The sequence below is a fragment of the Bacillus sp. ABR genome, assembly GCF_056172715.1.
This window is the reverse complement of record NZ_JAOYSL010000001.1, coordinates 1-115,343: the sequence shown is the minus strand read 5'-3', so window position 1 is coordinate 115,343 and position 115,343 is coordinate 1. Positions and strand designations below refer to the sequence as shown.

General features: G+C 40.6%; 104 protein-coding genes, 4 tRNA genes and 1 other annotated feature (1 of these 109 running past the window's edge). Of the genes, 30 read left to right on the top strand and 78 right to left on the bottom strand.

The features are described 5' to 3' along the window. The 11 genes from OIT90_RS00540 to OIT90_RS00490 form a co-directional block, all read right to left on the bottom strand. Window positions 1–702 carry the 5' portion of an MFS transporter gene (locus OIT90_RS00540; RefSeq protein ID WP_106025397.1) on the bottom strand. The gene continues 492 nt to the left of window position 1, outside the view, so only the first 702 of its 1,194 coding nucleotides appear in the window; it begins with the start codon at window positions 700–702; its stop codon lies beyond the left edge, outside the window. A 306-nt stretch (window positions 703–1,008) separates the two neighbouring features. After that, window positions 1,009–2,484, bottom strand: coding sequence for a glycoside hydrolase family 1 protein (locus tag OIT90_RS00535; RefSeq protein ID WP_058838379.1), 1,476 nt, complete (start codon window positions 2,482–2,484; stop codon window positions 1,009–1,011). An 18-nt stretch (window positions 2,485–2,502) separates the two neighbouring features. Beyond that, window positions 2,503–3,345, bottom strand: a complete 843-nt coding sequence (gene licT, locus OIT90_RS00530; protein ID WP_059377348.1) for a BglG family transcription antiterminator LicT — start codon at window positions 3,343–3,345, stop codon at window positions 2,503–2,505. 35 nt (window positions 3,346–3,380) lie between these two features. Then, the gene (locus OIT90_RS00525) at window positions 3,381–5,258 is read right to left on the bottom strand and encodes a beta-glucoside-specific PTS transporter subunit IIABC (protein ID WP_099663849.1); all 1,878 of its coding nucleotides are present in this window, start codon (window positions 5,256–5,258) and stop codon (window positions 3,381–3,383) included. A gap of 410 nt (window positions 5,259–5,668) precedes the next feature. After that, on the bottom strand, window positions 5,669–5,752 hold the full coding sequence (locus tag OIT90_RS00520) for a YxiF family protein (protein ID WP_435890429.1): 84 nt from the start codon (window positions 5,750–5,752) through the stop codon (window positions 5,669–5,671). Between the two features lie 459 nt (window positions 5,753–6,211). Then, entirely contained in the window at window positions 6,212–6,877 is a 666-nt protein-coding gene (locus OIT90_RS00515; protein WP_144493798.1) for a hypothetical protein, read from the bottom strand. A 10-nt stretch (window positions 6,878–6,887) separates the two neighbouring features. Then, on the bottom strand, window positions 6,888–7,427 hold the full coding sequence (locus OIT90_RS00510; RefSeq protein ID WP_064498924.1) for a DUF2247 family protein: 540 nt from the start codon (window positions 7,425–7,427) through the stop codon (window positions 6,888–6,890). A 12-nt stretch (window positions 7,428–7,439) separates the two neighbouring features. After that, window positions 7,440–8,996 carry a ribonuclease YeeF family protein gene (locus OIT90_RS00505; RefSeq protein WP_106025393.1) on the bottom strand — a complete coding sequence of 519 codons (1,557 nt, stop codon included), beginning with the start codon at window positions 8,994–8,996 and terminating at the stop codon, window positions 7,440–7,442. A 203-nt stretch (window positions 8,997–9,199) separates the two neighbouring features. Further along, window positions 9,200–10,438 carry a TerD family protein gene (locus OIT90_RS00500; RefSeq protein ID WP_474892149.1) on the bottom strand — a complete coding sequence of 413 codons (1,239 nt, stop codon included), beginning with the start codon at window positions 10,436–10,438 and terminating at the stop codon, window positions 9,200–9,202. Window positions 10,439–10,806: 368 nt separating this feature from the next. Continuing rightward, on the bottom strand, window positions 10,807–12,246 hold the full coding sequence (gene bglA, locus OIT90_RS00495) for a 6-phospho-beta-glucosidase BglA (RefSeq protein ID WP_474892319.1): 1,440 nt from the start codon (window positions 12,244–12,246) through the stop codon (window positions 10,807–10,809). Between the two features lie 9 nt (window positions 12,247–12,255). Then, the gene (locus OIT90_RS00490) at window positions 12,256–14,154 is read right to left on the bottom strand and encodes a beta-glucoside-specific PTS transporter subunit IIABC (RefSeq protein WP_474892148.1); all 1,899 of its coding nucleotides are present in this window, start codon (window positions 14,152–14,154) and stop codon (window positions 12,256–12,258) included. 155 nt (window positions 14,155–14,309) lie between these two features. Here OIT90_RS00490 and OIT90_RS00485 point away from each other — a divergent pair, with 155 nt between their 5' ends. Next, window positions 14,310–15,020 carry a GntR family transcriptional regulator gene (locus tag OIT90_RS00485; RefSeq protein WP_039182781.1) on the top strand — a complete coding sequence of 237 codons (711 nt, stop codon included), beginning with the start codon at window positions 14,310–14,312 and terminating at the stop codon, window positions 15,018–15,020. A gap of 45 nt (window positions 15,021–15,065) precedes the next feature. Here OIT90_RS00485 and OIT90_RS00480 read toward each other — a convergent pair whose 3' ends face one another. After that, window positions 15,066–15,599 (bottom strand): Imm64 family immunity protein, encoded by a 534-nt coding sequence (locus OIT90_RS00480; protein WP_474892318.1) that lies wholly within the window; start codon window positions 15,597–15,599, stop codon window positions 15,066–15,068. A gap of 230 nt (window positions 15,600–15,829) precedes the next feature. On the opposite strand from OIT90_RS00480, the gene OIT90_RS00475 reads away from it, so the two are divergent. Beyond that, window positions 15,830–16,726, top strand: coding sequence for a PhzF family phenazine biosynthesis protein (locus OIT90_RS00475; protein WP_474892147.1), 897 nt, complete (start codon window positions 15,830–15,832; stop codon window positions 16,724–16,726). Window positions 16,727–16,765: 39 nt separating this feature from the next. On the opposite strand, the gene OIT90_RS00470 is transcribed toward OIT90_RS00475, so the two are convergent. The 18 genes from OIT90_RS00470 to OIT90_RS00385 all read right to left on the bottom strand — a co-directional run bounded on the left by OIT90_RS00470 (window position 16,766) and on the right by OIT90_RS00385 (window position 36,079). Then, window positions 16,766–17,641 carry a LysR family transcriptional regulator gene (locus OIT90_RS00470; protein ID WP_474892146.1) on the bottom strand — a complete coding sequence of 292 codons (876 nt, stop codon included), beginning with the start codon at window positions 17,639–17,641 and terminating at the stop codon, window positions 16,766–16,768. An 8-nt stretch (window positions 17,642–17,649) separates the two neighbouring features. Further along, on the bottom strand, window positions 17,650–18,156 hold the full coding sequence (locus OIT90_RS00465) for an LURP-one-related/scramblase family protein (RefSeq protein ID WP_144493786.1): 507 nt from the start codon (window positions 18,154–18,156) through the stop codon (window positions 17,650–17,652). 102 nt (window positions 18,157–18,258) lie between these two features. Beyond that, window positions 18,259–18,600: a darcynin family protein gene (locus OIT90_RS00460; protein WP_144493785.1), complete on the bottom strand. Its 342-nt coding sequence runs from the start codon at window positions 18,598–18,600 to the stop codon at window positions 18,259–18,261. Window positions 18,601–18,671: 71 nt separating this feature from the next. Continuing rightward, the gene (locus OIT90_RS00455) at window positions 18,672–19,262 is read right to left on the bottom strand and encodes a Crp/Fnr family transcriptional regulator (RefSeq protein ID WP_474892145.1); all 591 of its coding nucleotides are present in this window, start codon (window positions 19,260–19,262) and stop codon (window positions 18,672–18,674) included. A 149-nt stretch (window positions 19,263–19,411) separates the two neighbouring features. Next, window positions 19,412–20,260, bottom strand: coding sequence for an MBL fold metallo-hydrolase (locus OIT90_RS00450; RefSeq protein WP_474892144.1), 849 nt, complete (start codon window positions 20,258–20,260; stop codon window positions 19,412–19,414). A 66-nt stretch (window positions 20,261–20,326) separates the two neighbouring features. Next, window positions 20,327–21,493 (bottom strand): MFS transporter, encoded by a 1,167-nt coding sequence (locus OIT90_RS00445; RefSeq protein ID WP_106025386.1) that lies wholly within the window; start codon window positions 21,491–21,493, stop codon window positions 20,327–20,329. A 137-nt stretch (window positions 21,494–21,630) separates the two neighbouring features. Further along, on the bottom strand, window positions 21,631–21,933 hold the full coding sequence (locus tag OIT90_RS00440) for an ArsR/SmtB family transcription factor (RefSeq protein ID WP_039182804.1): 303 nt from the start codon (window positions 21,931–21,933) through the stop codon (window positions 21,631–21,633). Window positions 21,934–22,419: 486 nt separating this feature from the next. Continuing rightward, window positions 22,420–22,728 (bottom strand): MBL fold metallo-hydrolase, encoded by a 309-nt coding sequence (locus tag OIT90_RS00435; protein ID WP_474892143.1) that lies wholly within the window; start codon window positions 22,726–22,728, stop codon window positions 22,420–22,422. Window positions 22,729–22,797: 69 nt separating this feature from the next. After that, entirely contained in the window at window positions 22,798–24,627 is a 1,830-nt protein-coding gene (locus OIT90_RS00430; RefSeq protein WP_474892142.1) for a hypothetical protein, read from the bottom strand. Window positions 24,628–24,811: 184 nt separating this feature from the next. Further along, a complete protein-coding gene (locus OIT90_RS00425) occupies window positions 24,812–26,695 on the bottom strand; it encodes a 3'-5' exonuclease (protein ID WP_474892141.1) in 1,884 nt (627 codons plus the stop codon). A 353-nt stretch (window positions 26,696–27,048) separates the two neighbouring features. After that, window positions 27,049–28,782, bottom strand: coding sequence for a KAP family P-loop NTPase fold protein (locus OIT90_RS00420; RefSeq protein WP_474892140.1), 1,734 nt, complete (start codon window positions 28,780–28,782; stop codon window positions 27,049–27,051). A gap of 318 nt (window positions 28,783–29,100) precedes the next feature. Beyond that, window positions 29,101–31,044 (bottom strand): hypothetical protein, encoded by a 1,944-nt coding sequence (locus OIT90_RS00415; protein WP_474892139.1) that lies wholly within the window; start codon window positions 31,042–31,044, stop codon window positions 29,101–29,103. A gap of 154 nt (window positions 31,045–31,198) precedes the next feature. Continuing rightward, on the bottom strand, window positions 31,199–31,678 hold the full coding sequence (gene rlmH, locus OIT90_RS00410) for a 23S rRNA (pseudouridine(1915)-N(3))-methyltransferase RlmH (RefSeq protein ID WP_474892138.1): 480 nt from the start codon (window positions 31,676–31,678) through the stop codon (window positions 31,199–31,201). Between the two features lie 80 nt (window positions 31,679–31,758). Then, window positions 31,759–31,929, bottom strand: coding sequence for a CxxH/CxxC protein (locus tag OIT90_RS00405; protein ID WP_008360116.1), 171 nt, complete (start codon window positions 31,927–31,929; stop codon window positions 31,759–31,761). A gap of 161 nt (window positions 31,930–32,090) precedes the next feature. Continuing rightward, the gene (locus tag OIT90_RS00400; RefSeq protein WP_059375755.1) at window positions 32,091–32,921 is read right to left on the bottom strand and encodes an energy-coupling factor transporter transmembrane component T family protein; all 831 of its coding nucleotides are present in this window, start codon (window positions 32,919–32,921) and stop codon (window positions 32,091–32,093) included. Then, complete coding sequence (locus OIT90_RS00395; protein ID WP_372555829.1) at window positions 32,912–34,627, bottom strand: ABC transporter ATP-binding protein; 1,716 nt, start codon at window positions 34,625–34,627, stop codon at window positions 32,912–32,914. Before OIT90_RS00395 ends, OIT90_RS00400 begins: the two co-directional genes overlap by 10 nt. A gap of 19 nt (window positions 34,628–34,646) precedes the next feature. After that, window positions 34,647–35,204: an ECF-type riboflavin transporter substrate-binding protein gene (locus OIT90_RS00390; protein WP_024424020.1), complete on the bottom strand. Its 558-nt coding sequence runs from the start codon at window positions 35,202–35,204 to the stop codon at window positions 34,647–34,649. A gap of 14 nt (window positions 35,205–35,218) precedes the next feature. Next, window positions 35,219–36,079: an SAM hydrolase/SAM-dependent halogenase family protein gene (locus tag OIT90_RS00385; protein ID WP_024427616.1), complete on the bottom strand. Its 861-nt coding sequence runs from the start codon at window positions 36,077–36,079 to the stop codon at window positions 35,219–35,221. A 111-nt stretch (window positions 36,080–36,190) separates the two neighbouring features. Continuing rightward, window positions 36,191–36,461 (bottom strand) — a binding site (T-box leader). Window positions 36,462–36,653: 192 nt separating this feature from the next. On the opposite strand from OIT90_RS00385, the gene OIT90_RS00380 reads away from it, so the two are divergent. Beyond that, the gene (locus OIT90_RS00380; protein ID WP_058838361.1) at window positions 36,654–37,343 is read left to right on the top strand and encodes an ABC-2 transporter permease; all 690 of its coding nucleotides are present in this window, start codon (window positions 36,654–36,656) and stop codon (window positions 37,341–37,343) included. Continuing rightward, complete coding sequence (locus OIT90_RS00375; RefSeq protein ID WP_073979571.1) at window positions 37,344–38,225, top strand: ABC transporter ATP-binding protein; 882 nt, start codon at window positions 37,344–37,346, stop codon at window positions 38,223–38,225. Window positions 38,226–38,301: 76 nt separating this feature from the next. Here OIT90_RS00375 and OIT90_RS00370 read toward each other — a convergent pair whose 3' ends face one another. The 12 genes from OIT90_RS00370 to OIT90_RS00315 all read right to left on the bottom strand — a co-directional run bounded on the left by OIT90_RS00370 (window position 38,302) and on the right by OIT90_RS00315 (window position 46,876). Then, the gene (locus OIT90_RS00370) at window positions 38,302–38,610 is read right to left on the bottom strand and encodes a hypothetical protein (protein WP_059375747.1); all 309 of its coding nucleotides are present in this window, start codon (window positions 38,608–38,610) and stop codon (window positions 38,302–38,304) included. 130 nt (window positions 38,611–38,740) lie between these two features. Continuing rightward, a complete protein-coding gene (locus OIT90_RS00365; RefSeq protein WP_058838359.1) occupies window positions 38,741–39,205 on the bottom strand; it encodes a GNAT family N-acetyltransferase in 465 nt (154 codons plus the stop codon). A 68-nt stretch (window positions 39,206–39,273) separates the two neighbouring features. Continuing rightward, entirely contained in the window at window positions 39,274–40,464 is a 1,191-nt protein-coding gene (locus OIT90_RS00360; protein ID WP_369880193.1) for a S1C family serine protease, read from the bottom strand. A 78-nt stretch (window positions 40,465–40,542) separates the two neighbouring features. Next, window positions 40,543–41,337 (bottom strand): MBL fold metallo-hydrolase, encoded by a 795-nt coding sequence (locus OIT90_RS00355; RefSeq protein ID WP_024424026.1) that lies wholly within the window; start codon window positions 41,335–41,337, stop codon window positions 40,543–40,545. Window positions 41,338–41,343: 6 nt separating this feature from the next. Next, complete coding sequence (locus OIT90_RS00350) at window positions 41,344–42,207, bottom strand: two-component system regulatory protein YycI (RefSeq protein WP_228280015.1); 864 nt, start codon at window positions 42,205–42,207, stop codon at window positions 41,344–41,346. Continuing rightward, on the bottom strand, window positions 42,194–43,573 hold the full coding sequence (yycH, locus tag OIT90_RS00345; RefSeq protein ID WP_474892137.1) for a two-component system activity regulator YycH: 1,380 nt from the start codon (window positions 43,571–43,573) through the stop codon (window positions 42,194–42,196). The genes OIT90_RS00350 and yycH overlap by 14 nt, the downstream gene beginning before the upstream one ends. Continuing rightward, window positions 43,563–45,401, bottom strand: coding sequence for a cell wall metabolism sensor histidine kinase WalK (gene walK, locus OIT90_RS00340; protein ID WP_474892136.1), 1,839 nt, complete (start codon window positions 45,399–45,401; stop codon window positions 43,563–43,565). Before walK ends, yycH begins: the two co-directional genes overlap by 11 nt. Before the next feature lie 7 nt (window positions 45,402–45,408). Continuing rightward, on the bottom strand, window positions 45,409–46,116 hold the full coding sequence (gene yycF, locus OIT90_RS00335; RefSeq protein ID WP_024424030.1) for a response regulator YycF: 708 nt from the start codon (window positions 46,114–46,116) through the stop codon (window positions 45,409–45,411). 347 nt (window positions 46,117–46,463) lie between these two features. Beyond that, window positions 46,464–46,536: transfer RNA gene (locus tag OIT90_RS00330), tRNA-Phe, on the bottom strand. 27 nt (window positions 46,537–46,563) lie between these two features. Further along, window positions 46,564–46,640: transfer RNA gene (locus OIT90_RS00325), tRNA-Asp, on the bottom strand. Window positions 46,641–46,722: 82 nt separating this feature from the next. Then, window positions 46,723–46,794 (bottom strand) — tRNA-Glu (locus OIT90_RS00320). A gap of 6 nt (window positions 46,795–46,800) precedes the next feature. After that, window positions 46,801–46,876 (bottom strand) — tRNA-Lys (locus OIT90_RS00315). Between the two features lie 342 nt (window positions 46,877–47,218). Here OIT90_RS00315 and OIT90_RS00310 point away from each other — a divergent pair. Then, a complete protein-coding gene (locus OIT90_RS00310; protein WP_024424031.1) occupies window positions 47,219–47,743 on the top strand; it encodes a peroxiredoxin family protein in 525 nt (174 codons plus the stop codon). Between the two features lie 29 nt (window positions 47,744–47,772). Here the strand turns inward: OIT90_RS00310 and OIT90_RS00305 are convergent, their stop codons facing one another. The 7 genes from OIT90_RS00305 to OIT90_RS00275 form a co-directional block, all read right to left on the bottom strand. Beyond that, window positions 47,773–47,982 (bottom strand): hypothetical protein, encoded by a 210-nt coding sequence (locus OIT90_RS00305; RefSeq protein WP_039182844.1) that lies wholly within the window; start codon window positions 47,980–47,982, stop codon window positions 47,773–47,775. A gap of 14 nt (window positions 47,983–47,996) precedes the next feature. Continuing rightward, window positions 47,997–49,130, bottom strand: coding sequence for a DUF418 domain-containing protein (locus tag OIT90_RS00300; RefSeq protein WP_474892135.1), 1,134 nt, complete (start codon window positions 49,128–49,130; stop codon window positions 47,997–47,999). 136 nt (window positions 49,131–49,266) lie between these two features. After that, complete coding sequence (locus tag OIT90_RS00295; protein ID WP_024424032.1) at window positions 49,267–50,556, bottom strand: adenylosuccinate synthase; 1,290 nt, start codon at window positions 50,554–50,556, stop codon at window positions 49,267–49,269. Window positions 50,557–50,809: 253 nt separating this feature from the next. Further along, complete coding sequence (locus OIT90_RS00290; protein ID WP_047203210.1) at window positions 50,810–51,223, bottom strand: VOC family protein; 414 nt, start codon at window positions 51,221–51,223, stop codon at window positions 50,810–50,812. A 131-nt stretch (window positions 51,224–51,354) separates the two neighbouring features. Then, complete coding sequence (dnaB, locus tag OIT90_RS00285) at window positions 51,355–52,719, bottom strand: replicative DNA helicase (protein WP_024424034.1); 1,365 nt, start codon at window positions 52,717–52,719, stop codon at window positions 51,355–51,357. 220 nt (window positions 52,720–52,939) lie between these two features. Then, complete coding sequence (locus OIT90_RS00280) at window positions 52,940–53,896, bottom strand: DUF4885 family protein (protein WP_474892134.1); 957 nt, start codon at window positions 53,894–53,896, stop codon at window positions 52,940–52,942. Beyond that, entirely contained in the window at window positions 53,893–54,840 is a 948-nt protein-coding gene (locus OIT90_RS00275) for a DUF4885 family protein (protein WP_461198913.1), read from the bottom strand. Before OIT90_RS00275 ends, OIT90_RS00280 begins: the two co-directional genes overlap by 4 nt. A 108-nt stretch (window positions 54,841–54,948) precedes the next feature. On the opposite strand from OIT90_RS00275, the gene OIT90_RS00270 reads away from it, so the two are divergent. Continuing rightward, window positions 54,949–55,806 (top strand): hypothetical protein, encoded by an 858-nt coding sequence (locus OIT90_RS00270; protein WP_151284982.1) that lies wholly within the window; start codon window positions 54,949–54,951, stop codon window positions 55,804–55,806. 116 nt (window positions 55,807–55,922) lie between these two features. Here OIT90_RS00270 and OIT90_RS00265 read toward each other — a convergent pair whose 3' ends face one another. Continuing rightward, window positions 55,923–56,141: a hypothetical protein gene (locus OIT90_RS00265; RefSeq protein WP_059376728.1), complete on the bottom strand. Its 219-nt coding sequence runs from the start codon at window positions 56,139–56,141 to the stop codon at window positions 55,923–55,925. Window positions 56,142–56,665: 524 nt separating this feature from the next. Here OIT90_RS00265 and OIT90_RS00260 point away from each other — a divergent pair. The 12 genes from OIT90_RS00260 (at window position 56,666) to OIT90_RS00205 (ending at window position 74,632) form a co-directional block, all read left to right on the top strand. Next, window positions 56,666–57,550 (top strand): alpha/beta hydrolase, encoded by an 885-nt coding sequence (locus OIT90_RS00260; protein ID WP_474892133.1) that lies wholly within the window; start codon window positions 56,666–56,668, stop codon window positions 57,548–57,550. Window positions 57,551–57,554: 4 nt separating this feature from the next. After that, window positions 57,555–58,340 (top strand): 2,3-dihydro-2,3-dihydroxybenzoate dehydrogenase, encoded by a 786-nt coding sequence (locus tag OIT90_RS00255; RefSeq protein ID WP_474892132.1) that lies wholly within the window; start codon window positions 57,555–57,557, stop codon window positions 58,338–58,340. A 26-nt stretch (window positions 58,341–58,366) separates the two neighbouring features. Then, window positions 58,367–59,548 carry an isochorismate synthase DhbC gene (gene dhbC / locus OIT90_RS00250; RefSeq protein WP_268501871.1) on the top strand — a complete coding sequence of 394 codons (1,182 nt, stop codon included), beginning with the start codon at window positions 58,367–58,369 and terminating at the stop codon, window positions 59,546–59,548. A 24-nt stretch (window positions 59,549–59,572) separates the two neighbouring features. Beyond that, the gene (locus OIT90_RS00245) at window positions 59,573–61,192 is read left to right on the top strand and encodes a (2,3-dihydroxybenzoyl)adenylate synthase (protein WP_474892131.1); all 1,620 of its coding nucleotides are present in this window, start codon (window positions 59,573–59,575) and stop codon (window positions 61,190–61,192) included. A 17-nt stretch (window positions 61,193–61,209) separates the two neighbouring features. Beyond that, a complete protein-coding gene (locus tag OIT90_RS00240) occupies window positions 61,210–62,118 on the top strand; it encodes an isochorismatase family protein (RefSeq protein WP_059376712.1) in 909 nt (302 codons plus the stop codon). Between the two features lie 15 nt (window positions 62,119–62,133). Then, window positions 62,134–69,282, top strand: coding sequence for an amino acid adenylation domain-containing protein (locus OIT90_RS00235; RefSeq protein ID WP_474892130.1), 7,149 nt, complete (start codon window positions 62,134–62,136; stop codon window positions 69,280–69,282). 20 nt (window positions 69,283–69,302) lie between these two features. Further along, complete coding sequence (locus OIT90_RS00230; RefSeq protein ID WP_151284989.1) at window positions 69,303–69,530, top strand: MbtH family protein; 228 nt, start codon at window positions 69,303–69,305, stop codon at window positions 69,528–69,530. 123 nt (window positions 69,531–69,653) lie between these two features. Further along, window positions 69,654–71,279, top strand: coding sequence for a helix-turn-helix domain-containing protein (locus tag OIT90_RS00225; RefSeq protein ID WP_474892129.1), 1,626 nt, complete (start codon window positions 69,654–69,656; stop codon window positions 71,277–71,279). Between the two features lie 98 nt (window positions 71,280–71,377). Next, window positions 71,378–72,343 carry an iron-hydroxamate ABC transporter substrate-binding protein gene (locus OIT90_RS00220; protein WP_039182881.1) on the top strand — a complete coding sequence of 322 codons (966 nt, stop codon included), beginning with the start codon at window positions 71,378–71,380 and terminating at the stop codon, window positions 72,341–72,343. Window positions 72,344–72,441: 98 nt separating this feature from the next. Next, the gene (locus tag OIT90_RS00215) at window positions 72,442–73,176 is read left to right on the top strand and encodes an alpha/beta hydrolase (protein WP_474892128.1); all 735 of its coding nucleotides are present in this window, start codon (window positions 72,442–72,444) and stop codon (window positions 73,174–73,176) included. A gap of 72 nt (window positions 73,177–73,248) precedes the next feature. Next, the gene (locus OIT90_RS00210; RefSeq protein WP_064498621.1) at window positions 73,249–73,395 is read left to right on the top strand and encodes a YycC family protein; all 147 of its coding nucleotides are present in this window, start codon (window positions 73,249–73,251) and stop codon (window positions 73,393–73,395) included. 22 nt (window positions 73,396–73,417) lie between these two features. Continuing rightward, the gene (locus tag OIT90_RS00205; RefSeq protein ID WP_039182887.1) at window positions 73,418–74,632 is read left to right on the top strand and encodes a CynX/NimT family MFS transporter; all 1,215 of its coding nucleotides are present in this window, start codon (window positions 73,418–73,420) and stop codon (window positions 74,630–74,632) included. A gap of 39 nt (window positions 74,633–74,671) precedes the next feature. Here the strand turns inward: OIT90_RS00205 and rplI are convergent, their stop codons facing one another. Genes rplI through OIT90_RS00190 form a run of 3 tightly spaced genes read right to left on the bottom strand, consistent with a single transcriptional unit; the run spans window position 74,672 to window position 78,066 of the window. After that, on the bottom strand, window positions 74,672–75,121 hold the full coding sequence (gene rplI, locus OIT90_RS00200; protein ID WP_008359128.1) for a 50S ribosomal protein L9: 450 nt from the start codon (window positions 75,119–75,121) through the stop codon (window positions 74,672–74,674). Next, entirely contained in the window at window positions 75,118–77,097 is a 1,980-nt protein-coding gene (locus OIT90_RS00195; protein WP_039182890.1) for a DHH family phosphoesterase, read from the bottom strand. Before OIT90_RS00195 ends, rplI begins: the two co-directional genes overlap by 4 nt. Window positions 77,098–77,127: 30 nt before the next feature. Then, window positions 77,128–78,066: a YybS family protein gene (locus OIT90_RS00190; protein WP_366206518.1), complete on the bottom strand. Its 939-nt coding sequence runs from the start codon at window positions 78,064–78,066 to the stop codon at window positions 77,128–77,130. 303 nt (window positions 78,067–78,369) lie between these two features. Here OIT90_RS00190 and OIT90_RS00185 point away from each other — a divergent pair, with 303 nt between their 5' ends. Next, a complete protein-coding gene (locus OIT90_RS00185; RefSeq protein ID WP_039182895.1) occupies window positions 78,370–79,296 on the top strand; it encodes a manganese-dependent inorganic pyrophosphatase in 927 nt (308 codons plus the stop codon). Between the two features lie 55 nt (window positions 79,297–79,351). Here OIT90_RS00185 and rsiV read toward each other — a convergent pair whose 3' ends face one another. The 3 genes from rsiV to OIT90_RS00170 form a co-directional block, all read right to left on the bottom strand. Then, window positions 79,352–80,209 (bottom strand): anti-sigma-V factor RsiV, encoded by an 858-nt coding sequence (gene rsiV / locus OIT90_RS00180; protein WP_366206519.1) that lies wholly within the window; start codon window positions 80,207–80,209, stop codon window positions 79,352–79,354. Then, the gene (locus OIT90_RS00175) at window positions 80,210–80,704 is read right to left on the bottom strand and encodes an RNA polymerase sigma factor (RefSeq protein WP_039182900.1); all 495 of its coding nucleotides are present in this window, start codon (window positions 80,702–80,704) and stop codon (window positions 80,210–80,212) included. It lies immediately after the preceding gene. A 149-nt stretch (window positions 80,705–80,853) separates the two neighbouring features. Next, window positions 80,854–81,513: an aspartate/glutamate racemase family protein gene (locus OIT90_RS00170; protein WP_461198923.1), complete on the bottom strand. Its 660-nt coding sequence runs from the start codon at window positions 81,511–81,513 to the stop codon at window positions 80,854–80,856. 195 nt (window positions 81,514–81,708) lie between these two features. Here OIT90_RS00170 and katX point away from each other — a divergent pair, with 195 nt between their 5' ends. Next, window positions 81,709–83,208 (top strand): catalase KatX, encoded by a 1,500-nt coding sequence (gene katX / locus OIT90_RS00165; RefSeq protein ID WP_235354832.1) that lies wholly within the window; start codon window positions 81,709–81,711, stop codon window positions 83,206–83,208. A 49-nt stretch (window positions 83,209–83,257) separates the two neighbouring features. Here katX and wrbA read toward each other — a convergent pair whose 3' ends face one another. The 10 genes from wrbA to OIT90_RS00115 all read right to left on the bottom strand — a co-directional run bounded on the left by wrbA (window position 83,258) and on the right by OIT90_RS00115 (window position 91,171). Next, complete coding sequence (gene wrbA / locus OIT90_RS00160; protein ID WP_034283654.1) at window positions 83,258–83,872, bottom strand: NAD(P)H:quinone oxidoreductase; 615 nt, start codon at window positions 83,870–83,872, stop codon at window positions 83,258–83,260. Window positions 83,873–83,944: 72 nt separating this feature from the next. Further along, window positions 83,945–84,553 (bottom strand): alpha/beta hydrolase, encoded by a 609-nt coding sequence (locus OIT90_RS00155; RefSeq protein ID WP_034622294.1) that lies wholly within the window; start codon window positions 84,551–84,553, stop codon window positions 83,945–83,947. After that, complete coding sequence (locus tag OIT90_RS00150) at window positions 84,550–85,521, bottom strand: ring-cleaving dioxygenase (protein ID WP_039182911.1); 972 nt, start codon at window positions 85,519–85,521, stop codon at window positions 84,550–84,552. The genes OIT90_RS00155 and OIT90_RS00150 overlap by 4 nt, the downstream gene beginning before the upstream one ends. 192 nt (window positions 85,522–85,713) lie before the next feature. Then, complete coding sequence (opuFB, locus tag OIT90_RS00145) at window positions 85,714–87,231, bottom strand: osmoprotectant update ABC transporter permease/substrate-binding subunit OpuFB (protein WP_474892127.1); 1,518 nt, start codon at window positions 87,229–87,231, stop codon at window positions 85,714–85,716. Beyond that, complete coding sequence (locus tag OIT90_RS00140; RefSeq protein WP_474892126.1) at window positions 87,224–88,189, bottom strand: ABC transporter ATP-binding protein; 966 nt, start codon at window positions 88,187–88,189, stop codon at window positions 87,224–87,226. Before OIT90_RS00140 ends, opuFB begins: the two co-directional genes overlap by 8 nt. A 203-nt stretch (window positions 88,190–88,392) precedes the next feature. After that, window positions 88,393–88,632: a 30S ribosomal protein S18 gene (rpsR, locus tag OIT90_RS00135; protein ID WP_008359105.1), complete on the bottom strand. Its 240-nt coding sequence runs from the start codon at window positions 88,630–88,632 to the stop codon at window positions 88,393–88,395. Between the two features lie 40 nt (window positions 88,633–88,672). Beyond that, window positions 88,673–89,215: a single-stranded DNA-binding protein SsbA gene (gene ssbA / locus OIT90_RS00130; RefSeq protein ID WP_007497456.1), complete on the bottom strand. Its 543-nt coding sequence runs from the start codon at window positions 89,213–89,215 to the stop codon at window positions 88,673–88,675. 36 nt (window positions 89,216–89,251) lie between these two features. Beyond that, window positions 89,252–89,539 (bottom strand): 30S ribosomal protein S6, encoded by a 288-nt coding sequence (gene rpsF / locus OIT90_RS00125; RefSeq protein ID WP_024424058.1) that lies wholly within the window; start codon window positions 89,537–89,539, stop codon window positions 89,252–89,254. Between the two features lie 108 nt (window positions 89,540–89,647). Next, entirely contained in the window at window positions 89,648–90,748 is a 1,101-nt protein-coding gene (gene ychF / locus OIT90_RS00120; protein ID WP_058837887.1) for a redox-regulated ATPase YchF, read from the bottom strand. A gap of 216 nt (window positions 90,749–90,964) precedes the next feature. Further along, a complete protein-coding gene (locus OIT90_RS00115; protein WP_025093670.1) occupies window positions 90,965–91,171 on the bottom strand; it encodes a DUF951 domain-containing protein in 207 nt (68 codons plus the stop codon). A gap of 294 nt (window positions 91,172–91,465) precedes the next feature. Here OIT90_RS00115 and OIT90_RS00110 point away from each other — a divergent pair, with 294 nt between their 5' ends. Together OIT90_RS00110 and OIT90_RS00105 are read left to right on the top strand one after the other, a co-directional pair. Beyond that, the gene (locus OIT90_RS00110; RefSeq protein WP_144468188.1) at window positions 91,466–92,785 is read left to right on the top strand and encodes a hydrolase; all 1,320 of its coding nucleotides are present in this window, start codon (window positions 91,466–91,468) and stop codon (window positions 92,783–92,785) included. 15 nt (window positions 92,786–92,800) lie between these two features. Then, window positions 92,801–93,211 (top strand): hypothetical protein, encoded by a 411-nt coding sequence (locus OIT90_RS00105; RefSeq protein WP_039182926.1) that lies wholly within the window; start codon window positions 92,801–92,803, stop codon window positions 93,209–93,211. 25 nt (window positions 93,212–93,236) lie between these two features. Here OIT90_RS00105 and OIT90_RS00100 read toward each other — a convergent pair whose 3' ends face one another. Next, on the bottom strand, window positions 93,237–94,292 hold the full coding sequence (locus OIT90_RS00100) for a YkvI family membrane protein (RefSeq protein ID WP_081258489.1): 1,056 nt from the start codon (window positions 94,290–94,292) through the stop codon (window positions 93,237–93,239). 72 nt (window positions 94,293–94,364) lie between these two features. Here OIT90_RS00100 and yyaC point away from each other — a divergent pair, with 72 nt between their 5' ends. Next, window positions 94,365–94,991, top strand: a complete 627-nt coding sequence (yyaC, locus tag OIT90_RS00095; RefSeq protein WP_058837885.1) for a spore protease YyaC — start codon at window positions 94,365–94,367, stop codon at window positions 94,989–94,991. A 25-nt stretch (window positions 94,992–95,016) separates the two neighbouring features. On the opposite strand, the gene OIT90_RS00090 is transcribed toward yyaC, so the two are convergent. The 11 genes from OIT90_RS00090 to rpmH all read right to left on the bottom strand — a co-directional run bounded on the left by OIT90_RS00090 (window position 95,017) and on the right by rpmH (window position 105,347). Next, a complete protein-coding gene (locus OIT90_RS00090) occupies window positions 95,017–95,871 on the bottom strand; it encodes a ParB/RepB/Spo0J family partition protein (RefSeq protein ID WP_024424064.1) in 855 nt (284 codons plus the stop codon). Next, window positions 95,864–96,625 carry a sporulation initiation inhibitor protein Soj gene (gene soj, locus OIT90_RS00085; RefSeq protein ID WP_008360890.1) on the bottom strand — a complete coding sequence of 254 codons (762 nt, stop codon included), beginning with the start codon at window positions 96,623–96,625 and terminating at the stop codon, window positions 95,864–95,866. The genes OIT90_RS00090 and soj overlap by 8 nt, the downstream gene beginning before the upstream one ends. A gap of 235 nt (window positions 96,626–96,860) precedes the next feature. Continuing rightward, on the bottom strand, window positions 96,861–97,688 hold the full coding sequence (locus tag OIT90_RS00080; RefSeq protein WP_106025640.1) for an orthopoxovirus pf05708 family protein: 828 nt from the start codon (window positions 97,686–97,688) through the stop codon (window positions 96,861–96,863). A gap of 127 nt (window positions 97,689–97,815) precedes the next feature. Continuing rightward, window positions 97,816–98,691, bottom strand: coding sequence for a nucleoid occlusion protein (gene noc / locus OIT90_RS00075; RefSeq protein ID WP_039182930.1), 876 nt, complete (start codon window positions 98,689–98,691; stop codon window positions 97,816–97,818). Window positions 98,692–98,796: 105 nt separating this feature from the next. Continuing rightward, window positions 98,797–99,516 carry a 16S rRNA (guanine(527)-N(7))-methyltransferase RsmG gene (gene rsmG, locus OIT90_RS00070; RefSeq protein ID WP_024424068.1) on the bottom strand — a complete coding sequence of 240 codons (720 nt, stop codon included), beginning with the start codon at window positions 99,514–99,516 and terminating at the stop codon, window positions 98,797–98,799. 13 nt (window positions 99,517–99,529) lie between these two features. Next, a complete protein-coding gene (mnmG, locus tag OIT90_RS00065) occupies window positions 99,530–101,416 on the bottom strand; it encodes a tRNA uridine-5-carboxymethylaminomethyl(34) synthesis enzyme MnmG (protein ID WP_039182934.1) in 1,887 nt (628 codons plus the stop codon). 17 nt (window positions 101,417–101,433) lie between these two features. Continuing rightward, window positions 101,434–102,813 carry a tRNA uridine-5-carboxymethylaminomethyl(34) synthesis GTPase MnmE gene (gene mnmE, locus OIT90_RS00060; protein ID WP_039182936.1) on the bottom strand — a complete coding sequence of 460 codons (1,380 nt, stop codon included), beginning with the start codon at window positions 102,811–102,813 and terminating at the stop codon, window positions 101,434–101,436. Between the two features lie 401 nt (window positions 102,814–103,214). Then, window positions 103,215–103,838 (bottom strand): RNA-binding cell elongation regulator Jag/EloR, encoded by a 624-nt coding sequence (gene jag, locus OIT90_RS00055; RefSeq protein WP_212052999.1) that lies wholly within the window; start codon window positions 103,836–103,838, stop codon window positions 103,215–103,217. Continuing rightward, window positions 103,835–104,617: a YidC family membrane integrase SpoIIIJ gene (spoIIIJ, locus tag OIT90_RS00050; protein ID WP_087976621.1), complete on the bottom strand. Its 783-nt coding sequence runs from the start codon at window positions 104,615–104,617 to the stop codon at window positions 103,835–103,837. Before spoIIIJ ends, jag begins: the two co-directional genes overlap by 4 nt. Window positions 104,618–104,774: 157 nt before the next feature. Further along, window positions 104,775–105,134, bottom strand: a complete 360-nt coding sequence (gene rnpA, locus OIT90_RS00045) for a ribonuclease P protein component (RefSeq protein WP_008360906.1) — start codon at window positions 105,132–105,134, stop codon at window positions 104,775–104,777. Between the two features lie 78 nt (window positions 105,135–105,212). Then, the gene (rpmH, locus tag OIT90_RS00040; RefSeq protein ID WP_073208224.1) at window positions 105,213–105,347 is read right to left on the bottom strand and encodes a 50S ribosomal protein L34; all 135 of its coding nucleotides are present in this window, start codon (window positions 105,345–105,347) and stop codon (window positions 105,213–105,215) included. Window positions 105,348–105,967: 620 nt separating this feature from the next. Here rpmH and dnaA point away from each other — a divergent pair. The 7 genes from dnaA to gyrA all read left to right on the top strand — a co-directional run bounded on the left by dnaA (window position 105,968) and on the right by gyrA (window position 115,104). Further along, a complete protein-coding gene (dnaA, locus tag OIT90_RS00035) occupies window positions 105,968–107,308 on the top strand; it encodes a chromosomal replication initiator protein DnaA (RefSeq protein WP_024424073.1) in 1,341 nt (446 codons plus the stop codon). Window positions 107,309–107,498: 190 nt separating this feature from the next. Then, window positions 107,499–108,635 (top strand): DNA polymerase III subunit beta, encoded by a 1,137-nt coding sequence (gene dnaN, locus OIT90_RS00030; protein WP_039175825.1) that lies wholly within the window; start codon window positions 107,499–107,501, stop codon window positions 108,633–108,635. Window positions 108,636–108,785: 150 nt separating this feature from the next. Continuing rightward, on the top strand, window positions 108,786–109,001 hold the full coding sequence (gene yaaA / locus OIT90_RS00025; protein ID WP_008360916.1) for a S4 domain-containing protein YaaA: 216 nt from the start codon (window positions 108,786–108,788) through the stop codon (window positions 108,999–109,001). A gap of 16 nt (window positions 109,002–109,017) precedes the next feature. Continuing rightward, window positions 109,018–110,130: a DNA replication/repair protein RecF gene (gene recF, locus OIT90_RS00020; protein ID WP_024424075.1), complete on the top strand. Its 1,113-nt coding sequence runs from the start codon at window positions 109,018–109,020 to the stop codon at window positions 110,128–110,130. 17 nt (window positions 110,131–110,147) lie between these two features. Further along, the gene (remB, locus tag OIT90_RS00015) at window positions 110,148–110,393 is read left to right on the top strand and encodes an extracellular matrix regulator RemB (protein WP_039175827.1); all 246 of its coding nucleotides are present in this window, start codon (window positions 110,148–110,150) and stop codon (window positions 110,391–110,393) included. A gap of 57 nt (window positions 110,394–110,450) precedes the next feature. After that, entirely contained in the window at window positions 110,451–112,367 is a 1,917-nt protein-coding gene (gene gyrB, locus OIT90_RS00010; RefSeq protein ID WP_024424077.1) for a DNA topoisomerase (ATP-hydrolyzing) subunit B, read from the top strand. Window positions 112,368–112,599: 232 nt separating this feature from the next. Continuing rightward, window positions 112,600–115,104, top strand: a complete 2,505-nt coding sequence (gene gyrA / locus OIT90_RS00005; RefSeq protein WP_039175829.1) for a DNA gyrase subunit A — start codon at window positions 112,600–112,602, stop codon at window positions 115,102–115,104. The last annotated feature ends 239 nt before the right edge of the window (window positions 115,105–115,343 follow it).

The window sequence follows — 115,343 nt, the reverse complement described above, 5'->3', positions numbered from 1 at the left end:
AAGCCAAATTTGCGGCAGCGCATACAGCCCATTTGATGTAAAGCTGATTAAAATGAGTGCGATCCCTTCCCTCCAAAATGTAGGCTCTGTCGAGAAGCGCGGAAGTCCATCATGCTCCGTTACCTGGACTTGCTCCACCTTGCGATGATTCGGAAATGGCAAGGTCCACAGCATCAAGACATTTACAAGATAGATCAGAGCAGGAACAAAAAATGAAATTCCATAAAACAAATCATGCTCTGCTAAAAAGAAAATCGCCAGTGGCAAAATGGTTGCCCCAATGGAGATAAAGGCCTTCACCATCACATTCGCAGATCCTGAGTTTTGCGGAAAAGCCTCCATTAACGCAGGATACGTTCCTGCATCCATTGCCGAATTCGCGACCCCTGCCAAAATCGCAAACGCAAACGCGATTTGATAATTCGGAGACAATGGGATTCCGATGAGGAACACCGCCATCAGCACACCAGAAACCAAAATGACCGGCTTCCGCCCGAAACGATCTGACAGTACGCCTGATAAACCATACGTGAGCACCCTGCCAATGCCAAGCGCCGAAATCATATAACTAATTCCCGCACTATTGGTATCTAATTGTTTGATTAAAAATGGCATATTTGAAGCCAAAATAATATTGACCATACCTAATAAAAAGTAATTAATATACAGACTAGAAGCCGTTCTCACATACGGATTCCTCATCCTGACACACCCCTCAACACCATCGCAATGAAGTGACAAATAATGGTTACGCTTACAAGATCTCATATGTGAGGAAGAACAGCTTTGCAGCCTTCACGTTCATACATCTCATCATGTCATGCAGCTCACAGCTTACACGCCCTTCATGTATCAAGCATTTCTTCAATTTTTCACTGCTCTTATTTTATATGAATGAGAAAGGTAAAGATAGTGAATTGCTTAAATTTGAGGGGAATTCATCGATCAAGCGTATGACACCATCGATAGAAAAAAGGAGTGGTTAGCTGCCACTCCTTAACTGATGTCTCATTTCTGTTCATCGTTCATTTTCAACCCATTTTGACGAATGACTTCTTGATACCAGTAAAAGCTTTTTTTAGGTGTTCGATTTAACGTTCCGTTTCCATCGTTATCTTGATCAACATGGATAAACCCATATCGCTTTTCCATTTCAGATGACGAGTAACTAATTAAATCAAGAATTCCCCAGCTGGTGTAACCTATTAATTCGACTCCATCCTCAATGGCTTCCAGCATCTGCTGGAAATGCTGCTCATGATAGCTAATCCGATAATCATCATTTATCTTTCCATCTTCCACCTTGTCGTATGCACCTAATCCATTCTCAACTATAAATAGTGGTAGTTGATAGCGATCGTATAAGTCATTTAAAGAGATACGAATTCCAATCGGGTCGATCTGCCAGCCCCATTCACTCACTTCTAAATATGGGTTTTTCACTCCACCTATTGTATTGCCGCTGACAGTTTCCATGCCTTCACTATTTTCAGTAGCAACCAAGGAATTGTAGTAACTGAATGAAATAAAATCAACAGTATGCACCTTTAATAATTCGTCATCTCCCAGCTGTTTCTCAATGTGAATGTTTTTTTCTTTAAACAGTCGATTGATAAAACGCGGATACTCACCACGCACCTGTACATCTGTAAAAAACATATTAAACTGATTGTTCTTTGATGCCTTCAGAACATCCTTTGGATTACAAGAATACGGATATGTTGTTAATTTCGTCAGCATACACCCTATTTTTGCCCCTGGGATCATTTCATGACAATATTTAACGGCCAAAGCACTTGCAACAAATTGATGATGCAATGCTTGATAAACTGCCTGTTCTACATTGTCAAAGCGCTCTGAAACGATTCCACCACTTGTAAATGGATGTCGGACAATACTATCAATTTCATTGAAAGTCAGCCAATACTTGACTTTATCTTTATATCGATCAAATACAACTCGACTAAATTTCACAAAGAAATCAACGACAATGCGATGAGACCATCCTCCATATTGATTCACTAAGTATAGCGGCATTTCATAATGAGATAACGTAACGAGTGGTTCAATATCATGTTTCTTCATCTCATCGAATAGGCGGTCGTAAAATAATAATCCCGCTTCATTTGGCTCTTCTTCATCACCGTTTGGAAAAATACGTGTCCATGCAATCGAGACACGTAACGTCTTCAATCCCATTTCTTTGAACAGCGCCATATCTTCAGGATAACGATGATAAAAGTCTACACCTCTTCGTTTCGGATAACCTTCAGCGGTATCTGCACGCATCGCTTGCTGAATTTGTTCTTCATCCACTTTGTTGTGCTTTTTATAATCAGACTTACTGAGACCTTTTTTAAAGATCGCCACATCAGCAGTCGATAGCCCTTTTCCGTCTACATTCCATGCGCCTTCTGCTTGGTTTGCCGCGATGGCGCCTCCCCATAAAAATCCTTCTGGAAATTTCCTGATTTGATTAGACATGTTTCTTCCTCCTCAAGACTATGCGTTATTTCTTTGAACCACTCGATTGACATGAATAATTAAATACATTTTTTCGTCACTGGAAATCGTGTAATCCACACTTGTTTTAATATATTTCTCGATTTTCTCCACACATTTTACTTCTTCAGGATACTTCCTCATGATTTGATCAATTAGATCGTGATCATCTGTTTCAAGCATTTTGTTCTCCAGCAAACGCTGAACAAAGAACTGTAAATGTGTTAAAAACCTGGAGTAATTAATCGTATCTGTCGGAATGTCGATCTTATAATGCATTTTGATAATATTTAAAATGTCTTTGACCATATTAGTCATCATCACGATTTGATTTAAATTATCTTTGGTCTGCTGCGCATTTACTAGATGAAATGCAATATTCGCCGCTTCTTCTTCAGGCAGCTGAATGCCTAACTGTTTTTCAATCAGCTCTAGTGCATGCAGACCAATACTGAATTCTTCGGGGTAAAATTTCTTCACTTCCCACAGCAGGCGATTTTGTATCGTTAAATTTTCCTTAAAGCGCTTCGTAGCCATGAAAAGGTGATCGGTTAAAGAAATATAAAGATGCTCATTTAAGTGTGTAGATAAACGGCGCTTCGCATAGGATATAATCTCATCTGTCATGATTAAAAATTCCTCTGGGGTCTCCCTCATAAGCTCAGCTAAATCATTAGACGTGCTTTGATCTTCTAGCACATAGATCTTTTGAATATCAGACTCTTGAATAAGACTGCCTGGCTTATTTTTAAATCCAATCGCCTTACCCATTACGATGATTTCCTTACCGTCATCTCTTTTAGCGAGAACCACACTGGTATTCAGCACTTTTATAATTTCCATACCATATCACCTTCCTGGATACATTCAAAATCGATTTATAAGACCGTTAAAAGTGGCTGCTGATGACCAGAAACAGGATTCGTTTTTCCCTCTTGGGGTAAAATTTCTAAATAATCAGCTGTATTTGTAATAATGACTGGTGTTGTTGTATCATAGCCAGCCTTTTGTATATTCTGTTGATCAAATTCAATCAGAAGTTGACCTTGTTTCACTGTATCACCTTTTTGAACATGTGAAGTAAAATATTGTCCATTTAAGTTTACAGTATCAATACCAATATGAATCAGAACTTCCACACCAAGGTTGGATTTTAAACCAATGGCATGATTTGTATGGAAAATCATTTCTACTTGTCCATCAAAAGGAGCAAATACTTTCCCTTCACTAGGTTGAATCGCTGCCCCTTTCCCCATCACTTCTTCAGAGAATACTTTATCATTCACTTTTGCTAAAGGAATGATGTCTCCTTTCATTGGTGCATAAATGACTTCACGATTTCTTGTGCTTTCTGATGTGGAAACAGGCTCATTTTTCTTCTCGATGTTTTCAGTTTCTGCATCTTTAAAGCCGATGATGTAAACAGCAATAAACGCGATGACCGCTGCCATGACTGCACCAATAATAGCAAACGTAAAGTTTGAAGTCCCTTTTTCAATAAAGATTGGCATTGTTGCAATACCAGGTGAAACCATGACAAACGCCTTTAGCTTAATCAATCCAACAAAAACACCTGAAACCCCTGCTCCAATCATACATGCGAGTAATGTTTTCTTAAGTTTTAAATGAACGCCGTATAATGCAGGTTCTGTTATACCAAATAAAGCAGAAATTCCTCCGGACATCGCAATTTGTTTTAACTTAGGATCTTTGGTTTTAAATGAAACAGCCAAAGCACCTCCACCTTGCGCAAAGTTCGCCGCTAACATAGCGACCCCAATGAGAGCATCGTATCCAGGCGAAGCAAGAGAGGCGATAACAACTGGATAGAACACCTTCTGCATCCCAAACATGACGATAAAAGGTAAGAAAACGGCTAAAATCGCAACAGCTGCCCATCCCGCAGTTTGCTGGATCCATAAGACCCCTGCAGCTAAGCCTGCACCAAGATACATACCGAGCGGCCCTAAAAACAGTAAACCAATCGGAGCGACAATAATCATCGTAATTAAAGGAACCATAAAGATTTTGACCGGTCCCGGTGATAATTTATCTGCCAGCTTTTCTACATAAGACATCAGCCAGACAATGAGTATGATCGGAATAACCGATGCACCATAAGAAACAGCTTTTAGTGGGATGCCCGCAAAGACAACTGGATCACCACTGCTAAACAGGGCTGTTAAGTTCGGATGTAACAAAACTCCAGCCAAAGCCATTGATACCATAGGGTTTGTGCCAAATTTTTGTGAGCTTGTATAGGCTAACAAAATTGGCAAGAAGAAAAACGCTGCATCTGAGATGATTTTCAATACCAAATAGGTTTGGCTGTCTTCTTTCATCAAATTCAGCATCGGCAATAAAATTAATAGAGCCTTCAACATTCCTGCACCAGCGATCGCAGGGATGATCGGTGCAAAAATGCCAGTGATCAAATTGGCAAAACGATTGAAATATCCTTTCAAGCTATGATCTTTATTCTGTACAATCTGTCCGCTTGCTTCCGGATTTTGATCAATCAGTTTTGCAAACTCTTTATAAACATAACCCACATCATTTCCAATAATAATTTGATACTGACCTGCTGTATCTGCTACTTGAATGACGCCATCAAGACGGCTAATTTCTTCAGAGTTAGCGCGTGAAGAATCTTTTAAAGTCAGCCTTAATCTCGTCATACAGTGGATGGCATTTTGAACATTTTCGCTTCCGCCAATATGTTTTAGAATGTCTTGAGCTAAGTCTTTATGATTCATTAAAGTCACCGCTTTCATTTTTGATTATAGGCGCTCAGGGAACAAAAAAAGACCTGGATTGGGTGGGAATATACAAATACAGATATCCCATCCAATCTAGGTCTTGCCTGCCGAACAGTAACACGCCTTATTGAATGTACGCATTATTCTATTTTTAAATTTTCATCGTTTCATGAAACCGCTTTTAACATGTTAATATCTTTATAGTAATTAATTCTTTTAACAAAAGCAATGTTTTTCTTACAAATCAAATCATAAATTTATTAAATATAGATCAAAGAGCACTGTTATATCATCTAATCGTACCTTTTTAGGATTCATATTGAAGGCGAGAGGTATTGTTTTAACTAGAACAGTCAGGTGATGATATCTTCGAATAACACCCAGCCGTTCCTATCAACATATCCCTTCTAAACTTCACAGCCACAAGTACTGAACTCATAAAAATATTCCGTCCTCTCGATGCATAATCCAAAACGGAAACCCTCTGCCACTAAAATACCCACTTAAAAATTTTGTTTGCTCAAGAAAGCGATTTAAATGAATAAAGACTTCATTCAAATTCACTTCAAGTGCTTCAATTTCATGCTCTCGATATGTTCTCTTGATTGAAGGCAAGCAAACACCTTCTGGCAAAACACATGTGAAATTGTACCATTATGGGGAACATCATCGCTTTCATCAACAAGTTGGAAGACGGTAAATATCTGAATATCAAGATAACATGAGAAGTTAAAATTAGGAGGTTTCTATCATCTCCACCATCTGACAAACATTACGCAGCGATTTTATAAAATCCATATTCGAATTCTATGGAAATTAAACAACCAGTCATCGAAAGAGTTTCGACAACTGGCTGTTTCATACGGTGTTTTGATCCCAGTCTCTTAAAAACGGGGGATCAGTCCCGAATGTGGAGATTGTTTAAAATATTACGGATCATTTTGAAGATACTATGAATGGCTTTGTATTCGCTCCCGTATTTTCTGGGTATGATCTTTATTTAAAATCATTGCCAATTCGGCCTCATTTAGAACAGATCCCCATCTAAAGATAATTTCACTATTCAGACCATACTTCAAAAAAAGCGCTTGATAATCTACTTCATTACTATTCTTATCCAATCCTGAGTAAAATAAATCTTTTATAGATTCCTCTGAGAGCATAGAATCCCTTCTACTGGCAATCATGAAACTAGATTGATACTGATCCATTATTCGCAATGCTTTATCTAAATCATGTTGAGGAACCTTGGCCATACTGACATAAAAATGATTTTCATGTTCATCTAAAAGTAATTCTGGCCCCTTTTCAAAACCTGAAGTATTTATTTCTGAATCAATAGATTTCCATACTTTTCGGAATTTTTCTATTAGAGAATGTACATCACTTACTTTCTTACTCAGAAAGATATAAAAATGGTAATTAGTCAATTGATCGCTAAAAATTTCGATTAGTTCATTTTGACAATAACTTTGAAAAGTCTTAATACCACCATCATCTAAAAAGTAATATCCATTAATACTATATAAACTTAACTGTTTGAGTTCATTTACTTTTTGATCTAACCACTTATAGTAGTTTGTCACTTCTTGTTCGAATTCAAGTTCTATTTTCATTAGGCACCTTTTAATCAGTAACGAATTGAACAACCGCTTTTTCTTTTTGTAAAAACTCCTCAAAAAGAGATACTAATCTATTTATATTCTCTTCTTTTGAATACAGTAACGGATTATAACCATCTGAAGAGGGCATATAATGAATAAACGGTTCCATGTCCTCAGGATAGCCAAAATCTGCGTATACTTCAGAAAGCTCATCCAACAACTCTTCAGGTGAATTCTTATTTTTTTCTTTTAAGTGAGACGTTATACCATATCTCCATTTCCTTTTTTCAACGTCCCATTGACTGGATTCTTCTTCTACCAAATCATTATATAAATCTACCAAGATCATTTGAAGTTTTCTAAAATCCTCATCTGGGTCGCCAGCCCCCCAAGCTAATTCTAAGATTAAAGAATTTTCACATTCAGTATGATTAGATAAGTATTCCACAGCATACTTGCTTATTTCTTTGTATGAAATCAAATCTAGCCTAATTCCTACATATATAGTTTTCCAATCATAATGAATATTATATGTTTTTAAAACCTCTATAGAAAATTTCATTTTTCTTCACTCCTATCTCTTAGGATTTTGATTGGGCAATCCTGTAATTTCACCTTCTGGAATAAATCTTCTATGAGTAACTCCCTTATTTGGATCGACAATCCACTCAAAAATACCATTTTGATCTTTAACTGAAAACACTCTTTCAATTATTCGCAAATCTTTATTATAAACATCCTTGTAACTATAGTATTTCATTCCACCTTCTATTTGGTATAGCTTAACCTTTGTTTTATCACCACCAACCAAATCAAACTCTTTAGCTAATGGTGTGTAATTGTCAATTATATCATTGAAACCATGTTGGCCATCCGGCTTTTTCAACGCACTTCCGACTCTTTTATTATCTAATACCGGATGTTCAATTTTATCCCCTTTAATTCCCATCTTCCCATGAAACCCTTTCGCCCCAAACGGCAAAAGCATTCCAAGCGCCGCATTCATACTGGCTTCCTGCTGTTCTTTTGAGATCTTGTTTCCAAACATATCGCGGCCTGTGATTGCTTCGCTGAAGCCGTTGGTGGCGGTGAGGCCATATAATCCTTTTTGAGATGTTTTCAGGGCGTCAAAGGATTTTTGTGATGTCTTGTAGATGTCGACTGCTCTGACTGCAGCTGATGTGGCTTGAGTCGTTTTATAGACCGCCTTTCCACCTTTAAAAATGCGGCCTGCCCAGCCGACGATTGGAATGTAACCGGCTGCTGCCATTCCACCTGCCGCGACACGCTGTCCAGCGGTGAGTTCCTCGCCCGTGATTGGATCAACGCCTGTTGCGGCACGTTTTGCATCGTTCACACCTGTCAGTTCATTGACGATATTTCCACCGTAATCGAGCGCTTTTTCATACCAAGGACGGTTGGCGAGGGCTTCTTGTTCCTTTGCAATCTCGCGGGCTTCTTCTTGTTCTTTTTTGATTTTCAGATATTCAGAAGTTTGCTTTTCAATATCACTTTTTGCCTTGTAGATTTCGCTATTTTGATACGCTTTCTTGTCAAAATTCATAGGCGAAATCGCTTTTCCGTCATTTGTTGCATTCATCATTTCAGCGTACAATGCCATTGTAGCTTGCTGCTCCGTCTCTGACAAAGCATATTCATCTTTTAAATTTTGATCAAGCTCTCTCAGATCTTTGACCGTCTTTTTTCGTTCATCTTCCGCATCTTCTATTTTTTCGTCAAAGTTTTGGCTATCAAATACCTCTAAGGAAATGAGGTCATCAATGTCTTGAAAAATCGTTTTGAGTGCCTTTTTTTGATCCTTTACAATGCTTTTGGCATTCTTGATGCCCATATGTACTGCGTTGTCTAAAAAGTGTTCTTCTACAAAGGTATCGCCGCCAAAGCTCGTATCATCAAGTGTCCCAGAAACACCTTCATGAAAGGCTTTTTGCTTATCAATGAAATTGATAAACATATCAACATTACCCGCTAGTTCTTTATAAAAGCTTTTAATGTTATCGGCACCTTTTCCAGTAAAATCATCACCGAGGTTGGCAACACCTTGTAATGCCTTTTTTAAATCTACCATTTGTTCACGGAGTTCCTGATAGTGTTTTGCTCTTGTGTCCATGGCACTTGTTAGTGCTTTTGCATCAAGTATCTTGCCCAGAAGAAGTCACTCCCTCCATTATTGATCATAAAGTCTATTTTACCGTGCCCCTCAAAACGGAAAAATAGGCTAATTGACACGAAAAATGGGATAGACTCTCTATTTAAAGGTCAAATAAAATAAGCTAGACAATGCACTTTGCTCTGTCTAGCCATACATTCGTTTTATTTATAATCATTGATTGGTCCTTTATCCATTAAAACATCAATTTCATTAGAAGACTTCATTTTTAATTTAGGTCTGCGCTCGGAATTTGGTTTGCTGTAAAGCTCTAGCGGACGGATGATCACACCATCATTTGTATTTTGAAGCATACCCGGCACACAAGAATAAATTCGATCATTATCATTCGCATGTTTGGCATGAATTGTCACAGACGTTCCTTGGTGATTATCGATACTCATAGATACCCTATATCTATAAAAGGAACCTGTTCCGTTTGATTGTGCAGAATAAACAACCGGAACGATAGCAAGGATATCGTCATTTAACCGTAATTTAATGACTTCTGTTTTCATCGATTCACGGTCTCTACCGACATCTCCCATATGCTCTACAGCTCCGTTTCCGTAACTTTTAAGAGCAGGAACACCTTTTGCGCCAAACATGGCCACATCTATTTGTTTTCCTGACTTCGTATAGACCAATGCATAAATATCATAATCGGTTCCAGACTCCCAGGATACTGTAGCTGTAATCTCAGGCGTTTTTTCAATGATGATCGGTTTATGACCTTTGTCTAGACTAATTTTACCTTGAACTTTCTCTAAGCTAATTGGTGCAGCGACTTTCTCTTTAGCAGCTGGCTTCATTGGAGAAGCAGGCTCATCAATTAATTTTTCAGAAGTCATTTGAGGAGGTATAGAAACACCCTGTTCATCAGGTTCAACCTCTACCCCAAAAAGCTGACATAACCCTTCTAATCCAGAATCGAAGCCACGCCAGATGGATCGTGCTTTCGTTTCACCATTTCTGATATATAGCTCTACTACGACAATACCCTTTTCATTTGTAAAGCTTACTGGTGTAAGGTATAGTACCTCATCGCCTGTTTGAATTTCTGCTTGCAGATTCTTCACTTGAGAAAAACCAATTCCTTGATCCTCTGTTAGTGTAATCGCCACCTTTGTGATTCCAGCAGGCACTTTGCTCATATCAAAATACAATTGATGCCTTTTCAACTGACCTGATATCTCTGCTGGTAAAAGTGTCGCGACACCCGTGGCACTCTCCGGCTGATTGTAAAAAATAATGCCATGATCTCCTTGAACTAGATCTGAATCTGTTAAGAGAAACGCTGTTAAAGAAATATCAATTGCAGATGATACTTCATAACTGATGGATACTTGTCCCTTTGGAGAGTTTAGTACAGTATTGGCACCCATTTGCAGAGTTTGATTCATTTCAACAACTCCTATTCTATATCTACCATTTATCGCTTTTATAGATCAATTATACCAAATGGTTTAGTAGAGCCTATTAATATCTTTTTCAATCTCTGCCATGATATGAGACAATGCCAATTAAAAACAAACTACTCTCGAAAGGAGAATCAATGTGTATAAAAAAATCATTCCTGCTGTTATGGTGATATTCGGTTTTTGGATTCTTCTTCAAATATCCTTGAACATTAAGATCTTTCACAATCCAATGAACTATTTTGTCTCCATTACCCTCTTCTTCCTTTGTATTCAGGCTCTATTAAAACATAAACAATGAAAAAACCCGAACAAGCATATACCACGCTCGTCCGGGCTTCTATTTTCCTTTATTACACTTCTTCACCGTTCGTTGCGATGACGTTTTGATACCAAGTAAACGAATCTTTTTTGAGGCGCTTCATTGAGCCATTTCCTTCGTTGTCGCGGTCAACGTAGATCATGCCGTAGCGTTTTTTCATTTCGCCTGTTGTGAATGACACGATATCAATGATGCCCCAAGGTGTGTAGCCAATAAGATCGACACCGTCGTATTCAATGGCTTTTTTCAGTGCTTCGATATGAGAAGCGAGATATTGAATTCTTTCTGGATCGTGAATAGAACCGTCATCTTCCACTTGATCTATTGCACCAAATCCATTCTCTACGATGAATAACGGGATTTGATAGCGATCGTAAAAACGATTCAATGTATATCTTAAGCCTGTCGGGTCAATGGACCAGCCCCAGTCACTTGATTTGATATAAGGGTTATCTACACCATGCGGCAGGGCTCCGTTGACAATGTCTCCGTTGTGATCAGACACAGTATCACTTTTAACCGTTGTCGACATGTAGTAGCTAAAGCCTAGATAATCCACTTTCCCTTTTCTTAAGCTTTCTTCATCGCCTTCTTCAAATGGAATGTGATAGCCTTCGCGTTCGAATTCTTTTAATGCATAGCTCGGATAGTAGCCGCGCACCTGTACATCTGGGAAGAAATAGCGCTGTCTCATATATTCCTCTGCGAGCATGACATCCTCTGGATTTGAGGAATACGGATAGATTGGCACGTGAGACACCATCGCTCCAATTTGGAAAGCAGGATTGATTTCTTTTCCTTTGGCTACTGCCCATGCACTTGCAAGTAATTCATGATGTCCTGCTTGATACATGACTTCTTTGGCATTTTCGCCTTCTTTGACTGATACCCCTGAATTTGTCCAAAGGAATAGTGGGTTGTTGACATCCATTTTGTTATTGATTTCATTAAATGTCATCCAGTATGTGACTTTGTCTTTGTATCGATTGAAGCATACTTCTGCGAATTTCGCGAAATACTCAGCGACTTTTCGGCTGCGGAACCCGCCGTACTCTCTTGCTAAGTGGAGCGGCATCTCAAAGTGAGACAGCGTAATCACAGGCTCGATGCCATGCTTGAGCAGTTCATCAAATACATCATCATAGAATTGTAAACCTGCTTCATTCGGTTCTTCTTCATCTCCCTTAGGGAAAATCCGGCTCCAGCCAATCGATGTACGTAAACATTTCAAACCCATTTCGGCAAACATTGCGATATCTTCCTTATAACGATGGTAGAAATCGATCGCTTCATGGTTCGGATAAAATTTATCTTCTTCTATCGTTTCAGTTATTTGTCTTGGTACTCCATGAGCACCTGCTGTCATCACATCTACAACACTTGGGCCTTTTCCAGCTTCGTTCCATCCACCTTCAAATTGATGTGCAGCTAATGCTCCGCCCCATAGAAAATCTTTTGGTAATGTCATTATTCATTCCTCCTATTTCACAATTGTGATCATGACGTCTGTTGGCTGACATGTCGATTGTTCTTCTACAATCACATCTTCGTACGCTTGTGTATTGGTGATGATGACTGGTGTGATTGTTTTTAATCCTTTGCTTTCAATGGCTTCTTGATCAAATGTCATCAACAAGTCACCCTTCTTCACCTTGCTGCCTTCTTTGATATGCAGAGTAAATGCTGAGCCATCTAGGGAAACCGTATCAATTCCTACATGAACGAGTAACTCCACCCCGAATTCTGAACGCAGTCCAATTGCATGCTTTGTCGGCGCAAGCATAACGACACTGCCGTCAAAAGGTGCATACAGCTTGTTGTCTGTCGGTTCAATCGCAAACCCTTTGCCCATCGCCCCCGAGCTAAATACGGCATCTGGCACTTCAGATAACGGGATCACTTTCCCTGCAAGCGGTGCAGGAATGGTTTCTTCATTATTCATCGAAGCATTCATTTTTTCTCCAACTTGCTCTTTATCAGACGTTGCACCGGCTGTCTGTTCCACTGTATCTTCCCCATAACCAAACATTTGAATAAGCACAACTGGTAAGATCAGCGCAATTGCGACACCAATCAATATGCCGATGATCGATGTTGGATAATCTGAACTAATTCCGTTTACAATCGTCAGTGGACCAGGCAAACCTGCATACGCAAAGTAATAAGGCGTAAAGAAGCTGGCAGCAATGGCACCGACCGCTCCAGATATACATCCGAAAATAAATGGTTTTTTGAAACGCAGGGTAACCCCATAAATCGCAGGCTCAGTAATTCCAAAGAGACCCGTGATTCCCGCTGAAACCCCGACTTTTCGTGTTTCGCGGTTTCTTGCTTTTAAAATAACCCCTAACACTGCGCCGACCTGAGCGATAACAGCGATGGTTTGATATGCCTGGAAGGAGTCACGTCCATATTGTTCAAAGTTGGCGAGCACCATTGGTGTGATGCCCCAATGAACACCGAAAATGACAAGCACTTGCCAGAATCCTCCGATAATAGCACCTGCTAAAGCTGGGACATTTTCCGCTAAGACATTGTATCCGTTTGCAATCCCATTTGCACCGGCTGTCGAAAGAGGACCAATTAATAGAATCGTTAACGGAACCATGACAACCATGCAGATAAATGGGACAAATAACGGTTTGACCACCTCGTGAATGCGTTTGTTTAAAAATCTCTCTACATATGAAAGAATCCATACCAAGAATAGCGGCGGCAAAACAGATGACGTATAAACTGTTTCAGATAACGCTATGCCTAAAAAGGTAACGCCTTCCCCTGATGCCACGCGTCCAGCAATCTCCGTCCAAGCTGGACTGACAAGCGCTGCTGTACACGCTACGGCGATATACATATTCGTTTTAAAATGCTTGGCTGCTGTGATGGCGATAAAGATAGGCAAGAACGTAAACGGCGCCCATGAAATAAAGCTAAAGACTTCATACGTTCCCGTTTTCGAGAAGCTTGGAAATAATAAATTAATGAGGATAAGTGCACCTTGTAAAATACCTGCTGCTGCCAAAATATACACAAATGGCGCAAACACAGCAGACATGGTCGCGATGACACGGTTCAGCACCGTTCCCTTGTTTTCATTTGGCTGATCATCATCAGACGGCTGCAGCTGAACAAGGCTTGAAAAATGCTCATATACCTCACCAACATGCTGACCGATAACGACCTGAAATTGACCGCCATTTTCCACCACGGTAATGACGCCAGGCATCGCATTGACTGCTTCCTTTGCCTTTGGATTCGAACGTTTCAAGACCAAACGCAGCCGCGTGGCGCATCTTGTAGCACTCACCACATTTTCTTCTCCGCCAACTGCCTCTAAGATGTCTTCTGCAAGCTTTTGATAGTCCCTCACTTTTGACATATAAAACCCCCCTTTATCACTACTAGTATATGTACATTATAATTATACCGGTACAATTTATCAATACATATATAATTTTAAATAGCATATCAAAGGAAATTTGGTATGTGCTATAATACAAAGACAATAAATCGTGAAAACAAAGAGGAATAGCCATGTTAAAGTATCAACAAATTGCGAGCGATATTGAAAAATATATTGTCACCCATGAGATGCAACAAGGGGATAAGCTCCCTGTACTCGAAACACTCATGAGCCAATTTGCTGTGAGCAAAAGTACCATTATCAAATCGTTAGAATTACTCGAAAAAAAAGGAATTATCTATCAAGTGAGGGGCAGCGGCATCTTTGTTCGAAGACACCGGCGCAAGGGCTACATTAGCCTTTTATCCAACCAAGGGTTTAAAAAAGATTTAGAGGAATTTCAACTGACATCAGAGGTTTTAATGCTAGACACCATCAAGCCGTCCGAAGAAGCTGCACTTAATTTGAACATTGAACAAGATGAAGATGTTTTTTACCTTAAACGCATTCGTTACATCAACGGACAAACCTTATGTTTAGAAGAATCCTATTACCGAAAAACGATTATTCCTTATCTCAACACAGAAATTGCCGCCGATTCTGTTTTTAAATTCGTCAGTGAAGGTTTGGGGCTCAAAGTCGGTTTCTCCGATATGTACTTACAAGTAGGCAAATTGAATGAAACCGAAGCGACGCACCTCGGCCTCAAACAAGACGATCCCGCTCTCCGCGTCGAGACGGTCTTTCACCTCACAAACGGCCAGCCCTTCGACTTTTCGAAAATCACATATAACTACACACAATCCCAATTTTTTATTCAAGCGAATAATTATTATGGGTGACGGACGGAAAAAGCCTCCTGAGAGTATCAGGAGGCTTTTTTACTATTAGCTTTTAACCTTTAAACATTCTATCCTTCTTTTTTGAGAAGAAAGATCATCAATCGCCACATCACCATAATAAATATCTATGTGATTTCCTTTCCCAATTAGAGCAACTGGAAAAGTATGCTGGTCTTGCAGGCACTTTTCAAACTTATCTGGATGAATCTCGACTTCAATTTCATGTCCAATGAACGCATATTCAAACGTTATCGTATGATAAAGATCCACAAGACAGCGTATGATTTCCTGCTGAAGATGAATGACATCATGAGAAACGACCTCTGTCCACTTTAAACAGATAACGAACCCTACATAACCTGCTTCTTTTTGTATGTTAATGGTCATATCATTTAGCTTCGACCCCGACAATTCAAATTCTATATAATAACCTGAAAAGTCATCATCTTTGATGATATTCTCTTTAACAACGTGTTCAATCCATCTTTCTCCGTCAGGGTCCTGACTAGACTTTACTTTCGTAATAGACATGTCTTTTTGAGCTAGATAATCAATCAATTGACGAAAAGTATTTGGTATATGAATGGTCTCATAAAAAACGAGTCCGATATTGATGTATCCACCCAGATCTATGTCGCATCCCTCACTTCATTTTTTCTTTCATTATACTTTATTCAAACTATTATTCTGCGAAAACTTCCTCTATTACATGAACACTTCCGATTTAAACCATCAAAAAGATTCATTTTACGAATACATCAAACAAACTTATGATAAACGTAACAAAAATGTATAGGAGGGTTCGTCAGATGAGAGACATTAGAGTGTATCATGTTGATGCGTTTACAACTGAGAAATTTGGAGGAAATGCCGCTGGGGTGGTGTTGGATGGTGAGTTTTTAACAGAAGATGACATGCAGAGCATCGCCAAGGAGTTGAATTTACCGGAATCCGTCTTCTTGCTACCTGCCCATGATAAGGAAGCCGATTATCGGGTCAAATACTTCACGCCGACGGAAGAGGTCAATTTTTGCGGGCATGCGACTGTTGGATTGACTTGGCTTCTGGCGACGGAGCTAGGGCTGGCTAAAGAGAGACCAGGGGTCGTGTTAGAAACAAAGATCGGCAAGGTTCCTGTCGTATGGCACGAAGAAAATGGCAAGGTCGTTGATGTGGAAATGACTCAGGTGACACCGAAGACGCGAGATTTTGTCATTGATTTAGAAGAGCTTAGTGACATGCTTGGTGTGAGCATTGACCGCATTGATCCATCCTTTCCTATCAAATTAGCAAACACCGGTAACTGGCATCTGCTTGTTCCGATGAAGGACCAACAGGACATTGATCAAGCAGCACCAAACTTAGCGGCTTTAGCTAGAATGAATAAAGAGCATGTCATCTCGACAACCCACCTTTATACGTTCCACACCTCAAAAGAATGCGATCTTTATACGAGAGATTTTGCACCTGGGATTGGTATACCCGAAGATCCTGTGACGGGGGCAGCAAACGGGGCATTGGCTGGATATCTTTATTTGGAGGGCATCATTTCTCAGCAAGAAATCACTCACCTGAACATTGCCCAAGGCGATGCCATCGGCAGACCTGGCTTGCTTCGTATCACAGTCATTCCAAATGAATCAAAGCCGGTGATCAAAGTGGCAGGCGCAGCTGTCATCACGATCCGCGGCGTGTTGTCTTTATAAAACACCAGCTTGAATGGGGACTTCCTGTTCAAGCTGATTCTATTTAAAATGATTTTTGACCGTTTCGATCCACCTCTTGGTCGATGGGGAAGCTGCTTTGAACGATTTGAGCGCCAAGTTGACCTCACGAAAGACGCTCGTCTCCAGTGGAATGATTTTCGTATGAGGTATGTGCGGCGGTAACACTAATTTTGGAATAATCGTGACCCCAAGCCCTTCTTGCACCATAGAAATGAGCGTATTGTTGTCTTCAATTTCAAACAAAACATGAGGCTTCACGCCGCCTCTTTCTTTTAACAGCTTCTTGACGAGTATGTCGCAGCCCGCTTTCGGCATGATAAAGGCTTCATCATGTAATGAATCAACTTCGATCACATTCTTCGTATGAAAGCGATGATTCTCTTGTATGAGCACCACCAATTCATCTTGAAAAAGTGGAATGGTCTCGAATTCCCTCGATGACTGCGTTAAAAAACCAACATCAACCGTGCCTGAAGCGATCCATTCCTCAATCTCCTCATAACCGCCTTCATATAACTCCAGCTTGATATGCGGATAGCATTGCGTAAAACGGTGAATAAGGCGTGGTAGAACATTTGAAGAAAAACTAGGAAATGTCCCAATCTTGATGCTCCCCACTTCCATCCCTTGAATTAGCGCCGCCTCCTGCTCAAGCAATGCCGCATGATGCAAGATTTGCCGGATATGAGGCATCACCCGCTCACCTGCGTCTGTCAACGACAGCCCGTTTCGATTCCGTCGAAGCAGCACAATCCCGAGTTCCGACTCAAGCTTTGCAATATTATGACTCACCCCAGACTGCGTCAGCCCAAGCTTCTCCCCGGCTTTTGTAAAACTGCCGCATTCGACGACTGTTAGAAATACTTTGTATTGGAATGTGATCAGTGTGCTCACCTCACTTATTAATTCGTCGTGGCCGACGACGAAGACCTAGACGCTGCTTCATCAGCTTTCACACAATCAATCGCAACAACGAGCGCAATCATCACAGGCTCCATTTCTTCTTTCAAAATATCAACCTTATAGCTGTCACCCCAAGTAAACCATTCCTTCTTCACCTGACCGATCACTTCGCCGTTCTGGAGCACCTGGAAATTCATATCCCACCAGTTACCTTGTACTTCAATCCCAGCAGCATCAATTGAATATTTTGCTTTAAAAAACGTAAACTCTTTTTTAATCGTCAATACCTCTTGACCATCAACTTCTACTAAAAACTTCGGTAAAAAGGTAAACATTTTCTTCGTAATCACAGCGATTTCATCTCGTTCTGTATTCAAAATGGTAAACGTCTTTGGCATCTTCATAAAGCTGCCTTCGACCACATACACATCGTCCTCCTGCTGATCCTTTACCGTAAACCTGCCGCTCAGACTAAATATTTTTTGTTTCATATAAAGCTGTTTCATATGTACCTCCGATTCAGTTCAAAAATTCCGTTCTTACATTACCTCTGATTATACCAAAAAATAGAATGTACAAAAAACCACCTGCTATCAGGTGGTTTTCGATTACTGATCCATTTTCAGAGACTCTTTTTCATATGTTTGAAAAGCATTTTCCATTCCCATGATGACTTCTTTAATTTTGACATAACCACTTGTGTAAGGAATAGAATCCCTAATCTCTTCCCACATAAAATGATAGAACTTCAGGTCTTCCGTTTCACATATAACAAAATCTGTGTAATCCTTACCTGGAAGAGCTTCAGCATCAAAAAAGCGCACCGTCACATGTTCCTCATATTTCTGCATCAACTCTTGCAGCGAAGCCGCATGGGTTCTGCGCTCCTCTCGTGGTAAAGCAAGCCAAGATGGATAGAACTCTAATAAAACAACCATCATATATTTCATCATCATACCCCCTGATTCTTCTATGATGTGATGATTGTACGTCAGATCTAGAGAATGTGCATTAACATAGGTTAATGTTCAGCAGGATGGAGCAGCCTGCTCAACGAAACCGGAGAAATACCAATATATGAGGCAATATGATATTGAGCGATACGTTGATGTAACCAGGGATATTTCAATAAAAACGCCTGATATCGCTCAATTGCCGGCAAGTATAGCAGTTCCCTCTCACGCTCTTCCTTTCTCGTATACAGCCTCTCTACACTAACCCGAACAAACCGCTCCCACATATGACTTCTATCCATCAACATTTGAAGCAGATCATACGGAATTTCAATCACGATCGAATCCTCCATCGCTTCAATCGAATAAGGAGAAGGCTGCCCGTTGATCATACTTGCATAAGAAGTAGCAAAATCATCTTCCAACGTAAAAGCCACGTTGTACTCCCTTCCATCCGGTAACAAATAGAAGAGACGGAAGAGCCCCGTTATGCAGAAATAAGCGTGTTTCACAGGATCGCCAGCCTTGACCATGCATGTACCCGCTTTTAATTGTTTAATCGTTGTTCCATCTTTGAAGGCTTGCCAATGATTTTGTTCGATTGGACATTTGGATATTTTGGTTTTGAAAGTGTCGTATGGGTCAGTTATTTTGTCCATCTGTTTTTTACCTCCTAATAAGGAAAACTCAAGCCTACTTGGGGATTGTTTTTATGATCAATGCTAAAAATAAGTCTGTCACAATCCGTGATGCAAAAAAAGTCTCGTTTGAGGGAAATCACTCAAATGAGACTTTTTTTAGTGTTTATTTAATACCCATTTACAAAGTAAGCAATGGTTTCTAATTCATCTTCTTTCAGATCTCTGTTCACGTAATGTTGATATTCTTTCGTGATTTTTTGCTTATCTCCACCACATAGATCAGTGAATTTCGCCATCATCCTAAGTTTATCTGTTTCTTGACGAAACTCCTCTTTTGTCCACGGTCTTTGGTGTGAAGGAATATACGTATCGGCATCAAAAGCTTCTAACTCATCTAAAAGACGCAACGTTTCTTTCACCGTATAATGAACTTTTTCGGCATACATTTTCGGATAAATGCAATCACCAAGAAAAAGAATTTTCTCTTCTTTCACATACACGATCACGGAATCTGCCGCATGATCGCCTCCAACATGTTGCACGATGCAAGTGACCCCGCCAAGATCAATCTCCATCCGACGATCAAACGTCACATCCGGTAAAACTACCTGAATATCTCGATGATCTTGATATTCTTCTTTAATAGCCTTCGCGCAAAACTCAATCTCCGTTCCTTCCCTCACCCGCTCATCGATTGCCTCATCAGACCACGAAAACGGAAGAAGCTTCTCCATTTCCTTTCTGGTCTTTGCAGAAGCAATCGAAACCGAACCAGGCAGCGCTGGCAGACCAAAAATATGATCCCAATGCCAATGCGTGAGGACAACCATATCTGGCTTGGCGTTCTCGTGTTTAAAAGTTTTCTGGATAAAATAGTTCGCATGATCTTCTGAATTGCCTGCATCGATCATTAATGTTTTGTTATTGCCTACGACCATGCCTAGGATGGGGCGGTCGGTAAGTGATACTGGTGTGATGTACCAAAAACTCTGACCTATTTTTTTAATTGAGTGCAAAGGTGCTTCCTACTTTCTGTCATTATTTTTTAAATTGAATCACGTTTTTTCCCATCGTTCTACTGTTTAAGTATATCGAATTTCATTACTCGAAGTAGCACGCGAAGCCAATATTGTTACAATGATCGCGATTGCAACGCCTAAAGCACCTGCCCAAGTAACGGAAGATAGAGAAACCCTCTCTACAAAGATACCTCCAATAGCTGCACCTGCAGCCATCGCTAATTGCATCATTGACTGATTGAGACCCAATAGTATACCTGATGACTCTGGCTCCATTGTAGCTAAGTGATATTGTTGAGTCGGGCCAGAAGACCATGCAGCAAATGACCATAATATTAAAATGAGTAATACTCCAACATAAGAATGCGTAACTAGTGAGAGCAATATGAGCATGATGACATGTAATGCCATTCCACTAATCAGAGTAAAATTCACACCCCATCGATCGGTACTAAATCCACCAAACTTTGACCCAACTAGACTAGCAATCCCGAATACAAGGAGAACTCCACTCAGCAATTTGCTGCTTACACCCGATATATTTAAAAGGTAAGGGGATAGATAGGTGTAGGCAATTGAATAACCACCTAGCCAGAAAAAGGTGATGGCTAATCCTAACACTACTTTTGGTTTTTTAAAAAGAGCGAGTTGTTGAATTAAAGGTACAGGTTTATCCCCTTGGATTTTTGGAATCGTAAGAGAAATGATCACCATGGCTAATAATCCGAGTAAGGCTATTCCTCCAAATACAGCTTTCCAACCGAAGAAATCACTAGTCATTCTGCCCAGTGGGACTCCAATGATCAATGATGCTGTAAATCCCATTACTACTGTAGCAATAGCGGTACCTTGCTTACCTTTTGGTGCAATTTTTTCAGCAATTGTTAATGCAGTAACTACGACCATCCCCGCTCCAAGAGCCATAATAATTCTTGACACAATAAATAATTGATACCCAGGGAGGACGAATGCAAGAATATTACCTAGAATAAAAACGCTAAGTGAAAATAACATTAACTTGCGTTTATTCATTCCCGATGTTAAAGCCATTAATACTGGGGTGAAGATGGCATACACAAGAGAAAAAATCGTAATTAACTGGCCAGCTGCAGCTATCGTAATCCCTAATGATTCAGAAATATTATCCAAAATGCCAGAGATGATATACTCTGATGTACCAACTAAAAAACTGACAATAGCTAAAATGTAAATCTTTACAGTGTTTGACAATATAGATCACTCCTTATATATAATAAATTCACATATCTAGAATTGTTAATATGTATGGACAAAAAAACATATTACGATAAGTCGATTTGTATTTAATAAATGAAACTGAATTCTGATGTATGAATTCAGTTCATTTATTAAATATTTTTTTCTAGAATCTCAGCAATTTGTTTTATGGCATTTTCATCTCTTTTATAATACGTGTATTTACCTATACGCTCTGTCGTGATTAATCCAGCTCGAAGTAAAATTGAAAGGTATTGAGATGCTGTTGATTGCGTCATTTTCAATTTATCTGTTATTTGACTAACACATACCCCTGTAGTATTCATATCAATCCCTTCATGGGGTGTAAAATGACGATCAGGTTCCTTTAACCATTGTAAAATTTGCAGTCTTGATTCATTGGATAAGGCTTTGAAAACTTCTATTGGCTCCATACACCCCATTATATCGATAAATAACGATATGTCAACATGTGTTGTTTGAGATCCCTTACAACTTTCTATTTTCCTAGGTAATTTCTCGCCGCTTTAGGCTTAAGCGTGGTTTTTTACGGGGGATTATATCTTCTATTCTGGTGCAATGGAGATGTTTGATGGAAAAAGGATTAGAGTACTTTTTTGCTGCTTGTACAGCTAAATTTGGCCTTCTCACCCCTCATTAACTTATGATAAGGCTCACCGTGATGCCTTTAAATGAGGTTATTATCTACCAAGATTCTTAAAATATTATTTTATGTTGGATAGCGTGATCGCCTCCAACATGTTGCATGACACAAGTAACCCCGCCAAGATCAATCTCCATCCGCTAATCAAACGGCACATCCGGTAAAACCACCTGAATATCTCGATGATCCTGATATTCTTCTTTTATCGTCTTCGCGCAGAACTCAATCTCCGTTCCTTCCCTCACCCGCTCATCAATTAAGAAAACGGCAGAAGCTTCTCCATTTCCTTTCTTGTCTTTGCAGAAGCAATTGAAATCGTATCAGGCAGCGCAGGCAGACCAAAAATATGACCCCGATGCCAATGCGTGAGGACAACAAGATCGGGCGTGGCGTTCTTGTGCTTTAAAGTTTTTTGGATGAAATAGTTCGCATGATCTTCTGAATTACCGGCATCGATCATTAAGGTTTTGTTATTGCCTACGACCATACCTAGGATGGGGCGGTCGGTTCGTGATATTGGTGTGATGTAGGAGAAGGTTTGGTCTATTTTTTTGACTTTGTGCATGGTGTGCCTGCTTTCTGATATATTTAGATTTTATTCCCGTTGAATTGTTATGCGCTACTTAATCAAATATTATTTCTTTAACAAATGTTTGGCTAATTTTCGATCTTCTTTATCTTTCGTCTTCATGGAAATATGTTCAATCAATTCCCTTGTGGCCGCTTGCTGCGAATACAAAGGAGACCATTCTTTTAATACACTTAAAGCATGATACTGTAAATTTCCATCATCTGATCTAAGTGCAGCTTGAATCAACGGTAATCCTACACCTTCGTGTTCATATAAATCTTGCACAATATATTGTAAACAAGCCACTTCATCATCTGAGAGGTTTGATAACGATAAATGTGTTTCTGCAAATGTGCAAAGCTCTTTAATATGTTGATGATGATTTGTGTCCATCACAGCAAAGTATATTTCACTATTTGCCGGGTCTTTCTCAAGTAAAGCAAATAGAATCTCAATCACATCTAAACGATAAAAGAGAGCGATTTTAAGTGCTTGAGAGCTAAAACCCTGTTGTAACGTATCGATTGCAAGCTTTGGCCATCTACTGTCATTGATAAACGGTTGAACCGCTTCCTGGACAGCCTCATATTCGTCCTGTGTCCATGAATCATTCAATCGGTCTTCCCAAATCTCTTGATCATCATTTAAAATCTCATTTATTTTCAAAATTGGATAAATGTCCTCAGTTGTTTGGCAGTGCTTATGAGCATGGTGAATAAAACGGCAAAGAACTGAGCTTGCATTTGGATACTCTTCAATGCCGTAGATAGAAATCTCATCTTCTAATAATGCTTGAATGATGAGGCTCGCTCCATCATATAATTCTTTGGAAATTTCCTCTTCTGATAAAGCGGTTTCTAGATCACCATTAAGAGCGCAAGTATAGGCTAAGTATTCATTCATGATTGTATTTTCGCAGCCCTTTGTTAGCAACCATCGTTTTATTTCTGGCGTCGATGCTTCTAATTGCTCAACAGCCGAAATCTTTCCCCATCCATCGACGGACTTTGCAAGACGCCAAACATGTTCGTTTCCTTGAATTGTGCCTTTCTTCAATGCACATACGACATACGAAGTAAATTCTTCATGCATACCTATCGCGAATAAGAGCTCTTTATATTTTTCGCAGTTCGTACATCCCAATATCGTGATCGCAAATTTGACGACCTCCCGATGAGCTGCATGTTCAAGAAGCCATAACGCTTCTTGCTGTACAAGAGACTCATCCCATTGTGTTTGTTGAAATCGTTCAATTAATTCACTACTGCAGCTCGCCATATTGTCAGAAATGATTTTTTCATATGTTTTTTTTCTTGTTTCATTTGTAGGATGATTCAGTTGTTTTTCAAAAACCTTCAATAGTTTCTTCACATAATAAGGGGCAGGTCTTTCATCTGCAAAATGGTCGGATAAACCTGGAGACAATCGAGGTTCATTTTCGTCAAATAAATAGTATTCATCGGGTAAACGATCGTCTACTATTTTATGATTTGTTCGAATTTGTTGTTGAATAAAGGGAACGATCTTCTCTTTATGATCCCAAGGTAGAAAATCTAACTTAATTGATTCATCTAAAACCGTTTCACGATCTATTTTCACAATACAACGAAATCGTACATAACCGCCAAGTTTAACGGACACTTTGTGTTTTGTACCATCTTGAAGTTCCAATATCCCTGACAATTTTGAATATGGAATTATATGAGACAATACACTTTTTCGTTGTTTTTTATCAATTGTCATACCATCAATTATTAGTTTCTCTTCTTTTATTTGGTTTATAATTTCTATAGAATGCCCTTTATAATCAATTTTCCACGTTTTATTTATTTCTTTTTCTACGTCTTTTATTACGTTACGCATTTCACGTTTAAAGTCAGCTTTAAAACTCATGGAAGTCTCCTTTCAGTAATTGTAGATTAAATATGGGATCGTCCCCAATATCTGCTATAATAGTTTTTTGAACTAAGTTTCCATTATATATAATACGATATTTATTACAGAGCGTCTTCTTTTCTTCTTACATGAAAAAAGGTATGGGAATTGAATAAATTCCCGTACCTTTTCTAATTAAAAATTATTGATTTAATGTCGGCTCTTTTTGCTTTGCATCCTCAAAATACTGAGTAAACGATGAAACACCTGAATAAGATATTGATAAATACTCTTTAGCACGAGTCATTCCTATATACATTAAAGACACTTCTTTTTCTTGATCCTCTTCATACTTTAATGGCATTAAATCAGCTTTCACAATAAAAACTGAGTGGAAGTCAAGACCTTTACTACTATCGAGAGAACATATTTTTACAGTCTCTTCCTCTGGATTGAACTTATGTTTGGTTGCACCATTTTCAGTTATCCAATTGTAAGGAATATTCTTTGTTTGAAATTCCGATTGAATCGCTGATATATAATGGTTATTGTATCCCTTTATACGATATAAAATGGCCATTTCAGAGTATGGTATGTTCTTTTCAATATGTTGATCCACTATTTGTTTAGTAATCTCCTCTATTTCTTCTTTAAAGGTATTACATCTTAAAAGCTCTACCTCTGGCCCTTTACGTTTCGTCTTTTTTGGAGGGATGATTTCGATTGTCTCTGTCTGTTCTTGTTTTAATTTAAGATCTAAAGCTCTATGGCTATCGTAAAATTTCCATCCAAAATCCACAATTTGTGACGTATTACGATAATTTATATTTAAGATTCTAGATCTACCTCTAAAATCAAGCCCCGTATCTTTCACATAGCTTCTACTTTTCCGATAGATATCTTGCGCTCTATCTTCTACTAAAAGTAAAGATTGCGTCTCTTGATCTAAGCATAAGCTGATGAGATGCAGCCAGCTCCCTTCAAAGTCCTGCCCTTCATCAATTAAAATGGCATCATACTTTACAGGAGTTAAAGCATCATTTTCTATCTTTTCAATGTAATCATCTATTTCAAGTTCTGAAATACCATGCTCTTTTTTAATCCAGTGATGAAAATTTAATATTTGTATATTATTTAAATTTGGTGTTTTTCTATGATCGGATGTCAGAAAATCATCTGGTTCTGTAAGTTTAGAATGAATCATTTGTTTAATATTTTGTTTCAAAGCTACATTGTAACAGAGTATTAATATCTTCCAATTCGGATGTTGTTCTGCTAACATTTTTGCTCGGGTCGCTAAGATTAAAGTTTTACCGCTTCCTGCTACTCCTCTAATTAGCCGATGTTTATCACCAATCTGTTTAGCCAAGTTTTCTTGATGCAGATCCATCGTTTTGATGTTTCGAAAAGATAATAACAGTTTTTCTTGGTATGGGACTGGTTCAACATCTGCTCCAACGCGTATTTCTTTGTATAGATGATAACGAATCCTTTCTAATTCATCAGATGATAGTGGAGTATTTAACTTGAAAGGCACATGAAACATATCAAACAATTTTTCTATTAAGATCTCAGGATCAAAATGGTCATTATCCGGATCAATCTGATCACGCGATAAAATAAAATGTGGATCAATAACCTCATATACTTTATTTTTTAAAAGTTGTTCTTCATGAAGCCGAGTAAAGACGACGCCATAACCATAAGGAAACTTTAATTTAAACTGATATTTCCCTTCTGTATTGATTAAATCGATGTCTTTCTCAAGCATATCTTTTATTTTAAAAGCATACTCTCTTGATTGAACTAAAGGACTCTTCACTCTATGTAAATCACCAGACGAATCTAAAATGCTCCAGGTATTGTCGTTTAGCTCTCTTATTGTATTTTGGGTGTAATCTTTTACTTCTAGAACTAATACTCCTAAATCAGGACCGATTATCACAAAGTCTGGTCTAAACCCATTGATATTAGGTTCATAATGAACAATATACTCCTCGGGTAGATATTCCTTTAATGTTCGAAATAAAATTCGTTCTCCTGCAGTAGCAGTACTTTTAATACTTTCTGGTAATGTAATTGCCATTCATACTACACCCCTCTATTATCCTTATACACCATATATCGGAATAATTTGGGTATTTTAAATGATGTATATTACTTTATATAGATTTTCTTTAGCAAAAAGGGCTGTTAGTTATATGAAATCTCAACATCAAAAAGCTCTTAGATTATTTAATTAAGAGCTTTAGTTAAAAATCTTAGATTCATTTCATCATCAGGATGTATCTATATTTTTAGTTGTGACTTTTATTCTTATTCATTTTTTGAATGATCGCTAGATATTCAACATACAACCGGCACATCACATAGACAAATGTTTTCAAAGAAAGGAGAAAATTTGATTCAAAACTTACAGTCCACAGACGAAGGCCCTTTTCATATTCCCTTTTTTAAGATAAGGTGCTCTGAAATATTATTTGACCTAATAATATACTCAATTCTTATTCCTTTTAAATATTTAAACAAGGCTTTCGCTTTTTCGAAGTCCACCAATTCTTTAAAGTCCTGGCTAACACTTAATTGAGATTCAATCATATCAAATGTTTTGTATTTATTATGTTTATAAACTCTAGCCAAATAATCTATTATCTTTTCTGCAATATCAGGATAAAAATATTTCAATAAAAACCAGCTCATATACTCTTCAAACTTTAAAGGAGTATCTATTTCCTTAGCTTTGTAAATATTTATTATTCGTTCCTTAGATAACAATAATAGATTTATTATTTTTTTGATTTCTCTTGGTGTAATATGTTTCTGTTTTTCTCTTTCAATAATAAATTTAGTTAATAATGACTTCTCCTTTACGTTAAAAACATCTAAATCTGTATTATCAGATTCATTAACTAAGAGGTTTTTTATATAATTTTTGTAATTATTTTCGTATGGAAGATGATATGGGATAGTAATATATTTTTCCAAATACTTTTTACCGAAACTTAATTTCTTGCTATTAGAAACTATTTCTTCTTCAAAGAAGTGTTGGTTATTATTTGCTAATGCAAAACAAACTGCTTCTTCATTTATAGAAATCACGTGCACTATAGATTTTATAGGCAAGAACAGTTGTAGAGCTTCAAAAAATTCAACTATAGTTTTCTCTGAACATCTGTCTAGTTCATCAACCATTATTACTATCTTATCATTGTTTTTTTTTGTCCAAACATCAATTAAAACTTCTAAACTTTCTTTAACTTTTTCTCTAGTACCTAAAAGTTCTCTATACTTAGGGTATTTAAATTGTGAAATTATTTTTACAGACATTGGTTTAGTTAAGGATTTAATTTTTTTGAACATTGGTTTGACTATATTAAAAGTTACTGCCATGGTTGAAACCAAACCAAAGATATTGGTATATAGGGGATTCTTAGTTACTACTTCTACTAATGATTTATCTTTAGAATATATTAAAATCCATGCTATGAATAACCCTAACAAGGTAAAGTTTATAACATATTTAAATAAATTATCCTTGAAAGATTTCTTCACCATTCCAAAACTAAATTTTATTTTAGCTAAAATCCCTCCCTCTTTCTCATATTTAGCAAATATTTGACTGAGCAATGAAAACCATATTTTGTTTTGGTCGTTGTATTCCGAAGCGTCGAACCTTACTACATGCGTTTTATTGTATTTGTTCTTAACAATTTTATCTTCTCTAATATTTAAATTAATTTTCTCTAATTCTATTTTAATTAGTTCTAGAAAAGATGATTTTCCTTCTCCCCAAGGACCGTAAATCCCTAGAGTCAATGGGCTCAATGTTTTTTTATTAGAAATAAGTTTACTAAGTTCTTGAGCATATTGTGTTCTTGACAAAAAGTCATCTTTGCTTTCACTGTCACGAATAACATGCCCTTCTACATAATTCAATTTATTAAATTCCCTATGTCTAAACACTTTTTCATCAGAATAATCAATTTCCCTTAATTTTAATTCCAAATTATCTAATTTATTTATTGTATCCTCGTATTCATTAGGATAGTGTTCCTCCAGATATTCAAACTGTTCTTGTTCAGATTGTTCTTGTTGCCTATGCAGTTTTTCTAAGATTTCTTTATATTCTCTTATTTGTTTTTCCAAATGCTCTCTACTGGGTAAATTACCCATATGATTCCTCACCTCAAAAAAAGATATTTTATCTCACCGTGACTTATCAAAGTAAGGATATTTCTACCGATATTTACGATTGTTTAACTAATTTATGACTTTGCTTCCTTGTCAGGGCTAATCTTAAAAGCTTTTCGAATATGTAGACTAGACGAAGACGAACTCTCCACAATACGGAAAAGAGATTTCATGACAGTTTGACGATAGATGGATGGATCGTTATAGAATGATTCGTTAATTCATAAGGAACGTATCCAGAAGCTATCGAGAAGTTAAATCAATTAATTTATGATCTTCTTTCTTCTTCTTGTTTTCAAATTAATCACCCTCAACCTGCGCTGTGCAAAGATCATCATTTATCTTTATCATAATTGTTATTAATAATCTAAGAGCATGCAGATAATTTACATAATGCTCATTTTCATTCTCATAGCTAGAAGATGTACCATGTAAATACTTGTTCCTTAAATCATATCCATTGATAAAATTTTTCTTATTTAAGTAGTAATCTATATAATCAGATTCTTGCCTTGTTAATAATGTATTTTCAGAAACCAAAGCACTTTCATTTAATAACTTATCAACTTCTTGCTTTAAAGCATTAGATAACTTACTAGTCACAACTACACCGTTTATATGGATATAATAATATATAAGTGTTCGATTACTATTGACCAAGACTATTTCATTATCGTCGTTTATAGTTACATAATTATGTTCAATAAGCCAATCTAAGGACGATTTTTGATAATCCTCTATGTCATTTAAATACAGCTTATCAGTAGTCAACCTTTCATTAAGCGTATTGTATTGAATATCACCATAATTCGGGAAATAAGTAAGGTTACTTTGGTCAGAGAACATAATATTTCTCAATATTATAGCCTCATCATTATTTGGCGCTATATAAACGTATCTGTTATTTGTCATGCTTGGGCATTCAGAAAATAGCAAAGGCTTACTTTCCATTTGTATAAGCTCTTCATCAATGTAACCATCCTCTAAATAAAACTTATACTTCTTGATTATACTTTCAATAGTTGGAAATATAGATTTGCACTTTTCAAAATTTGGATTATCTATAGGCGGTAGCTTAATGTTGAAGTCTTCAATATAGAATTCCTCTTTTAGATAAACATTAAAGAACCATTCAATTATTACTTCTAAATCTTTGTTTTTACTCTTTAAGAATGAATAATATAGTTGCATTTGTACTAAGGATAAAGATTCTCTTATTAAGAATTCTGTACCAGTTTTGTATTCTTTTTCATGAGCAAAACCAAATCTATCAAAGACATTTGCATATATGTAATTATACGGGAATTTAGAAATCATATCTTTATTTACGAACTCGAATATGTATATAAAGTTGTTCAATAATGTTGGATTATCAAGATTAGATTCTAACCATTCTTTATCAACCTCTGTTCCTACTTTATTTAATGAGTAATGCTGCTTCACAGTACCCTCTACATTTTCTTTGAACTCAACTACTATATCCGTTCCCATCCCACTAACATCTTTAAAGAGTTCACTCTCAAGTCTCTCACTTACTCTTTTTGCTTTCAATTTAACTCTAGTATCCAAAGCAAACTCTTTCGTATTCTGTACATTACTAAGAAGCCTAGTGTAATTTAAATTAGGCTCGTCTAAATCTAGATAGGTGCTAATAATCTTCTCTTTATCTTCTATAGTTAATGATTGTGGCAAATAAGATTCCTGTCGTTCGTTCCTTTTTTCCAATAAAAATTTATCCAAAAGTAAATCTGTACTACCTTCTGAATTATTAAGCATGTATTCTCTTAATACCACATCATATTTCATCACAAGTTTATGTAGCTTAAATATTTGCCATGCAAATACATCAAGTTCATCAAGAAACATCTTAAATCTGCTTTCTGTAATTTCATTCAACTTTCTTTTCTCTACTATTTCCCAAAAGGTTTCCTTATATCTGAAATCTACCTCTTCATATTCGGCTAAGATGTCTGAATGCTGATTAATATATTTACCTACTAACGAGTTAGCTATGCTACTTTTTGCTTTAATCCATTCCTCTTTATCTTCACCAAGATATAATAGAAACGTCTCGTCCTTAACATACTTGATGATATTATATAATTCTATAGCTTCATTTATATTCTCTATTACATGCTCAATCGCCAACTCTTCATAAACTTCTTTAGCCTTATCTAGCATATATCCTTTCGCTAAATCTGGTCCTTTGTAATACTCTACACCTCTATATCCTTCTTTCACCATGCCTTTCCTCTCCTTTCTTTAATATTAATATTCTTTGACAAACTCCTACGTTATCTTCTCCTTTGATTTCCAAAGTCGAATTGCGAGGTTTCTTTTTACGTCATTATTCCGTTCCTATTAGTAAATAAATTCTTTTCCCAAAAAACTTCACCACCTATTTATGATAAGGCTCCCCCCGAACAATCCGAAACGCACGATAAATCTGCTCCACCAACATCAGCCTCATCAACTGATGCGGGAACGTCATCCTCGAAAACGACAGCTTCTCATTCGCACGCTGCATGACAGCGTCGCTTAAGCCAAGGGATCCGCCTATGACGAAACATACTTTGCTTTTTCCGTATGTTGCCAGCTTATCTATTGTATCGGCTAATTCTTCGGAAGTTTTCATTTTTCCTTCGATGGCGAGGGCGATGACGTGGGCGTCTGGGTTGATTTTGCTTAGGATGCGTTCGCCTTCTTTGTCTTTGATGATTTTCATGTCTTGATCGCTGAGATTCTCGGGTGCTTTTTCGTCCGCAAGCTCAATGATTTCGATTTTCGCATAGGCTTGTAATCGTTTTGTGTATTCGGCTATGCCTTGCTTTAAATATTTCTCTTTTAATTTTCCTACTGTGATAATTGATATATTCACAGGTCATCCCCACCTTAAGAACAAGTTATTCATATAAGTTATCAACAATTGTGGATAAAATTTGTGTATTTTGTGTCCGATCATTCGTTCCCCACTATATATATTGCAGGTTCATCGCACAATTCACAGGTTGTGGATAAACTGTGTGTATGTTCGATTTTTCTGAATTCTGGCGGTGTTTCATGGTCATCTATGTACATGTCTAGTACGGTTTCTATATGTTCTGCACAAGCATAAAGTGATTTGTTCATAAGTTTCTAATTCCTCCAATATGTTGTCTCGTTATTCACAAGTGTTTCGCTCATTGTTCAATATAACCGATTTATTCACATGTTAATAGTCTTTTACCATTTTCCACACCTTTTATCCACAAACCAAATAAAAAAGCCTCCACTCCTGTGAAGGCTTCTTTCTATAAAAACGGATTATAAAATCTCGTTCCTCTAACAAATGTAATCACTAACGAAACAATCAGTACCACACCAACAAATACGAACGCCACATAATCTGCTTTTTGAAAGTCTTTTGCCGTAAACCATGTACGCTTTTTATGTTTCCCAAAACCACGCAGCTCCATTGCATTGCTGATCGTTTCAATCCGCTCCAAGCTGGAGAAAATCAGCGGCATGACAATAGACAACGCATTTTTGATTCGTTTCCCCAGTTTTTCATTCTTCGATAAATCAATGCCTCTTGCTTGCTGAGAAATCGCGATCGTACGAAAATCCCGCTGAATATCTGGAATATAGCGCAAGGCAATCGCTACCGCATAGGAAATCCGGTAGCTGACCCCAATTCTGCTGAGCGATGAGGCGAATTCACTTGGATTTGTTGTCACAATAAATAAAAGCGCTGCTGGCATCACGGTCACGTATTTTAGCGTAATGTTCAACTGATAGAAAAGCTGTTCAAGTGTGACGTTGTACCAGCCGGCAATATGAAACAGCTCATGCTTTGCTCCGTAGATGGCGACACCTTGCTGAGGCGCAAAGATGTAAATGGCGATGTTATTAATCACTAGGAAAATCGCCAGGACGATCACCACGAAGGAAATATCACGAAATCGTACGTTTGATAGCTGAAAGAATACGATACTGGAGGCTAACATAAACACTAAAACGCCTGTATCATACGTGAGCATCGCTGCGGATGACCAGAGGATAAAGCAAATGAGTTTGGTTGCACCTGTCAGCCGGTGAATCGGCGACGGGCGGTCGATATAGGACAGCATGTCTACAGCCATGTCATTCGTTCCTTTCTGTCAACCTCAATGAAGCGATCCACGAGTTCATTTGGATTCGGCCAATCAGCTTTCAGCGCCAGTTCATACAGCGATGTTTCCTTTAAGCTCGCCTTTTGGACAAGCAGCTGATCTGTCAGTACTTTGGCTGGTGTATCATCTGCGATTTTTTCTCCATCTGAAATGACAATGGTTCTTGTTGTGTATTCTAGCATTAAGTGCATATCATGGGTGATCATGAAAATCGTGACACCCTGCTGATTTAATTGCTCTAAAAACGTCATCATCTCTGTGTAATGTTTAAAGTCCTGTCCTGCGGTTGGTTCATCTAGGATGAGGATTTCTGGCTCTAATACAAGAATTGACGCAATGGTGACGCGTTTTTTCTGTCCAAAGCTGAGCGCTGAGACCGGCCAGTTCCGAAATGGATACAGCCCGCACACTTTCAGGACCCGCTCCACCCGTTCTTTGATCTCGTCTTCCTTTACCCCTCTTAAAACGAGACCGAGTGCGACTTCATCAAAGATCATTTGTTTTGAAATCATTTGATTGGGGTTTTGCATGACGACGCCGATTCGTTCGGAGCGCTGTTTGATCGTATCTCCTGTGATGTCATCACCATTTAAAAGAATTGAGCCTTTCGTTGGCTTTTCAAACGCACAGAGCACCTTAGATAATGTTGTCTTGCCTGCTCCATTGGCTCCTGCGATGCTGATCATTTCTCCCTTTTTGACGGTAAAAGAGATGTTGCTCAGCGTGTTTGGTCTTGTTGGATAATCAAAGCTCAGATCGCGCACTTCTAGTAAATCCTGTGCTGCAATCTGATCTACTGATGGCTCAGATGCTTCCATCCATTGCTCGATTTTCTCTTTTGCTTCGTCGTTTAGAGTGAGACGCTGTAAATCAGCGATCTGATCCCCCGGTGCAACCGGAATGCCTGCGTATTTCATCGCCTTTACATATAAAGGCTCACGCAAATACGCCGCTTCTAATACGTTTGAGGCGAGCAATTCATCTGGTGTCATATCCGCTACAATCGTTCCTTCATTGACAACGATGATGCGGTCCACATGACGGAAGAGGACGTCTTCTAATCGGTGCTCAACCATCACAATGGTTTTTTTCGTTTGTTTTTGCAGCCGGTCAATGAGGTCGATGACTTCTTTACCTGTTGCGGGATCAAGGCTTGCAAGTGGTTCATCAAACAGTAAAATATCGACATCGTTGACCAGTACACCAGCGATAGCGACACGTTGTTTTTGACCACCTGACAGCTCATGCACGGAAGATGCCAGCTTGCCGTCTACCTCTGTTAATTTTGCCGCTTCCTCGACACGTGTTTTCATTTCTTCACGTGTGACTTGATCATTTTCAAGCGTAAACGCAATGTCTTCTCCAACGGTGAGCCCAATAAATTGTCCATCAGGGTCCTGAAGCACCGTTCCGACAAGCTGTGAGAGGGAGAAAATGTTCTCTTTCTCTGCATTTTTCCCGCCGATGTGAAGACTTCCTTCCATAGAACCTTTATAAGACGCAGGAACTAGCCCATTGATACAATGGGCTAGTGTGCTTTTTCCCGATCCAGACGGGCCTGCGATGAGAACTTTTTCTCCTTCATAGATGGTCAGGTTGATATCCTTTAATGTTGGTTCTGCCTGACTGCGATACTTGAATCCGAAATGTTCGAATTGAATCATCGGTTTCTTCATTTATGTGTTCCACCTTGCTTCATGATGTTTCTTTCGATAGACTGCCGCTTTTGCTTCTCGTTTTTGCATAGGCTGCAATGATGATGGTTCCTAGTACACCAACTGTGATGATGTTTGAAATCCCTGCCACGATGCCTTGAACAAATACTTTGTTCGCAGGTTCTGCATAGATCACAATGTCGAGCACAGGAGCAATGATAAACCAGCCTAATGCTTGTGCGCCTGCTTGTACGGCGTTGAAGAGCGTGATTTTCTTCCAGCCGAAGTCTCCCTCTTCTACTTTTAATCGATTAGAAATGAAGCCGATCAATAAACCAACCACACCCGAAACAATAATCCAGCTCCACCAAGGGCCAAATGTGGTTGCATCTTTAATGAGATGGCCAATAAAACCAATCAGTGCGCCTGCAACAGGACCAAATAGCACGGCCATTAATGCAAGGAATGCGTATGAGGTTTCAATTTGTGTATTCGGAATTCCAGTTGGAATGGAGACAAATCGTCCTAAAATCACAAAGACGGCTGCGCCAATTCCAATAGCAACGACAGTTTTCGTTGAAAGTTGTTTTCCTGCCATGATGTATCCTCCTCTTATTCGTATATAATGCGCGGAGCTTTGCGAATCGAAAGGCGCCAGCCTGTGCCTGTACCGATGTTATAAGCCTTTGCAAATGACCCTTGATTGATCGCCACGCCTAAATGGTCTAGTGAATTGACATATACGAGTGGTTCGCCTACCTTTAAGTCGGCAAAAGATCGTCCATAGGTCATGATATTTTTATACACATTTTTTGGCCCGTTGGCAATGGTAACTTCTATTGCATCCCCATAATTAATTGAAAGCTGTTCAAATAGCGTGTGATGAATGTTTGTCCATAGGTTTCCAAATCTCACATCTAAAATATCAATCGTCCCTGTGATCACATCTTCTTCCGCATATGCCTGTACGACTGGAAGATGGATAATATCATCAATATTCGCCTTTGGCCCAACCTCTTCAAAAGAAATGACACCTGATGCAATTCTTGCCCCTGTATAAGCGTAAATATCTCTCCCATGGAATGTATGTGATTTTCCCGACTTTGGCAGCCGGTTAATGGTTTCATCTAAATAACGGGCTTCCACAATGCCAATATCCTGCGCGACGTGCGTGAGTGTCCCGTTATCTGGGGTAATGATATAGTGTGAGCTTGTCGTTTTGACAACAAGACTTTTTCTCTCTGACCCAACACCTGGGTCAACGACGGAAACGAATACCGTCTCTTCCGGCCAGTATGTGACGGTTTGAAGCAGACGATAAGAAGCTTCCCAAATGTCATACTGCGGAATATTGTGTGTTAAATCAAAAATGCGGATGCTGCTGCTGACCGTATTTGCCACTCCGTACATCGCACTGACAGCTCCATCATCAATGCCGAAATCTGATTGTAAAACCAATGCATGTTCACTCATGTCAATCTCCCTTTCATTTGAAAAAATGGATGTGGTGTTTCACGTGGAACATTTGAACAATTGTATGAAAAAAAGTGGACAATAAAAAATACCCCATCCTTATCTTTGAATCATAAGGACGAGGTATTTGTCTCGTGGTACCACCTTTATTTACTGTTTGCTCGCGCTAAACAGCCTCTACAAGTACAAAGCTCCAATCTGGCTCATATACTGTGGTTTTGATAACGAGTACCAACTCTCGTCGTCACCTACTAATATCATAGATATGTTCAGCACGAGGCTCAGAGACCATTTTTCGAATCATTATTTTTGCTTCTTTTCAGCTGCCGAAGCTCTCTGTGGAAAAATTGATGATTGTACTTTCTCTCGTCATTGCCTGTATAATTATCTTGAATTAAAGCTATCATACATGATGTTTTTTCATAAATCAAGATATTTTTCTGAACATTTTTAAAAATGAGTCAACTGGTGCTGGAAGAGTCTTCTTTTTATGAAATTTAAACAAATGTTAAAGAGCAAGATATGGTGTCTTTCTATTCTAGGGGTATAATAAAGGTGAAGGGAGGTACAGCGTGTGTGGACCATCTGTATGAATGAGTTTAAGCAGCTCTTCAAAAGCACAAAATCTATTTTAACAATTGTTATTATTTTCATTTTATCTACTTTTGTTTCAAGTCTTCCATTTATCGCTGCTCATCAGGAACAATGGGAACTGGCAAAGGATCCTTATTCTATTGGGAATGAACTGGTGATTTCTTTATTTGGTTTTTTCCTTATTTTTTTGTTGTCTCATGATATTTTAAGCCGCGAAATTCATTTGAAAACCATTCGTTTTCTCGTCAGTAAAACAACCCGTTTGAACATCATCATCGGGAAATATCTTGGACTGATGCTGTTTTGGCTTAGCTGTATTATGACGACATATGTCCTGAATATGATGATTTCACACCGTTTTCTGTTCTCTGATGCGTTAAAAATCTTAACCTTTATCAGTGTCGGTATCTCATGTGCTTTATTTTTGTCCATGCTCTTTCCAACACCGCAGAAATCAATGTTTGTCGGCATGTTGTTTTCCTTTCTTTTCCCAATCGTCAGTATGATTTCTGTTCTTTCTTCAGAACGAATGATTCATTGGTTCCAATATATGACGCCTTATTATTATGCGCGCTGGAGTGAACCGCTGACCTACGTCCTAATGAACACGGCATTGACCGTTATCTTACTCATTGGAACTGCACTGCTGTTTCAAAGGAGGGATGTGTAGATGCTTCATACAAAAGGTCTTACAAAAAAATACCGTACAAAAGTCGCGATAGATGATATTAATCTTGATGTCAATCAAGGCGATATCTTTGGACTCATTGGACCAAAGGGATCTGGTAAGACGACGTTTTTCAATATTATTACCGGAATCTCCCGCCCTACCTCTGGTACGTTTACAGTGATGAATAAGCCTTCGCTAAAAAAAGTGAGGCAGCATATCGGTGTTCTGCCTGAATATACGGATTTATATGAAGGTCTTACGGCTCTTGAGCATATTGCCTATTTATCAAAAATCACCGGAACACGCCAGAAGACGAGTGATTATGAAGAACTGCTCGAATTTGTCGGCTTACATCATGATCATCAGGAGAAGGTCGGTGCCTTCACACCTGGTATGAAAAAGCGGCTTGGAATGGCGCAGGCCATTGCCCATCAGCCGGAATTTATTTTACTCGACGAGCCTTTTGCCGATATTGATGCAGATTCGATTTTCCACATTCAGCGGGTCATTGAAGCATTAAAGGATGAAGGAAAAACCGTCTTTTTAACAGCTGACCGCCCAAGGTTTACCAATAGTATTTGTACCAAAACTGCATTCATTTCTGAAGGAAAATTAGTGTCCCCACATACTCATCCTCAAGAGAAAACCATCACATCCTCAAACATACGTGCAACCTTCAAGCATGCATGGATTGATGATGAGGTGAAACCTGTTCTCACGCAGTACCTACAAACTGTCGGAACAGATCTTGTGATCAGTGATGACGAGACCTCATTGTTAATTCGTTCAGAAGCTCAAGTTCCAGCGATCATTCGCGCTTTCGTGAAGTGTAAAGTCGATTTATACAGAGTCACGGCTCAGGATGCCATGATGTCCTCATAAAAAAGTACCGTACGCTTTCTGCACGGTACTTCTTCTTTTTTTATGGCTCTGTTTAGTGTTGATCTTTAACACATATTTAGTAAAACTCGGATACATTTTTACAATGTTCCTCTAATTCAACTATTGTAATTAACTGTGTTTTTGGATATTGGCTTGTGTTATCTGCGGAATACGTTAAATGAACTAATGCGAATTTTTTTAGTTCACTTATCCAATAAACTATATCATCGTTATCTTCCCTTTTTGCAACTGCGACAGCCTTTTTTCCGTAGAGAATGTGATTTGGATGAACTTCTTTCTTTAATTCTGCATTAAAAAACTCCGACATACTATCATTAATTATCCACCAAGGTTCATCCATAAATTTTTCAAGAACACTTATCATATCATGAATCACTTCCCTAAAATACCGTTTCCGATCCTTATACTTTCCGAACCGAACAACGTGTTCCGATGAACAATGAGGGCTCTCGAATCCGTCCTTGAGTGGTATTAGGAATTCAAAAAGCTCTTTTTTATAAAGGTTTACTCATATAGATCCCAGTTTCTTCAAATCCTGTTTTTTCGTACAGCGAACGGGCGATTTGATTGTGAGCAAAGACATGGAGCGAGAGTTTTTGCACACCTAATGACTTTGCCTCCTCTTCTAATGCAGCAATAGCCTGCTTTGCAAAGCCTTTTCCTCGATAAGCTTCAAACAAAATAAAGTTATAAATAAATCCTTCGTGCTGCGGGTGATTCGGGTCATAGCAAAGCCAAACCCAGCCAATCGCTTCATCTCCGTTTAAGAAATTCCACAGCTCATGATGCTCTGTCTGAAGTCCTTCTGGAAGGAGTCTGTCAAATTGTTCTTCTGCGTTCGCAAGTGATTCTTCCTTTTCCCATGTCCCTGCGAGTACCTTTTCTTCCGCGTACCGCTGAATGGCCTTCTTTATCAATACATCGTAATCGGTTTGTGACATCCGTTGTAGTGTAACCAATCGTACAACCCCCTTTTCTTCATCATATGTCAGTCATGCCAAAAAAACCAGTCCCTTACTGGAACTGGTTAGCTGCCATATCGGTCGGTTTGAGAAAGTTTAATCTCTGCTGATTTTTTCTTCCCGCTTCGGTAAAATTGCATTCTTACCTTGTCGCCGACCTTCTTTTGATATAAGTATTTACGAAGATCTACGATATTCTGTACACTTTTGCCATCAAAGGAGGTCACGACATCCAGCTCTTTTAGTCCTGCTTTTCCTGCTGGAGATAAAGGCTCAACACTCATGACAACAACCCCAGATGTGACCTTGGATGGCAGCTTCAATGTTTCCTGCCAGTGGTAACTCGCAATATCCGCTAATGATTTCATGCCGACGCCAAGATACGGACGCTTCACCTCTCCATAGCGCTCTAAATCCTCTATGACAGGGATAACCAAATTCGCTGGAATAGATAGCCCGATTCCTTCTACCTCTGATTCAGCAATCTTCATTGAGTTGATGCCGATCACTTTTCCGTCCATATTGATCAAGGCACCACCGCTGTTTCCAGGATTGATGGCGGCGTCTGTTTGCAGTACTTCTGCATTCCAATCCGTTTGTCCGTCTCCATTTGAGTCGACAGGGATCGCTCGCTCCGTGCCCGAAATGACCCCTTGTGTGACAGAGCCTGCGAATTCAAGCCCTAATGGATTTCCAATGGCGATGACTGGCTCACCCGGCTTCACATGATCTGAGTTACCGAAGGCTGCCGTTTTCTTGATTTTATCACTTTTGACAGTGAGAACCGCTAAATCCATGAGCTGATCACTGCCGACAAGATTGGCACCAATTCTTGTCCCATCATGAAGGCTCACTTCAAGCTGGTTGGCGCCTTTGATGACGTGATGGTTTGTGACAATATAAAACGTGTCACCCTTTTTTTTATAGATCACACCTGACCCGCTGCCTGCTTCTCCGCCTTCCTCCCAAAAGCTCGACTTTTGAATATTAATGACGCCGACTACCGTATCTGACATATTAGACACCACTTTCGTGACAGCATCATTGACGTTTACATTCACAGTTTTTAAAGGGCCCTGAGATGTTTGTCCATCACCGTTCTGCTGCCATCCAAAGGGACTGCCGCTCTGTCCAGATACATAGGGGAAAAAGAATCCCATTAAAAAAGCTCCTACCAATACACCGATCAAACCAGAAAGAAAATATCCTTTTCTGCTTCGTCTCGGCTTCCACTCTACATCGCGATAATCCACTATGTTTCCTTCCTTTCAGTGAATAGATGATGTATATAGTGTTGGTAAGAAGCTCTTATCTTAATCATACGATTGTAAAAATCATACGGCGCAAAGCGGGGTTGCTTTTTTCGGGTCCGTATCAAATAAATCAAAGCCGTCCCCGACAACAAAGCCCTTCATTTCAAGCGTCTGCTGGACCGCCATACGGGCTAAATCCTTCATGTTGTTGTCTTGACTCAAGTGAGCCAAATAAATGCGTGAGGTGGCATCTCCAATGACATCTGTCATCGCAAGAGCAGCATCTTCATTTGATACATGTCCGACATCGCTCAGAATTCTACGCTTAATGCTCCATGGGTATCGGCCCATTTGTAGCATACCGACATCATGATTGCTCTCAAACACAAACGTATTGGCTGACTTAATAATGCCTTTCATGCGGTCACTCACATAGCCGGTATCCGTCATGAGCGCAAGTTTGCGCCCTCCATAATGGAATACGTAAAACATGGGCTCTGCCGCATCGTGTGAGACGCCAAATGACTCGACATCGAGGCCGCCAAAGGATTGAACGGTCTCCATATCAAAATGGAATTTCTGCTCTGTATCAATTTTTCCGATATGAGATTCCATCGCCTTCCATGTTTTCGCATTTGCATAGACAGGAAGCTTGTACTTTCTTGCCATGACACCAAGCCCTTTAATATGATCGGAGTGCTCGTGTGTCACAAAAATGCCGTCCAAGTCTTCAGGCTTGCGGTCGATTTGGCCAAGCAGCTCGACCATCTGTTTGCCGCTTAAACCAGCATCGACCAAAAAGGCATGCTCGTCTGTTTCTAAATAAAAAGCGTTCCCCGTACTTCCGCTCGCTAGTACACTGAACTGCAAGCTCATGTTCTCTCACTCCATTGAAGATTTGTCATCTTTCTCTATATGATCAAGTGTTGAGCCATCGATGGCATTGATCAAATATTCTTCCTCTGTCTTTTTCTTTGAACCTGCTGATACGCCTTCAAGCTCCACACGCCATACAGGAACCATGACTTGCGTGCTTGCCCCCGGGTATTGCGTATAGTAGCCAAGCTCTACCTTTTTCACGGTCGTGTTTTGACTCAGCATATTTTGCGTATATAAGTCCTTCACGGTTTCAAGTGCTGGGACAAGGGTTTCTTTTCTCACTTCATTAATCGACGTCACCATTGACTGCTGATAAGAGACAACTTCGTTTTGATCGTTGAGATCTAAGGTGATTTTACCGATGGTTTCGGTGTCATCCAGGCCTTCTTGGAAGATGTATTTCCCTTTATACGTTTGGAAAAAGACGATTTTCCCTGTCTCTTCATCTATATTCCACAGCTTATAATTCTTCCCATCCAGCAATCGCTGGTTCACAAGGTTCGTCGCCGCTGTTTTGATATCCTTTTTCGGCAAGGCAACTGGCTTATTGAAGGTCATTTCAAGCAGCGTGACAGGATCATCTTTGTCTGATTTCGGGAATGTGCTTTTCGCCTTTTGATCAGCTAATCCATCGACATCCTTTTTCGTATATTGCTTCTTTTCAGCTGTAATGCGGTATCCAATCTTCGCTTCATCTGATAGATTGCCATATTTGATCCCGTCTGCTTTCATTTCTTCCAGCGTATCCGTTTTTTCGATAATCGCAAAATGATCGGTTGACCGTTTTTCAAAGTATTGAAAACCTAGAAAGATATCGAGAACGAGAAAGGCTAGGATAAAGATCGTTTTGGTCTTATTCCACTCCATGATTCTCGCTCCCCTCTGTCAAAAGATCATTCGATAGAATCACGGTTTTGCCGTTATACTTCATACACCATACAGGCTCCAGCCAGACAAACATCGCTTGATCTTGATCTGATGCAATTGAAGCAGCTTGATATGCCGGGAAAATCTGTTCAATTTTCTCCAGATCATCATATTTCGTCTGCTTGATGATCAAGTCCTTCAGCTCTGTCCCGTTCATCAGCTTGACCTGTTCACTTTGACTCGCTTTATTGCCAAGAATATAGTTTGGACGCTTGTAATTCAAAATGTCATCATTCGCCCATTGGACTTCAAGGGAGGTCATCCCAAATGGATGCTTTGTACTGTTCACAATCGGCAGACCGTCCATAAACATATTGAAGGACAGCTGCTGGTTGCTGTTGATGCCAAAGTATTGGTAGTCATCAGTAAAGCTTCCCGTATCATTGAAATATTTCACGCTTCGCTTGATCAAATCCCCCGTTTGGAAAACAGTGCTGGAATTGATATTGCGATGCTGATATTGAATGCGGTGGTCTTTTTGATTGGCTTCAAGGCGGCTTGTGCCATCTGTGTACACCGTCCGGTTTAAATTAGATTCCTCACCGACAAGACTCGGGTCCGTAAACAAAGCGTCTTTGAACTTGTTTGTCTTAATCGTTTCGATAAAGAACATTTTCGCTTCAAGCTGCTTTTGCTTTCTCGGAAGAAGGAAATCTCGTTTAGAATTCGTAGAGAATGTATAAAGATCATAGCGCGGCATCTCGTTTTGAGCGGCAGCGATACTGGCCATTAGATTACGGTAGTTGGCGGACTCAATTGTCAGCTCAAGCACCGTTTCCTTGCTGTATGAGACCAAGTACACTTTCTTATTGGCCTTATCCTGCTGAGCGAACGGCACAATCATCCGATCAAACGAGTTGTATTCAATGGACTTGTTCGGCCATTTAAAGAGCGCCTGGAAAATATCAATCGGAATCGGATCATTGAATACAAGATCCAATGTCTTTCCTTGCCCTTCGCGTCCATAGAAGAAATTCTTAAATTTCTGCTCGGAATATTGATCCGACACATCATTAACCTCTTTGACATCCCAAAGGCTCACATCATTCCAAAAGTTTTGAAAGAGTTCCTTTTGATCTACTTTAAAATGCTCCCCATTTGAATGGATAAACATCTCGCGCGGCTTCACGACATCAATGAGACTTCTAGGCTCGTCGCTTGAAATCTTCTTCGTTTCCACGACCTGTGTGCCTGTATCTGCCTGATCCTGCATGACGGGCTGGAACATCCAGATATTCCACGTAAATACAAGACTGATCGCAATTAGGATTGTCAATATTATGGTTTTAAAGGTCTCACGCTTCATCCCAATCATCCTCTTGTTCTTCATTGTACGGAAGGGTAAAGGTCACCGTTGTCCCTTTTCCTTCAATGCTGTCAGCCCAAATATCTCCGCCATGAGCCTGAACCATTTCTTTTGCAATCGCAAGACCTAGGCCGGTTCCGCCAAGCTTTCTTGTTCTTGCTTTATCCACTCGATAAAAACGTTCAAAGATTTTATCCATATCCTTCTTCGGAATACCGATTCCTTCATCTTTCACGCTGAATAACACAAGGCCTTTCTCCTCATCCAGATCGACGGTAAACGTGATGTGTCCACCCTCTGGTGAGTATTTCATGGCATTGGAAATGATATTATCGAGCACCTGTGTAATTTTATCTTGATCGATTTCCACATATACTTCACGCTGCGGCAGGTTGCGGATAAAATCGACATGCTGCTCCTTCGTCATCTCAAAACGATCAATGACGAGCGAGATAAACCTGATAAAGTTCGTCCACTCACGGTTGAATTGATAATCCTTGCTGTCGAACTTAGACAGCTGCAGCAGGTCATTGACAAGCCGGATCATGCGCTCAGTTTCATTTTGTGTGACACTAAGGAATCTTGGCGCAAGCTCCTTATCACCAATCGCCCCTTCAGCCAGCGCCTCAAGGTAGCTTCGCATCGTCGTCAGCGGTGTGCGCAGCTCATGCGATACGTTCGCGACGAATTCACGGCGCTCAGCATCAATTTTCTCCTGCTCAGTGACATCATAAATGACCGCAATTAAGCCATCAATTTTCCTATGCTCTTTCTGAATAACGGAGAAATTAACACGCAATACAGACAGCTGGTCTTCTCGTTCAATTTCGATCAGCATGGAGTCTTGATTTTCGACTAAATCTTCAAATGTATGAGTTTCCTCTAATCCAAGTAAAGACGTAATCGGCATCTCTAATGCTGTTTCACGTGAAACATTCAACAGCTCTAATGCGGGGCTGTTTAATAGAATAATTGCACCGTTTTGATTCGTTGCGATGACGCCGTCCGTCATATAGGCAATGACAGAAGAAAGCTTTTTCCGCTCACCCTCCGTCATCAGCTGAGCTTCCTCCAGCTCTCTCGTCAGATGGTTAAAGGTTGTCGCAAGCTGGCCAATCTCATCATGCCCATACTTCCGGACCTTCCTGGAGAAGTTTCCTTTGGCAAGCTCGATCGCTTGCTTTCTCATATCTGAAATAGGATGAGTGATCGTTCTGAAGATGAAAATACCAAGTAGAGCAGTCGTCCCAAGTGCAATCAGTGTCCCTGTTGCCAAAATGGTGTTAATGGTTCGCATTTGGTTAAACACACTTTCCATTGAAGACACAACATAAATCACACCAACGGTCTCTTGGTTCTCATTTTTTACGGCTGTCGCAGAAATACGCACCCTTTTATTTGATTCAGGGTCATAGAATTTTTTTTCATAGTCTTTGCCAACCGCGAAAATACGGCTAATGATTTGATCAGTGATTTTCTTGCCGGCAATCTCTTGGCTGCCATTATTGACAGAGGCAATGACCTCTCTGCTTTCGTCAATATAGCTGACTTCAGAGATTTCATTAGACTCATCTTTGTTGTTAAAATCGTTCAATATCTTTTGAGCATCCTCTTTTAATTCTGCCTTGCTTTTCGATGAATCTTGTTCTAGGTAATACGATAACGAGTAGATTCGCTGATTCAAGGAATTATCATATGAATTAATTAAGGACTGCTCTAGCTGCTTCACAAAGTACACGCCAATGATCTGCATGGCGACGATGATCAGCAGCACGTAAATCAAGGTCAATTTGAAGTGAATCGAGCGAAAAAAACCTACTTTACTCATAAGAATCTTAGTCCTGCTCTGGGTTTCTTAAATAGTAGCCGACGCCTCGTCTTGTCACGATCCAGCTCGGATGGCTAGGGTTGTCTTCAATCTTTTCACGAAGACGGCGGACTGTAACGTCTACTGTACGGACATCTCCGAAGTAATCGTAGCCCCATACGGTTTGCAGCAAGTGCTCACGTGTCATGACTTGTCCGATATGTTTCGCTAAGTAATGAAGCAATTCGAACTCACGGTGCGTCAATTCAATCGTTTCCTCACGCTTAGACACCACATACGCATCTGGATAAATGACGAGTGATCCAACCTCAATATCATTTGATTCAGATTCTTCCTCCGTCTGCGGAGCAGCGGTTTGTCTTCTCAAATTCGCTTTCACGCGGGCAAGCAGCTCACGCGTGCTGAAAGGCTTTGTCACATAATCATCTGCGCCAAGCTCAAGGCCGATGACTTTATCAATTTCAGAGTCTTTTGCTGTCAGCATGATAATGGGCATGTCGTATTTCTTTCTCACTTCACGGCATACTTCAACACCATCTTTATTCGGCAGCATAATGTCGAGCAGAATAATGTCCGGCTTAATTTCTTCTACCATTTCAAGGGCTTCGTTTCCATCATATGCACAATGGACCTCATAGCCCTCTTTCCTTAAATTAAATTCCAATATATCAGCAATCGGTTTTTCATCATCTACGACAAGAATCTTTTTTTCCATTGTGATTTCCTCCTGCATTTTTAGCATCTATGTCATTCCATTTTGCATATATCATTACGCCTTTTCCGTTTACGAAAAAAAGGCTCACTGTCTATTATAACGTTTTACGAGGCAAAGATAAAAATAATAACGGCTTTCTTTTCTAGTAAACGTTGGATAGGAAGGCGCCGCTCAAAAAAATTGATGACTTTTTCCTTTTTTATTGAAACTTTTCCAATCGCCAGCCGTCTATATAGATGTAACGTCTTCTTCTTATGGAGCCGGGCCCTACCTAGGTCCGGCTTCTCCCTTTTTATGCCTTCTTTTCATAATAAAAACGCACCTGCGATTGCAGATGCGTTTGGAAGTGGCTCGGGACGGAATCGAACCGCCGACACACGGATTTTCAGTCCGTTGCTCTACCAACTGAGCTACCGAGCCATCATCAAAAAGATGAATATGTATAAATGGCGGTCCGGACGGGACTCGAACCCGCGACCTCCTGCGTGACAGGCAGGCATTCTAACCAACTGAACTACCGGACCTCAGTAACTTGCCCGAAAAAGCAATCGTGGTGCTCCTTCAAGCAAGTGAGGAAAAAATTAGCTTAACGCTAAAGTAAATCAATGACCCGTACGGGATTCGAACCCGTGTTACCGCCGTGAAAGGGCGGTGTCTTAACCGCTTGACCAACGGGCCAATACATGGTGAGCCATGAAGGACTCGAACCTTCGACCCTCTGATTAAAAGTCAGATGCTCTACCAACTGAGCTAATGGCTCTCGGTTTGTGAAAAGTAAATCTGAAGAAGTTGTATTGCGTCAAACCAATCGCTTTAAAAAAGCTGGAACATCGCATCCTAACAAGTTTCAGAGACCTTTGCAACAACGAGATTTATAATATCATAGAATAATTACATATGGCAATACGTTTTTCGACATTTTTTTAAAAAAAGTGTCGGATGTCAAATCTGCTTTCAAAGCCTCCACTTCTGCAACCGCATTCATTAAATACGTCTTTTCGGATGATTTCTGCCTATTCAAACACATAGACACGTTTCAGGCCGCTCAAAAATGGCTATACATGAAACAAGTGACATTGTCATTGAAAAAGGAGGAAGCAGTATGAGTTCATTCAAATTAGGAGATAAAATGCCCAACTTTTCACTTCCAACAATACAGGGCGATCACATTGATTTCGACAAACATTTAGAGGAGCATCAAAGCTGGCACCTGATCGTTTTCTTTAGAGGATCTTGGTGTCCGGTATGTGTAGAAGAATTAAAAGAGCTCGAACAGCAGCAGTCCTATTTTCAGGACAAGGATATTCACTTGATGGCGATTTCAACCGATAACCCTGATGATTTGAAGGCATTTGCGGATAAAGAGGGACTGTCCTTCCCGATCATGTATGACCATGACCTCACGTCTTTAAAAGCATATGAAGTCCACTATCACGGGGAAGATGCCCCATATGAAGACCACGGGGTGCATGGTGAACCCGCCTATTTCTTATTAAATGAAAAAGGGCAAGTGCTCTATCAGCAAAGACAAACAAGTCCGTTTGGCAGACCGCATGCAAACGAATTACGCAAAATCATTCAGTACATCCGTAAAAACTTAAAAGGCCAATATAAAAGCCTGAAGTAAGAAAAAAGCCCTCGTGATGAGGGCTTTTTTTATGAATGTTTTTTGTTAAATAACCAGTCGGCGGAGAAAAAAACAAGGAGTCCCGCCATTAAAATGACAAAAGTAACCGGTGGCCTGTCACCTTGGAAATACGCGTACAACGCATGCCCTCCTAATGCGAGAAGATAAAAGACAAATGCCGGCACAGCCGCTTGATGTGCATTCGCTTGTTCTTTTTTCGTCATTTTTTTAAAAAACATATTCTCTATCCCCTTTATGATGCTTTTTTCATCGTCACCCTGCGAAGTGCCCGTGAACGGATATATTCCATTGGTCCAATTCTCCAAACCTTTAGGCAAACTGCTGAAATCGCGATTTGCAGAAGGGAAATTAACAGCCATGCCAATACAATAAGGGGCGCATTGATTTGACCGCCAAGACCCAATCCCCAACTATAAAAAAGAATGGAGCAGATGACATTTTGCAGGATGTAGCAGCTAAGCGCCATTTTCCCTACATATTCAAACCAATTCCACATGAACCATGACTCCGTGCGTGCGAGGAGCTTCGCAATGACAGCTATATAGAAAATAGAGAGGAATGGTGAAAAGGCGTAGCGCACCGCAAATTCCACTAGATCGTTTGGAACGAAGACTAGTGCATTCAGCGGCAGACCAACCCACAGTCCGATTCGGAACAATATTTTCCGGAGAGATTGTCCGCGTTCATTTGCATAAAATACACCGGCTCTCATCATCCGCACACCTAATAAAAACAGAAATGTGTTCATTGGAATGATAAAGATTGCTTCTTCTCGGTACATGAAAAAGTATTGTAACCGTTCTTGAACCTGCGAGATCCATGTCTCTGGAAGCTGCTCTTCCAGCGCCGGTTCACCGTTTTGATCATCGGCCGCTGACTCCATGTCAGAGAGGGAGTACACCATCAAACATGACATGACGAGTAGATGAATCACACCTGAGAATATCATGCCTTTTTTGATACGCCTGCTGCCTCCCCGTACAATGTAAGCCACAAGCAGCCCAGTAACGGCATAACTCATGAGCACATCATATTCCATCACGAGCGCAAAATGGACAAAGCCTTCGATAAATAAAAATAAAAGAATCCATAAATAAGTGCCCGGCCAAGGCGTGTTTTTCCTTTTTGCCTGCTGGTATTTCAGCTCCAATCCAACACCAAACATGATCGTGAGCAGCGAGAGCATTTTTCCATAAACGAACATGGAGACAAGGCTTTCAAGAAAACTGCCATTTTCATATTCATCCGCAATCTGATCTGTCGCAAAGGTATCCCCTGCGTACGCAAAAAACCAGACGTTCGTTCCCAATGTGCCTAGTATGGCAAAACCTCGTAAAATATCTAATAATCGTATTCTTTCTTTCACTAGAACGCTCCTTCCCTCTATACAGTTATCATATTTTGGTAATTATCGGAAGTCCGTTCTACTGAAATTAAGGAATATTTAAACAAAAAAACACCAGTAAAATGCGAGATTTTACTGGTGTCTCATCAATCTATTCTTATGGACGGTACACGCTGCGGACAACGTTCGTTTGTGAACGATCTGGTCCGACTGAGAAAATGGAAAGTGGAATACCTGTTAATTGTGAAATGCGTTCTAAATAATGGCGGGCATTTGCAGGCAGTTCACTTAAGTTCTTCACACCTGTAATATCCTCTGTCCATCCAGGCATTTCTTCGTAGACAGGCTCACATTTCGCTAATTCATTTAGGCTTGCTGGGAATTCCTCTGTGATTTCTCCGTTCAATTTATAAGCAACACAGATTTTCAACTTTTCAATCCCTGTTAGTACATCAATTGAGTTAAGAGATAAATCTGTAATTCCGCTCACACGGCGTGCATGACGGACAACAACGCTGTCAAACCAACCGACACGGCGCGGACGTCCAGTTGTCGTACCGTATTCACGGCCAACCTCACGAATTTGATCGCCAATTTCATCATGGAGTTCTGTCGGGAATGGGCCATCTCCAACACGTGTTGTGTACGCTTTTGACACGCCGACCACATGTTGAATTTTTGTTGGTCCTACACCAGAACCAATCGTCACTCCTCCAGCTACTGGGTTAGATGACGTCACAAATGGGTATGTCCCTTGATCGATATCAAGCATGACCCCTTGTGCTCCTTCAAATAGCACGCGGCGGCCTTCATCTAGTGCATCATTCAGAACAACAGATGTGTCCACGACATATTTTTTCACTTGCTGGCCATATTCATAATACTCGTCTAAAATATCTTCAATCTTGAAGCCTTCTGTGTCGTACATTTTCTCTAAAAGACGATTTTTCTCTTCTAGATTACGTGCAAGCTTCTCTTCAAATACTTCACGATCTAATAGATCTGCGACACGGATACCGACGCGGGCTGCTTTGTCCATATAAGCTGGTCCGATTCCTTTTTTCGTCGTGCCGATCTTGTTAGCCCCTTTCCGCTCCTCTTCTACCTCGTCCAATTTTAAATGATAAGGCAGAATAACATGGGCTCTATTGCTGATTCTGAGGTTATCTGTACTCACATTCCGTTCGTGAAGATACGCAAGCTCAGTGACCAACGCTTTAGGATCAACCACCATTCCATTACCGATGACACAAGTTTTCTCTTTATAAAAAATACCGGATGGAATGAGGTGTAGCTTGTATGTCACTCCATCAAATTTGATCGTGTGACCTGCATTGTTTCCCCCTTGATAACGGGCAATCACCTCTGCATTTTCTGAAAGGAAATCGGTAATTTTCCCTTTCCCTTCGTCACCCCACTGCGTACCTACTACGACTACTGAAGACATATCGTGCACCTCCGTTAACCTTTCAAAACGTTATCTCTTTCAAACACATTTATTTTATCAATGCACACCGAAAAAGTCAACGCGAAATCCGAACATTAATATCTCGAAATCAAATTTTGTTCGCTTTAAATATAAAGAAAAGCGCTTTAATCACTTCTTTAGCGCTTGGAAATGGAGATTTTGAGAAAAAACAACTTTTTATCGTGTCCACTGTTCATCAACATAAAAAAGACCCCACCAATAGGAGTCTTTTTTAAACCGGTGTAATACCATCTGTATTCATCAGCACAACCCGGTACCCATCTGGGTCTTCAATGGTTGCTCCTCCCCGGTCCCAGTATGGATTCGTTGAGGTGACATGCCGTCCGCCAAATGAAATCAATCTCTCTTTCATTTGCTGAAATTCCTCTTCATCCGGAATATAGAAAACAAGCAGCTGTTCTGGATGCGGGACGGGCAGACTTTCTTCTTCTTCATGTTTGGTGATTTCTAAATGAACATGCTGGTGAGGCAGCCCGAGCATCACACCATCGTACCCTTCATGCTGATCAAATGAGCCTATTCGTTTGAGCCCTAAGCCTTCTTCATAAAAGGAAACAACCTCTTTCATGTTGACGGTTGGGCGTGCAATACGTAATTGAGCGGCTTCAAACTGTTGAAATTTCATCAGTCTTCACTCCTTTTCTCTTTTTAGTATACGCTTTCTCTTTTTCTCTCTCCTCCTCATATTGACTGTTTTTTCAATCATTCTTTCGATGTAGGTCAATCAAAAAAAAGCCCAGCTTCTTGAGCTGGGCTTTAAGCACCGGGCGGAACACCCGCATCATCAAATCTTCTTTCCAGGTTGACGAATTTGTTATATTCTTTGACGAACGCCAGTGATACTGTACCAACTGGACCGTTACGCTGTTTGGCAATGATAATTTCGATAATGTTCTTATTCTCTGATTCTTTGTCATAGTAATCATCACGATAAAGGAATGCCACGATATCGGCATCCTGCTCAATACTTCCTGATTCACGAATATCAGACATCATCGGACGTTTGTCCTGACGCTGCTCTACCCCACGGGAAAGCTGAGACAAAGCAATAACCGGAACTTCAAGCTCCCTTGCAAGCGATTTTAAGGCCCTTGAGATTTCAGAAACCTCTTGCTGACGGTTATCGCTTGATCGTCCGCTTCCTTGAATGAGCTGCAAGTAGTCAATCAGAATCATACCAAGACCATTTTCTTGCTTCAAGCGGCGGCATTTCGAGCGAATTTCACTTACTCGGATTCCAGGTGTATCGTCAATGAAAATCCCGCTGTTTGACAGCGAGCCCATCGCCATTGTCAGCTTGCCCCAGTCCTCTTCTGTCAGATTACCGGTTCTTAAGTTCTGTGCATTGATATTCCCTTCTGCACAAAGCATACGCATAACGAGCTGCTCCGCCCCCATCTCTAAACTAAAGATGGCGACACTTTCGTCTGTTTTGGTCGCGACATTTTGGGCAATGTTCAATGCGAAGGCGGTTTTCCCTACTGATGGACGAGCCGCTACAATGATTAAATCATTTCGCTGGAATCCAGCTGTCATCCGGTCAAGCTCAGAGAAACCCGTTGGAATCCCTGTGATATCGCCTTTGCGGTTATGAAGCTGTTCAATATTATCGTATGTTTGAACAAGAACGTCCTTAATGTTTTGAAAGGCTCCTGAGTTTTTACGCTGCGCCACTTCCATAATGGTCTTTTCAGCATCACTTAACAGGTCTTCTACTTCATCCTCACGCGTGTACCCATCCTGTGCAATGGTTGTCGCCGTACGGATCAGACGTCTTAAAATGGATTTCTCTTCTACAATTTTTGCATAGTATTCAATGTTTGCGGCAGTTGGGACCGAGTTCGCAATATCGGTTAAATACGAAATCCCCCCTACCTCTTCTAGTAAATCTGTATTGGCAAGCTCAGATGTCACCGTGACAAGATCGACCGGTTCTCCTCTATCGCCAAGGATAAGCATCGCATTGTAAATCTTTTGATGCGACATTCTATAGAAATCCTCTGGAATTAATACCTCAGAAGCGAGCGTTAGCGCAGATGGTTCTAAAAAAACAGCACCTAATACGGCCTGCTCGGCTTCTATATTTTGCGGCGGCAGCCGGTCATCGAGAAGTTCCGTCATGCCAAGCACCGTCCTTTCATAAAAAAATACGCTACTCATCATTTTAACATTTTCATCAATAAAAAAGTGAAAAACATCGACTATAGTCAAAATTACCATGAGGATGTTTCGTTGAACAGCGAAACAACGCACTTCAATAGAAAAGACTCTGTAACATAAATTGTTATAGAGTCCTTTATTAACAGTATCTGGTTTTGCACCTGTTGTCGTCCACGTTTTGTTAATCTATCGCTTTCTTAACCCCATAATTCACCTTTTGTCCAATGTCATATAAGGAGCCATTTTGATAACCAATAGATAGCACCAAATCTGGAATAGAGTCAAACCCATTTTTGGCTAGATCAAATAGCTGTGCACCATAATGTGATGCGGCAATGCGTGCATTTTCAGCTGTGTATGGATTTTTCAGGAGTTCTTCTTTGTATAGATCAAAAATATTCGCTCCGTTATCCGTTACAAATTGACCATTTACAATGCTTAAATCCTTTAAATTGTATCCTGTCACCGTTTTGATTTGGTTGACAAGATGGAACTTTGCTAGAGAATCAGGTGTGAATTGAGTAGAATCATCATTTCTGCTTTTCATAATATGGAAAAATAGTTCTCTTGTATTGTTGGTTGTATTTAATAGGTCTTCTATTTGTTTCATCAGCGATTCGTCTTTTGAACCACTTACCACTAATTTAAAATTGTTCGGGTCAATGGTAAAGGTTAAATTCGTGTTTTTAGGAATGGTTATACCGTTTTTAGAGAATAAATCTTGTAATTGTTCGTTCACTTTTTGACGATTGAGTATTTTCTTTTCTACACTTTCTTGCGTAGGATCGTACCGTTTTTCATTACGGAAGATGGCGTCATTAAAGTCATATTGACCTCCTTTATTATTCCTTGCCCAACTCATTTCCATAATGTAAGCAGCTTCTCTTTCCGTTTTTGTTAAATCACTTCTGAAATAAGAAGAATAAGGGTTTCTATACTTATTATATATATGGTCTTGAGGATCTTTGAATCGTTTATTTTGTTCATTTATTTTTTGGTATTTTTCATCTAGTATTTTCATCCGTCTATCAGCTTCGGTCATCACCTCATTTGTACTTTTAATAGCTGAATGGCTATTGAAGTCCGGAAGGTTCTGCTTATTTAGAACGGCTGTTGTGTTAGATGTATTTATCTTCACTTTGATACTCCGTAATTCACCTTTTGTCCAATGTCATATAAGGAGCCATTTTGGTAACCAATAGATAACACCAAATCGGGAATAGAATCAAACCCATTTTTGGCTAGATCAAAGAGCTGTGCACCATAATGTGATGCAGCAATGCGTGCATTTTCAGCTGTGTATGGATTTTTCAGGAGTTCTTCTTTGTATAGATCAAAAATATTCGTTCCTTTATCCGTTACAAATTGACCGTTTACAATGCTTAAATCTTTTAAATTGTAGCCTGTCACCGTTTTGATTTGATTGACAAGATGGAATTTTGCTAGAGAATCCGGTGTGAATTGAGTAGAATCATCATTTCTGCTTTTCATAATATGGAAAAATAATTCTCGTGTATTGTTAGTTGTATTTAATAGGTCTTCTATCTGTTTCATCAGCGATTCGTCTGTTGATCCACTCACCACTAATTTGAAATTATTTGGATCAATGGTAAAAGTTAAATTTGTGTTTTTAGGAATGGTTATACCGTTTTTAGAGAATAAATCTTGTAATTGTTCGTTCACTTTTTGACGATTGAGTATTTTCTTTTCTACACTTTCTTGTGTAGGATCGTACCGTTTTTCATTACGGAAGGCGGCATCATTAGAATTATAATGCCCTCCTGTTCCACTATTAGCCCATCCAATTTCAATAGAGTAAGCCGCCTCTCTTTCCGGTTTGGTTAAGTCATTTCTGAAATAAGGGGAGTTTGGATTTCGATACTTATCAAATATATGGCCATGAGGATCTTTGAAACGTTTATTTTGTTCATTTATTTTTTGATATTTTTCATCTAGTATTTTCATTCGTCTATCAGCTTCGGTCATCACCTCATTTGTACTTTTAATAGCTGATTGACCTTTATAGTCTATTCGGTTCTGACTGTTTGAAGCACCTGCCGTGTACGACGTATTAATATTCATTTTGATTCTCCTTTTTTAAAAAATAGTGATTATTAAATATATCGGCAATTAAGTTAAAATTTGTTAGTTTTGATCCGATATAGTAATTATTACAAGGAGGGTTAAAATATGACAAATACTATTTTCAAACGTTTTTTATTACCTGCATTATTGTTAGTGCTTATTACTAGTTTTTTTGCACCTCATTCAGCAGAAGCAGCGATTACGGGGAATAACAGTCCTAACACAGCAAGCTCAATGGGATATTGGAAATATAGTCGTCCAGATACGACAATCTTACCTGAAGGTGAAAATGAAGCGTATTATCAGTTCACGATCAATAAGGGTGAAAGGGTTTATGTACGAAGTTCATATGATAAGCAATATACGGGGATGAAAATCGAGGTGTATAATTCGAAATATTCTGATGGGAGATCTAGAGTCATTAACCCTGATTCAATTACACCCTTCATTTTTGCTAATACTGATGAAGTTACTTCAACTTCAGAAACTTACTTTGTGAAAGTGACCCGTGGTACATATACAGGGAATATGTACTTTACTGTTTCTATCCAAGATCGTATCAAATCTGGAAATGGGACATTCAATTTTACGGGGACTGCTACCAACTTGGGGAATTCTTCTTTAAATTTTTTAGGAGTTGATTCTTCTATCATTACTATGGATTTAACGAACAATTCTTCTATACCTAAAAATGCAATCGTTAAATCGATTTCAACAACTAGTACCCAATCGCCTAACCAAGGAAATGTCACACACAAACTGATGGCTGATGAAAACAAGATTTGGAACCAATCACTTTTTTCATCTGCAACAAGTGGTTCTTACCATATTTCTCTGGATGATCAATTAAAAGTTGCGCAAAAATGGAGCTTTAAGTACAACGCAAAGGCTACTGCGAGATCTACTATGAGCAATGTCAAAGCCGATATTCGTTACGAATATGATGTCACAGATGGATTTTAATTGAATGGTGTTTGCAGAAAAAAAGTAAGGGGACATCCCTTACTTTTTTAATTGCCGCATTTTTGATGCTCTATGATCTTTTGCCACTTAAAACAGCACCGTCCTTTCATAAGAAATTATTGGGGTTTTTGCTTGAGGGCGTGTTGAAAGAGGAGGATGGTGATCATATCGGTGGCCCGCTGGTATAAATCCCATTGTTCATAGGCCGCAAATGACATCCGTATTTCATGTAATGACTGTTTCATTTCATGATATTCTTCCACTGTAAACGTATTTGTCAGTTTGAGCTGATTTTCATGCAGTTTTAGCCTCAGCTTTCCTAATGAAGTTTTCATTCTGCCTACATTCCCTTCGATCTTGTCTCCCTTAGAAAATTGTATATGAATTTACGTATAATATTGAATAAGTTGTGAGATATGATCACCAGCTTTTCGAAAAATTCTCCTCTTTTTTCCTAAAAATACAAGAAGGTCTATAGACTTATTTTTCCTCAAAATGATTTCAAGAAGAAACACCTATATATATTCCTGAATCAAACAGAAGAAAATGGTAAATATCCCGAGACGGTCAAGGTCTTTTGGCATTTCTCCTCTTTTTAAATGACTCAGTCCGGCATTCCCTATTTCCATTCATTTGGTAGTTATTTAGTCCTTTATTTTCATAATATTTAGATTAAATGATCAACTACACGACTTAATGAACATTTGACTTCATAATTGATAACCATTATCATTTGATTTGCTTGCGTGATAATTGAGAATCATTTTCATTTCAATTCTATTACTACACTCATCCTATATCCGCAAGCCTGCTTTTATCATCGTATGAGGCTCAATTTGAGGAAGGGGATTTTTTACATATGTCCAAACGCCCTGATGGAATGGATGCTGAGGATTCACTTTTCGGAGAAAGCCGTCCTTTTTTTATACCTGGGACGGAGCAACTGGATATCACAGCACACCCATATAGACTTTTTATATTTAAACCGAATACTACTCCTCCAGCGGCTGGTTTTCCAGTCATGTACGTACTTGATGGGAATTCACTTTTTGGCACAATGGTCGAAGCACTTCGTTTACAGTCAAGAAGACCTGAAAAAACAGGTGTCATACCTGCCATCATTGTTGGAATTGGCTATCAGACAGAAGCGCCCTATCATCCGCTCAGGCATTATGATCTCACTCTAACCGGCCCTGACGCTTCCATTGGCGGCAAAAGAAAGGACTTCTCCACCCATACATATGGCGGCGCCTCTGCGTTCTTTTCTTTTTTAGAAAAGATTGTAAAGCCTTATATCGAGCAGCGCTTTCCGATCAACCAGAGTCGTCAAACACTGTTTGGGCACTCTCTTGGCGGTCTTTTTGTATTACACACACTATTTGAGCACCCTGATGCTTATCAGACATATATTGCGGGCAGTCCTTCTATCCACTGGAACAAAGATTTATTTCTAGAAAAAGAACACCAATTCACCAATCATATACGTCAGATGTCTATGGATGCCAGGCTGCTTGTAGGTGTAGGTGAATTAGAAAAACATCATCCATGTCAAATGAATGATCATGCACATGCACTAGCAAATCGGATGCTGCCTTTATCTTCAAATGGCTTGCATACGGCCTATCACGAGTTCCCTGAAGAAGGACATACGTCCGTTTTACCAGTGCTAATGAATTACGCTTTTCGTTTTGCACTCTATCATGATGATCCTTTCACAACCACAGACATGAAGGAAAGGCAGTGAACACATGAAACATAGTGGTCTATCTCAAAAAATTGCCCTTATTACAGGCGCAGGACAAGGTATTGGACAAGCAGTCGCTAAAAGACTAGCCGAGGAAGGTGCGATTATTGCAGCAGTTGACGCAAATGAAAAGCAGCTGCAAAGCACCGTCAGGCAAATGAATGATGATGGCATACGTGCCTTTGCCTATCCAGGGGACATCACCGATCAAGCTTCTGTTCAGCACATTGTCGATCAAATTGAAAAGCAGCTTGGACCCATTTATTTACTGGTCAATGTAGCAGGCATTCTTCGAATCAGTTCTATTGACCAGCTTAGTGCAGATGACTGGCAACAAACTTTCTCAGTCAACACACACGGTGTCTTTTACGTATCTCAAGTTGTCTCCAAATACATGATGAAAAGATCAGAAGGGGTCATTGTGACTGTCAGCTCTAACGCAGGTGCCATTCCTAGAATGAATATGGCTGCCTATGCCGCTTCAAAAGCAGCAGCTACTTCCTTTACAAAAACACTTGGATTAGAGCTGGCAGCCTACGGGATCAGATGCAACGTCGTCTCTCCCGGCTCTACCGCAACACCTATGCAATGGGCTTTATGGGCTGATGAACAAGGAGAAGATCAGGTGATTAAAGGCTCATTAGAGACGTATAAAACCGGTATTCCTTTACAAAAAATCGCTAATCCTCAAAACATCGCTGATGCAGTCATTTTCTTTGCATCTGAGCAATCCAGTCATATTACGATGCAGAATCTCACGATTGATGGTGGCGCAACACTCGGAATCTAGCATTTCATTCAAAAGGAGGCCTTTTCATGAAACATTCATTATTGTCGTCAGAAGAAAAAGTACAGTTGCTTCAAGACTATCAGCCAGGCGCTTTTTTCCTTGCTTCCCCTAAACGCACGATACTTGCCGAAGGGATATTCCAGCATATTGAAACCAATCAACTAAATGAACTATCCACAAAGGTAGCGCATGTATTTGACGCTGCCAAACAAGCTGGTATTCAAGCACCGATTGTTGCTGGTGCTGTCCCGTTTGATCCGGCGCAGCCCGTTCGTTTAAATGTGCCAGTCCATGTACAGTTTAGTGATCCACTCGAATTTCAACAAGCTGATGAGGAACCAGAAGCTGCATCTCCATCTTATGAGGTGACACCTGTCCCTGCTCCAGATGTCTACATGGAAGGTGTGAACGAAGGGTTAGCTAAAATTGAGAGCGGAGAGCTTAGCAAAATCGTACTCTCTCGATCCCTCCATCTCAAATCAAATCAAGAAATTCATACGAAAGCAATACTCGAACGACTGGCTCGCCATAATACGACTGGCTATACGTTTGCTACAAATGTAGCTGACCCGGCATCTTCCGAAAAGCGAACACTTCTTGGGGCAAGTCCTGAGCTACTTCTTTCAAAAACTGGTTCATCTGTGATTTCCAATCCACTCGCTGGTTCTCGGCCCCGCAGTTCAGATCCAGTAGAAGACCAGCGCCGTCACGATGAACTCCTTACTTCAGCGAAGGATTTACACGAGCATGCAGTGGTTGTCGAAGCTGTCACTAAAGCGCTTGCTCCTTACTGTCATACACTAGATGTGCCTGCATCACCCTCCGTCATACAAACAGAAACGATGTGGCATTTATCTACTGTCGTAAAAGGTGAATTAGCAGATCCAAATGTGTCCTCAATTGATATAGCGCTGAGCCTTCATCCAACACCTGCAGTATGCGGAACACCTACAGCAGATGCACGTGAAGCCATTCAGGCAATCGAACCCTTCGATCGAGGATTTTTCACAGGAATGATCGGCTGGGCAGATGAAAATGGTGATGGTGATTGGATTGTCACCATTCGTTGTGCAGAAGCTGAGGGTCACTCCCTTCGCCTTTTTGCTGGTGCAGGAGTGGTCAAAGGGTCAAAGGCAGAAGAAGAGCTAGCTGAAACATCTGCAAAATTCAACACAATGCTTCATGCGATGGGCATCCATCAGCTATAAAAATTCTTAGGAGATGACAAAAACATGTTTGTTCAACCACCTACATGGCCAGAAGAATTTGCAAAACGCTACCGTGAAAACGGCTGTTGGCGTGGGGAAACCTTTGGCGGTATGCTTCGTGCACGCGCCGCATCGTTAGGAAATAAAACAGCGATTACATACGCTGATACGCATATGAGCTACCAAGAACTTGATGAGCGCGTCAGCAGTCTTGCCGCCGGTTTTCATCAGCTTGGCATTCAAAAAGGAAGTCGAGTTGTCGTGCAGCTTCCTAACATTCCTGCTTTTTTTGAGGTCATTTTCGCTTTATTTCGAATCGGTGCTTTACCCGTCTTCTCTCTGCCATCTCATAGAAGCAGTGAAATCACTTATTTTATTGAGTTTGCCGAAGCAGACGCATATGTCATACCAGATATCGATGGCGGCTTTGATTATCGAACACTCTCACGTCAAGTGAAAGAAAAGCTTCCCTCATTACCTCATGTCATTGTTGCAGGGGAAGCTGAGGAATTCCTTGGCTTAGATGATCTGCGCAAGGACCCAGCACTTGATCCCCAAATTCATGTAGAGGCAAGCGATATTGCATTTCTTCAGTTATCTGGAGGCAGCACAGGCCTTTCTAAGCTTATTCCTCGCACGCATGATGACTATATTTATAGTCTTTGGAAAAGCAATGAGGTGTGCGAGCTCACACAAGAAAGTGTGTATCTAGCTACACTTCCAGTTGCGCACAACTATCCATTAAGCTCGCCTGGAGTCCTTGGGACGTTATACGCAGGCGGAAGAGTCGTTCTTGCACCTGGATCCAGCCCTGATGTAATCTTTCCACTCATTGAAAAAGAACGGGCGACCATTACCGCTGTCGTTCCACCTATCGCATTGATTTGGCTAGAGGCCGCTCCTCATCGATCAGATGACTTATCGAGTCTTGAAGTCTTACAAGTCGGCGGTGCTAAATTCAGTGCTGAGGCAGCAAAACGAGTGATGCCTGCCCTTGGATGTAAGTTACAACAAGTTTTTGGTATGGCAGAAGGTCTGGTCAACTATACCAGATTAGATGATCCTGAACATGTCATTATTCATACACAAGGACGCCCGATGTCTGAATATGATGAGGTACTAGTGGTAGATGATGAGGACAAGCCCGTCCCGCATGAAGTGGCTGGACATCTTTTAACAAGAGGACCTTATACGATTCGTGGCTACTATAAAGCCGATGAACAAAACAAAAAAGCATTTACACCCGATGGCTTTTACAGAACAGGTGACATCGTGCGATTAACCAAAGAAGGAAATGTTGTTGTAGAAGGCAGAGACAAGGATCAAATCAATCGTGGCGGCGAAAAGGTTGCCGCTGAAGAAGTTGAGAACCATTTACTTGCGCATGCTGACATTCATGATGCCGCCATGGTATCCATGCCGGATCCATTTCTTGGCGAACGCTCATGTGCCTTTGTCATTGCAAAAGGAGACAACAAACCAGCACCGCACGTCTTAAAATCATTTCTAAGAGAACGCGGACTCGCAGCCTATAAAATTCCTGACCGCATTGAATGGATCGATGCGTTCCCACAAACAGGTGTAGGCAAAGTCAGTAAAAAAGCATTAAGAGAACTAGCTGCAACCCATACTGCCAACGTATAAAAAGAGGAGTGAAAACCATGGCAATCCCTACTATTCCTGCATATCCAATGCCAAGCACACAAGATTTACCCGAAAATAAAGTGAACTGGATACCGGATCCGAAACGTGCTGTTCTGCTGATACATGACATGCAGCAATATTTTTTAAATGCATTTCAACAAGATACATCACCGATCACAGAGTTAGTTCAGCATATTGAACAATTACGTGACACATGCAATGAACTTGGCATTCCAGTCGTCTATACAGCTCAGCCTGGTGACCAAGACCCGAAGGATCGTGCCCTATTAACAGATTTTTGGGGACCTGGACTTGGTGATGATGAAGCATTGACAAAAATCATTGATCAGCTTGCTCCATCTGAGGCAGATACATTGCTGACAAAATGGCGTTATAGCGCATTCAAAAAATCTAATTTTTTGGATATTCTTCAAGAAGGCGGGCGTGATCAACTGATCATTACTGGCGTATATGCACATATTGGCTGTATGCTGACAGCCGCAGAAGCATTCATGCTCGATATTGAAACCTTCTTTGTCGCCGATGCCGTCGCTGACTTTTCATTGAAACATCACAAAATGGCCATGACCTATGCAGCTGAACGCTGTGCGGTCACCACAACAACAAATCAAATCATTGGTCGTTTAACAGGACAGGATGCAGAAAGTGATGACCTATCCTTTGAGGCCATTCTTCAGCAAGTAGCTGAGTATCTCCAAATGGAGCCGAATGAAATACCGCTTGACGAGAATCTCGTCTACCTTGGACTTGATTCTATTAGAATGATGAGCCTAGCGGAAAAGTGGAGACAGCAAGGAGCGACAGTCAATTTCGTTGAGCTTGCAGCAAATCCAACACTCGCTCATTGGCGGACTCTTCTTTTCCCAGACAAACAGCCATCTATTCCAAATATCGATTACTTGTAAAGGAGGTATAGACCCTTGTCGATCCAGTCAGTCGATTCATTTCCACTAACCGGTGCCCAATTAGGCATTTGGTATGCGCAGCAGCTTGATCCATCTAATCCTATTTTCAATACAGCTGAGTATATAGATATTAAAGGTCCTATTGACCCCATACACTTTGAAGCAGCCATTAGAAAAACTGTCTTAGAAGCAGATTCTTTGTATATGCGATTCGTTGAGGATACTGACGGTCCAAAGCAATGGTTCTCTTCTAAGAAAGAGATTCCATTCCAATTGATCAATTTACAAAATGAAAAACAGCCGCTTGATGCGGCTAAAGCATGGATGAAGGCAGATCTTTCAACGCCAGTTTCTTTAGAGAAAGATGTATTATTCCGTGAAGTACTTTTTCAACTTGCTGACGATCGATTTATCTGGTATCAGCGCATTCATCACATTGCCATTGATGGATTCGCCTTTTCGCTCATTGCGCGTCGTGTTGCTGAGGTCTATTCCGCTCTATCGAAAGGGACACCTGTGCCTCCTCAAACATTTGGAGTCTTACATGACGTAGTTCAAGAGGAGATCACTTATCAACAGTCCAATCGATATGAAGATGATCGAGCGTTTTGGAAAAATCGCTTTGCTGATCAACCTGAAATTGTCAGCCTTGCTGAGCTTGCCCCAAGAACGTCGGATCATTTTATACGAAAAACAGCTAGCTACGATGCTGCAAAGGTAAGCAAAATGAAAAAAAATGCTCCAGCCTTCGGTGGTACGTGGCATGAAATGATCCTTGCTGCATCCGCTTTATATGTGCATCGTATGACTGGTGCACATGATATTGTTTTAGGATTACCTGTGATGATGCGCCTTGGATCGTGCGCCTTACAAACACCCGGAATGGTCATGAACCTGGTACCGCTTCGTTTAACATGCAAACCAGAAATGACGCTCTCAGCACTTGTTCGCCAAGTATCTGATGAACTAAAAGCCATTCGCCCTCATCAAAGATATCGTCACGAGGACATGCGGAGAGACTTTAAACTTATCGGAAGAAATCAGCGATTATTTGGCCCGCAGATCAATATCATGCCATTTGATTATGATCTCATGTTCGATCAGAGCATTGGTCAAGCACATAACCTCTCAGCAGGACCCGTGGATGATATATCGATCAACATATACGACCGCGCGGATGGGAACGGATTTCAAATCGACTTTGATGCAAACCCTGCCGTTTACAAAGAGCAAGCAGTTGACGCTCATCAGCAGCGTTTTCTTCAATTGCTGGAGGAAATAACCGAATTAGAGCAAGATCAGACGATCAGTCAATTCAACCTTCTTTTGTTTGAAGAGAAAGAGAAGATTCTCAAGCACTGGAATGATACAAAACGAGAATTACCAAAGGAATCTTTACGGGAACTATTTGAAAAACAGGTGAGCAAAACGCCACAAGCAAAAGCATTACAGTTTGAAGGAATTAATTTGACCTATGAAGAGTTGAATCAGCGGGCTAATCAATTAGCTCATTATTTGAAAAAACATGGCATTGGACCAGAACAATTTGTCGCCATTGCTCTGCCTCGATCCATCGATATGGTCGTAAGTCTATTAGCCGTCGTCAAAACGGGAGCTGCATATCTGCCATTAGACCCTGATTACCCTAACGATCGAGTCGCCTATATGCTAGAAGATGCCAAACCGGCGTGCTTGCTCACAGTCAAAGAGACAGCAGACGGTTTGGACCATCCGCACATCGTTCAACTGGATGATTCAACTGTTCATCAGGAGATAGCAGGCAGTCCAAATCTCAATCCGACTTGGAGCGAGGGCTCTCCACATCACCCGGCTTACATCCTCTACACATCAGGATCGACAGGCAAACCAAAGGGTGTTGTTGTAACAAAACGAAATGTGATCAACTTTATATTGTCCATGCAAGATTCATTTTTATTAGATCAAGAAGACCAGCTTTTAGCGGTAACGACCATTGCCTTTGATATTTCCGGGCTCGAAATGTTCCTCCCGCTTTTACATGGAGCTGCTATTTTATTGGCAAAAAAAGAAACCATACAAGATCCAGCAAAACTTTCAGATATGATTCGTTCTTATCATGTCACAATCATGCAGGCAACACCAACGTTGTGGCATGCGTTGGCAGATGAATATCCTGACGTGATTACAGGTATGCGAGTTCTTGTTGGAGGAGAAGCACTCCCTGCCTCCCTTTTGCATACCTTGCAATCTCTTCAATGCGACATTACTAATTTGTACGGACCTACAGAAACGACGATCTGGTCTACGATGGAAAATGTCACAGCACATCGAGAGAATAGCGGGCCGGCAATCGGTAAACCCATTTGGAATACGAGCGTTTATATTTTAGATGAAGGACTAAACCCAGTCCCAGCAGGGTCAATCGGTGAACTTTATATTGCTGGTGAAGGAGTATCTAGAGGATATCTTGGACGATATGATTTAACGGCTGAACGTTTTGTCGCTGATCCATTCGGCACAAGCGGCACGAGAATGTATCGTACTGGTGATTTAGCCAGATGGCGTGAAGATGGTTCGATTGATTATATCAGCCGTGCCGATCATCAAATTAAAATCCGCGGCTTCCGTATTGAACTAGGTGAAATCGAAACCGTGATGATGCAGCACCAAGCCATTAAGCATACATCTGTTATCGTTCGTGAAGATCAACCTGGGCAGCAGCTGCTTTGTGCATATGTTGTGCTGACAGATGGCTCTTCTCTACACCCTTCAGAGCTCAGACAGTTTGTGGCTTCATTACTTCCTGATTACATGGTACCTTCTGCTGTTGTCGTTTTGCCAGAACTTCCACTTACGCCAAACGGCAAAATCGATCGCAAAGCATTACCAATACCAAATATGTCTTTAGTTAGTTCTGAGCGGACACCTAGAACACCACAAGAAGACATGTTATGTAGTTTATTTGCAGAAACCCTTGGAGTATCTCAAATTGGCATAGATGATAGTTTCTTTGACTTAGGAGGACATTCCTTACTCGCCGCTCGCCTGCTTAGACGTATACGCGATACACTTGGCGCAGACCTAAGCATGAGTACCATTTTTGAATCGCCTCGGGTTGCTGATCTTGCGCAGCATATTGACAAAGCGAAGGACATTCGGCCGCCGCTTCAGGTTGAAGACAAGCCAGATGAAATTCCATTATCCTTTGCCCAAAAACGGCTCTGGTTCCTTCATTGCCTTGAAGGGCCAAGTCCAACTTACAATATTCCACTTGTCATTCAACTGACAGGTACACTAGATCAAACAGCTCTAATTGGTGCTCTGGCAGATATCACTGAAAAACATGAAACCCTTAGAACCATTTTTCCAGATAAGAACGGCATGCCAAGACAGGTCATTTTACATCCGAAAAGTGTTCAGCCTGAACTCCATGTCACAGCTTCAACCGATCAACAAATTGAGAGTCAGTTAAACGAAGCCATTCGCTATAGCTTTAAAATTGAAGAAGAACCTGCACTGCGAGCAGAGTTATTCACGCTTGATGCAAACCGATCCGTCCTGCTTCTATTGCTGCATCATATCGCTGGTGATGGCTGGTCACTTGCACCATTGACGCGAGACTTAGCTGCTGCTTACGAAGCCCGTATACAAGGAAAATCCATCTCCTTGCCAGCAGAACCTGTTCAATATGCTGACTATGCTATTTGGCAGCAGAAGCTGTTGGGTAGTGAAGAAGAGACGGATAGTCTATTTGCCAAGCAGCTCAGCTATTGGAAAGGTGCCTTACATGACTTGCCTGAAGAACTTGAACTTCCCTATGACTTCCCGCGTCCACAGGAAGGAAGCTTCAACGGTGCGACGATAGACTTTACGATTGAACCCACTTTACATCAGAACCTCCTTGAGCTTGCCAAGCAGCATCAAGTGAGTTTGTTCATGGTGCTTCAAGCATCACTTGCAGCATTAATAACACGACTTGGAGCGGGGACAGATATTCCAATCGGCAGTCCCATTGCTGGACGGAATGACGATGCACTTGACGACATTGTAGGCTTGTTTGTGAACACACTAGTATTACGTACCAATACAGATGGTAATCCAACCTTTAGTGAGCTATTGAAGCGAGTGCGAGACGTTGACTTAGCAGCCTATGAGCATCAGGATCTGCCATTTGAACGGCTAGTCGAAATCCTAAATCCAACCCGATCCAGATCACGAAATCCATTGTTCCAAGTCATGCTTGCCTTCCAAAATACACCGAAGGCAGAAATGAAGCTGACACAGCTTGACTCAGACCTTTACGTGAAACCAGTAGGGTCAGCTAAATTTGATCTGACCATCGAATTGACAGAACAAAGAACTGAAACTGGATCAGCAGCAGGATTAACAGGTTTGTTTGAATTCAGTACAGATGTGTTTAAAGAAAGCACCATTCGAGCAATCGCTGACAGAATGAAGCGCTTTTTAACTGAAGTGACTGAGCGCCCACACGTGCCGATTGGCCAAGTGAACATTTTATCAGATAAAGAACGGCAAACATTTCTCCCTGATAAAAGGACATTCGCTCAGTTAGATCAAGCACATAGTCTCCCAGCCTTATTTGAAAAAACGGCGCAGCAATATCCTGATCGAGTGGCTGTAACGTATGGCAATAGGCAGCTTACCTATGGTGAGTTAAACAACAAAGCCAATCGTCTTGCTCATTTATTAATACAAAGAGGCGTTGGACCAGAACAGTTCGTTGCACTTGCCCTGCCTAGATCAATCGACATGCTCGTAAGCTTGTTAGCCGTTCATAAAGCAGGCGCAGCCTATGTTCCGCTTGATCCTGACTATCCAGCAGACAGGCTGGCATACATGATACAAGATGCCAAACCAGTTTGCAGCATCACAACAAAAGCAGATGCAGTGCATCTCCCTGCTGATTGCGATTTGATTTTGTTAGACGAAAAAGAAACGAGCGATCAATTGCTGACTATGCCAAATCATAATCCGGCTGATATAGACAGAATTGAACCGCTATCTTCTCTGCATCCGGCCTATATTATTTATACATCCGGTTCTACAGGGAAACCAAAAGGAGTGGTCATCCCACATCAAAATGTCATCCGTCTTCTGACATCTACTGAACATTGGTTCCATTTTGATGAAGAGGATGTTTGGACAATGTTCCATTCATATGCCTTTGATTTTTCAGTATGGGAAATATGGGGACCACTTTTATATGGCGGCAGGCTTGTCATTGTACCTCATACCATCTCTCGCTCTCCTGAAGAGATGCTGCAGCTTCTAGTCGAGGAAGGTGTGACTGTGCTTAATCAAACACCTTCTGCCTTCTATCAGCTCATGCAGATAGACAAGGAACAACAAACACTAGGCCAAGCATTATCACTCCGCTATGTCATCTTTGGCGGTGAAGCATTAGAGCTTAGCAGATTAGAAGATTGGTACAGCCGTCACTCAGACTGTAAGCCAAAGCTAATTAACATGTACGGCATTACAGAAACCACTGTACACGTTACGTACAATGAACTCAATCGAGATATGATCACAAAGAACTCCAGCAGTTTAATAGGTGAACCGATTCCTGATTTACACGTTTACGTACTTGATGAATACCTGCAGCCTGTTCCCCCTGGGACAACAGGTGAAATGTATGTAGCTGGAGCTGGCCTTGCAAGAGGTTATCTAGGCAGACCTGACCTGACATCAGATCGATTCCCTGCCGATCCATATGGAGCACCTGGCACAAGGATGTATCGTACCGGCGACCTTGCGCGCTGGACAGAAGAAGGGGCGCTTGATTACATTGGCAGAGCTGATCATCAAATTAAAATACGCGGATTCCGTATTGAACTTGGAGAAATCGAAGCCGTTCTGGCACGCCATGATGCAGTTGCACAAGTGGCCGTCATAATGCGAGAGGATCAGCCTGGCGACAAGCGCTTAGTCGCATATATCGTCACAACGGAAGAAGACCATTTCGATACTGAAGCCCTTCGTCATTTTGCAGCAGCCAGTCTTCCTGATTACATGGTGCCCGCAGCATATGTACAGATTGACGCCATGCCGCTTACAGCAAACGGGAAGCTTGATCAAAAATCACTGCCGGCCCCTCAATTGCATTTACAGCAAGCGGATGGGCGCGGCCCAAGAAATCCGAAAGAGGAAATCCTATGTCATCTCTTTGAAGAGGTGCTTGATTTGCCTAAAATCAGCATAGACGATCGCTTTTTTGACATTGGCGGACATTCACTGCTTGCGGTTCGTTTAATCAGCCGCATTCGTGATGCACTTGGTGTCAAACTAAGTATCGGAACATTGTTTGAAGCACCAAATGTGGCAAGTTTGGCAGAGAAACTAGAAACAGGAAGCGATGAAAACGCACTAGACATCTTGCTGCCGCTGCGAACAAATGGAGAAAGGTATCCTCTTTTCTGTGTTCACCCAGCAGGTGGTCTTAGCTGGTGCTATGCAGGTCTCTTGAATACATTAGAGAAAGACATCCCTATTTATGGATTACAGGCACGAGGAATCGCAAGAATAGATGACTACCCGCACACACTAGATGATATGGCTGCGGATTACATCAAGCACATCCAAACAATTCAGCCAAAAGGCCCTTATCATCTTCTTGGCTGGTCATTAGGTGGAAACGTTGTACAAGCAATGGCTACACAGCTCCAGCAGCAAGGTGAAGAAATCGCACTTGTTGCGATGCTGGATGCCTATCCAAACCATTTCTTACCGATTAAAGAAGCACCTGATGAAGAAGAAGCACTAATCGCTCTTCTTGCGCTCGGCGGTTATGATCCAGATACCTTAACAGGTGAACCACTCACGATGAAAAGTGCCATCGACATTTTGAAAAAAGATGGCAGTGCACTAGCAAGCTTAAGTGAAGATGCCATTAGAAATCTAAAAGAAACCTATGTGAATTCAGTTCGATTGCTCGGAGAATATCAGCCAAAAACTTATCAGGGAGACATATTATTCTTTAGATCTACCATTATCCCAGATTGGTTTACACCAATTGATCCCGAAGCATGGGCACCTTATATCAACGGAACAATCGAACAGCACGACATTCATTGCCGGCACAAAGACATGTGCCAGCCTAAACCCCTAGCAGAAATTGGTGTCATCTTAGACAACGCACTGCATCGGGTCAACCAAAAGCACTAAGAATAAAGGAGAGATGACAAATGACAAATCCCTTTGATCGTGAAGACGGTGTATTTCTTGTGCTTGTCAATGAACAAGGACAGCATTCACTTTGGCCATCATTTGCACCAGTGCCAGATGGATGGGAAAAAGTCTTTGGTGAAGACACTAGAAATGCCTGCATCGATTATATCCAGACACACTGGCAGGACTTGCGGCCATTAAGCTTATCAAAAGAACCTGCACTAGCACATGGAAAAACGGAATAAATCATTGCACCCTGATCTCCATCAGGGTGCTTTTTTGACAGAATAAACATCACCATCTTTCAGCTCTTTCTGCTACAATTTAATTGAGAATGTTTATCAATCAATAAGAGATCAGGTGGTTTTATGGGAAACAACAATCAATTACGTACATTGGCAAATGCCGAACAATTCATCTATCGATTAACATATACTGAAAAAATAAATAATGCAGAGCTTCCACATACAGAGCAGCAGCTATCAGATACATTCTGCCTCCTCTTCAGCATAAGCGGCAGCGGTTTACTCACATTGAACGATCAAAAATGGCGATTGAAACATCTGACACTCTATACGATCATGCCTGGGGAAACATTTATGTTGAAAACAGAGCCTTATCAAAAACACGAGCTCTATCTGTTTCGCTTTCAGCTCTACACGCTGCAAGATCAAAACATAGGAGAAGTATCAACGGAACATGCCCGTTCTTTACTGAATAAATGGCAATTTATCGATATTAGTTCGATTGAACAAATTCATTCTTTACTGTCTGATATGACAGAGGAATGGCAAAGACCTGAATCTATTAGCTTTTTTAAAAGCCAAACTCTTTTTCAGCAGCTCATTATGCAGCTTTTCACACTGCATAAAGAAGATATTTGTGACACGGCACATGCCCTTTTCAAAACAAAACAATATATCGATCAACATTCCGAAGAACCTCTCAGCCTGACAAGTCTATCTCATATGGCTGGCATCAGCTCTAATCATTACAGTGAGCTATTTAAAAAGCATTTTGATGTGAGTGTCACTGATTATATCACCAAGAAAAGGATGGCTAGAGCGAAACAATTAATGGCAAAAGGCAACGCAAAGCTCAAAGACATTGCACTTGAAATCGGCTATCAAGATCCGTATTACTTCAGCCGCATCTTTAAGAAAAAAACGGGAATGACCCCTTCTACTTATATGAAAAGCCGGCAGCGGAAAATTGCAGCCTATGGCCATTCCATACTCGGCCAGCTCACACCCATTCATATCATCCCATATGCTGCCCCTCTTCACCCTAAATGGACAGCACATGATTTTGAGCATTATGCAGAAGAAATTCCGATTCACCTGAGTGCACATCGGATCAACGAGCACGCTGAAGCCAATTTACAGCTATTAAAGGAAACAAAGCCTGAGCTGATCATTGCCAATGATCATGTGACAGAGGAAGAAAAACAAGTGTTAAAAACCATCTGTCCTGTTCACTTTGTTCCATTCACACAATTGGATTGGCGCACTCAATTCAGACAAACAGCTATGTTCCTAAACGAAGCGAAGGAAGCAGAAGAATGGCTGATTCATTACGAGGAACTCGTCATTCAAGCGAAAAAGGCATGCCTTTTTGATCATCCACCAAAAACCGTCCTGCCTCTTCGTATCTTTCAAGATCAGCTCTATTTGTCTGTGAATCGCACCATGTCAGAAGTGATTTTTCAAGACATTGGTCTTCAGCCAGCTTTTCAGAATGACGGCCAGCTAATAGAAAAAGAAATCAGCATTCGATCTATACAACAGCTAGATCCAGATACCATCTTCCTTTTCCTGCATAAGGAACCAAAAACCATTGCTTTTTATCAAAAATTAAAGCAGCAGGAGGCTTGGCAAAATCTCAAAGCTGTTACGCAGCAAGCAGTCTATCCACTTACGTCTGACCCTTGGCGTGAATACACAGCAGCCAGTCATCAACGAGTCATTCAGGACCTTTTATCTTTTTTTCCGTAAAAAGTCCATCATTTGACAGATCATTGTCTATGGATAAAAGGACGAAAGACTACTACAATCTTTAATTGAGAACAATTATCAGTTAAAGGAGAAAACAAATGAAAAAATGGTTCGCATTGCTTATCCTTTGTATCATGACGATCATCGCAGCAGCCTGTGGTGCTTCAGAAAATAAACCTGCTTCAAACACAACCAAAGGCAAGTCAGCTGAAGCAGCTGAAACAAACATCAAATACTTAGAACAAACGTACAAACTCAAAACACCAGTGAAACGAATCGTCATTGCTGGAAGCCTAGAATCAATGGAAGATGCAAAATTACTTGGTATCGAGCCTATTGGTGCTTCTACTGTAGGCGGCACTTTCCCTGAATTATTTAAAGACATCACAGCAAAAACTGAAGGCATCGGGGAAAAAACAGAACCGAACCTAGAAAAAATCCTAAAACTAAAACCAGATGTGATACTTGGATCAACCAAGTTCCCGCCTGCAACAATTAAAAAACTAGATAAAGTCCAAACGACGATCCCAGTATCACATGTCTCTTCCGACTGGGAAAGCAATCTTTTATTACTCGGTGAACTGACTGGAAAAAGTGAAGAAGCCAAAAACATCATCTCTGATTATCAGAAAGATCTTAAACAAGCAAAAGAAACTTTGAAAGACAAAAGCAGCAACAAAACAGCTGTCATTTTACGCATTAGACAAGGCGACCTATACGTGTACCCTGAAGACGTATACTTCAACTCTACTTTATATGGCGACTTAGGATTTACAGCACCAAGTGATATCAAAAAAGCCAAAGCACAAGCATTGATTTCATTGGAGCGCCTAGGAGAACTCAATCCTGACTATATTTTTGTTCAGTTCTCTAAAGAGGAAAACTCATCGAATCCGAACGCATTGAAGGACTTAGAGAAAAATAAAATTTGGACAAGCCTAAAAGCTGTGAAAAATGGGCACATCAATGAAAATGCCGTTGATCCTATGCTTCAAGGAGGAACAGCACTAAGCAAAACAACCTTCCTTGATAAGGCCGTCAAATGGTTAGATCAAAACAACTAAAAAAGATGTGACGAATGACAAAGGGCTAAAATGATCTTTATTTTTAGCCCTTTGTCTTCTTTTCAGCGGAGCTTGAAAACTTGGAGGAGAGATGACACATGAACGGAATGTTTCTATATGACGAGTTTAACGGGCGTCAGCTTGATATTTACCTACCACCGGACACTTCTATTCATGTTCCAGCTGTCTTTGTACAAGATGGCTCTTCTTTGTTTAGAACACACCTGCTAGAAATCGAAAGAATGATCGAAACCAATACCATCTCGCCAATCATCATTGTCGGCATACATCCCTTCAATCGTCTTGACGAATATACACCATGGAAGGCGTCATCACTGCGATCTGGGTTCCCTGACTTTAAAGGCGAGGCACAGACGTATGTGTCATTTTTAGCGAATGACTTGCTCCCATATATCAAAAGCGAATATCCAGTTCAAGAGACCTGTCATGAGCATAGCCACGTAGGTGCTTCATTAGGCGGGTTATTTGCTATTTATACTTTATTCATGCACCCTGATCTTTTTAAAAATATCGCATCGATCTCCGGGTCATTTTGGTATGAAGATTTTCTACCGTTTGCTAAACAACAAAGCATTCAGTGTGTGGATCACCTTGTCTATTTGTCTGTAGGCAGTGAAGAAGGGAAAGGCAAAACATCGGTTCAACAGCACATGCCGTTATTCACCAAACAACTGCATGATCTTTTATTACAGAAAGGGATGCAGGAATCGCAGCTGCACTATCACATCGAACAAGGAGAGGGCCATCATCTGAAACAATTTCAAAAAAATTTCTTATCGGCTCTAATGTGGTTTTATAAAAAAGATCGCTAATTTTTTATCAGCATGACACAAAGCCGATATGATATATTGGAACGTATAGATTGAAAGAGGAGGGATTTGCGCATGAGACCTTTACAAATCTCAGCCGATACCGCACAAAAGCTTGCTGCATCACTCAATGTACCGTTAGAACAAATTATGCATATGCCGCAGCATATCTTATTAGCTAAATTAGCGGAGCTTGAACAGAAGAAAGATCGTTCTTCTTAAAGACATAAAGGAGTTTACATTCATGGAACAACAACTAGAAAAATCAACATTACATCCTCGCAGTACAGGACAAACCATCCTGCTGATTGCTGGGATTTTGCTCATTGCATTTAATCTGCGGCCTGCCATTACGTCCGTTGGCCCTGTTATCGGCGCGATTCGTTCCGATTTACAGCTTTCAAATGGACTGGCAGGTTTTCTTACGACATTACCACTGCTTTCATTCGCATTGCTTTCTCCAATTGCACCTAAAATCGGAAAACGCCTTGGCAATGAACGAACCCTCTGGCTTGGACTTGCTGTCCTTCTGTTTGGGATTGTGATTCGCTCGTTTGGCACCATCACCTTCTTAATGATTGGAACGGCGCTAGTCGGCGTCGGAATTGCGATTTGTAATGTGCTCTTACCGGGGCTTGTGAAGCATAAATTTCCTGCACATGCAGGTTTGATGACAAGTGTATACACGACTTCAATGTCCGTCTTCGCTGCACTTGCATCAGGTGTCAGTGTTCCGCTTAGTCATACGATGCCTGGCGGCTGGAATACATCATTCCTTGTATGGGCTGGACTTGCCCTTCTCGCCATGATGGTTTGGGCGCCGCAGCTTCTTCATCAGAATACAGCGGCCGTCAAAACCATTTCTCTTACAGAGCAGCCAATATGGCGCTCACGTGTCGCATGGCAAGTGACCTTTTTTATGGGCTTGCAATCATTCCTTTTCTATAGCAGCATCGCTTGGTTTCCTGATATCTTAACATCACATGGAATGAACCTATCAACAGCTGGATGGATGCTGTCCATTATGCAGTTCGCTGGTCTGCCATCCACCTTCTTAACGCCCGTTCTTGCAGAAAAATTAAAAACGCAAAGACCGCTTGTCGCCGGCCTTGTCCTTGTGTATTTACTAGGCATGATTGGACTTCTTCTCGGAGGATCGACACCTATTCTTGTCATCTCTGTCCTATTGATCGGCATTGGACAAGGTGCTAGTATCAGTCTAGCGCTCACCTTCATTGGATTGCGGACAAGACATATGGAACAAGCAGCTGCCCTCTCTGGAATGGCGCAGTCACTCGGTTATTTATTAGCTGCTGTTGGTCCATTCATGATCGGTATCCTTTTTGATTTCACACATACATGGACACCAGCAATTATCATCTTTATCATCATCCTATTTTTCATGTTTTTATCCGGTATGCGTGCCGGACGCAGCGTCTATATTTCAGATCCTTCATAAAAAAGAACCCGCCTCCTCGTGAGACGGGTTCTTTTCTGCTTATGCCTGCTCTGTCACATGTACCTTTAACGTTGCTTGTACCTCTGGATGAAGCTTTACCGGTACATTTGTGTAACCTAATGCACGGATGGCATCATTCAGCTCGATTTTGCGCTTATCGAGTTTAATTTGATGATCTTTTTGCAATTTATCAGCGATTTGTTTGCTTGTAATGGAGCCAAACAAACGGCCGCCTTCACCTGATTTTGCAGTGAGTTCCACTGTTAACGCCTCAAGTGTTTCTTTTAATTGTTTTGCTTGTTCAAGCTCTTGGATGGCATTCTTTTTCTCTTTGTTTTTCTGCCCTTCCAATGCACTTAGGTTCGTTGGAGTTGCTTCAACAGCTAACCCTTGTTTGATGAGAAAGTTGTGAGCGTATCCGTCAGCTACATTCTTGACTTCGCCTTTTTTCCCTTTGCCTTTTACGTCTTTTAGAAAGATGACTTTCATCTTTGAACCCCTCCTTCGAAATATTCGTCTATGGCAGCCTTTAACTTCCCTACCGCTTCTTCAATGGTTATACCATAAATCTGGGTAGCAGCGTTAGTCAAATGACCGCCGCCGTCTAGTGCTTCCATAATAATTTGAACGTTGATATCCCCTAATGATCTGGCACTAATGCATACCGTATCGTCATCTCGTCTAGCGACAGCAAATGACGCTTCTACCTCACTCATTGACAACAAGGAATCAGCCGTCTGGGCAATCGTAATTTGATCATAATACTCCGACCTGTCAGACGGTAATGAAGCAATAGCCACCTGATTTTGATACAGTTCTGTATGCTGAATGAGTTTTGCCCGTTTGATGTAATGATCGACTGTTTCTTTTAAAAACTTTTGCACAAGGACAGGATCTGCTCCCTTTGCACGAAGGTAAGATGCTGCATCGAACGTTCTTGACCCCGTTCTCAGAGAGAAACTCTTCGTATCCACGATGATCCCAGCAAGAAGCGCAGTCGCCTCAATCATGTTAATCCGCAATTTCTTCGGCTGATACTCTAAGAGTTCTGTCACAAGCTCTGCTGTAGATGAAGCATACGGCTCCATATAAACAAGTAAAGGATCACGGATAAATTCCTCGCCTCGTCTATGATGGTCAATGACCACGACGTTTTCAATCTTATTCAGTAGTCGTTCCTCCATGACGAGAGACGGTTTATGTGTATCCACGACGACAAGCAATGTGTCATCCTTTGCAAGCTCCATTGCTTCCTCTGGCGTGATAAAACGTGACCAAAGCTCTTCATAATTTTTAATTTCACTAATTAAGCGTTGAACACTGTCGCCAATCTGGTTGGCATCAATGACAATATAGCCTTCTTTTCCATTGGCCTGAGCGACCTTTAAAATCCCGATGGATGCACCGATTGAGTCCATGTCTGGGAACTTATGACCCATGATCATGACATTACCGCTTTCAGATACAATTTCTTTTAAAGCATGAGAAATGACCCGTGCGCGTACGCGTGTCCGTTTCTCCATTGGGTTCGTTTTTCCACCGTAGAACTTCACTTTTCCATTCGGCTGTTTAATGGCGACCTGATCCCCGCCTCGTCCGAGGGCAAGGTCAAGACTCGACTGTGCTAGTGCTCCAAGCTCTTTCAAAGAAGGAACGGACGCACCAATCCCGATACTCAAAGTAAGCGTCGCACTATGTGCCCCTGTTTTCTCACGGACCTCGTCTAAAATGGAGAATTTCGACGCCTCAAGCTCAGCTAAAATGCTCTCATTTAGGACCGCCATAAATCGTTCAGACGAAATTCTCTTCAGGAAAATTCCGTATTCTTGTGCCCAATTGTTGAGCAGAGACGTCACTTCACTATTAATCGCGCTGCGCACTTGATCATCAAGGCCCTGCGTGACATCGTCGTAGTTGTCTAAAAAGATATAAGATAAAACCGTTCGTTCATTTTCGTACTGTCGTTCAATCTGCACCTGTTCCGTGACATCAAAGAAATATAAAAGGCGCTCTGATCGTTTAATAATGACTTTGAATTTCCGGTCATTCAGCGTTACATTTTCGGTCTCGACCTCTTGTTTAATAAGAGGCACAATGGACTCGAATGTATCGTACAAGGATCTGCCGACAAGTGTGCTTTCATGAAAGCATGAAGCGAGAAATGGATTCGTCCATTCGATATAATACTGGTCATTAAACAGCATAATACCAATTGGCATCTCCATTAATGCTTCTTCTCCAACCTTTTTGACTCGATAGGATAATGTTGAAATATATGAATCAATCTCTTTCTGCACTTGCGTATCTGCCCACTTTAAGAAGTAGAGCACACCTGCAAGGACGAAAAGACCAACCGCTCCTATGATCCAATTAAAATAAAGGTTGAGGAGGACTGTGACCACCGCAAGGACAATTAACGCGATGATCGGATACTTGATGACAGGTTTTCTATAGAAGCTTGGCACTGATATCAACTCCTCAACATTCAGAGTGAATTATTTGTTTTTTACTTTTTCTCTTAAATCAAAGCCTATGTCAGCAATCCCTATAATTCGCACAATCACACCGATCGGCGGAAAGAAAACCGTTAACACGACAGCGAAAATGGGTACCGCTTTTGAGATGTTTTTTTCGTGGCAATAATAGAAGAGAAAAGAAAATCCCTGAATAAGCACCAGTATAAATAAAATTTTAAACAAACTCGATTGAACGAGCCATAAAAAGCTGTCTTTTTCCGTCTGAATCAGCATCAAAAGCAATGTGAGTAAATAATACCATACCATGCTTTTTGGCAGCCGCATATCCTTAAATTTCTTCAAGGACGGCATGTCTGAAACAAACCGTTTGAGCAAAGGCCGCACGAACCAATGATTCACAAAAGCCATCAGCGTGACCAAAATCAATAACGCTATAGGTAAAGCACTTAATGCCGTATCCTGCAACTCTCTGAACTGCTTCAGCTGCTTCGCAATGTCCTTCTCAGACGCGCCGGATTGCTTTAAAGTACTCTCTACCATCGGCATCATTTGCTCAATCGACTCTTTCGCAATATTCATAATATCGATTTGAAAGAGCTGAACACTGACAACAAAGGAGATGAGAAAACTGAATAAATAAATCAGCGCACCTGTTATGATGGCATTCCCGGGCTGCCTTCTGCTGTAGAAAACACCCATGCCTAATCCGGCGGCAATCAATATTGGTGCAGTCATAAGACCATTTATAGACCCAATTAAAAAGCTGATCACTATGCCAATAGCGCCAGCAACAATTCCTTTTTTCAAGCCGTGTCTAATTGTATAGAGGATGATCGGAATCGGAGCAGATAGAAAAAAAATAATGGATAATAGCGGCACATACAAATAAAACAACGTCATGACCGCGAAAATACTCATCATGATTGCGCCCTCTACTAACGCTTTTGTTTGTTTCACACCTTCACCTCTATCCAATCCTTTTGTCTATATCTTGCTCAATGTGTACTTCTATGTATACGTATGATGTCAGCTCCATCATGTCTTGCCCCAACCTTTATTTTACCATAGCGGCAAATCTCAAGTAAAATGCAGGCTATTCTGGGAGCGTTTCACGTGGAACACCGATATGGAATCGTACATGCAAGTTTTCAAACAGCATGTTACAATTTTTAAGATAATTCTTAGCTATAAACCCTGAATTCAAGGTCAAAAGCTGTTAGAATAGAAACATCATCAATAAAAGTAAGAAGGAGAATTCACATGGGAAAAACACTCGTATTCGGACACAAAAATCCTGACACAGACACGATTTGTTCTGCTATTGCTTACGCTGATCTGAAAAACAAAATCGGCGCTCAGGCAGAAGCCGTCAGACTTGGAGAAATCAATGGAGAAACACAATACGCATTAGATTTCTTTAAACAAGAAGCACCTCGTTTCATTGAAACGGCTGCAAATGAAACAAAGCAAGTCATTCTTGTCGATCATAACGAATTCCAGCAAAGTGTAAGCGACATTGATCAAGTACAAGTAACTGAGGTCATTGACCATCACCGTATTGCCAACTTTGAAACAAGTGAACCTCTTTACTATCGTGCTGAGCCTGTAGGCTGTACAGCAACGATCTTAAACAAAATGTATAAAGAAAACCAAGTGACGATTGAAAAGGAAATCGCTGGTTTGCTTTTATCTGCGATCATTTCTGATTCCTTACTATTCAAATCCCCAACATGCACACAGCAAGATATTGATGCTGCGCATGAGCTTGCAAAAATCGCAGGGGTAGATCCAGAAGTTTATGGCCTAGACATGCTGAAAGCCGGCGCTGATCTAAGCCAAAAAACGGTTCAAGAATTAATTACACTTGATGCAAAAGAATTCGCACTAGGCAAAAGCAAAGTGGAAATTGCGCAAGTCAATACAGTAGATATCGCTGAAGTGACAGCAAGACAGGCTGACATTGAAGCGAAAATCAATGAAGTCATTGCAGCAAAAGGTCTTGATCTATTTGTTTTAGTCATCACAGACATTTTAGAAAATGACTCCCTTGCTCTTGCACTCGGTGCAGAAGCAGCAAAAGTAGAAAAAGCATTTAACGTCACGCTTGAAAACAACACAGCTTTACTAAAAGGTGTTGTATCAAGAAAGAAACAAGTCGTACCTGCATTAACAGACGCACTTTCTTAATAAAACAAGACAAGACTGCTGAATCATTCAGCAGTCTTTTTTGTCTGTCTTCTTTTTAATGAACGTACGTATCACTCACGAGAATATCCTTTAGTACGCTTGTTGGAATCGTGAATTCAACTACGCCCATGTAACCAGGTGCCACATCATATTCATTAAAGGAAATCACCAGTTTGCCTTTTGAATTGATATAGAAGTTTTGATCTGGTTGAATCTTCTTAAACGGTTCAACCGTATCTTGCTTAGTAATCCAGTAAATCTTATTTGAATCCTCTTTCATCTGTTTCTTCATTTGTACTTTAATATTTTCACTAATCACATTAATATAACGATCATCTTTAAACAGACTTGGTAATGTAATGAGGACATGATTTTTCTTATCCACCGTATCATATGTCATTTCCTCTGCCGCAGAAGCCTGAGTCGTCACCTTGTATCGACCTAGTGAAAGAACTTGGTCATTGTTTGTTTTTACTTCATATCCGCTCTCTACACTCAAATGACCATTTTTATAACCCTTTGTTTCCTTTTCAAAATCTTGATACAGCTTTTTGTTTTCAGCTAAATATTTTTCATTCAGGCTGTCTTGTAATGTTCCGTCCCCAAGTCCTGAAACGTGTGGTGTTTTAAGATCAATATTCGTTCCTTGATCGCTCTTTTTAAATTCTGTAAACGTCACGACTTTCACCAGCTCGCCAATGATAGGTACTTCTGAAATCGCTCTTGCTGCCTGTGGACTAACATTAACAGTTGTGACAAAAAGAGCAGCCGCTGCAACAAGTCCGATGGTCCATTGCTGAAAATGAGGTTTTTTGTTTTTTCTTTTTAACGTTCGTTCAATCATCGCATCATATTCCGGTGGTATAGGGATTTCTAAATATTCATCTTTTAAATGTTCCAAATACTTATCCATTTATATTTCCTCCTGTGATAATTCTACTTTTAAAAGCCGCAGCGCCTTATATAATCTTGTTTTAATGGTGTTTTCATTTTCATCGAGAATCTGGGCGATGTCCTCTAATTTTAGATCTTCAAAGAATCTCAAAATAATGATGACTCGATACATCTCAGGCAAATCTTCTATAGCCCGTTTGACGTCTTGATCCTCGTATACATCTGATTCGCCCTGTGATAAGAATTCAAGCGTATCATCATCTGTCACCTGCACCCGCTTCTTCTTTCGTAAAAAGTCTAGGGCAGCGTTCACCACGATTTTATAAAACCAGCTATGCATCTTGCTCGTATCCTCTAATCGATGAACAGATTTAAGTGCTTTATGAATAGCCTCCTGAACAACATCCATAGCATCTTCCGGGTTTTTGACATAACTATAGGACAACCGATAAAAACTGTGTTTATGCTCCATGACGTAATCCGCAAATTGATCGTCTATTTTTCGTTTCTTCATTTTACAAAGAGCTCCTTTATCTTAAATGCGCATCTGTTATTTCTTACATTGGATAGACGCGCGCCTTTTAAAAATAGTTTGCGCTCGGTTATTTTTTTAACATGTCATCGCATTTGCATTCCTATACAAAAAGAGCGAACCTGATGGGTTCACTCTTTCCAGACGGATAGTGTTTGATGGACAAACTGTTTTAGTGGAGAAAGCGGATGAATGATAGGAACGCCTGTCTCGCGCTCCATCTGCTGTGCCGCATGAACCATCGAAAGCTGCATCACACAAATATCTCTGCCTTTTTGCTTCATACATTTTCTCAGCTGCTCCATGATTTGTTCATCATAGGCTTGCATATCACCGTTTAGGCAAAGATGAAAGACATCCTCCATCACAACCATTTCTACTTCAACCTGTTTACCCCGCTCTGTTGCATATGATTCAAGCCGCTGCATCGTTCCCTCCACTGTATTTGGGTTGGAAAACACAAGCTGAAGAGGGCCTTTTTTCTCACAAATCAGCTCAAATAACGGTTCATCGATCGGAACAATCGGTTGTTTAAAGAGGTGCTGCTGATCACCTAGAGCAGCAATGTATTGTGTACACGTGAGCAGAATGAGATCGGCTTCACTTTCTTGCTTTAATCTGTTGATAGCATACGTTTGCTGCTTGTGTTGATCAAACGAGGGATCTTGAGTGGCGCGTTCTATAAATGATGAATCGACTGTGTGATGCAAATCAACATCTGTATTACCAAAAACATCTTCTATATATGACTGATTGGACGGATGGGCGTGAAGGCAGTGTAATCGAATCATCAGGCTCTCTCCTCGTGAAAGTTTTCAATCATTATATCAATCCTTGTATGAAATAGGGAGCAGCATGACCATATTGTTAAGGAGATATTGAAGGAGGGATTTGAATTGAAAGAAGATCAACAGCCTAAACCATCTTCAGAGTCAGAAGAAACCTTAACGAATCGGCAAGGTCATCCCGTCACAGACAATCAAAATATGAGAACTGTTGGGAATAGAGGACCCACTACGCTTGAAAACTACGATTTCCTAGAGAAAATCAGTCATTTTGATCGTGAACGCATCCCTGAACGTGTTGTGCATGCACGCGGTGCCGGAGCTCACGGTTATTTTGAAGCCTATGGCACATTTGGCGATGAACCGATCTCCACCTATACGAGAGCGAAATTGTTTCAGGAGAAAGGAAAAAAAACGCCTGTTTTCGTTCGTTTTTCTTCTGTGATTCACGGCGGGCATTCGCCAGAAACATTACGCGATCCGAGAGGGTTTGCAATTAAATTTTATACAGAAGAAGGCAACTGGGATCTCGTGGGGAACAACCTGAAAATTTTCTTTATCCGAGATGCTTTAAAATTCCCTGATTTGGTTCATGCCTTTAAGCCTGATCCTGTCACCAATCGTCAGGACGGCGAGCGTATCTTTGATTTTGTCTCACAATCACCTGAAGCGACGCATATGGTGACATTTCTCTTTTCACCGTGGGGCATCCCAGCAACATACCGGCATATGCAAGGCTCAGGTGTCCATGCGTACAAATGGGTGAATCATGAAGGAAAAGCGGTGCTGGTTAAATATCATTTTGAACCGAAACAAGGCATTCGCAATCTGACCCAAGAACAGGCGCAAGCGATTCAGGGAGAAAATTTTAACCATGCCACACAGGATTTATATGAAGCCATTGAGCAAGGAGATTATCCTGAATGGGAGGTATATGCACAGATCATGGAAGATGATGCCCACCCTCACCTCGACTTTGACCCGCTTGATCCGACAAAGCTTTGGTACAAGGATGACTATCCATGGAAACCAATCGGACGGATGGTATTAAACAAAAATCCAGAAAACTATTTCGCAGAAGTCGAGCAGGTTGCCTTTGGGACTGGTGTACTCGTAGATGGTTTGGATTTCTCAGATGATAAATTGCTTCAAGGCCGTACCTTCTCCTACTCTGACACGCAGCGATATCGTGTAGGACCAAACTATTTACAGCTGCCGATCAATGCACCGAAAAAGCAAGTCGCCACCAATCAGAGAGACGGCCAAATGGAATACCATGTCGATCAAGGCAAAGGGCAAAATCCCCATGTGAATTATGAACCATCGATCCTCGGGGGATTAAAAGAAGCCAAACAGGATGGAAAGGATCATACCCCTTTTGTAGAGGGTGAAGTAAAACGAGAAGCCATTGACCGCCCAAACAACTTCGGACAAGCGGGAGAAACATATCGCCGTTTTAATGATTGGGAGCGAGAGGAACTGATTAAGAACTTAGTCAACACCCTTGCGACATGTCAAAAGGACATTCAAGACCAAATGATCGAAAACTTTACAAAAGCAGACCCTGATTATGGAAAGCGTGTCGCTGACGGTTTAAAAGCCTTTAAACAAGAACAGCCAAGCGGACCTATCGGCTCTACCGGCGCTGCTCAAGCCGTGGACGAAGCCATCAACAACAGCACACCATCAGATCCTTATTAATGAAAAAAAGAATGCAGCGGCGAGGCTGCATTCTTTTTGTATACATCTATTAAGCATTTTGACCTTTTTTGATCCATTCTGCCACATTCACTGTACGTTTTGCCTGATGTTTCACAGCTGCTTCTGCATCCTCTTGGATTTTTCCATTTTGGTCAACGGTCACACTCACACCGTAAGGGTTGCCCCCTGCACCGTATAAGGAATCATCTGTGTATCCAGGAGCGGCAATAATTGCTCCCCAGTGGAACATTGTCGTATAAAGGCTGAGAACCGTCTGCTCCTGTCCGCCATTTGCATTTTGAGCTGAAGTCATCGCACTGACTGCTTTGTTTGCCAATTTACCTTGGAACCACAAGCCGCCTGTCGTATCTAAGAACTGCTTCATTTGAGCTGGCAGGTTACCGAAACGTGTCGGCATGCTAAAGATGATGGCATCTGCCCACTCTAAATCACTTAATTGAACCTCTGGCACATCCTTTGTTTCGTCTAAATGTGCTTTCCATGCTGGATTTGAAGCTACAACTGCTTCTGGTGCCAATTCAGCAACCTTTAATACTTTAACTTCTGCGCCAGCTTCTTTTGCTCCAGCTTCAGCCCATTTCGCCATCTGATAGTTTGTACCTGTTGAACTATAATAAATAATCGCTAGTTTTACGTTTTCCATTTGATCCATCTCCTTTTGTTTGTTTTGCCCAAAAAGCTTCTGTAAAAATCCCACCTGTATTCCCCACCTTATTTAAAATTGACGACGATACCATAAAGCCGCAGCATCGACTTCTTCTCTCGTTAACTGATGTCCGCGATTTTCCCAATGAAGTGTAACCGATGCGCCTGCACCCTGCAGCAATTGCTCCAGCTCCTGCGATTCCTCTGGACGGCACATTGGGTCATTTTCACCAGCTGCTATAAAGACTTGTTTCCCCGCTAATGAAGGCAATGAAACCCCGCGTCTTGGAACCATTGGATGATGCAGGATGGCTCCTTTTAAAGCATCCCCATAATGGAATAACAAGCTTCCAGCAATGTTTGCCCCATTGGAATATCCGATAGCCACCACATTGTGACGATCAAACCCATATTCATCGGCTGCTTCTCCGATAAATGTATATAGTTCCTCTGTACGCTCAATCAAATCCTGCTCATCAAATACGCCCTCTGCCAAACGTCTGAAAAACCGCGGCATGCCGTTTTCTAATACATTCCCTCTCACACTAAGAACAGATGCGTCAGGATCTACTATCTGTGCAAGCGGCAATAAATCTTCTTCCGTCCCGCCAGTTCCATGCAGTAATAGCAGAACAGGTCTTTGTTCATTCTTTCCTTTTCGAAAAAGATGCTTCATCATGAATCTCCTTTCCCTTTAACTTCTCTCACTTCAATTGGCAGTACAATTTGTTCAATCTGACTGCGCTGCGCCTCATATTGCGGTGGCAGTTTCAATGCTTCACCCATTGTTTCCACTGATTCGTCATGTGCAAACCCTGGAGGATCAGTGGCAATCTCAAATAATATGCCCCCAAGTTCTCTAAAATAAATGGCATTGAAGTAATTTCGGTCTTGCACAGGTGTCACTTGATACCCACTTTGTGCAATATGTCTTTGCCAATCTAATTGGTCTTGATCATCTGTTGCTCTCCATGCAATATGGTGCACAACTCCAACACCCATACGTCCTCGTGGAACAGGTGTGATGTTCACATCAATGACATTGCCTATTTCGCCAAACGAACGGAATCTCACATAGTCTCCTTCTGCTCCGACTCTTTCAAGTCCCATCGTTTGCTCTAGCAGCTGCATCGTTTGTTCCGGCTGCGAAGTTAATAAAACAGCTCCGCCAAAACCTTTAATCGCTACATCTGGTGTGACACCGTTAAATGTCCACTCGTTTTGCTTTCCTTCCGCACGCTCTACTAGCTCAATCAATAAGCCGTGTGGATCTTCAAATGAGAGAAAAGCTTCACCAAAACGTTCAACCATTTCATAAGAAACATTAAACTGCTCAAGACGATCCTTCCAGAAAGAGAAAGCGCCTGTCGGTACGACATATGTCGTCACGCCCACTTGACCTGCACCAATTTGACCTTTTTGTGCTCCCGGCCAAGGGAAAAATGTAATAATGGTCCCTGGAGAGCCGCCTTCATTTCCAAAATATAAATGGTATGTGCCCGGATCATCAAAATTCACGGTCTTCTTCACGAGACGAAGCCCTAAAACACCTGCATAAAAATCAACGTTCTCCTGAGGATGACCCACAATAGCTGTAATATGGTGAATTCCTTCTGTTTTTTTCACTTCTAATGACCTCCTAATCATGAAGTAATAAACCTCTATTCATTATGTCTTTACTGACGTCTTTATATTATCTCGAATTCGAGATATTAAATCAAAAAAATATATTTATCTCGAATTAAGGATATGATGTTTTTAAGTAAATGTCAATGATTTTTGTTTTTTCTTTTAAAAAAGCAGAGCTGCTTTGCCATAAACAGCCCTGCTTTTCCTTGATTATTGCAGCAATTTTTTCTTTTTTAAATAGGCTTTCGCTACCTGAAATGCATCCTTCCCCTTCACATTGACTTCATAATTCATTTCTCTCATCTCATCGTCTGTGATTTGACCCGCAAGTTTATTGAGAGAGGTCTCAATCTCAGGGAATTCAGTTAATGTCTCCTGCCTGAGCAGCGGTGCTCCTTGATATGGCGGGAAAACATGCTGATCATCATCAAGCACCTTTAATTTGTATTGTCTCAATTCACTATCTGTCGAATACGCATCGACCAAATTGATATCTCCTTTCCGAATTGCTCGATAACGAAGCTTTGGCTCCATCGTCACGACATCATCAAAAGAAAATTGATAGGCTTTTTGAATGCCGCGATACCCATCCTGACGATCAGAAAACTCTAAGGTGAATCCAGCTTTTATACGGTTTTTGATCTTACCTAGATCTGAAATGTTGGACACCTTATATTGATCAGCCAGTGACTGCGGCACGGCTAAAGCATACGTATTGTTGTATGACATGGGCTCAAGAAGGCGGAGCTGAAAGGATGTTTCCAATCCGCGTCGAGCTTGCTCATACACTTTTCTTTTATCTGTGCTTTTTGCTGTTTCCTTGAGGAATTCAGAAATCGCTGTACCCGTAAACTCAGGATAAATGTCAATATCACCAGAGCGTAAAGCCTGGAAAACAAAGGACGTCTTACCAAGACCGGGCTTCAGATTCACTTGAATATCTGTATCCTGTTCAATTAAAAGCTTATACATCGAGATCAAAATCTCAGGCTCTGAACCTAACTTTCCGCCAATGGTGATTACTTTCTTTTCTTGCTGAAACAGCACGGGGGAAGCGACAACTGCTCCTGCAATCAGAGCAAAAACAGTCACAGAGATCACCGTCTTTTTAAAGGAAATCTTCTCAAAGGTTCGCAGCACCACATCAAATAAGAGTGCGAGTAAGGCAGCTGGTATCGCGCCAATGACAATGAGCGACATATCATTTCGATCAATTCCCAGCAGGATTAAGCTTCCTAATCCCCCAGCCCCGATCAGTGCTGCCAGAGTGGCGGTTCCCACAATGAGAACCATCCCGGTTCGGATACCCGCCATGATTACTGGCATCGCAAGAGGGAGCTCCACCTTTAATAACCGTTTGCGATGATTCATCCCCATAGCAAGCGCCGCTTCTCTCAGGGAAGGATCAACCTCCTGAATGCCTGTATATGTATTTCTTAAAATAGGGAGTAAGGCATAGACCACAAGCGCAATAATCGCAGGCACTTGCCCAATCCCCACGAGAGGAATCAGCAAGCCAAGCAGTGCGAGCGACGGAATTGTTTGCAAGACAGCCGTCACCCCGATGACCCACTCCGCTAGCTTTGGAACCCTTGTTAAATAGATACCTAATGGAATGGCAATCAAAATCGCTAAAAATAAAGCAATAAAAGAAATTTGAATATGCTCAAGTAAGGCGTGTCCCAATTGTTCTTTTCGTTCCCATAACACATGGGTCCAATCATTCATGTGAATCGCCCCTCTCTCTAGGAGAATCAGCTAAAAACTGAATCACTGCTTGACGGTTCACTAGACCTATCCGATCTCCATTCTTTTCTACAGCCAATTCCTCGTGCCTTGCCAATTGAGATAAGACTTCATACAGTGTGGCATGTGCTGAGACCGCCTCATAGGATAAAAGAGCTTCGTGAGCCATCGGTTGCGCCAAGGTTTCCAGCTCAAATGCTTGATGTCCTACATGATGGGCAGCCCCTGAGACAAACTCCTGTACAAAGGCATTGGCTGGTTGCTGAACCAATTCCTCAGGACGTCCGATCTGCACTACTTTTCCTTCATTCATCACACAAATTCGATCACCCAGCTTCATAGCTTCCTGCATATCATGCGTCACAAAAACAATGGTTTTTTGAATACGACGCTGCAAATCGAGCAGATCATCCTGCAATTTCTCCCTCGTTAGTGGATCTAACGCACTAAAAGGCTCATCCATCAGGACAATCTCAGGATCAGCTGCAAGTGCCCGTGCCACACCGACACGCTGCTGCTGGCCACCAGAAAGCTCTGCTGGCTTTCGATGACGATACATAGAAGGATCAAGCCCGACCATCAACATGAGTTCATCGACACGCTGATTGGTCTCATTCCGGCTCCATTGTTTAAGCTCTGGCACCACAGCAATATTTTCTTCTATGGTCATATGAGGAAAAAGCGCAATTTGCTGCAAAACATAACCGATATCCCAGCGCAGCTCATACATATCATAATCACTTATTTTTTGACCTTTTATGTAAATCTCACCTTCTGTTGAAGAAATGAGACGATTGATCATTTTCAATGTCGTCGTTTTCCCGCTGCCACTAGGTCCAATCAATACAAAAAACTCACCTTGCTGAATCTCCAAATCAACAGATTGAACGGCATAGCGCTCATCAGAAAATTGCATCGATACCTTTTTAAATTCAATCATCTTCCCACGCCCTGACTGCAATTATTTTCTAGACTACCAATATGACAGATCAACCTCATATTTGTATAGAATAAACTGTCACTTTAACATACTTCCCCTCGGTTGACTGCAAAAAACAGTTCTAGCAAAAATAGATGAGGTTCTTAGTGAGGCAAATAAAAAAAGCGAAGAGCTCGGGGCTCTCCGCTTTTTAAGTCAACGACTTACTCACCAGTAACGTATGGAAGTAATGCCATTTGACGTGATCTTTTGATCGCTAATGTCAATTTACGTTGATACTTAGCGCTAGTTCCTGTTACACGACGAGGTAAAATTTTACCACGCTCAGAAACAAACTTTCTAAGAAGATCAACATCTTTGTAATCGATGTGCGTGATACCGTTAGAAGTAAAGAAACATACTTTACGACGTTTCGCACGACCGCCTCTGCGTCCACCTGCCATTTGTTTTCACACCTTTCCTTTAGTCATTTTTTCAGATCAATTAGAATGGCAAATCATCATCGGAGATGTCAATCGGTTTACCATCGTTCGCAAATGGGTCATCATTGAAGCTATTTCCCTGATTACGATTTTGGTTGTTTTGATTGCCATATGGATTTTGACTTGGTTCATTTCCAAATGGATTCTGATCGTTTTGGCTGCCGCCATAATACTGGCCTCCGCTATTGCCACCGCCGCTGTATCCACCTGAACCAGCACCGCCGCTCTTAGGCTCAAGAAATTGAACACTTTCAGCTTGAACTTCTGTCACGAAGACACGCTGTCCTTGCTGATTTTCATAGTTTCTTGTCTGCAAACGACCGTCTACACCGGCAAGACTTCCTTTTTTCAAGAAATTAGCCACGTTCTCGGCTTGTCTTCTCCAAGTAACACAGTTAATGAAATCGGCTTCACGCTCTCCAGATTGATTCGTAAACGTACGATTCACAGCTAGAGTAAACGTGGCTACAGCCGCACCATTAGGCGTGTAGCGAAGCTCAGGGTCTTTTGTTAGTCTTCCGACCAATACAACACGGTTTAGCATATTGAAAGACCACCTTTAAATATATATTTCAATGATTTATACTTCTTCTTTAACAACAATGTGGCGAATGATATCGTCACTGATCTTAGCTAAGCGGTCAAATTCTTGAACTGCTGCAGCGTCAGATTGAACGTTTACGATTTGGTAGAAACCGTCACGGAAATCGTTGATTTCGTATGCAAGACGACGTTTACCCCAATCCTTTGTTCCAGTGATCTCCGCACCGTTAGAAGTTAACACGTTATTGAAACGCTCGATAACTGCTTTTTTAGCCTCATCGTCAACTGTTGGGCGGATGATGTACATAACTTCGTACTTTCTCATCTGATTGCACCTCCTTTTGGTCTAAGCGGCCCTAAACGGGCAAGGAGCAATAAATTATATTACTCACAATTGTATATTATAACAAATCACTTGGCCTATGACAAGAACCTATACGTTAAAACGGAAATGAATGACGTCTCCATCTTTCACTACATATTCTTTACCTTCTAGACGAACTTTCCCTGCTTCTTTAGCAGCAGACATGCTTCCGCCAGCTAGTAAATCCTCATACGCAACCGTTTCAGCACGAATAAATCCACGCTCGAAGTCTGTGTGGATGATTCCAGCACATTCTGGCGCTTTCATTCCTTTTTTAAATGTCCAAGCACGTACCTCTTGCTCACCTGCTGTGAAATACGTAGCTAATCCTAGAAGAGAATAAGATGCTCTAATTAGCTGATCAAGCCCAGACTCATTAATACCAAGCTCTTCAAGGAACATTTGCTTCTCTTCTCCTTCAAGCTCTGCAATTTCAGACTCGATCTTCGCACAAACGACGATGACTTCAGCGTTTTCACCAGAAGCAAACTCACGGATTTGCTGCACATATTCGTTGCCGTCATGATCCGCTACTTCATCCTCACTCACGTTTGCTACATAAAGAACTGGTTTAGATGTGAGTAAATGGAGCTGTTTCACAAGCTTTTGCTGCTCATCTGTAAATTCTACAGATCTTGCCGATTTCCCAGCTTCAAACGCGGTCATTAGCTTCGACAAAATCTCAAATTCAGCTACTGCTTCCTTGTCCTTTTGTTTTGCAAGCTTGCTCACACGAGCTAAACGCTTTTCAACTGTTTCTAAATCAGCCAAAATCAATTCGAGATTAATCGTTTCAATATCTGCAACAGGATCAACCTTACCAGCTACGTGTGTAATGTTATCGTCTGCAAAAGCTCTGACCACGTGACAAATCGCATCTACTTGACGAATATGAGAAAGGAATTTATTCCCTAAACCTTCACCTTTAGATGCACCTTTGACAATACCCGCAATATCAGTGAATTCGAAAGCAGTGGGAACTGTCTTTTTCGGCTGCACCAATTCTGTTAGCTTTTGTAAACGCTCGTCTGGAACTTCTACAATTCCGACGTTTGGATCAATGGTACAAAACGGATAGTTAGCAGACTCCGCTCCAGCCTGTGTAATTGCATTAAATAGCGTTGACTTCCCGACGTTAGGTAAGCCAACAATACCAGCTGTTAAAGCCATTCTTTCATCTCCTCTATATCAAACGTGCTCGTTATACTGCGTAATATGAACCTAGAGCAATTATAAGTAGGTTTACATGAAAAGACAAGCTAACCATCATGCATTTTCAATAGAAGAAACATCGTCAAAAAGAATAAATCAATGCTTCAAAACGGGAAATTGCACCTGGCTTTGCTGTAGAAAAGACAAATTTAATAAAAAAAGCATGAGGCCTACTTAAGCAGTTGGCTCCTCATGCTTGACGAGAATTTTCTTCATTTTTCGTTCAAAATCTCTTCTTGGGATCATCACGCTGTGTCCACAGCCTTCACATTTAATACGGATATCCATGCCCAAACGAATGACCTTCCACCGATTGGCACCACATGGATGGGGCTTTTTCATTTCAACAACATCATGTAACCCAAACACTTTGTCTGCCATCAGCCTTCACCTCTCTTGCTCACTTCATTGCATCTATTGTACAAAAAAACGGCGATGGAGGGCAATGCACAAAACAAAGAGTCTCTTTCAATCGTTCATCCTATTCTTTTTTAAAGAAAAAACCCTTCTTTTAGATCATTTTATTTGTGACCAATAGTTACTTAAATTCCGCTTTTTTTCAATATTGTCACAAACACTGTAGGTCAAAAGGTTTTTATTGGTAGAACGCGGTGGTTTTTCCATATTTTTTGATTTATGATATCTGCATAAATGTTATGTGAGGGAGCAGGTACGATGGTCAATCGAAAGGATAGATTAACTGATAAAGACTATAAAATCATATCCGATCATGCTGGAAATATCGACAATTACCAGCAGCACCATACGATAGAAATAGGTCAGCAAACACTCACTGTCCACGATTTTCTAAAAATCGATCAAAAATTATATGGTTTAACGATGCAGCCGGAACAATCAGACGAATTCATTGTCGCTTTTCACTGTCCGCTGCCACATCAAATGACGGTGACATCTAAGCAAGATGTACACAACGCTGCACAGTCATTGCTCAAAACAGATTATGCCTATCCAATTGAAAGAAAGTCCCTTGACAGCAATCAAGAACATGTCTTTTTTAAAGGGAAGGAATACATAGAGAAAGTCTGTCAGAAGCATCCGAATGCAGGTATACATCTCACTGGACAAGCACTTGCCGGTGCTGTTTGTGCTTATGTTGCAACAGAACAGCCAGCTGTCAAAAAAGCCGTCACTTTTGACAGCCCAAATATATGGAGCAGTCTATCGCCTTCGATTCAGCAAAAGGCGCAGCAAGGTCAATATACACACATGTTGACTGAATATATTCAGCCTAGTCATTACGTCGGTTTACTCAATCGTCATGATCAAGGGGTTGGACAAGTCAAGTACACCGTACCGCCAAAGCAGCAAGGCTCAGTCCAAGAATCCGTTAAATACAAAAAAAGAGAAATAGACACCTTTTTAAAATCAGCTTTTGCATCTATGAATATAGAATGGAACGAATCCTTTGATACAAATGCTTTTTTAGCTCTCGTTTCAGGAGAATTTAAAGAAAATGGATATTCATTCCATCCGAATGGATCTGCCCGTATTTTAGATGAACAGCTGGATCATAATACAAGTTTTACAGCCATGCTGCTGCAAGAAATTCATTCTGGACGTGCATATGCACAAAGCGGACTTGAAATTATCATAAAATCCCATTTATTGAAAAATTCATCCTATGATCTGCAAAGTATTATTGAACATGAAGTACACACTGTATTTGAAAAAATCGATGGAATTGATGAAAGCGTAAAAGACGCCGTTCATCATGTAAAACAAGAGCTCAAAGGACTCGTCGGCTTTGGCCACTATGATTTATTAAGTCATAGTGATGTGGAAGCACTCGTAGAGGAAGTGAGAATGGAACAGACCCATTCCTCCTTTTATTCACACGAAAAACAACTGAATGCCTTGTACACCCTGAGAGATTACGAACAAGAGCTTTCTACCCTTTCAAGACATATGTACACAATGGGTGATGACTACGCCAAGGCAGATAGACGCCTTGCGGTGCAAATGGGTATTCATTAAGAAAGGAGTCATCGCATGATCAATCAAAATAAACCTCCTAGTGACGCCCAGCGTTTCTTGCAAAATGTGAGTGCCCGCCGCTCCATGTCTGTATTTGAAAATCAATCGGCACCACACACACAAACACAGTCTCCTGAAGAAATTGCCGCCATTCAGGCCATGCGCAGAGAAGGACAGCGTAAGGATTTAAAACGGCTGCTCAAAATGCGGCTGCACGACGAATTAGCAAATACACGCGTGCACTTGGAGTATCAGTTGGCTAAAACAGAAGACATGATAAACCAGACGACCATTGTCAAACAACACATTTCCCAGCATTTAAAGGGACAGGCCATTTCTGAATTAGAGGATCGCCTCCAGCGTCTTAAACAAATGCCTGTCTACGATGACATCAAAGAAGCTATTGATTCAATTCAGATCAAATAAGCACAGCTCTTAAAAAGAGAGGTGCTTATTTTATTTTATCAATATAATTTTTAGGGCGAGAAAATATCTTTTTACTTAAAATCGGATACAGCATTAAACAGACGAGCAAATAAAGATTCAACAAACTATAAATTGGATACAAGAAAGCAATCAAATCAGCAAATCCAAGAGATGTTAAAGGTGCCATCAAAAGAAGCATTACCAATACAACCAGCCAGCGGGGTATTCGTACAAAAGAAAGCATCCGGCTGGATAATCCAAATAAACCTGCTGCCGTCGTCGTATAAATGGCTAGACAAAGGACAACCGTCATAAACACAAACAAAGACGCCGGCGCCCCTTCTAATACTGTAAACAAAGGAATTCCCTCTGCTGAAAGGCTTCCAGAAATATCAACCAGTATTTCGTTATACACATACGAGATGACACCAAAAATGAGACCGCTTAATATACTCGCCACTTTGGCTTCCCCAAGCCCCTTCATTTCTTTCCCAACCGAAGACAGCACTGCCACAACGGATAATATATTCAAAGAAGCAAAGACAATGCTGGCAGGCCAATTGTACTGCTGTCCAAAATCAATCCGCCACATATGATCATGGTTCATATAATAAAAAACAAACGCATAGATGAGCCCTGCCACCAAAATTGGTATAATGAAAGCATTCACAGATAAAAGCCCTTTCACATCCCAGAAAAAAATCATAAACGAAAACAAACAGAACGCGCCGATGCCAATCCAAAAAGGCACATGATACATCTCAAGAGTCACCCCGCCGCCGGCAATCATGACCGTCGTTGTCGTGAATAAATAAAGGACAATTAACACGTCATACACCTTAGCCAGCCATGGACCGACAAGCCGCTCCAGCACTGGCACAAAGTGATCGGCACGCACCTCATAACTGATTTTTAACACCACATAGGTAGACAGCATAAACATCAATGTAAACAGTAGAATGGCTAGTCCGCTATCAATGCCAAAAAACTGCCAAATTTCCTGGCCGGAAGCATATCCCGCTCCTATTAAGCTTCCTAAAATTAAAAGCGTCCACCTTGAACCAGCCTTCCACACAATCATCACCTCATAGGTATAGAATTAAGCTTGTTTCCGTATACTGTTACTAACTACTATGACAAGGAAGTGAGACCTATGAATAGCAAGAACGGTCTTTTTTTTAGAAATAGGGTGAAAGAATACGTGTCCCATACGGATACAAATGCCATTCAACAGCTTAAAAGTATTTTATTCTCGCATCTTCAGAAAGCAGGAAAAAGACCCGTTGCCATCGTTTGTATTGGAACAGACCGCTCAACCGGCGACTCTCTAGGTCCACTTGTTGGTACAAAGCTTTCAGGTCTGAATTTGAAAAAGCTTCATGTATATGGAACACTCTCTGATCCAGTGCATGCAGTCAATTTAAAAGAAAAACTCGCTGAAATTGAACAAGCTCATAAACACCCGTTTATTGTAGCGGTTGATGCCTGTTTAGGAAGAGTGAAAAGTGTCGGTTCCTTCCAAATTGGAGATGGACCGTTAAAGCCCGGGGCTGGTGTGCAAAAAGAACTGCCAGAGGTAGGAGATATTCATATTAATGGAATCGTCAATGTGAGTGGTTTCATGGAATACTTCGTTCTCCAAAACACACGTCTTCATCTAGTCATGTCTATGGCCAATACACTTTCTGAAAGTCTATCTCACATTGACCAAATGGATTGGACAAGAGAAAAAAGCCGGTCTCTTTTCACCCCTATTCAAAATATCACTGGGCGAATATAAAAAAGACCATCCTGTATCAAGATGGTCACTCTGATGATTCCCTCGTAGAAAGCAATTCAAGGATTCTTTCTAAATCTTCATTGGAGAGAAATTCAATCTCAATTTTCCCTTTTTTCTTCTGTTTCTTGATCGTCACGGAAGTACCAAAGTAGTTCTGTAAGAAAGACTCTCTTTCTTTCAACACTCGATCCTTTGGTGCTTCTTTTTTCTTTGTTTCACGTGGAACATTTTCGTTTAACTGCTGCACAAGCTTCTCAACCTGGCGTACGTTTAATCCCTCATCCACGATTTTCTTTACTAAAGGCGCAAGCTTCTTTTTGTTTTTTAAGCTAAGCAATGTCCGGCCATGTCCCATTGATAACGTTCCATTTGCAATCAGCTTTTGTATGTCATCCGGTAAAGTCAACAGACGGAGATGGTTCGCAATATGCGGTCTGCTTTTCCCTAATCGCTTCGCTAATTCCTCTTGCGTCACACTTAGATGATCCAGCAAGGAAGCATACGCTTCGGCTTCCTCTAGTGGAGATAGATCCTCGCGCTGCAGGTTTTCTAAAAGGGCAATTTCTCTCATCAGCGTTTCTGAAAACTCTCGAACGATCGCAGGAATTGTTGTCAGACCAGCTTGTTGTGCCGCTCGAAAACGGCGCTCCCCTGCTACAATGTCATATCCTTTAATCGATTTACGAACAATGATTGGCTGTAAAACACCGTGCTGCTGAATCGATTCTTTCAGATCAGACAACGCATCATCATCAAACGTTTTCCTTGGCTGATACGGATTCGGGCGCAAATCCTTTAGTTTGATTTCTTCAACCGTTTCTTCATTTGAGTCTACGTTGTTAAATAGTGCATTAATACCCTTTCCAAGACCTTTAGCCATTCGCATCCACTTCCTTTGCTAAGTCTAAATAGACATCTGCACCTCTTGAACGTGGATCATACAAGATAATCGGCTTTCCATGACTTGGCGCTTCACTCAGCCTCACATTTCTAGGAATCACGGTTTGATAGACTTTATCTCTAAAGTACTTCTTCACTTCTTCGATAACCTGAATTCCAAGATTTGTTCTGGCATCAAGCATTGTCAGTAAGACACCTTCAATGGCTAAATCGGTATTTAAATGTTTCTGCACGAGACGAACTGTGTTTAACAATTGGCTCAATCCTTCAAGCGCATAATATTCGCACTGAACTGGTATTAAAACGGAATCAGAGGCAGTTAACGCATTAATCGTCAGTAGTCCAAGTGATGGCGGGCAGTCAATAATCATATAATCATAATTCTGCTTAACAGATTCAAGTGCTCTCTTCAGCCTCACTTCACGTGAGATTGTAGGCACAAGCTCTATTTCAGCCCCTGCAAGCTGTATCGTCGCAGGAATGACATCAAGATTCTCGACCTCTGTCGTCTTAATCACATCAAGAACATCTGCATCATCAACTAAAATATCATACACACACTTCTCTACGTCGGCCTTCTCAATCCCAATACCACTCGTGGCATTGCCCTGCGGATCAATATCAACTAACAACACTCGTTTGCCTATGTATGCTAAACACGCACCCAAATTAACAGAAGTTGTCGTCTTCCCGACGCCGCCCTTCTGGTTGGTAATCGCTATGATTTTTCCCACGATGTCACCCACTTTCAACTTAACAAGTTTCTCATTCATTCATACTTCCTATTCTATCAAAAAAAGTATGAAACGTTTGCTTTTTTTGTTTCCCTATTATAAATTCGTCGGTGAATGTGCCTTTTCGTACATAAAAGGATGAATGAAAACACACCCAAAAAGTATATCGATATAGCTTTTTCAAGAAATAGACATGCTCAAAACCCTCACTTTCATCAAAAGTGAGGGTCACATGTCAAAAGTTTAATTCACCTATTTTACGGCCTTCACTCACAATGACCTTAGGAGTTACTGTTTTATAGCTTTTCTTTTTTAAAAATCCGTAGGGTGTCTTAATGGTAAAGTTCGCATGTCCCAATGCGTCCCCTGTTTTGCCATAGGCCTGCCACACAATCTTTGAACAATAAGTCGGATCCAGTGATTGAATGGACATGGTGATCGAGTAGCGAGCCTTCGGATGACCTTTCACATAATCGTGTGCCCATTCTCCTGCTAAATCTGCCTTTTCCTCTTGATTAATCCGAATTACCTTTGTATTGGCACTATAGCGAAACCAGTTATGAATGGAATCTAGTTGCGGATGCTGCCGTAACCCTGGAATAGAAGCATAGCTTTTCTCATTAATGACGATACCTGCATGTCCAACCAACCCCTTCACAGCATCAGTGGTTGTCACCAAAATATCTCCTTTTTTAGGGATAATATCGGTACCAGGATACGGCTTTCCTAAAAGGAGCTTGAGGGTGTGCGGCTTCTCATCCGTCACCAGCTCATCCTGCTTATTTTGTCGTAATCCATAGTTCTTCAAATCATCGTCAGCTGTAATCAAGTCGATCGAATCGTCGGAAGACACATAGTCTTGATTGAATTGCTGTACAGTCACATCTTTAGAAACAGCACCTTGCTCCTTCAGAACGTTCAATTCTTCGTTGGTCATCAAACTTTCATCCGCATGATGAGCCGTTGACGATTTCACAGCGTATATTGTCGCTTCATTTGAAAAAAGAGAAAAAGAAAATAGTAAATAACAAATAATGGCGAAAGTAGTCTTCTTCATTTTCATCAAGTAGTTGTCACCTCCTTCACACTTCTAAAATCATATTTTACCAATTTATAAATATAATGTATATTGAATGTGTGCTAGAAATAAGACAAAAAAAAGCTGACGAGTGGCGCTCATCAGCTTTTTTCTATTTAGGGATTCGAATTGTTAATTGGATATATTCCTCAAACTCTTCTTCCTCGGTATTTATCTTAAGTCCGCTGTCTTCTACCATGTGGAGAGACTGACGAATGGTATTCATCGCAATTCGTGTATCACGACTAAACGCCTTACGTTTTGGCTTCGGTTTGCGATCTGTTTTTTGTTCAAGCATCTTCACTACACGCTCTTCAGTCTGTTTCACATTCAACTGCTTTTCGATGATTTCCTGCAATAGCGCGATTTGTAATTCTGGAAGCTTTAGGGGCACAAGTGAACGTGCATGCCTTTCAGAGATTTTTTTCTCTAAAATGGCTTGTTGTACCTCTTCAGGCAACTTTAAAAGTCTTAATTTGTTTGCAACAGTTGATTGTCCCTTGCCTAAACGCTGAGCAAGCGCCTCTTGTGTTAAATCATGGAGCTCTAAAAGACGTGCATAAGCATGAGCCTCCTCAATAGCAGACAGCTCTTCTCTTTGCAAATTTTCAATCAATGCCACAGATGCCGTTTCCGTATCAGTAAAATCTTTTATAATAGCGGGGATTTTCTCCCATTGAAGAGTCTGTACCGCTCTCCAACGTCTTTCGCCGGCGATCAGTTCATATTTTCCTTCTTCTTCTGTTGGTCTAACAACAATCGGTTGGATAATGCCATGGGTATGAATCGTCGTGGCCAGCTCTTGTATCTTTTCTTCTGAAAAAATGGTGCGTGGCTGAAAACGGTTTGGCATAATTGTGTCGACCGGGAGCTCCTGTATCTCTTCCTTTAATGTATCATGCTCAGCAATCTCTGCCTCTATTTCGGTTTCACGCTCAGGATGTTCTTTGTCACCAAGCCCGAAGAAGCGTGAGAGTGAATGCTTCATGAACCTACACCACCTTTAAAAACTACCTTTTTATAATTCTATTTTCTCATGTTTTTTCCTTCTGTAAAATCATAAATATTGAAGAAAAACCGACCTTTTACATGATCAACCTTCTATTGGTGATTTATTAGGTGTTCCTGGTTTTCTAGGATATTTTTTTGGTGTTTGCTTTTTCTTTTCAATGACAATGATGTTCCGTTCGCTTTCTTCTAAAGGCAGAACAAAGGAATGCTTCTCAACAACCTCTCCTCCGAGGACTGTGACGGCTTTTTTCCCTGCTTGCATTTCTTCGTCAGCGGCAGATGCTTTTAAGGCAACAAACAATCCTTCCTTTTTCACTAGAGGCAGACAAAGTTCGCTCAAGACAGATAAACGTGCAACTGCTCTAGCAGTGACAAGATCATAGCTTTCACGCTTTTCCTTACGTTGTCCAAACGTTTCCGCACGATCATGATAAAAAGTAGTATCTTGTAAGTTTAATCCTTTTGCTAACTCATTGAGAAACGTAATTCGTTTCTGAAGAGAATCAACAATGGTCACATGTAGATGAGGGAAACAAATTTTAAGAGGAATGCTTGGAAAACCAGCACCAGCTCCAATATCACAAATCGTCGTCACTTTGTGAAAATCAATAAAAAATGCTGCTGATATTGAATCATAAAAATGCTTTAAATACACTTCTTCCTTTTCAGTAATGGACGTTAAATTCATTTTCTCGTTCCATTCTACAAGCATGCGGAAGTAGGTTTCAAATTGTTCAAGCTGCACAGGAGAAAGAGTGATCCCTTTCTCCTCTAGTGCTGCTGTAAATTGTTCAATGTTCATGCCGACATCCTTTCTATTCTGCTATCTTCGCAATACGCCCCTGCTCTAAATATACTAAAAGGATAGAAATATCAGCAGGGTTAACGCCTGAAATACGAGAAGCCTGTGCAACAGAAAGCGGTCGGACTTCTTTCAGCTTTTGTTTCGCTTCAGTTGCAATTCCTTTGATGGCGTCATAATCAATTCGGTCAGGAATCTTTTTGTTCTCCATCTTTTTCAGTTTTTCAACTTGCTGGAGTGACTTTTCAATATAACCTTCGTATTTAATTTGAATCTCTACCTGCTCACACACATCAGAAGGAAGCGGTGTTTCAGCAGGAGCTAATTTCACAACAGATTCATAGTTCATTTCTGGACGCTTCATCAAATCGCTTGCACGAATACCGTCCTTCAGCTCACTTCCACCGAGTGAACGAATAAATTCTTGAGTCTCTGCTGTTGGTTTAATGATGACAGAATATAAACGTTTTTTCTCTGCTTCGATGGCTTCTTTTTTCTGCTGGAATGACTGGAATCTTTCTTCAGAAATTAATCCAATTTGATACCCAAGTTCAGTTAATCTTAAATCAGCATTGTCATGACGTAGAAGTAGACGATACTCAGCACGTGATGTCAAGAGACGGTACGGTTCATTTGTTCCTTTTGTGACAAGGTCATCGATGAGAACACCGATATATGCATCAGATCGGCTTAAAATGACTTCTTCTTTACCCAATGCTTTTCTTCCTGCATTAATACCTGCCATAATCCCTTGACCTGCTGCTTCCTCATAACCAGACGTACCATTAATTTGGCCAGCTGTATATAATCCAGAAATTTTCTTCGTCTCAAGTGTAGGCCACAATTGAGTAGGTACAATCGCATCATACTCGATGGCATAACCCGCTCTCATCATTTGTACATTCTCGAGTCCTGGGATGGTTGAAAGCATGCGCTGCTGTACATCCTCCGGAAGACTTGTAGACAAGCCTTGAACATAAACTTCCTGTGTATTACGACCTTCTGGCTCTAAGAAAATTTGATGTCTCGGTTTATCATTGAAACGCACCACTTTATCTTCGATGGACGGGCAGTATCTAGGGCCAGTTCCTTTAATCATACCTGAATACATTGGAGAACGGTGTAGATTCTCATCAATTATTTGATGAGTCTCTAAACTCGTGTATGTTAGCCAGCATGGCAGCTGGTCAGTAATATATTCAACCGTTTCATAGGAGAATGCCCGCGGGACATCATCACCTGGTTGAATTTCTGTTTTACTATAGTCAATCGAGTGGCTATTCACTCGAGGAGGTGTTCCTGTTTTAAAACGAACCAAATCAAATCCTAGTTCTGCTAAATGATCCGATAATTTAATAGAAGGCTGCTGGTTATTTGGACCGCTTGAATACGAAAGGTCTCCTAAAATAATGCGGCCTTTCAAGAAAGTCCCTGTTGTTAATACAACAGACTTCGCACGATAGTTCGCCCCTGTTTGAGTAACAACACCTTTACATTCATCATCTTCTACAATTAAATGATCTACCATACCTTGCAACATTGTCAGGTTTGGTTCATTTTCCATTGTTTTTTTCATTTCATGCTGATATTGGAACTTATCTGCTTGCGCTCTTAACGCACGGACAGCAGGTCCTTTCCCCGTATTCAGCATGCGCATTTGAATATGCGTCTTATCTATATTTCGTGCCATTTCTCCGCCTAGAGCATCAATTTCTCTGACGACAATCCCTTTTGCGGGGCCGCCTACGGACGGATTACATGGCATAAAAGCAACCATATCGAGGTTGATAGTCAATACAAGTGTTTTGGCGCCCTGTCTTGCAGATGCAAGAGCAGCCTCAACTCCAGCATGACCGGCACCCACGACGATTACGTCATAATTGCCAGCTTCATAACCCATTTCTTATGTTCCTCCCTTTACTTTCCTAAACAGAATTGAGAGAATAACTGATCAATCAAGCTTTCATGAACAGCATCCCCAATAATTTCACCCAGCTGTTCCCAGCAGCGTGTTAAATCTATTTGAACTATGTCGATCGGTACGTCCATTTCAATTCCTTCAAGAGCATCCTCAATGGATTGTTTTGCTGCCTGAAGGAGCGCAATATGCCTTGTGTTACTTACATACGTTAAATCTCCACTTTCAATTGAACCCGTGAAGAATAGTGATTGAATCGCAATTTCAAGCTCATCAATCCCCTTTTCTTGTAATAATGATGTCGTAACCACCGGACGATCCTTCGCTAACTGCTTGACCTTTTCAATATCAAGCTTAGGCTCAAGATCTGTCTTATTCACGATCACGATGATATCCATGCCTGAGACGGCCTCAAATAGTTTGATATCCTCTTCTGACAATTCCTCGCTATAATTGAGCACAAGTAAAATCAGGTCAGCTTCTTTTAAGACCTGTCTTGATCGTTCAACCCCTATACGCTCAACAATGTCCTCCGTCTCACGTATACCCGCAGTATCGACTAAACGAAGCGGTACACCTCTAACATTTACATATTCCTCAATGACATCTCTCGTTGTTCCAGGAATATCCGTTACAATCGCTTTTGTTTCCTGTACAAGACTATTCAACAAGGAAGACTTCCCAACATTCGGTCTTCCAATAATGACAGTGGATAAGCCCTCGCGAAGTATTTTCCCCTGCTGAGACGTCGTTAACAGTGACTCAATTTCCTTTTTCACTGATGTTGCCTTTTCAACTAAGACCCGATGCGTCATTTCTTCAACATCGTCATACTCAGGATAGTCAATATTGACTTCAACATGGGCCAAAGTTTCCAATATCTCGCCGCGAAGTCGTTTAATCAAACCGGAGAGGCGTCCCTCCATTTGAGTAATCGCTACATTCATCGCACGATCTGTCTTTGCGCGAATCAAATCCATTACCGCTTCAGCCTGTGAAAGATCAATTCTTCCATTTAAGAAAGCTCGTTTTGTAAACTCACCTGGCTCCGCTAATCTTGCTCCTTCTCTTAAAGCAAGCTGCAATACTTTATTGACCGTTACAATTCCGCCATGGCAGTTAATCTCAATAACGTCTTCTCTCGTAAATGTTTTTGGCGCTCTTAATACTGACACCATGACCTCTTCTATTACTTGCTCAGTGCTAGAATCCACAATATGACCATAATGAATCGTATGAGAATCCACCGATATAAGTTTTTTCTCCTTAGGACCTTTATACATCCGATCAGCAATCTGTACCGCATCAGGCCCGCTTAAACGAATAATCGCAATTGCTCCTTCACCCATCGGCGTAGAAATTGCTGCAATTGTATCCATCACTCATTCACCTCTTTCTCTACTGAATAAACAGTCTGTTATCTATTAAATGGACAATGTCCATCTCTATATCAAAAACGCTTAATCCAAAATTTAAAGATACCATAAATGAAAGCGAAGTGAAAGTATCCCATATCTAATTATCCACAGCTTTGCATCTTATCTATTTTAACACTTAACTTATCCACATGTGAATAACGACGTTTGAAACTTGTCTTCACATCTTACACCTAAATCCAATAAATTTAAACGCCCTGACCCCTTTACTTACTTGTTAAAATGGCGTTTTACACTCATATCTCACACTTAATTTTTAGAAATAAAGGATGAATCATCTATAAAAAGCAATTTTTCAATAAAAAAAGACTAAAATCCAGCTTTGCTGAATCTTAGCCTTTCTGCTATTTTTTATACAACACCACAACATGACGCTTGCTGCCTGTATCTTCAGATGCCGTTGCAAGTTCTTTAGAGAATGCAGCAATCGCATCATGGACAATTTTTCGTTCATTCGAAGGCATTGGTTCTAAATGAACCTTTCTCTTCGTTTTTAAAACCCGATTTGCTGTTTTGACGGCATATTGTTCAAGTGCTTCTTGTCGTTTCTTCCTATAATCGCCAATATCAATTGTTATATGATGATACTGATCAGAATAACGATTAAACACTAGCTGTACCAACGTTTCTAAAGAGTACAATGTTTGGCCTCTTTTTCCAATCATTAATGACGTTTTATCTCCATCAATGTGGAAAGAAATCTTTTTCGGTTCCTGTTTGGAAATAATCTTTGCTTTAGGATCAATAGACTTAACAATTTTATCTAAATACTGTGTAGCTAAATTAAGTGCATTTATCTTTTCTACTAACTTGACCACAGCTTGTCTTTTACCAAATAATCCTAAAAACCCTTTATTTCCTTCATCTACTATTGTGATTTCTACTTCTTCTTGTAGTAGCTGAATTTGTTTAAGTCCGGAATCTACTGCTTCTTCGATTGTGCGACCGACAGCAGTTATTTCCTTCATTTTTTATTCCCGCCAGCTTTTTCTTTTGTATCTACTTTTACTTGAGGTGTTTTAATCACCAATGTTTGAATGATCATGAAAATGTTACCTACAACCCAGTACAATGAAAGTGCTGCTGGGAAACTAATTGCAAACACAACGATCATAATCGGCATCACCCATAACATGATAGCCATTTGAGGGTTGTCCGAAGGATTTCCAGCCATCATCAGCTTTTGCTGAATGAAAGTAGCTACACCCGCAATAATTGGTAATAGGAACAATGGATCTGGGCTACCTAAGTCAAACCATAAGAATGTATGCTTTTTAATTTCTGCTGTTCTCATAATTGCATGATAGAAACCAATAAGGATTGGCATTTGAATTAAAATTGGGAAACAGCCTGCTAACGGATTGACGCCATTTTTTTGAAAAAGGGCCATTGTTTCCTGCTGAAGCTGCTGCTGTGTTTTTTGATCTTTAGAGCTATATTTTTCACGAAGCTTTTTCAATTCAGGCTGCAATGCTTGCATCGCTTTTGTACTTCTTAACTGTTTAATCATTAATGGTAAAATAAGCAAGCGAATTAGCAGTGTCACAATAATAATCGCTACACCATAGTTTTCACCAGTTAAGTTTGCCATGTACGTGATTAATTGAGATAGCGGGTAAACAATATAAGAATTCCAGAATCCCTTACTATCTGATGTAATTGGTTCATTGATCTGTGTACACCCTGCCAATAAAACCAATACGCCAATCAAGCTAAATATTAGTAATAATCGCCTTTTCAACAAGATTCCTCCCATTACTTCAAACTTTATTTAAGTTGGAATTGATTAAGAAAGTGACTCACCTAATCAGTATGGTAACATTTTTTCTTTGCAAAGTGGTGGTTTCATTTTAATTCACTAGATGAAGGAAGCGCTTTTAAAATTGATTCAACGAAAGTTTCTATTACGAAGACTTTTTCGGTTGTTGTTGATAAACAGCGGATTTTCTAAATAAATGTTGGAGAGACTTCTTTGTTTCTTCAAAGGTCAATTCACTCGCTGGTTTTCGTGCAATGACTATGTAGTCTTTTTCTTGCTTTAACTTATGACCTTCCTCTAAAAACACCTGACGGATCAGTCGTTTAATTCGGTTTCTTATCACTGCATTACCAATCTTCTTACTGACAGACAATCCTAAACGCAGTTCATCTTGATTTGGCTGATCCAGCTGGTAAATAACGAATTGGCGATTTGCCATTGATTGACCTTTTTTGAACACCTTTTGAAACTCTTCATTTTTTTTTAGCCTGTTTCGCTTCTTCATGTTTTCTTCCACTCCGATAAAAACTGACAGTTCATTTACGATTCTATGTAAAAAAGACCACTGACATTATTCAGTGGCCTAAGCTGATAATTTTTTTCTACCTTTGCTGCGGCGTCGCTTTAAAACTAGACGTCCGTTTTTAGTACTCATACGGCTGCGGAAGCCATGAACTTTACTACGCTTACGGTTATTTGGTTGAAACGTTCTTTTCATTTATGACACCTCCCTGAGGAATAGCTGTTTAAGACAGTCTAACTCATTATATTTGTGTAACCCATCGATTGTCAATATCAATGATAAAACTCTTATTATCAACCTTATAAGCATAACATAAGTTATCAAACGAAGAAACCTTCTTTTTTAGTTTCCAGCATTTTATTCTTTTTTTCCTCCTAAAAGACCTTCAAAACATGGATGTGGATATTTTTCCGGCATATTTAGACTATCCACACCCATTATCGACATTTTTTTCACACAAATAACCGATGTGGATAATTATTTTTCAACAGGATGTAAAGTGTGTGGATAAGTTTGTGACACCCATTGCACCATCTTGTTTATTTTGATATTATATTTGTGTTTTAACTCTTAATTACTTATCTGGCCCATTTATATTATCCACAAATTGTGGATAACCTGTGGAAAGTTATTACACAGCCTGTTGAATTGTTTATCCACAGCTTGTGTAATTTGTCGAAAAGACGTTTTTCTACTATATTAATTGTTTTCAACAATGTATGTGCACGAATGGTGATGACCATTTGCTCTTTTTCGTGTTCTATAACAGTTTGATACTGGTCATTTTAAAAAGAAAAGGAGGGGGGAGAGGCCTTATGGAAAATATTTTGGATCTGTGGAATAAAGCACTTCAGAAAATAGAGACAAAATTGAGCAAACCCAGTTTTGAGACATGGATGAAATCGACAAAAGCCCATTCTCTTCAGGGAGATACGCTTACAATTACGGCACCAAATGAATTTGCTAGAGATTGGCTCGAGTCAAGATATCTTCACTTAATTGCTGATACCATCTATGAACTAACAGGTGAAGAGCTCAGCATTAAATTTATTATTCCTCAAAATCAGGACGAAGAGGAAGCCATGCCAAAGTCTCCAATCAAAAAAATGTCTAAAGAAGAGCCTGTTGACATTCCACAAAATATGCTGAATCCAAAATATACATTTGATACTTTTGTTATTGGTTCAGGTAACCGTTTTGCTCATGCCGCTTCACTTGCAGTCGCGGAAGCACCAGCAAAAGCATATAACCCGCTTTTTATTTATGGGGGCGTTGGTTTAGGAAAGACTCACTTGATGCATGCGATTGGTCACTATGTGATCGACCATAATCCATCAGCCAAAGTGGTCTATCTATCATCTGAAAAATTTACTAATGAATTTATCAACTCAATCCGAGATAACAAAGCTGTCGACTTCCGTAACCGTTATCGGAATGTAGACGTGCTTTTGATAGATGATATTCAATTTTTAGCAGGAAAAGAACAAACTCAAGAAGAGTTTTTCCATACATTCAACACACTTCACGAAGAAAGTAAGCAAATCGTCATTTCTAGTGATCGGCCTCCGAAAGAAATTCCGACACTTGAAGACAGATTGCGCTCTCGATTTGAATGGGGCTTAATTACAGACATTACCCCGCCAGATCTAGAAACACGTATCGCAATTCTGCGCAAAAAAGCAAAAGCAGAAGGCTTAGATATTCCAAATGAAGTCATGCTGTATATTGCCAATCAAATCGACAGCAATATTCGTGAGCTGGAGGGTGCTTTGATTCGTGTCGTTGCTTACTCATCTTTAATTAATAAAGACATTAATGCAGATCTAGCAGCTGAGGCACTAAAGGACATCATTCCTTCATCGAAGCCAAAGGTCATTACAATTAAAGATATTCAAAGAATCGTAGGGCAGCAATTTAATATTCGATTAGAGGATTTCAAAGCGAAGAAACGTACGAAGTCAGTTGCTTATCCAAGACAAATTGCCATGTACCTCTCTAGAGAAATGACCGATTCCTCTCTGCCTAAAATCGGAGAAGAATTTGGCGGTCGTGATCATACGACTGTCATTCATGCTCATGAGAAGATTTCGAAATTAATCGTTGAAGATGAACAGCTTCAGCAGCATGTCAAAGAGATCAAAGAACAATTAAAATAACCATATAATGAGTACGGGAAAATGTGAATAACTAGAGCATAGTCATACACAGTCTGTCCACATGTGGATAGGCTGTCTTTCCTTTCTTTTTCTTGACTTATCCACATATTCACAAGCCCTACTATTACTTCTACGATTTTTATTAATAAAATATATATACATGTCATTAAGAAAATTTAGGAGGACCACTATGAAATTCACGATTCAAAAAGATCGTCTTGTCCAAAGTGTCCAAGATGTATTAAAGGCCGTATCCTCTAGAACAACGATTCCTATTTTGACAGGGATTAAAATTGTTGCGTCTGATGAAGGGGTTTCTCTAACAGGAAGCGATTCTGATATCTCAATTGAATCTTTCATTCCTCAAAGAGATGGAGATTTAGAGGTTATCACCATCGATCGTCCGGGAAGTATTGTACTTCAAGCCCGCTTCTTTAGTGAAATTGTAAAGAAACTACCTATGGCTACTGTCGAAATTGAAGTAGAACAAAATCACCTGACCATCATCCGCTCTGGTTCAGCAGAATTTAACTTAAACGGCTTAGATGCTGAAGAATATCCGCATCTTCCACAAATTGAAGAGCATCATGCATTTCAAATTCCGACAGATCTGCTTAAAAACTTGATTCGTCAAACTGTTTTTGCAGTGTCCACCTCAGAAACACGACCTATCTTGACAGGTGTAAACTGGAAAGTTGAAAAAGGTGAATTAATATGCACGGCGACGGATAGCCACCGTCTTGCTTTAAGAAAAGCGAAGTTAGATATTAACGAGGAAAGTTCGTATAATGTCGTGATTCCAGGGAAGAGTTTAACAGAGCTAAGTAAAATTCTTGATGATGGACAAGATCTTGTGAGCATCGTCATTACAGAAACACAAGTTCTTTTTAAAGCACAAAACGTCTTGTTCTTCTCAAGATTGCTGGATGGTAATTATCCAGATACAGCTCGTCTGATCCCGCAAGAAAGTAAAACAGATGTCGTGGTCAACACGAAAGAGTTCCTTCAAGCCATTGATCGTGCATCACTTTTGGCAAGAGAAGGACGTAATAATGTCGTGAAACTGTCAGCTGACCCTGAACAAAGCCTTGAAATCTCTTCTAATTCGCCTGAGATCGGTAAAGTGGTGGAGACGGTTCAAGCAGATGATATTAAAGGGGAAGATCTTAAAATCTCCTTCAGTCCAAAATATATGCTGGATGCGTTAAAAGTATTAGAGGGAACCGATATTCATGTAAGCTTCACTGGTGCAATGAGACCGTTCCTGCTGCGTACGCCGAATGATGATTCTATCTTGCAATTGATTCTTCCGGTAAGAACGTATTAATTCAATCTAAAATGGCTGCTGTGTGAGTGCACAGCAGCTTTTCTTCTCGTTTTCCATGCTTTCTTTTATCCCAGTTCGCTTTCCCCCTTTCCTTCTTGTCTTGTTTTTTAGTACAATTAGATATTAGTGATATTGAAAGAGGTCGATACAATGCCTAATCTTATAACCATTGAAACAGAAATGATTACATTAGGGCAGTTTTTGAAATTAGCCGAAGTCATCCAATCTGGCGGAATGGCGAAATGGTTTTTAAGTGAACATGAGGTGTTCATTAATCAAGAGCCAGATAATAGACGGGGACGCAAACTATACCCAGGAGATGTTGTCGAGATAGAAGGTTACGGCACATTTCAAGTTGTGAATTAGAAACGGGTGACAATACATGTACATTCAAAGTCTGGCGTTAACTTCATACCGAAATTATGAACACACCGAGCTTCAATTCGACAATAAGGTGAATGTCATGATCGGTGAGAATGCCCAAGGTAAAACGAACTTGATGGAAGCGATCTATGTATTGTCGATGGCAAAGTCTCATCGTACGTCAAATGATAAAGAACTTATCCGATGGGACCAAGACTATGCTAAAATAGAAGGTAGAGTCATTAAAAAAAATGGTCCACTCCCAATGCAGCTCGTGATCTCAAAAAAAGGGAAAAAGGGTAAGGTCAATCACATTGAACAACAGAAGCTCAGTCATTATGTTGGTGCGTTAAACACCATCATGTTTGCGCCAGAGGACTTAAGTCTTGTGAAGGGCAGCCCGCAAATCCGCAGAAGATTCCTCGACATGGAGATTGGACAAGTTTCTGCTGTCTACTTGCATGATTTATCGCTCTATCAAAAAATCCTCTCTCAGCGTAATCATTACTTGAAACAATTGCAGACAAGAAAGCAAACTGATCAAGCGATGCTGGAGATTTTAACAGAGCAGTTGATTGATGCGGCAGCGAAAGTTGTCAAAAGACGACTGACTTTTACGAAACAGCTCGAAAAATGGGCGCAGCCGCTGCATTTTGGGATTTCTAGAGAGCTAGAAACACTCACGCTCCAATACCAGACGGCAATAGAGGTATCAGAAGCGTCAGACTTGTCGAAAATAAAGAATAGCTATGAAGAATCGTTTCAGAAACTAAGAGAGAGAGAAATAGACCGAGGGGTGACACTGTGGGGACCTCACAGAGATGACCTGCTTTTCTTTGTAAATGGTCGGGATGTTCAGACATATGGCTCTCAAGGGCAGCAAAGAACAACAGCTCTTTCACTAAAGCTGGCAGAAATTGATCTGATACATGAAGAAATCGGAGAATATCCTATTCTTCTACTTGATGATGTGTTATCTGAACTTGATGATTACAGACAGTCTCATTTGCTCCATACCATTCAAGGACGTGTCCAGACCTTCGTCACCACAACAAGTGTTGAAGGTATCGATCACGCCACCCTGAAAGAAGCGGAAATTTTCAGAGTAGCCAGTGGAAAAGTAATTGACTGATAAATGAGGTGTGAGTCTTGTATATTCATTTAGGTGATGATTGTGTTGTTTCTACACGAGAGATTGTCGCAATTGTTGATTACAAAATGAGGTCGTCTTCTGTTGTAGAAGAGTTTCTACAAAAACAAGAGAAACAGATCATTTCGTTATCCCAAGGGACACCCAAATCCATTGTCGTCACAACTGAATCTGTTTATTACTCTCCTCTTTCCTCAAGCACGCTCAAAAAACGTGCTTCGTTTGTGATTGAAATTGAAGTCTAAAAGCTCAATTCATATAAATATATCGTTTAAGAAAAGTGTAGGTGAATGTACGTGGCAATGGAACAGCAACATAATAGTTATGATGAAAATCAGATACAGGTGCTTGAAGGACTAGAAGCTGTTAGAAAACGTCCAGGAATGTACATTGGGTCAACCAATGCAAAAGGACTTCACCATCTTGTATGGGAAATTGTCGACAACAGTATTGATGAGGCATTAGCTGGTTATTGTACAGACATTACAGTGCAAATTGAAAAAGATAACAGCATTACAGTAAAAGATAATGGCCGCGGGATTCCTGTTGGGATTCATGAGAAAATGGGGCGTCCTGCCGTAGAGGTCATTATGACTGTTCTTCACGCTGGTGGTAAATTCGACGGCAGCGGTTATAAAGTATCAGGCGGTCTGCATGGTGTAGGGGCATCTGTTGTAAATGCATTATCTACTACCTTAGACGTGACTGTATACCGTGACGGGAAAATTCATTATCAGCAGTTCAAACGCGGCGTTCCAGTGGGAGATTTAGAGGTTATTGGTGAAACAGATGTAACCGGGACAACCACTCACTTTGTGCCAGATCCAGAAATTTTCACGGAAACCATTGAATTTGATTACGATACACTTGCCAACCGTGTTCGTGAGTTGGCTTTCTTAACAAAAGGTGTAAACATCATCATTGAAGACTTGCGTGAAGGCAAAGAGCGGAGAAATGAATACTGCTACGAAGGCGGTATTAAGAGTTATGTAGAACATTTAAACCGCTCAAAAGAAGTTGTTCACGAAGAACCTGTTTATATCGAAGGTGAGAAAGACGGAATCACGGTGGAAGTGGCATTACAATACAACGATTCCTATACAAGCAATATCTATTCCTTCGCCAACAATATCAATACGTATGAAGGCGGAACACACGAAGCTGGCTTTAAAACCGGTCTAACGCGTGTCATCAATGATTATGCTCGTAAAAATGGCGTATTCAAAGATGGGGATGCGAATTTGAGCGGTGAAGATGTGCGAGAAGGCTTAACAGCCATTATCTCCATCAAACATCCAGACCCTCAATTCGAAGGACAAACGAAGACGAAGCTTGGGAACTCAGAAGCGAGAACCATCACTGACTCCCTCTTCTCTGAAGCACTTGAGAAATTCTTGCTTGAAAATCCTGATTCTGCGAAAAAAATTGTGGAAAAGGGACTGATGGCGGCTCGTGCAAGAATGGCGGCCAAAAAGGCTCGTGAGCTGACAAGACGTAAAAGTGCGCTGGAAGTCTCCAGCTTACCTGGGAAACTGGCAGACTGTTCTTCTAAAGATCCTTCCATCTCTGAACTCTATATTGTAGAGGGAGATTCTGCGGGCGGGTCTGCTAAACAAGGACGTGATCGTCACTTCCAAGCGATTTTACCGTTAAGAGGGAAAATCCTAAACGTAGAAAAAGCTCGTCTAGATAAAATTTTATCGAACAACGAGGTTCGTTCAATGATTACAGCGTTAGGAACTGGAATCGGAGAAGACTTTACTTTAGAGAAAGCACGCTATCACAAAATTGTGATCATGACAGATGCCGATGTGGATGGTGCACATATTCGAACGCTGCTCTTAACATTCTTCTATCGCTACATGCGTGAAATTATTGAAAACGGTTATGTGTATATTGCGCAGCCGCCTTTATATAAAGTGCAGCAAGGAAAACGTGTGGAGTACGTGTATAACGATAAACAGCTGGATGAGCTGTTAAAATCACTTCCTCAAACACCAAAGCCTGGACTTCAGCGTTATAAAGGTCTTGGAGAAATGAATGCTGCTCAGCTTTGGGAAACAACAATGGACCCTGATGCGAGAACACTTCTTCAAGTCACACTTGAGGATGCGATCGATGCTGATGAGACATTTGAAATGCTGATGGGAGATAAAGTAGAGCCGAGACGAAACTTTATCGAAGAAAATGCACAATACGTGAAAAACCTTGATATTTAGATAGATCCCTCCTGAGAACAACCTTATTTCTTGTTTGGAATAAGGTTGTTTTTCAAGAAATAGGGGCGTGTAACGAATGTCCTGGTTTTCCGTGTTTTCGTTGATTTTCTAGTAAATAAATGTGTATAAAGCCGAGATTATTGATATAATGGAGAATAGTCTTGTGAAGATAAATACATATTTTACTCCCACATAATTTATTTCATGTGATACGTAAAGGGAGGTTCTTATAGTGAGTGAACAACATACACCAAATGTACGCGAAGTAAATATTAGTCAAGAAATGCGTACGTCCTTTTTAGATTATGCAATGAGTGTTATTGTTTCGCGTGCATTACCAGATGTGCGAGATGGATTGAAGCCCGTGCATCGAAGAATTTTGTATGCGATGAATGACCTAGGTATGACAAGTGATAAACCATTTAAGAAATCTGCACGTATCGTTGGGGAAGTTATCGGTAAGTACCACCCTCACGGTGACAGCGCTGTATACGAAGCGATGGTTCGGATGGCGCAAGATTTCAACTATCGTAATATGCTGGTTGAAGGTCATGGAAACTTTGGTTCTGTCGATGGAGACGGTGCAGCGGCAATGCGTTATACTGAGGCGCGTCTATCTAAAATTTCAATGGAAATCCTGCGTGATATCACCAAGGATACGATTGATTATCAAGATAACTACGATGGCAGTGAAAGAGAACCAATCGTTATGCCAGCTCGATTCCCGAACTTATTAGTCAACGGGGCAACAGGTATCGCTGTAGGGATGGCCACCAACATTCCCCCTCACCAGCTAGGTGAAGTGATTGATGGGGTACTTGCGATTAGTCAAAACCCAGAAATGACAACACAGGAACTAATGGAGATCATTCCAGGACCAGATTTCCCAACTGCGGGACAAATCATAGGCCGAAGCGGAATTCGCAAAGCATATGAAACAGGCCGGGGCTCTATTACATTACGTGCAAATTCTATTATCGAAGAAACATCCAGCGGTAAGCAGCGGATTGTCATCAATGAAATTCCATATCAGGTCAACAAAGCCCGTTTGATCGAAAAAATCGCTGATCTTGTGCGCGATAAAAAGATTGATGGCATTACAGATCTGCGTGACGAGTCTGATCGTAATGGAATGCGGATTGTAATTGAACTGCGAAGAGACGCGAACGCCCACGTTCTATTAAACAATCTTTATAAACAAACGACACTCCAAACGTCATTTGGGATCAACTTATTGGCACTAGTTGATGGACAGCCGAAAGTCTTGTCCCTCAAACAATGTCTTGAATATTATCTAGAGCATCAAAAAGTGATCATTCGCAGAAGAACAGCATATGAACTTCGTAAAGCTGAAGCAAGAGCTCATATTCTAGAAGGTTTAAGAATCGCTCTTGACCATTTAGATGAAGTCATTGCATTAATTAGAAGCTCTCAAACTGCTGAAATTGCGAGAAATGGCTTAATGGAGAACTATAGCTTGTCCGAAAAACAAGCACAGGCCATTCTTGATATGCGTCTTCAGCGCTTAACTGGTTTGGAAAGAGAAAAGATAGAAGAAGAATACAAAGGACTTGTTGATTTGATTGCTGAGTTGAAAGCCATTTTAGCAGACAATGAGAAAGTTCTTGAAATCATTAGAGAAGAATTAACAGAAATCAAAGAACGTTTCAATGATACGCGCCGTACTGAAATTGTGACGGCAGGTATTGAAACAATTGAAGACGAAGATTTGATCCCTGTTGAGAATATTGTGATTACGCTGACTCATAATGGTTATATCAAGCGTCTGCCTGCATCAACATACCGCAGCCAAAAAAGAGGCGGTAAAGGTGTTCAGGGCATGGGAACCAATGAGGATGATTTCGTAGAACAGCTGATTTCAACATCTACCCATGATACGATCCTCTTCTTCTCTAATAAAGGGAAGGTCTATCGTGCGAAGGGATATGAAATTCCTGAATTCGGACGAACGGCGAAAGGGATTCCGATTATTAACCTGCTTGAAGTAGAAAAGGGAGAGTGGATTAATGCCATTATTCCAGTAAGCGAATTTGATGAAGATTCGTATCTCTTCTTTACAACAAGACACGGCGTATCAAAACGAACATCATTATCTCAGTTTGCCAACATTCGAAACAATGGACTTATCGCATTAAGTCTTCGTGACGAAGATGAACTGATGGCTGTCCGTTTAACCAATGGAGAAAAACAAATCATCATTGGTACGAAAAAAGGTATGCTGATTCGTTTTGACGAGACAGACGTTCGTGAAATGGGACGTACGGCGGCTGGCGTGAAAGGAATTACGCTTTCAGAGGATGACATCGTCGTTGGGATGGAAATCCTTGAGCCAGATGCAAACGTATTGATCGTAACCGAAAAAGGATATGGTAAGTTAACACCTGAAAAAGAATACCGTGTTCAAAGCCGGGGCGGTAAAGGTCTTAAAACATGTAAAATCACTGATAACAATGGTCCGCTTGTCGCAGTGAAGGCAACAAATGCTGAAGCTGAAGAGGACTTGATGATTATTACAGGAAGCGGCGTGATCATTCGTATGGCCGTTTCAGACATTTCAACAACAGGTCGAGTCACTCAAGGTGTCCGCCTGATTCGTCTTGGTGATGATGAACATGTCGCTACAGTGGCATTAGTTGAACAATCACAAGAAGATGATGAAGAGAATAGTGAAGAAAACGTAGAAACTATAGAGTCAGATCAAGAGCAATCTGAGTAAAAATAAAGCCGGTTCTTCACCGGCTTTATTTTTTTCTAAAAAAACATGAGTTTTTTTGAAATTTATAATGCTTTTTTCATAGATATGTGTTAACCTTTCAAAGGAGCAAAAAGAGGCTCTATTTTTTATCTCTTCTACAGTGGAAACTTCTTAAAAAAATAAAATGTTTTTTAAGAAAAATGTTGACTGTTGATAGAGATATATGATATATTTAAGTGGTCGCTTTGAGAGAGTGACAC

Excerpts from the sequence above, each read along its gene's own strand:
- OIT90_RS00535 (WP_058838379.1), bottom strand. The coding sequence starts at position 2,484 with ATGTCTAATCAAATCAGGAAATTTCCAGAAGGATTTTTATGGGGAGGC.
- licT (WP_059377348.1), bottom strand. The coding sequence starts at position 3,345 with ATGGAAATTATAAAAGTGCTGAATACCAGTGTGGTTCTCGCTAAAAGA.
- OIT90_RS00525 (WP_099663849.1), bottom strand. The coding sequence starts at position 5,258 with ATGAATCATAAAGACTTAGCTCAAGACATTCTAAAACATATTGGCGGA.
- OIT90_RS00515 (WP_144493798.1), bottom strand. The coding sequence starts at position 6,877 with ATGAAAATAGAACTTGAATTCGAACAAGAAGTGACAAACTACTATAAG.
- OIT90_RS00510 (WP_064498924.1), bottom strand. The coding sequence starts at position 7,427 with ATGAAATTTTCTATAGAGGTTTTAAAAACATATAATATTCATTATGAT.
- OIT90_RS00505 (WP_106025393.1), bottom strand. The coding sequence starts at position 8,996 with ATGGACACAAGAGCAAAACACTATCAGGAACTCCGTGAACAAATGGTA.
- OIT90_RS00500 (WP_474892149.1), bottom strand. The coding sequence starts at position 10,438 with ATGAATCAAACTCTGCAAATGGGTGCCAATACTGTACTAAACTCTCCA.
- OIT90_RS00490 (WP_474892148.1), bottom strand. The coding sequence starts at position 14,154 with ATGTCAAAAGTGAGGGACTATCAAAAGCTTGCAGAAGACATCTTAGAG.
- OIT90_RS00485 (WP_039182781.1), top strand. The coding sequence starts at position 14,310 with ATGTTAAAGTATCAACAAATTGCGAGCGATATTGAAAAATATATTGTC.
- OIT90_RS00475 (WP_474892147.1), top strand. The coding sequence starts at position 15,830 with ATGAGAGACATTAGAGTGTATCATGTTGATGCGTTTACAACTGAGAAA.
- OIT90_RS00465 (WP_144493786.1), bottom strand. The coding sequence starts at position 18,156 with ATGAAACAGCTTTATATGAAACAAAAAATATTTAGTCTGAGCGGCAGG.
- OIT90_RS00460 (WP_144493785.1), bottom strand. The coding sequence starts at position 18,600 with ATGAAATATATGATGGTTGTTTTATTAGAGTTCTATCCATCTTGGCTT.
- OIT90_RS00455 (WP_474892145.1), bottom strand. The coding sequence starts at position 19,262 with ATGGACAAAATAACTGACCCATACGACACTTTCAAAACCAAAATATCC.
- OIT90_RS00440 (WP_039182804.1), bottom strand. The coding sequence starts at position 21,933 with ATGGAGCCAATAGAAGTTTTCAAAGCCTTATCCAATGAATCAAGACTG.
- OIT90_RS00435 (WP_474892143.1), bottom strand. The coding sequence starts at position 22,728 with ATGCACAAAGTCAAAAAAATAGACCAAACCTTCTCCTACATCACACCA.
- OIT90_RS00430 (WP_474892142.1), bottom strand. The coding sequence starts at position 24,627 with ATGAGTTTTAAAGCTGACTTTAAACGTGAAATGCGTAACGTAATAAAA.
- OIT90_RS00425 (WP_474892141.1), bottom strand. The coding sequence starts at position 26,695 with ATGGCAATTACATTACCAGAAAGTATTAAAAGTACTGCTACTGCAGGA.
- OIT90_RS00420 (WP_474892140.1), bottom strand. The coding sequence starts at position 28,782 with ATGGGTAATTTACCCAGTAGAGAGCATTTGGAAAAACAAATAAGAGAA.
- OIT90_RS00415 (WP_474892139.1), bottom strand. The coding sequence starts at position 31,044 with ATGGTGAAAGAAGGATATAGAGGTGTAGAGTATTACAAAGGACCAGAT.
- OIT90_RS00405 (WP_008360116.1), bottom strand. The coding sequence starts at position 31,929 with ATGAACAAATCACTTTATGCTTGTGCAGAACATATAGAAACCGTACTA.
- OIT90_RS00400 (WP_059375755.1), bottom strand. The coding sequence starts at position 32,921 with ATGGCTGTAGACATGCTGTCCTATATCGACCGCCCGTCGCCGATTCAC.
- OIT90_RS00395 (WP_372555829.1), bottom strand. The coding sequence starts at position 34,627 with ATGAAGAAACCGATGATTCAATTCGAACATTTCGGATTCAAGTATCGC.
- OIT90_RS00390 (WP_024424020.1), bottom strand. The coding sequence starts at position 35,204 with ATGGCAGGAAAACAACTTTCAACGAAAACTGTCGTTGCTATTGGAATT.
- OIT90_RS00385 (WP_024427616.1), bottom strand. The coding sequence starts at position 36,079 with ATGAGTGAACATGCATTGGTTTTACAATCAGATTTCGGCATTGATGAT.
- OIT90_RS00375 (WP_073979571.1), top strand. The coding sequence starts at position 37,344 with ATGCTTCATACAAAAGGTCTTACAAAAAAATACCGTACAAAAGTCGCG.
- OIT90_RS00370 (WP_059375747.1), bottom strand. The coding sequence starts at position 38,610 with ATGATAAGTGTTCTTGAAAAATTTATGGATGAACCTTGGTGGATAATT.
- OIT90_RS00355 (WP_024424026.1), bottom strand. The coding sequence starts at position 41,337 with ATGAGCTTGCAGTTCAGTGTACTAGCGAGCGGAAGTACGGGGAACGCT.
- OIT90_RS00350 (WP_228280015.1), bottom strand. The coding sequence starts at position 42,207 with ATGGAGTGGAATAAGACCAAAACGATCTTTATCCTAGCCTTTCTCGTT.
- yycH (WP_474892137.1), bottom strand. The coding sequence starts at position 43,573 with ATGAAGCGTGAGACCTTTAAAACCATAATATTGACAATCCTAATTGCG.
- walK (WP_474892136.1), bottom strand. The coding sequence starts at position 45,401 with ATGAGTAAAGTAGGTTTTTTTCGCTCGATTCACTTCAAATTGACCTTG.
- yycF (WP_024424030.1), bottom strand. The coding sequence starts at position 46,116 with ATGGAAAAAAAGATTCTTGTCGTAGATGATGAAAAACCGATTGCTGAT.
- OIT90_RS00310 (WP_024424031.1), top strand. The coding sequence starts at position 47,219 with ATGAGTTCATTCAAATTAGGAGATAAAATGCCCAACTTTTCACTTCCA.
- OIT90_RS00305 (WP_039182844.1), bottom strand. The coding sequence starts at position 47,982 with ATGTTTTTTAAAAAAATGACGAAAAAAGAACAAGCGAATGCACATCAA.
- OIT90_RS00295 (WP_024424032.1), bottom strand. The coding sequence starts at position 50,556 with ATGTCTTCAGTAGTCGTAGTAGGTACGCAGTGGGGTGACGAAGGGAAA.
- OIT90_RS00290 (WP_047203210.1), bottom strand. The coding sequence starts at position 51,223 with ATGAAATTTCAACAGTTTGAAGCCGCTCAATTACGTATTGCACGCCCA.
- dnaB (WP_024424034.1), bottom strand. The coding sequence starts at position 52,719 with ATGACGGAACTTCTCGATGACCGGCTGCCGCCGCAAAATATAGAAGCC.
- OIT90_RS00275 (WP_461198913.1), bottom strand. The coding sequence starts at position 54,840 with ATGAATATTAATACGTCGTACACGGCAGGTGCTTCAAACAGTCAGAAC.
- OIT90_RS00270 (WP_151284982.1), top strand. The coding sequence starts at position 54,949 with ATGACAAATACTATTTTCAAACGTTTTTTATTACCTGCATTATTGTTA.
- OIT90_RS00265 (WP_059376728.1), bottom strand. The coding sequence starts at position 56,141 with ATGAAAACTTCATTAGGAAAGCTGAGGCTAAAACTGCATGAAAATCAG.
- OIT90_RS00260 (WP_474892133.1), top strand. The coding sequence starts at position 56,666 with ATGTCCAAACGCCCTGATGGAATGGATGCTGAGGATTCACTTTTCGGA.
- OIT90_RS00255 (WP_474892132.1), top strand. The coding sequence starts at position 57,555 with ATGAAACATAGTGGTCTATCTCAAAAAATTGCCCTTATTACAGGCGCA.
- dhbC (WP_268501871.1), top strand. The coding sequence starts at position 58,367 with ATGAAACATTCATTATTGTCGTCAGAAGAAAAAGTACAGTTGCTTCAA.
- OIT90_RS00245 (WP_474892131.1), top strand. The coding sequence starts at position 59,573 with ATGTTTGTTCAACCACCTACATGGCCAGAAGAATTTGCAAAACGCTAC.
- OIT90_RS00240 (WP_059376712.1), top strand. The coding sequence starts at position 61,210 with ATGGCAATCCCTACTATTCCTGCATATCCAATGCCAAGCACACAAGAT.
- OIT90_RS00230 (WP_151284989.1), top strand. The coding sequence starts at position 69,303 with ATGACAAATCCCTTTGATCGTGAAGACGGTGTATTTCTTGTGCTTGTC.
- OIT90_RS00225 (WP_474892129.1), top strand. The coding sequence starts at position 69,654 with ATGGGAAACAACAATCAATTACGTACATTGGCAAATGCCGAACAATTC.
- OIT90_RS00220 (WP_039182881.1), top strand. The coding sequence starts at position 71,378 with ATGAAAAAATGGTTCGCATTGCTTATCCTTTGTATCATGACGATCATC.
- OIT90_RS00215 (WP_474892128.1), top strand. The coding sequence starts at position 72,442 with ATGAACGGAATGTTTCTATATGACGAGTTTAACGGGCGTCAGCTTGAT.
- OIT90_RS00210 (WP_064498621.1), top strand. The coding sequence starts at position 73,249 with ATGAGACCTTTACAAATCTCAGCCGATACCGCACAAAAGCTTGCTGCA.
- OIT90_RS00205 (WP_039182887.1), top strand. The coding sequence starts at position 73,418 with ATGGAACAACAACTAGAAAAATCAACATTACATCCTCGCAGTACAGGA.
- rplI (WP_008359128.1), bottom strand. The coding sequence starts at position 75,121 with ATGAAAGTCATCTTTCTAAAAGACGTAAAAGGCAAAGGGAAAAAAGGC.
- OIT90_RS00185 (WP_039182895.1), top strand. The coding sequence starts at position 78,370 with ATGGGAAAAACACTCGTATTCGGACACAAAAATCCTGACACAGACACG.
- rsiV (WP_366206519.1), bottom strand. The coding sequence starts at position 80,209 with ATGGATAAGTATTTGGAACATTTAAAAGATGAATATTTAGAAATCCCT.
- OIT90_RS00175 (WP_039182900.1), bottom strand. The coding sequence starts at position 80,704 with ATGAAGAAACGAAAAATAGACGATCAATTTGCGGATTACGTCATGGAG.
- OIT90_RS00170 (WP_461198923.1), bottom strand. The coding sequence starts at position 81,513 with ATGATTCGATTACACTGCCTTCACGCCCATCCGTCCAATCAGTCATAT.
- katX (WP_235354832.1), top strand. The coding sequence starts at position 81,709 with ATGAGAACTGTTGGGAATAGAGGACCCACTACGCTTGAAAACTACGAT.
- wrbA (WP_034283654.1), bottom strand. The coding sequence starts at position 83,872 with ATGGAAAACGTAAAACTAGCGATTATTTATTATAGTTCAACAGGTACA.
- OIT90_RS00155 (WP_034622294.1), bottom strand. The coding sequence starts at position 84,553 with ATGATGAAGCATCTTTTTCGAAAAGGAAAGAATGAACAAAGACCTGTT.
- OIT90_RS00150 (WP_039182911.1), bottom strand. The coding sequence starts at position 85,521 with ATGATTAGGAGGTCATTAGAAGTGAAAAAAACAGAAGGAATTCACCAT.
- opuFB (WP_474892127.1), bottom strand. The coding sequence starts at position 87,231 with ATGAATGATTGGACCCATGTGTTATGGGAACGAAAAGAACAATTGGGA.
- OIT90_RS00140 (WP_474892126.1), bottom strand. The coding sequence starts at position 88,189 with ATGATTGAATTTAAAAAGGTATCGATGCAATTTTCTGATGAGCGCTAT.
- rpsR (WP_008359105.1), bottom strand. The coding sequence starts at position 88,632 with ATGGCAGGTGGACGCAGAGGCGGTCGTGCGAAACGTCGTAAAGTATGT.
- ssbA (WP_007497456.1), bottom strand. The coding sequence starts at position 89,215 with ATGCTAAACCGTGTTGTATTGGTCGGAAGACTAACAAAAGACCCTGAG.
- rpsF (WP_024424058.1), bottom strand. The coding sequence starts at position 89,539 with ATGAGAAAGTACGAAGTTATGTACATCATCCGCCCAACAGTTGACGAT.
- ychF (WP_058837887.1), bottom strand. The coding sequence starts at position 90,748 with ATGGCTTTAACAGCTGGTATTGTTGGCTTACCTAACGTCGGGAAGTCA.
- OIT90_RS00115 (WP_025093670.1), bottom strand. The coding sequence starts at position 91,171 with ATGGCAGACAAAGTGTTTGGGTTACATGATGTTGTTGAAATGAAAAAG.
- OIT90_RS00110 (WP_144468188.1), top strand. The coding sequence starts at position 91,466 with ATGGTCAATCGAAAGGATAGATTAACTGATAAAGACTATAAAATCATA.
- OIT90_RS00105 (WP_039182926.1), top strand. The coding sequence starts at position 92,801 with ATGATCAATCAAAATAAACCTCCTAGTGACGCCCAGCGTTTCTTGCAA.
- OIT90_RS00100 (WP_081258489.1), bottom strand. The coding sequence starts at position 94,292 with ATGATTGTGTGGAAGGCTGGTTCAAGGTGGACGCTTTTAATTTTAGGA.
- yyaC (WP_058837885.1), top strand. The coding sequence starts at position 94,365 with ATGAATAGCAAGAACGGTCTTTTTTTTAGAAATAGGGTGAAAGAATAC.
- OIT90_RS00090 (WP_024424064.1), bottom strand. The coding sequence starts at position 95,871 with ATGGCTAAAGGTCTTGGAAAGGGTATTAATGCACTATTTAACAACGTA.
- OIT90_RS00080 (WP_106025640.1), bottom strand. The coding sequence starts at position 97,688 with ATGAAAATGAAGAAGACTACTTTCGCCATTATTTGTTATTTACTATTT.
- noc (WP_039182930.1), bottom strand. The coding sequence starts at position 98,691 with ATGAAGCATTCACTCTCACGCTTCTTCGGGCTTGGTGACAAAGAACAT.
- rsmG (WP_024424068.1), bottom strand. The coding sequence starts at position 99,516 with ATGAACATTGAACAATTTACAGCAGCACTAGAGGAGAAAGGGATCACT.
- mnmG (WP_039182934.1), bottom strand. The coding sequence starts at position 101,416 with ATGGGTTATGAAGCTGGCAATTATGACGTAATCGTCGTGGGTGCCGGT.
- mnmE (WP_039182936.1), bottom strand. The coding sequence starts at position 102,813 with ATGGATACAATTGCAGCAATTTCTACGCCGATGGGTGAAGGAGCAATT.
- jag (WP_212052999.1), bottom strand. The coding sequence starts at position 103,838 with ATGAAGGAAATAACTGCTGTCGGTCGCACAATCGAAGAAGCAGTAGAT.
- rnpA (WP_008360906.1), bottom strand. The coding sequence starts at position 105,134 with ATGAAGAAGCGAAACAGGCTAAAAAAAAATGAAGAGTTTCAAAAGGTG.
- rpmH (WP_073208224.1), bottom strand. The coding sequence starts at position 105,347 with ATGAAAAGAACGTTTCAACCAAATAACCGTAAGCGTAGTAAAGTTCAT.
- dnaA (WP_024424073.1), top strand. The coding sequence starts at position 105,968 with ATGGAAAATATTTTGGATCTGTGGAATAAAGCACTTCAGAAAATAGAG.
- dnaN (WP_039175825.1), top strand. The coding sequence starts at position 107,499 with ATGAAATTCACGATTCAAAAAGATCGTCTTGTCCAAAGTGTCCAAGAT.
- yaaA (WP_008360916.1), top strand. The coding sequence starts at position 108,786 with ATGCCTAATCTTATAACCATTGAAACAGAAATGATTACATTAGGGCAG.
- recF (WP_024424075.1), top strand. The coding sequence starts at position 109,018 with ATGTACATTCAAAGTCTGGCGTTAACTTCATACCGAAATTATGAACAC.
- gyrB (WP_024424077.1), top strand. The coding sequence starts at position 110,451 with ATGGAACAGCAACATAATAGTTATGATGAAAATCAGATACAGGTGCTT.